Origin of the sequence: Klebsiella sp. P1954 (genome assembly GCF_018199955.1) — a bacterium.
GTDB classification, from domain to species: Bacteria; Pseudomonadota; Gammaproteobacteria; order Enterobacterales; family Enterobacteriaceae; genus Klebsiella; species Klebsiella pneumoniae.
On record NZ_CP073373.1, the window covers coordinates 2,112,606 to 2,227,948 of the forward strand.

General features: G+C 57.5%; 100 protein-coding genes, 1 pseudogene, 1 riboswitch and 1 other annotated feature (2 of these 103 cut by a window edge). Of the genes and pseudogenes, 41 read left to right on the forward strand and 60 right to left on the reverse strand.

Annotation, left to right across the window (positions count from 1 at the left end; all coding sequences use genetic code 11):
- Nucleotides 1-1,696: the 5' portion of an acetolactate synthase 3 large subunit gene (gene ilvI / locus KB890_RS10245; RefSeq protein ID WP_002888534.1), read on the reverse strand. The gene continues 29 nt to the left of window position 1, outside the view; the window shows 1,696 of its 1,725 coding nt (coding positions 1-1,696); its start codon is at nt 1,694-1,696; its stop codon lies beyond the left edge, outside the window.
- A 394-nt stretch (nt 1,697-2,090) separates the two neighbouring features.
- Nucleotides 2,091-3,059: a transcriptional regulator LeuO gene (leuO, locus tag KB890_RS10250; protein WP_004192013.1), complete on the reverse strand. Its 969-nt coding sequence runs from the start codon at nt 3,057-3,059 to the stop codon at nt 2,091-2,093.
- A gap of 613 nt (nt 3,060-3,672) precedes the next feature.
- Between leuO and leuL the strand changes: the two genes are divergently transcribed.
- From leuL to aroD, 9 genes are all read left to right on the forward strand, one after another.
- Nucleotides 3,673-3,759: a leu operon leader peptide gene (leuL, locus tag KB890_RS10255; RefSeq protein ID WP_004222662.1), complete on the forward strand. Its 87-nt coding sequence runs from the start codon at nt 3,673-3,675 to the stop codon at nt 3,757-3,759.
- 95 nt (nt 3,760-3,854) lie between these two features.
- Nucleotides 3,855-5,426 carry a 2-isopropylmalate synthase gene (gene leuA, locus KB890_RS10260; RefSeq protein ID WP_004178594.1) on the forward strand — a complete coding sequence of 524 codons (1,572 nt, stop codon included), beginning with the start codon at nt 3,855-3,857 and terminating at the stop codon, nt 5,424-5,426.
- Complete coding sequence (leuB, locus tag KB890_RS10265) at nt 5,426-6,517, forward strand: 3-isopropylmalate dehydrogenase (protein WP_002888487.1); 1,092 nt, start codon at nt 5,426-5,428, stop codon at nt 6,515-6,517. Before leuA ends, leuB begins: the two co-directional genes overlap by 1 nt.
- Before the next feature lie 2 nt (nt 6,518-6,519).
- Nucleotides 6,520-7,920 (forward strand): 3-isopropylmalate dehydratase large subunit, encoded by a 1,401-nt coding sequence (gene leuC / locus KB890_RS10270; RefSeq protein ID WP_004177417.1) that lies wholly within the window; start codon nt 6,520-6,522, stop codon nt 7,918-7,920.
- 10 nt (nt 7,921-7,930) lie between these two features.
- Complete coding sequence (leuD, locus tag KB890_RS10275; RefSeq protein ID WP_002888481.1) at nt 7,931-8,536, forward strand: 3-isopropylmalate dehydratase small subunit; 606 nt, start codon at nt 7,931-7,933, stop codon at nt 8,534-8,536.
- 395 nt (nt 8,537-8,931) lie between these two features.
- Nucleotides 8,932-10,965 (forward strand): oxidoreductase, encoded by a 2,034-nt coding sequence (locus KB890_RS10280; RefSeq protein ID WP_004178592.1) that lies wholly within the window; start codon nt 8,932-8,934, stop codon nt 10,963-10,965.
- Nucleotides 10,966-10,976: 11 nt separating this feature from the next.
- A complete protein-coding gene (locus KB890_RS10285) occupies nt 10,977-11,840 on the forward strand; it encodes a shikimate dehydrogenase (protein WP_020325302.1) in 864 nt (287 codons plus the stop codon).
- A 10-nt stretch (nt 11,841-11,850) separates the two neighbouring features.
- Nucleotides 11,851-13,065 carry an MFS transporter gene (locus KB890_RS10290; protein WP_002888458.1) on the forward strand — a complete coding sequence of 405 codons (1,215 nt, stop codon included), beginning with the start codon at nt 11,851-11,853 and terminating at the stop codon, nt 13,063-13,065.
- A gap of 30 nt (nt 13,066-13,095) precedes the next feature.
- Nucleotides 13,096-13,851 carry a type I 3-dehydroquinate dehydratase gene (aroD, locus tag KB890_RS10295; protein WP_004177420.1) on the forward strand — a complete coding sequence of 252 codons (756 nt, stop codon included), beginning with the start codon at nt 13,096-13,098 and terminating at the stop codon, nt 13,849-13,851.
- A 37-nt stretch (nt 13,852-13,888) separates the two neighbouring features.
- Here the strand turns inward: aroD and KB890_RS10300 are convergent, their stop codons facing one another.
- On the reverse strand, nt 13,889-14,785 hold the full coding sequence (locus KB890_RS10300; RefSeq protein WP_002888455.1) for a LysR family transcriptional regulator: 897 nt from the start codon (nt 14,783-14,785) through the stop codon (nt 13,889-13,891).
- A 231-nt stretch (nt 14,786-15,016) separates the two neighbouring features.
- Between KB890_RS10300 and KB890_RS10305 the strand changes: the two genes are divergently transcribed.
- Nucleotides 15,017-16,327: an MFS transporter gene (locus KB890_RS10305; RefSeq protein WP_020806175.1), complete on the forward strand. Its 1,311-nt coding sequence runs from the start codon at nt 15,017-15,019 to the stop codon at nt 16,325-16,327.
- A gap of 33 nt (nt 16,328-16,360) precedes the next feature.
- On the opposite strand, the gene KB890_RS10310 is transcribed toward KB890_RS10305, so the two are convergent.
- Nucleotides 16,361-17,545, reverse strand: a complete 1,185-nt coding sequence (locus tag KB890_RS10310; protein ID WP_004147046.1) for a sugar efflux transporter — start codon at nt 17,543-17,545, stop codon at nt 16,361-16,363.
- A 267-nt stretch (nt 17,546-17,812) separates the two neighbouring features.
- Nucleotides 17,813-17,965: a glucose uptake inhibitor SgrT gene (sgrT, locus tag KB890_RS10315; RefSeq protein WP_002888448.1), complete on the reverse strand. Its 153-nt coding sequence runs from the start codon at nt 17,963-17,965 to the stop codon at nt 17,813-17,815.
- A gap of 88 nt (nt 17,966-18,053) precedes the next feature.
- Here sgrT and sgrR point away from each other — a divergent pair, with 88 nt between their 5' ends.
- From sgrR to thiQ, 4 genes are all read left to right on the forward strand, one after another.
- Nucleotides 18,054-19,709: an HTH-type transcriptional regulator SgrR gene (gene sgrR / locus KB890_RS10320; protein WP_004145968.1), complete on the forward strand. Its 1,656-nt coding sequence runs from the start codon at nt 18,054-18,056 to the stop codon at nt 19,707-19,709.
- 37 nt (nt 19,710-19,746) lie between these two features.
- Nucleotides 19,747-19,966: riboswitch (TPP riboswitch) on the forward strand.
- Nucleotides 19,967-19,998: 32 nt separating this feature from the next.
- Nucleotides 19,999-20,982, forward strand: coding sequence for a thiamine ABC transporter substrate binding subunit (gene thiB, locus KB890_RS10325; RefSeq protein ID WP_004178584.1), 984 nt, complete (start codon nt 19,999-20,001; stop codon nt 20,980-20,982).
- Nucleotides 20,958-22,568 (forward strand): thiamine/thiamine pyrophosphate ABC transporter permease ThiP, encoded by a 1,611-nt coding sequence (gene thiP, locus KB890_RS10330; RefSeq protein WP_004147039.1) that lies wholly within the window; start codon nt 20,958-20,960, stop codon nt 22,566-22,568. Before thiB ends, thiP begins: the two co-directional genes overlap by 25 nt.
- Entirely contained in the window at nt 22,552-23,253 is a 702-nt protein-coding gene (gene thiQ, locus KB890_RS10335) for a thiamine ABC transporter ATP-binding protein ThiQ (RefSeq protein WP_004178579.1), read from the forward strand. The genes thiP and thiQ overlap by 17 nt, the downstream gene beginning before the upstream one ends.
- On the opposite strand, the gene KB890_RS10340 is transcribed toward thiQ, so the two are convergent.
- Together KB890_RS10340 and araC are read right to left on the reverse strand one after the other, a co-directional pair.
- Nucleotides 23,240-24,007: a DedA family protein gene (locus KB890_RS10340; protein WP_020325294.1), complete on the reverse strand. Its 768-nt coding sequence runs from the start codon at nt 24,005-24,007 to the stop codon at nt 23,240-23,242. The genes thiQ and KB890_RS10340 overlap by 14 nt on opposite strands.
- 128 nt (nt 24,008-24,135) lie before the next feature.
- Entirely contained in the window at nt 24,136-24,981 is an 846-nt protein-coding gene (gene araC / locus KB890_RS10345; RefSeq protein ID WP_004145972.1) for an arabinose operon transcriptional regulator AraC, read from the reverse strand.
- A 337-nt stretch (nt 24,982-25,318) separates the two neighbouring features.
- On the opposite strand from araC, the gene araB reads away from it, so the two are divergent.
- The 6 genes from araB (at nt 25,319) to rluA (ending at nt 35,673) form a co-directional block, all read left to right on the forward strand.
- A complete protein-coding gene (araB, locus tag KB890_RS10350) occupies nt 25,319-27,028 on the forward strand; it encodes a ribulokinase (protein ID WP_020325227.1) in 1,710 nt (569 codons plus the stop codon).
- A 10-nt stretch (nt 27,029-27,038) separates the two neighbouring features.
- On the forward strand, nt 27,039-28,541 hold the full coding sequence (gene araA / locus KB890_RS10355; protein ID WP_002888357.1) for an L-arabinose isomerase: 1,503 nt from the start codon (nt 27,039-27,041) through the stop codon (nt 28,539-28,541).
- Nucleotides 28,542-28,678: 137 nt separating this feature from the next.
- Nucleotides 28,679-29,374 (forward strand): L-ribulose-5-phosphate 4-epimerase, encoded by a 696-nt coding sequence (araD, locus tag KB890_RS10360; RefSeq protein ID WP_002888353.1) that lies wholly within the window; start codon nt 28,679-28,681, stop codon nt 29,372-29,374.
- A gap of 175 nt (nt 29,375-29,549) precedes the next feature.
- Nucleotides 29,550-31,907, forward strand: a complete 2,358-nt coding sequence (polB, locus tag KB890_RS10365; RefSeq protein ID WP_020325236.1) for a DNA polymerase II — start codon at nt 29,550-29,552, stop codon at nt 31,905-31,907.
- A gap of 187 nt (nt 31,908-32,094) precedes the next feature.
- The gene (gene rapA, locus KB890_RS10370) at nt 32,095-35,001 is read left to right on the forward strand and encodes an RNA polymerase-associated protein RapA (protein ID WP_004178574.1); all 2,907 of its coding nucleotides are present in this window, start codon (nt 32,095-32,097) and stop codon (nt 34,999-35,001) included.
- Nucleotides 35,002-35,013: 12 nt separating this feature from the next.
- Nucleotides 35,014-35,673: a bifunctional tRNA pseudouridine(32) synthase/23S rRNA pseudouridine(746) synthase RluA gene (gene rluA, locus KB890_RS10375; RefSeq protein ID WP_002888348.1), complete on the forward strand. Its 660-nt coding sequence runs from the start codon at nt 35,014-35,016 to the stop codon at nt 35,671-35,673.
- A gap of 74 nt (nt 35,674-35,747) precedes the next feature.
- On the opposite strand, the gene citX is transcribed toward rluA, so the two are convergent.
- Together citX and KB890_RS10385 are read right to left on the reverse strand one after the other, a co-directional pair.
- A complete protein-coding gene (citX, locus tag KB890_RS10380; RefSeq protein WP_002888347.1) occupies nt 35,748-36,287 on the reverse strand; it encodes a citrate lyase holo-[acyl-carrier protein] synthase in 540 nt (179 codons plus the stop codon).
- Nucleotides 36,288-36,466: 179 nt separating this feature from the next.
- Nucleotides 36,467-37,831 (reverse strand): 2-hydroxycarboxylate transporter family protein, encoded by a 1,365-nt coding sequence (locus tag KB890_RS10385; protein ID WP_002888345.1) that lies wholly within the window; start codon nt 37,829-37,831, stop codon nt 36,467-36,469.
- A gap of 324 nt (nt 37,832-38,155) precedes the next feature.
- Here KB890_RS10385 and KB890_RS10390 point away from each other — a divergent pair, with 324 nt between their 5' ends.
- Entirely contained in the window at nt 38,156-39,781 is a 1,626-nt protein-coding gene (locus tag KB890_RS10390; protein ID WP_004192048.1) for an ATP-binding protein, read from the forward strand.
- On the forward strand, nt 39,771-40,469 hold the full coding sequence (locus tag KB890_RS10395; protein ID WP_004182906.1) for a response regulator: 699 nt from the start codon (nt 39,771-39,773) through the stop codon (nt 40,467-40,469). The genes KB890_RS10390 and KB890_RS10395 overlap by 11 nt, the downstream gene beginning before the upstream one ends.
- Before the next feature lie 32 nt (nt 40,470-40,501).
- On the opposite strand, the gene djlA is transcribed toward KB890_RS10395, so the two are convergent.
- Nucleotides 40,502-41,329 (reverse strand): co-chaperone DjlA, encoded by an 828-nt coding sequence (gene djlA, locus KB890_RS10400; RefSeq protein WP_002888332.1) that lies wholly within the window; start codon nt 41,327-41,329, stop codon nt 40,502-40,504.
- Nucleotides 41,330-41,572: 243 nt separating this feature from the next.
- Between djlA and lptD the strand changes: the two genes are divergently transcribed.
- The 6 genes from lptD to apaH are packed head-to-tail and all read left to right on the forward strand — an operon-like array spanning nt 41,573 to nt 48,308.
- Nucleotides 41,573-43,921, forward strand: a complete 2,349-nt coding sequence (gene lptD / locus KB890_RS10405) for an LPS assembly protein LptD (protein WP_004147026.1) — start codon at nt 41,573-41,575, stop codon at nt 43,919-43,921.
- Between the two features lie 54 nt (nt 43,922-43,975).
- On the forward strand, nt 43,976-45,262 hold the full coding sequence (gene surA, locus KB890_RS10410) for a peptidylprolyl isomerase SurA (protein WP_002888329.1): 1,287 nt from the start codon (nt 43,976-43,978) through the stop codon (nt 45,260-45,262).
- A 5-nt stretch (nt 45,263-45,267) separates the two neighbouring features.
- Nucleotides 45,268-46,257 carry a 4-hydroxythreonine-4-phosphate dehydrogenase PdxA gene (gene pdxA / locus KB890_RS10415; protein WP_004177430.1) on the forward strand — a complete coding sequence of 330 codons (990 nt, stop codon included), beginning with the start codon at nt 45,268-45,270 and terminating at the stop codon, nt 46,255-46,257.
- Complete coding sequence (gene rsmA, locus KB890_RS10420; RefSeq protein ID WP_002888324.1) at nt 46,254-47,075, forward strand: 16S rRNA (adenine(1518)-N(6)/adenine(1519)-N(6))-dimethyltransferase RsmA; 822 nt, start codon at nt 46,254-46,256, stop codon at nt 47,073-47,075. The genes pdxA and rsmA overlap by 4 nt, the downstream gene beginning before the upstream one ends.
- Nucleotides 47,076-47,077: 2 nt before the next feature.
- On the forward strand, nt 47,078-47,455 hold the full coding sequence (gene apaG, locus KB890_RS10425; RefSeq protein ID WP_002888323.1) for a Co2+/Mg2+ efflux protein ApaG: 378 nt from the start codon (nt 47,078-47,080) through the stop codon (nt 47,453-47,455).
- 4 nt (nt 47,456-47,459) lie between these two features.
- A complete protein-coding gene (apaH, locus tag KB890_RS10430) occupies nt 47,460-48,308 on the forward strand; it encodes a bis(5'-nucleosyl)-tetraphosphatase (symmetrical) ApaH (protein ID WP_002888321.1) in 849 nt (282 codons plus the stop codon).
- 252 nt (nt 48,309-48,560) lie between these two features.
- Here the strand turns inward: apaH and folA are convergent, their stop codons facing one another.
- The 8 genes from folA to KB890_RS10470 all read right to left on the reverse strand — a co-directional run bounded on the left by folA (nt 48,561) and on the right by KB890_RS10470 (nt 58,733).
- Nucleotides 48,561-49,040 carry a type 3 dihydrofolate reductase gene (folA, locus tag KB890_RS10435; protein WP_002888320.1) on the reverse strand — a complete coding sequence of 160 codons (480 nt, stop codon included), beginning with the start codon at nt 49,038-49,040 and terminating at the stop codon, nt 48,561-48,563.
- Between the two features lie 173 nt (nt 49,041-49,213).
- Nucleotides 49,214-51,079, reverse strand: a complete 1,866-nt coding sequence (kefC, locus tag KB890_RS10440) for a glutathione-regulated potassium-efflux system protein KefC (protein ID WP_004145992.1) — start codon at nt 51,077-51,079, stop codon at nt 49,214-49,216.
- A complete protein-coding gene (gene kefF, locus KB890_RS10445; protein ID WP_020325228.1) occupies nt 51,072-51,605 on the reverse strand; it encodes a glutathione-regulated potassium-efflux system oxidoreductase KefF in 534 nt (177 codons plus the stop codon). The genes kefC and kefF overlap by 8 nt, the downstream gene beginning before the upstream one ends.
- A gap of 131 nt (nt 51,606-51,736) precedes the next feature.
- A complete protein-coding gene (locus KB890_RS10450; RefSeq protein WP_002888059.1) occupies nt 51,737-51,970 on the reverse strand; it encodes a YgdI/YgdR family lipoprotein in 234 nt (77 codons plus the stop codon).
- Nucleotides 51,971-52,139: 169 nt separating this feature from the next.
- Nucleotides 52,140-55,364 (reverse strand): carbamoyl-phosphate synthase large subunit, encoded by a 3,225-nt coding sequence (carB, locus tag KB890_RS10455; RefSeq protein WP_002888056.1) that lies wholly within the window; start codon nt 55,362-55,364, stop codon nt 52,140-52,142.
- 17 nt (nt 55,365-55,381) lie between these two features.
- A complete protein-coding gene (gene carA / locus KB890_RS10460; RefSeq protein WP_004212571.1) occupies nt 55,382-56,530 on the reverse strand; it encodes a glutamine-hydrolyzing carbamoyl-phosphate synthase small subunit in 1,149 nt (382 codons plus the stop codon).
- A 457-nt stretch (nt 56,531-56,987) separates the two neighbouring features.
- The gene (gene dapB / locus KB890_RS10465; protein ID WP_004177440.1) at nt 56,988-57,809 is read right to left on the reverse strand and encodes a 4-hydroxy-tetrahydrodipicolinate reductase; all 822 of its coding nucleotides are present in this window, start codon (nt 57,807-57,809) and stop codon (nt 56,988-56,990) included.
- Between the two features lie 294 nt (nt 57,810-58,103).
- A complete protein-coding gene (locus KB890_RS10470; RefSeq protein ID WP_020325229.1) occupies nt 58,104-58,733 on the reverse strand; it encodes an alanyl-tRNA editing protein in 630 nt (209 codons plus the stop codon).
- A gap of 92 nt (nt 58,734-58,825) precedes the next feature.
- Here KB890_RS10470 and KB890_RS10475 point away from each other — a divergent pair, with 92 nt between their 5' ends.
- Complete coding sequence (locus KB890_RS10475; protein ID WP_020325235.1) at nt 58,826-59,755, forward strand: LysR family transcriptional regulator; 930 nt, start codon at nt 58,826-58,828, stop codon at nt 59,753-59,755.
- Here KB890_RS10475 and KB890_RS10480 read toward each other — a convergent pair.
- From KB890_RS10480 to KB890_RS27580, 8 genes and pseudogenes are all read right to left on the reverse strand, one after another.
- Complete coding sequence (locus KB890_RS10480; RefSeq protein WP_022631535.1) at nt 59,703-60,068, reverse strand: DUF805 domain-containing protein; 366 nt, start codon at nt 60,066-60,068, stop codon at nt 59,703-59,705. The genes KB890_RS10475 and KB890_RS10480 overlap by 53 nt on opposite strands.
- A gap of 30 nt (nt 60,069-60,098) precedes the next feature.
- Nucleotides 60,099-61,013 carry a ribonucleoside hydrolase RihC gene (gene rihC / locus KB890_RS10485; RefSeq protein WP_002887981.1) on the reverse strand — a complete coding sequence of 305 codons (915 nt, stop codon included), beginning with the start codon at nt 61,011-61,013 and terminating at the stop codon, nt 60,099-60,101.
- 66 nt (nt 61,014-61,079) lie between these two features.
- Nucleotides 61,080-62,030 carry a 4-hydroxy-3-methylbut-2-enyl diphosphate reductase gene (gene ispH, locus KB890_RS10490; protein WP_002887979.1) on the reverse strand — a complete coding sequence of 317 codons (951 nt, stop codon included), beginning with the start codon at nt 62,028-62,030 and terminating at the stop codon, nt 61,080-61,082.
- 1 nt (nt 62,031) lies between these two features.
- Nucleotides 62,032-62,481 (reverse strand): FKBP-type peptidyl-prolyl cis-trans isomerase, encoded by a 450-nt coding sequence (gene fkpB, locus KB890_RS10495; RefSeq protein ID WP_020323869.1) that lies wholly within the window; start codon nt 62,479-62,481, stop codon nt 62,032-62,034.
- Between the two features lie 115 nt (nt 62,482-62,596).
- On the reverse strand, nt 62,597-63,097 hold the full coding sequence (gene lspA / locus KB890_RS10500; RefSeq protein ID WP_002887973.1) for a signal peptidase II: 501 nt from the start codon (nt 63,095-63,097) through the stop codon (nt 62,597-62,599).
- Nucleotides 63,097-65,913, reverse strand: a complete 2,817-nt coding sequence (gene ileS, locus KB890_RS10505) for an isoleucine--tRNA ligase (RefSeq protein ID WP_004212580.1) — start codon at nt 65,911-65,913, stop codon at nt 63,097-63,099. Before ileS ends, lspA begins: the two co-directional genes overlap by 1 nt.
- A 43-nt stretch (nt 65,914-65,956) precedes the next feature.
- The gene (ribF, locus tag KB890_RS10510; protein WP_002887969.1) at nt 65,957-66,895 is read right to left on the reverse strand and encodes a bifunctional riboflavin kinase/FAD synthetase; all 939 of its coding nucleotides are present in this window, start codon (nt 66,893-66,895) and stop codon (nt 65,957-65,959) included.
- A 7-nt stretch (nt 66,896-66,902) separates the two neighbouring features.
- Nucleotides 66,903-67,108: pseudogene (locus KB890_RS27580) on the reverse strand (DUF2575 domain-containing protein); the annotation flags it as partial.
- A 116-nt stretch (nt 67,109-67,224) separates the two neighbouring features.
- Between KB890_RS27580 and rpsT the strand changes: the two are divergent.
- Complete coding sequence (gene rpsT, locus KB890_RS10515) at nt 67,225-67,488, forward strand: 30S ribosomal protein S20 (protein WP_002887965.1); 264 nt, start codon at nt 67,225-67,227, stop codon at nt 67,486-67,488.
- Nucleotides 67,489-67,607: 119 nt separating this feature from the next.
- Here the strand turns inward: rpsT and nhaR are convergent, their stop codons facing one another.
- The 4 genes from nhaR to dnaK form a co-directional block, all read right to left on the reverse strand.
- The gene (nhaR, locus tag KB890_RS10520; RefSeq protein ID WP_002887961.1) at nt 67,608-68,504 is read right to left on the reverse strand and encodes a transcriptional activator NhaR; all 897 of its coding nucleotides are present in this window, start codon (nt 68,502-68,504) and stop codon (nt 67,608-67,610) included.
- 54 nt (nt 68,505-68,558) lie between these two features.
- Nucleotides 68,559-69,734 (reverse strand): Na+/H+ antiporter NhaA, encoded by a 1,176-nt coding sequence (gene nhaA, locus KB890_RS10525; RefSeq protein ID WP_004192071.1) that lies wholly within the window; start codon nt 69,732-69,734, stop codon nt 68,559-68,561.
- Between the two features lie 177 nt (nt 69,735-69,911).
- Complete coding sequence (gene dnaJ, locus KB890_RS10530; protein ID WP_002887955.1) at nt 69,912-71,045, reverse strand: molecular chaperone DnaJ; 1,134 nt, start codon at nt 71,043-71,045, stop codon at nt 69,912-69,914.
- 87 nt (nt 71,046-71,132) lie between these two features.
- Nucleotides 71,133-73,049 (reverse strand): molecular chaperone DnaK, encoded by a 1,917-nt coding sequence (dnaK, locus tag KB890_RS10535; RefSeq protein WP_004146997.1) that lies wholly within the window; start codon nt 73,047-73,049, stop codon nt 71,133-71,135.
- 385 nt (nt 73,050-73,434) lie between these two features.
- On the opposite strand from dnaK, the gene KB890_RS10540 reads away from it, so the two are divergent.
- The 3 genes from KB890_RS10540 (at nt 73,435) to satP (ending at nt 75,271) form a co-directional block, all read left to right on the forward strand.
- A complete protein-coding gene (locus KB890_RS10540; RefSeq protein ID WP_002887909.1) occupies nt 73,435-73,839 on the forward strand; it encodes a DUF2541 family protein in 405 nt (134 codons plus the stop codon).
- A 27-nt stretch (nt 73,840-73,866) separates the two neighbouring features.
- Nucleotides 73,867-74,616, forward strand: a complete 750-nt coding sequence (gene msyB / locus KB890_RS10545; RefSeq protein WP_020323867.1) for an acidic protein MsyB — start codon at nt 73,867-73,869, stop codon at nt 74,614-74,616.
- An 88-nt stretch (nt 74,617-74,704) separates the two neighbouring features.
- Nucleotides 74,705-75,271, forward strand: a complete 567-nt coding sequence (satP, locus tag KB890_RS10550) for an acetate uptake transporter (protein WP_002887905.1) — start codon at nt 74,705-74,707, stop codon at nt 75,269-75,271.
- A gap of 62 nt (nt 75,272-75,333) precedes the next feature.
- Here the strand turns inward: satP and KB890_RS10555 are convergent, their stop codons facing one another.
- The 3 genes from KB890_RS10555 to tal all read right to left on the reverse strand — a co-directional run bounded on the left by KB890_RS10555 (nt 75,334) and on the right by tal (nt 78,398).
- Complete coding sequence (locus tag KB890_RS10555; RefSeq protein WP_020323865.1) at nt 75,334-76,638, reverse strand: MFS transporter; 1,305 nt, start codon at nt 76,636-76,638, stop codon at nt 75,334-75,336.
- 119 nt (nt 76,639-76,757) lie between these two features.
- A complete protein-coding gene (gene mog / locus KB890_RS10560) occupies nt 76,758-77,345 on the reverse strand; it encodes a molybdopterin adenylyltransferase (protein ID WP_002887898.1) in 588 nt (195 codons plus the stop codon).
- 99 nt (nt 77,346-77,444) lie between these two features.
- Nucleotides 77,445-78,398 carry a transaldolase gene (gene tal, locus KB890_RS10565; protein ID WP_002887897.1) on the reverse strand — a complete coding sequence of 318 codons (954 nt, stop codon included), beginning with the start codon at nt 78,396-78,398 and terminating at the stop codon, nt 77,445-77,447.
- 202 nt (nt 78,399-78,600) lie between these two features.
- Here tal and KB890_RS10570 point away from each other — a divergent pair, with 202 nt between their 5' ends.
- The gene (locus tag KB890_RS10570; RefSeq protein WP_020323856.1) at nt 78,601-80,031 is read left to right on the forward strand and encodes an alanine/glycine:cation symporter family protein; all 1,431 of its coding nucleotides are present in this window, start codon (nt 78,601-78,603) and stop codon (nt 80,029-80,031) included.
- Nucleotides 80,032-80,108: 77 nt separating this feature from the next.
- The gene (yaaA, locus tag KB890_RS10575) at nt 80,109-80,882 is read left to right on the forward strand and encodes a peroxide stress protein YaaA (protein ID WP_004178561.1); all 774 of its coding nucleotides are present in this window, start codon (nt 80,109-80,111) and stop codon (nt 80,880-80,882) included.
- A 68-nt stretch (nt 80,883-80,950) separates the two neighbouring features.
- Here the strand turns inward: yaaA and KB890_RS10580 are convergent, their stop codons facing one another.
- The 7 genes from KB890_RS10580 to yjjY all read right to left on the reverse strand — a co-directional run bounded on the left by KB890_RS10580 (nt 80,951) and on the right by yjjY (nt 87,905).
- Nucleotides 80,951-81,328 (reverse strand): hypothetical protein, encoded by a 378-nt coding sequence (locus tag KB890_RS10580; RefSeq protein WP_002887866.1) that lies wholly within the window; start codon nt 81,326-81,328, stop codon nt 80,951-80,953.
- 314 nt (nt 81,329-81,642) lie between these two features.
- Complete coding sequence (thrC, locus tag KB890_RS10585; RefSeq protein ID WP_002887863.1) at nt 81,643-82,923, reverse strand: threonine synthase; 1,281 nt, start codon at nt 82,921-82,923, stop codon at nt 81,643-81,645.
- 3 nt (nt 82,924-82,926) lie between these two features.
- Nucleotides 82,927-83,856 carry a homoserine kinase gene (gene thrB, locus KB890_RS10590; protein ID WP_002887853.1) on the reverse strand — a complete coding sequence of 310 codons (930 nt, stop codon included), beginning with the start codon at nt 83,854-83,856 and terminating at the stop codon, nt 82,927-82,929.
- A 1-nt stretch (nt 83,857) separates the two neighbouring features.
- The gene (thrA, locus tag KB890_RS10595) at nt 83,858-86,320 is read right to left on the reverse strand and encodes a bifunctional aspartate kinase/homoserine dehydrogenase I (RefSeq protein ID WP_002887848.1); all 2,463 of its coding nucleotides are present in this window, start codon (nt 86,318-86,320) and stop codon (nt 83,858-83,860) included.
- Nucleotides 86,321-86,345: 25 nt separating this feature from the next.
- Nucleotides 86,346-86,463: a sequence feature (Thr leader region), on the reverse strand.
- On the reverse strand, nt 86,402-86,470 hold the full coding sequence (thrL, locus tag KB890_RS10600; protein WP_004222578.1) for a thr operon leader peptide: 69 nt from the start codon (nt 86,468-86,470) through the stop codon (nt 86,402-86,404). It overlaps the preceding feature by 62 nt.
- Before the next feature lie 211 nt (nt 86,471-86,681).
- Nucleotides 86,682-87,368 carry a tRNA/rRNA methyltransferase gene (locus KB890_RS10605; RefSeq protein WP_004182880.1) on the reverse strand — a complete coding sequence of 229 codons (687 nt, stop codon included), beginning with the start codon at nt 87,366-87,368 and terminating at the stop codon, nt 86,682-86,684.
- 396 nt (nt 87,369-87,764) lie between these two features.
- On the reverse strand, nt 87,765-87,905 hold the full coding sequence (yjjY, locus tag KB890_RS10610) for a YjjY family protein (protein WP_004146984.1): 141 nt from the start codon (nt 87,903-87,905) through the stop codon (nt 87,765-87,767).
- A gap of 95 nt (nt 87,906-88,000) precedes the next feature.
- On the opposite strand from yjjY, the gene arcA reads away from it, so the two are divergent.
- A complete protein-coding gene (gene arcA / locus KB890_RS10615) occupies nt 88,001-88,717 on the forward strand; it encodes a two-component system response regulator ArcA (RefSeq protein ID WP_002887843.1) in 717 nt (238 codons plus the stop codon).
- A 62-nt stretch (nt 88,718-88,779) separates the two neighbouring features.
- Here the strand turns inward: arcA and creD are convergent, their stop codons facing one another.
- Genes creD through creA form a run of 4 tightly spaced genes read right to left on the reverse strand, consistent with a single transcriptional unit; the run spans nt 88,780 to nt 92,798 of the window.
- Entirely contained in the window at nt 88,780-90,138 is a 1,359-nt protein-coding gene (gene creD / locus KB890_RS10620; protein WP_020323863.1) for a cell envelope integrity protein CreD, read from the reverse strand.
- Between the two features lie 60 nt (nt 90,139-90,198).
- The gene (gene creC / locus KB890_RS10625; RefSeq protein WP_004146022.1) at nt 90,199-91,623 is read right to left on the reverse strand and encodes a two-component system sensor histidine kinase CreC; all 1,425 of its coding nucleotides are present in this window, start codon (nt 91,621-91,623) and stop codon (nt 90,199-90,201) included.
- Nucleotides 91,623-92,312 (reverse strand): two-component system response regulator CreB, encoded by a 690-nt coding sequence (gene creB, locus KB890_RS10630; protein WP_002887820.1) that lies wholly within the window; start codon nt 92,310-92,312, stop codon nt 91,623-91,625. Before creB ends, creC begins: the two co-directional genes overlap by 1 nt.
- A gap of 12 nt (nt 92,313-92,324) precedes the next feature.
- Nucleotides 92,325-92,798 carry a protein CreA gene (gene creA / locus KB890_RS10635; RefSeq protein ID WP_004182876.1) on the reverse strand — a complete coding sequence of 158 codons (474 nt, stop codon included), beginning with the start codon at nt 92,796-92,798 and terminating at the stop codon, nt 92,325-92,327.
- Between the two features lie 209 nt (nt 92,799-93,007).
- Between creA and robA the strand changes: the two genes are divergently transcribed.
- Nucleotides 93,008-93,877 (forward strand): MDR efflux pump AcrAB transcriptional activator RobA, encoded by an 870-nt coding sequence (gene robA / locus KB890_RS10640; RefSeq protein ID WP_002887812.1) that lies wholly within the window; start codon nt 93,008-93,010, stop codon nt 93,875-93,877.
- On the opposite strand, the gene gpmB is transcribed toward robA, so the two are convergent.
- On the reverse strand, nt 93,874-94,521 hold the full coding sequence (gene gpmB / locus KB890_RS10645) for a 2,3-diphosphoglycerate-dependent phosphoglycerate mutase GpmB (protein ID WP_002887811.1): 648 nt from the start codon (nt 94,519-94,521) through the stop codon (nt 93,874-93,876). The genes robA and gpmB overlap by 4 nt on opposite strands.
- Before the next feature lie 113 nt (nt 94,522-94,634).
- Here gpmB and yjjX point away from each other — a divergent pair, with 113 nt between their 5' ends.
- Complete coding sequence (gene yjjX / locus KB890_RS10650; RefSeq protein ID WP_002887810.1) at nt 94,635-95,150, forward strand: inosine/xanthosine triphosphatase; 516 nt, start codon at nt 94,635-94,637, stop codon at nt 95,148-95,150.
- On the opposite strand, the gene trpR is transcribed toward yjjX, so the two are convergent.
- Both trpR and sltY read right to left on the reverse strand, forming a co-directional pair.
- On the reverse strand, nt 95,137-95,466 hold the full coding sequence (trpR, locus tag KB890_RS10655) for a trp operon repressor (protein ID WP_002887809.1): 330 nt from the start codon (nt 95,464-95,466) through the stop codon (nt 95,137-95,139). The two genes, yjjX and trpR, sit on opposite strands and share 14 nt — an antisense overlap.
- A gap of 88 nt (nt 95,467-95,554) precedes the next feature.
- Nucleotides 95,555-97,492 (reverse strand): murein transglycosylase, encoded by a 1,938-nt coding sequence (gene sltY, locus KB890_RS10660; protein ID WP_004182874.1) that lies wholly within the window; start codon nt 97,490-97,492, stop codon nt 95,555-95,557.
- 228 nt (nt 97,493-97,720) lie between these two features.
- Here sltY and ettA point away from each other — a divergent pair, with 228 nt between their 5' ends.
- A complete protein-coding gene (gene ettA, locus KB890_RS10665; protein ID WP_002887805.1) occupies nt 97,721-99,388 on the forward strand; it encodes an energy-dependent translational throttle protein EttA in 1,668 nt (555 codons plus the stop codon).
- Between the two features lie 93 nt (nt 99,389-99,481).
- Here the strand turns inward: ettA and nadR are convergent, their stop codons facing one another.
- Genes nadR through serB form a run of 3 tightly spaced genes read right to left on the reverse strand, consistent with a single transcriptional unit; the run spans nt 99,482 to nt 103,099 of the window.
- The gene (nadR, locus tag KB890_RS10670) at nt 99,482-100,714 is read right to left on the reverse strand and encodes a multifunctional transcriptional regulator/nicotinamide-nucleotide adenylyltransferase/ribosylnicotinamide kinase NadR (protein ID WP_002887802.1); all 1,233 of its coding nucleotides are present in this window, start codon (nt 100,712-100,714) and stop codon (nt 99,482-99,484) included.
- A gap of 21 nt (nt 100,715-100,735) precedes the next feature.
- The gene (gene radA / locus KB890_RS10675) at nt 100,736-102,118 is read right to left on the reverse strand and encodes a DNA repair protein RadA (protein WP_002887800.1); all 1,383 of its coding nucleotides are present in this window, start codon (nt 102,116-102,118) and stop codon (nt 100,736-100,738) included.
- 9 nt (nt 102,119-102,127) lie between these two features.
- Nucleotides 102,128-103,099 carry a phosphoserine phosphatase gene (gene serB / locus KB890_RS10680; protein WP_004177487.1) on the reverse strand — a complete coding sequence of 324 codons (972 nt, stop codon included), beginning with the start codon at nt 103,097-103,099 and terminating at the stop codon, nt 102,128-102,130.
- 104 nt (nt 103,100-103,203) lie between these two features.
- Between serB and KB890_RS10685 the strand changes: the two genes are divergently transcribed.
- Nucleotides 103,204-103,851 (forward strand): YtjB family periplasmic protein, encoded by a 648-nt coding sequence (locus KB890_RS10685; RefSeq protein WP_002887794.1) that lies wholly within the window; start codon nt 103,204-103,206, stop codon nt 103,849-103,851.
- Nucleotides 103,851-104,867 carry a lipoate--protein ligase LplA gene (lplA, locus tag KB890_RS10690; RefSeq protein ID WP_002887791.1) on the forward strand — a complete coding sequence of 339 codons (1,017 nt, stop codon included), beginning with the start codon at nt 103,851-103,853 and terminating at the stop codon, nt 104,865-104,867. Before KB890_RS10685 ends, lplA begins: the two co-directional genes overlap by 1 nt.
- Nucleotides 104,868-104,947: 80 nt before the next feature.
- Here lplA and deoD read toward each other — a convergent pair whose 3' ends face one another.
- From deoD to prfC, 10 genes are all read right to left on the reverse strand, one after another.
- Nucleotides 104,948-105,667, reverse strand: coding sequence for a purine-nucleoside phosphorylase (gene deoD, locus KB890_RS10695; RefSeq protein WP_002887789.1), 720 nt, complete (start codon nt 105,665-105,667; stop codon nt 104,948-104,950).
- A gap of 102 nt (nt 105,668-105,769) precedes the next feature.
- Nucleotides 105,770-106,993, reverse strand: coding sequence for a phosphopentomutase (gene deoB, locus KB890_RS10700; RefSeq protein ID WP_004151380.1), 1,224 nt, complete (start codon nt 106,991-106,993; stop codon nt 105,770-105,772).
- Between the two features lie 52 nt (nt 106,994-107,045).
- A complete protein-coding gene (deoA, locus tag KB890_RS10705; RefSeq protein WP_211778013.1) occupies nt 107,046-108,368 on the reverse strand; it encodes a thymidine phosphorylase in 1,323 nt (440 codons plus the stop codon).
- 113 nt (nt 108,369-108,481) lie between these two features.
- Nucleotides 108,482-109,261, reverse strand: coding sequence for a deoxyribose-phosphate aldolase (deoC, locus tag KB890_RS10710; protein ID WP_002887784.1), 780 nt, complete (start codon nt 109,259-109,261; stop codon nt 108,482-108,484).
- 416 nt (nt 109,262-109,677) lie between these two features.
- Nucleotides 109,678-110,955, reverse strand: a complete 1,278-nt coding sequence (locus KB890_RS10715) for a NupC/NupG family nucleoside CNT transporter (RefSeq protein ID WP_009309164.1) — start codon at nt 110,953-110,955, stop codon at nt 109,678-109,680.
- A gap of 130 nt (nt 110,956-111,085) precedes the next feature.
- Nucleotides 111,086-111,880, reverse strand: a complete 795-nt coding sequence (locus KB890_RS10720; protein ID WP_004192101.1) for a metal-dependent hydrolase — start codon at nt 111,878-111,880, stop codon at nt 111,086-111,088.
- Nucleotides 111,877-112,950, reverse strand: a complete 1,074-nt coding sequence (locus tag KB890_RS10725) for a patatin-like phospholipase family protein (protein WP_004146038.1) — start codon at nt 112,948-112,950, stop codon at nt 111,877-111,879. Before KB890_RS10725 ends, KB890_RS10720 begins: the two co-directional genes overlap by 4 nt.
- Nucleotides 112,951-113,103: 153 nt before the next feature.
- Entirely contained in the window at nt 113,104-113,265 is a 162-nt protein-coding gene (locus tag KB890_RS10730) for a DUF1328 domain-containing protein (RefSeq protein WP_002887716.1), read from the reverse strand.
- Nucleotides 113,266-113,394: 129 nt separating this feature from the next.
- Nucleotides 113,395-114,015, reverse strand: a complete 621-nt coding sequence (gene osmY / locus KB890_RS10735; RefSeq protein ID WP_004146042.1) for a molecular chaperone OsmY — start codon at nt 114,013-114,015, stop codon at nt 113,395-113,397.
- Nucleotides 114,016-114,234: 219 nt separating this feature from the next.
- Nucleotides 114,235-115,343: the 3' portion of a peptide chain release factor 3 gene (prfC, locus tag KB890_RS10740; protein WP_002887711.1), read on the reverse strand. The gene runs 481 nt beyond the window's last position; 1,109 of the gene's 1,590 nt are visible here — the last part of the coding sequence; its start codon lies beyond the right edge, outside the window; the stop codon is at nt 114,235-114,237.

Consider the following 115,343-nt stretch of genomic DNA (forward strand, 5'->3'; position numbering starts at 1 on the left):
TTTCATCCATGCCGCCGCCGCGGATCTGCATGGGGTACACATGCTCACTGCCGTCGACGGTCACATCGACAAACACCAGCCGACGCTGGCGCACCTGCTCCAGAGCTTCAGCAAGCTTCGTCTCCAGCTCCTGCGGCTCGCTGATGCGGATCCCGACGTGGCCATAGGCTTCCGCCAGACGGACAAAGTCCGGTAGCGATTCCATATAGGACTGCGAGTGACGCCCGGAATAGAGCATATCCTGCCACTGCTTCACCATCCCGAGATAGCGGTTGTTGAGGTTAAGCACCAGGACCGGCAGCTCATACTGCAGCGCAGTGGAGAGTTCCTGAATGTTCATCTGGATACTGCCGTCACCGGTCACGCAGACCACCATTTCGTCCGGCAGAGCCATTTTGACCCCCAGCGCAGCCGGTAGGCCAAAGCCCATGGTGCCGAGACCACCGGAGTTAATCCAGCGCCGCGGTTTATCGAAGGGGTAATACAGGGCGGCGAACATCTGATGCTGACCCACATCGGAAGTGACGTAGGCATCGCCCTGGGTCAGCCGCCAGATAGTTTCAATTACCGCCTGCGGTTTGATTTTATCGCTCTGGTCGTCGTAGCGCAGACAATGACGGGCACGCCACTGCTCGATCTGTTGCCACCAGTCGCGAATGTCGTCCAGCGGCTGCTGCGCTTCCTCCTGCTCCAGCAGCTCCAGCATCTGCTCCAGCACCAGCCGGGCATCGCCGACGATCGGCACATCTGCCGGCACGGTTTTCGAGATTGAAGTCGGATCGATATCAATATGCAGTACCGTCGCGTTCGGACAATACTTGGCCAGGTTATTGGTGGTCCGGTCGTCAAAGCGAACGCCGACGGCAAAAATCACGTCCGAGTGGTGCATGGTCATGTTGGCTTCATAGGTGCCGTGCATCCCCAGCATCCCCAGCGCCTGCGAGTGTGTCGCCGGGAAAGCGCCAAGTCCCATCAAGGATGAGGCCACCGGCAGCTTCAGTTTTTCCACCAGCTCGCGCAGCTGAGGTTCGCAATGCGCATTGATCGCCCCGCCGCCGACGTAGACGACCGGCTTACTTGCGGCCACCAGGGTCTGCAGGGCGCGTTTAATCTGCCCTTTATGGCCACTGGTGGTTGGGTTATACGAGCGCATGCTCACCGCGTCCGGCCAGACGTAAGGCAGCTTCTTCGCCGGATTGAGAATATCCTTCGGCAGATCGACCACTACCGGACCGGGGCGACCGCTGGCCGCCAGCCAGAAGGCTTTCTTCAGCACGCCGGGAATATCTTCGGTCTGCTTCACCAGGAAACTGTGCTTCACCACCGGACGGGAAATCCCCACCATGTCGCACTCCTGGAAGGCGTCGTAGCCAATAAGCGAGGTGGCTACCTGCCCCGAGAGGATCACCAACGGAATAGAGTCCATATAGGCTGTCGCAATGCCAGTGATGGCGTTCGTCGCCCCAGGCCCAGAGGTCACCAGCACCACGCCGACCTCCCCGGTCGCCCGCGCCAGGCCATCCGCCATATGCACCGCCGCCTGCTCGTGACGAACCAGCACATGATCGATACCGCCAAGGGTATGTAACGCATCATAGATATCGAGGACTGCGCCTCCGGGATAGCCGAATACTTGCTTGACGCCCTGATCGACAAGCGATTGGACGACCATCTCGGCTCCTGACAACATCTCCATGGTTTGCCTCCAGGCTTATTGTTTTACGACAGCGGAACTCAATTTCCGCGCGCTCGCACGATGCGAAGGAGTGGTCCTCCGCATTGAGGTGAATGTACTGCATGCCACTACCATAACTGCTCGCCAGCAGGCAGGCAATTCGCCGCAGCTGAGGCCTTATTTCTTGAATAAGAAGAAAAGAAAGCGGTGAGGGGAAAATATGGTGAATTGCTTCAGAGATAAGAAAAGAGAATGGTAAATACTCGGCGAAAAAGGGTGATAACAGGAATAGATCCATTTTTCACGAACACAACGAACCCCTCGCGCAAGGTAAACAGAATAAAATTCTGCTTTATTTGATTTATGTCATATAAAAAAAGGAGCCGAAGCTCCTTTGCTATCTATCGTCGTCGGGTCAGCGCTTGCAAATGTCCACCAGCAGCTCTTCCATCCACTGGTGGCCTTTATCACGACCAGCGGCTTCGTGCCAGGAGAGATAGCAGGTCCGACTGTTGACCTTCAACGGCAAAGGTAATATTTGCAGGGCAAGCTTGTCAGCAAATTCATCTGCCAGCCAGCGCGGGGCAATGGCCACCATCTGGGTTTGCGATACTACGTTTAATACGCTGACCATCGCATTACCCTGATAGGCGATACGCGCTTGTTTATCGGCCGTGTCATACCACGGCAAACTAAATGAGGCATACCGGTCAAGAGCAACGGCGGCATGCTCCTCGCGATAAATATCCGCCTCCATCATCGGCCCGGAAATACGCGGATGGTTGCGACTGGCGACCAGGACCATTTCGTCTTTAAATAACGGAACGCAGGCAAACTCAGGGCGACGGAACTCTTCATAACCGATTACGAATTCTGTTTCCTGATAACGTAGCTGATGTTCCGTATTTTGATTCAGCGCAGACTTAAAGACTAAATGAATATTGGGTGCTATCTCTGCAACTTTATTAAAAATAACCGACGTCAGGATGTTATCCAGCGGGCTGCAGACGCACAGATGGAACACGCGCTCACTGCTCAGCGGTTCAAAACCGGAGCCTGGCAATTCGTTTTGGACCAGCTGCAGCGCCTGGCGTACCGAGCCAAACAGCTGATAGGCGCGCGCCGTCGGCTGAATACCGCGGCCATAGCGCACAAAAAGCTCATCATTAAACATCACTTTCAGTCGTGAAACCGCATTGCTCACCGCGGGTTGTGACATGCCGAGCGTATGGGCGGCACGAGTAATATTCTGCTCTTGCATAACCGCATCAAAAACGGTAAGCAGATTGAGATCAACCATCCGTAGTTGAGGTTTAACGACTTCCTGTCCGGGGGCTGATTTATATTCTGGAGTTTCAATTAACATATCTAATTCCGCCGTCACGATGAATTCCCTTCACTAAACCGCTATAATTAGCGCCGAAAATATCATTTACCATGCAAATGACATTTACAAAATAGCAAAAGAAATTTTTAGGAATATATCAAGGCTATGAGTGGCAGTGAAGAAACGGTCTTGATCAAAAAATTGAGCCGCTCAAACCATACTGATTACTTAATGATGATAAGTGTAACCATAATCCATAAAAATAAAAACAGCACCACGAGTTAACTGTAACTTAAGCAATAATAAAGTATTTTATTTTTCCCTCCATAAAATTAACAAACCTTTATCATTGAAAAATAATCCGCTAGCGTTCGAATACATTCACAGGGAAAATAAATTTAATATTTTCATCCAGATACCGTTTTTTGTCCCTTCATTGGCGACACCTGTTCGACGATGCCTTGAATGCAAAGCACTTTTTCAAATGAAACAAATGGGGATAAACCGCCTTCGGTCCAAAATAGGATCTTCGGCAAAATGGGGCTTACATCAGCACATTTTGCTAATTCATTTAGTCAGCCCAAAACGCTTTTTCCATGCCAGGGGTTGACTTTAAAACGGCTATCCAGTAACTCTAAAAGCATAACGATTTCATCTGGAGTTTGACGCAATGATTCGCACCGCTCGTATCACCAGCCTACTACTACTAAACGCATGCCATTTGCGCGGTAGGCTGTTGGGCGACGTTCAGCGTTAAGTCATCTTCCAGCAAGACTATAAAACCCGCGCCTTGGCGCGGGTTTTTTTATGCTCGTCAACAAGGCGCCAGGACACAGACTAAGGATCCAAACCATGAGCCAGCAAGTCATTATTTTCGATACGACCTTACGTGATGGCGAACAAGCGTTACAGGCAAGCCTGAGTGTCAAAGAGAAGCTGCAGATCGCACTGGCCCTTGAGCGAATGGGGGTCGACGTAATGGAAGTCGGTTTCCCGGTATCCTCGCCGGGCGATTTTGAATCGGTGCAAACCATCGCACGCACCATTAAAAACAGCCGCGTGTGCGCCCTGGCGCGCTGCGTTGAGAAAGATATCGACGTGGCGGCGGAATCGTTAAAAGTGGCCGAGGCTTTCCGTATTCATACCTTTATTGCCACCTCGCCGATGCATATCGCCACCAAACTGCGCAGTACGCTGGATGAGGTTATTGAGCGCGCGATCTATATGGTGAAGCGGGCACGCAACTACACTGACGACGTTGAGTTCTCCTGTGAAGATGCCGGCCGTACGCCGATTGCCGATCTGGCTCGCGTCGTGGAAGCGGCGATCAACGCCGGCGCCACCACCATTAATATCCCGGATACCGTCGGCTATACCATGCCGTTCGAATATGCCAACATCATCAGCGGCCTGTATGATCGCGTGCCGAATATCGACAAAGCAATTATTTCCGTCCACACCCATGATGATCTGGGCATCGCTGTCGGTAACGCCCTCGCCGCGGTCCACGCCGGTGCGCGCCAGGTAGAAGGTGCGATGAACGGTATCGGCGAACGCGCCGGCAACTGCGCGCTGGAAGAAGTGATCATGGCGATCAAAGTGCGCAAAGACATCATGAACGTGCACACCAACATTAATCATCATGAAATCTGGCGCACCAGCCAGACCGTCAGCCAGATCTGCAATATGCCGATCCCGGCGAACAAGGCCATCGTCGGCACCGGCGCCTTCGCCCACTCCTCCGGCATTCACCAGGACGGCGTGCTGAAGAACCGCGAAAACTACGAGATCATGACCCCGGAATCTATCGGCCTGAACCAGGTGCAACTGAACCTGACTTCCCGCTCCGGCCGCGCGGCGGTGAAACACCGGATGGAAGAGATGGGCTACCAGGAGAGCGATTACAACCTGGATCATCTGTACGACGCATTCCTGAAGCTGGCGGACAAAAAAGGCCAGGTTTTCGATTACGATCTGGAAGCGCTGGCCTTTATCAACAAGCAGCAGGAAGAGCCAGAGCATTTCCGCCTGGATTACTTCAACGTCCAATCCGGATCCAGCGATATCGCCACCGCCTCGATCAAACTGGTCTGCGGGGATGAGATCAAAACCGAAGCCGCCAACGGCAACGGTCCGGTCGATGCTATCTACCAGGCGATTAACCGCGTCACCGACTACAACATTGAATTAGTGAAGTATGGCTTAAGCGCGAAAGGCCACGGCAAAGACGCCCTGGGCCAGGTGGATATCGTCGTTGACTACAATGGCCGCCGCTTCCATGGCGTTGGTCTGGCAACGGATATCGTAGAGTCGTCAGCCAAAGCGATGGTTCACGTGCTGAACAACATCTGGCGCGCCGCCGAAGTCGAAAAAGAATTGCAACGCAAAGCTCAGAATAAAGAGAACAATAAGGAAACCGTGTAATGTCGAAGAATTACCATATTGCCGTTTTGCCGGGTGATGGCATTGGCCCGGAAGTGATGAACCAGGCGATGAAAGTACTGGAAGCCGTGCGCCAACGTTTTGCCATGCACATTACCACCAGCCAGTATGACGTTGGCGGGGCGGCCATCGACCGTCAGGGAACTCCCCTGCCGCAGGCGACCGTCGCCGGATGCGAGCAGGCGGATGCGATCCTGTTCGGCTCCGTTGGCGGTCCGAAATGGGAGCACCTGCCGCCGGCGGAACAACCAGAGCGTGGCGCGCTGCTGCCGCTGCGTAAACACTTTAAACTGTTCAGCAACCTGCGCCCGGCCAAACTGTATCAGGGGCTGGAAGAGTTCTGCCCGCTGCGCGCCGACATCGCTGCTAACGGCTTCGACATTCTCTGCGTACGCGAACTGACCGGCGGCATCTACTTCGGCCAGCCGAAAGGCCGCGAAGGCAGCGGTCAGCATGAGAAAGCCTTTGATACCGAGGTGTATCACCGCTTTGAGATCGAGCGTATCGCGCGCATCGCTTTTGAATCCGCCCGCAAGCGTCGTCACAAAGTGACTTCCATCGATAAGGCCAACGTTCTGCAGTCCTCCATCCTGTGGCGCGAAATCGTCAGCGAGATCGGCAAGGAGTATCCGGACGTTGAGCTGGCGCATATGTATATCGATAACGCCACCATGCAGCTGATTAAAGATCCGTCCCAGTTCGACGTGCTGCTGTGCTCCAACCTGTTTGGCGACATCCTCTCCGACGAGTGCGCGATGATCACCGGCTCGATGGGTATGCTGCCGTCCGCCAGCCTCAATGAACAAGGTTTTGGCCTGTACGAGCCGGCGGGCGGTTCCGCACCGGATATCGCCGGCAAAAATATCGCCAACCCGATCGCGCAGATCCTCTCCCTGGCTCTGCTGCTGCGCTACAGCCTCGATGCTGACGAAGCGGCGACCGCCATTGAAAACGCGATCAACCGCGCCTTAGAAGAAGGGGTTCGAACCGGCGACTTAGCGCGCGGCACGGCGGCGGTCAGCACTGATGAAATGGGCGATATTATTGCCCGCTATGTCGCAGAAGGGGTGTAATCATGGCGAAGACGTTATACGAAAAATTATTTGATGCGCACGTAGTGTATGAGGCGCAGAACGAAACCCCGCTGCTGTATATCGACCGCCATCTGGTGCACGAAGTCACCTCTCCGCAGGCGTTTGACGGTCTGCGCGCCCATGGCCGCCAGGTGCGCCAGCCGGGTAAAACCTTCGCTACCATGGATCATAACGTCTCGACGCAGACCAAAGACATTAACGCGTCCGGTGAGATGGCCCGCATTCAGATGCAGGAGCTGATTAAGAACTGTAAAGAGTTCGGCGTTGAACTGTACGACCTGAACCACCCGTATCAGGGCATCGTCCACGTCATGGGCCCGGAACAAGGGGTTACCCTGCCGGGGATGACGATCGTGTGCGGTGACTCCCATACCGCCACCCACGGCGCGTTCGGTGCGCTGGCGTTCGGTATCGGCACCTCCGAAGTGGAGCATGTGCTGGCGACCCAGACCCTGAAACAGGGCCGCGCGAAGACCATGAAAATCGAAGTCCAGGGCAAAGCGGCGCCGGGCATTACCGCCAAAGATATCGTGCTGGCCATCATTGGTAAAACCGGTAGCGCCGGCGGCACCGGCCATGTGGTTGAGTTCTGCGGCGAAGCGATCCGCGATCTGAGCATGGAAGGGCGTATGACCCTGTGCAACATGGCGATCGAGATGGGCGCCAAAGCGGGCCTGGTCGCGCCGGACGAAACCACCTTCAATTACGTACGCGGCCGTCTGCATGCGCCGAAAGGCAAAGATTTTGACGATGCCGTAGCGTACTGGAAAACCCTGAAAACCGACGACGGCGCGACGTTTGATACCGTGGTAACGCTGCAGGCGGCGGAAATTGCCCCGCAGGTGACCTGGGGCACCAACCCGGGCCAGGTGATCTCGGTGACGGATAACATTCCCGATCCAGCGTCGTTCAGCGATCCGGTGGAACGCGCCAGCGCCGAAAAAGCGCTGGCCTATATGGGACTGAAATCCGGGATCCCGCTGACGGAAGTCGCTATCGATAAAGTGTTTATCGGCTCCTGCACCAACTCGCGCATCGAAGATTTACGCGCCGCGGCGGAAATCGCTAAAGGGCGTAAAGTGGCGCCGGGCGTCCAGGCGCTGGTGGTGCCGGGTTCTGGTCCGGTGAAAGCGCAGGCGGAAGCGGAAGGTCTGGATAAGATCTTTATCGAAGCCGGCTTTGAGTGGCGCTTACCTGGTTGCTCTATGTGTCTGGCAATGAATAATGATCGCCTGAATCCGGGCGAACGCTGTGCCTCAACCAGCAACCGTAACTTTGAAGGCCGTCAGGGCCGCGGCGGACGCACGCACCTGGTGAGCCCGGCAATGGCCGCGGCGGCAGCCGTTACCGGCCATTTCGCCGATATCCGTAATCTGAAGTAAGGAGACCATCATGGCAGAGAAATTTACCCAACATACCGGCCTGGTGGTTCCGCTGGATGCTGCAAACGTCGATACCGACGCGATCATCCCTAAGCAATTTTTGCAGAAGGTCACCCGCACCGGCTTTGGCGCGCACCTGTTTAACGACTGGCGCTTTCTCGACGATAAAGGTCAACAGCCGAACCCGGAGTTCGTGCTGAATTTTCCTGAGTACCAGGGGGCATCGATACTGCTGGCGCGGGAAAACTTCGGCTGCGGCTCCTCGCGCGAGCACGCGCCGTGGGCGCTGACCGATTACGGCTTTAAGGTCGTTATCGCCCCGAGCTTTGCCGATATTTTTTACGGCAACAGCTTCAATAACCAGCTGCTGCCGGTGACCCTGAGCGACGAGCAGGTCGACGAGCTGTTCAAGCTGGTGCAGGCCAACCCGGGCATTACGTTTGAAGTGGATCTGGAAGCGCAGGTAGTTAAAGCCGGGGATAAAACCTACAGCTTTAAGATCGACGATTTCCGCCGCCACTGCATGCTCAACGGCCTGGATAGCATCGGCCTGACGCTGCAGCATGAAGCGGCGATCTCCGACTATGAACGCAAGCTGCCGGCGTTTATGAATTAACCTTTGGGCCCGGTCATTTGATCGGGCTTTTTAGTTTATTGCGGAGAAAATTGCGATCTCACGCACAAAAACCAATTTTAATTTGCTGATTGTCAGACCTTACCGCCACCCTGCCCTACCGCCTAAAGAAGAATTATTCCGCTTTCCTCCCCTTCTCCAGCACTGTTTATGTATTTTCCCTGCACTGCAAGTAAAAATAAGGCACGAGTATTTAATATAAAAATATAAGAATGTGAAGAAAGCGTTAATCTCATAGAGAACCCCTATGGCTATGCACAAAAAAAAGCATTATTTTTCGATTTTTCCCCTCGTTATCTTTTGCCACAGAGAAATATTAACTAAGGACACGCCTGGGCCCCGCATATCGGCCTCCCGGCCTCCTGTGGAGAGAAGAGATGAGCCACTATCCGCACCTTTTCAGTCCGTTGACCATCAACGGTATGACGTTAAAAAACCGCATTATTATGCCCCCTATGGGCACCAATATGGCCACGCTCAATGGCGAGGTGTCGCAGGAACAGCTGGAATACTACGAACTGCGGGCCAAAGGCGGCACCGGGCTTATCACCATCGAAAATATTTGTATTGATTTCCCCTTCGCCTCCAACGGCACCACCCAACTGCGCATCGATAACGATCAATATATTCCACGGCTGTTTAAATTAACCGAGACCCTGCATAAACATGGCGCCTGCGTATCCATTCAGTTAAATCATGCCGGCGCTTCCGCTTATGCCTACCGACTGGAAGGCCAGACGCCGCTCTCCTCTTCTACAACGCCGTCGAAGAAGCACGGTAATATTCCGCGTCCGATGACCCATGAGGAAATTTATCATGCGGTAGAGAAATTTGGTGACGCCGCGGAGCGCGTTCGGCGCGCAGGTTTTGACTGCGTCGAAATTCATGCCGGTCACTCCTATTTAATTAGCCAGTTTTTATCGCCGCTGTTTAATAAGCGCACTGATGAATTTGGCGGCAGCGTCGAAAATCGCACTCGGATACTGAGTCTGATTGTCGATAAGGTTCGCGCCTGCGTGGGGCCGCGTTTTCCAGTCAGCCTGCGCATCAGCGCCGACGACTTCCTCAAGGGCGGCAATACCCTCGAAGATTCCCTGCGTATTCTTGAGCTCTGCCAGGAGAAGGTCGATATCATCAACGTCTCTGCGGCGCAGAACGACAACCTGAATCTGCAAATCGATCAGATGTCGCTGGAGGATGGCTGGAAGCGCTATCTCTCCCGCGCGGTGCGCGATAAATTCCATAAACCCACGGTCATCGCCGGCAATATTCGCACTCCGCAGGTAGCCGAAGATATCCTCGCCAGCGGCGATGCCGATCTTATCGCCATTGGCCGCGGTCTGATTGCCGAGCCGGAGTGGGTGCAGAAAGTGCAAGGCGGAAAAGAGCGACTGATGCGCAAATGTATCTCCTGCAACATCGGCTGCGCCGACCATCGCATCGCCCGCTCGCGCCCGCTGCGCTGTTCGATTAACCCGGATATTATTCACGGTGACGCCTATAAAATGCGGCGCGTGAATCGCGACACTAACGTGGTGGTCATCGGCGCCGGCACCGCCGGGATGGAAGCCGCCTGCACCGCGGCGGAAGTGGGTTGCCATACCTGGCTGCTGGAAGCGAAAAACCACGTCGGCGGCCTCGCCAGCGAAATCTCCCGCCTGCCGGAGAAAAAACGCATCGCTGATTTCCCGCAGTTTATGAAAAATCGTATCGCCTCGCTGGACAACCTGATGCTGCAGATCGGCAAGCGGGCCGACGTGGCTTCAGTTTCCGCCCTGCGTCCGCATCTGATTGTCAACGCCACCGGCTCAACGCCGCTGCTGCCGCCCATTGAAGGCTTGCGGGAAAACATTGACGTCGAGAACGGCAAGATCTTTTCCATTACCGGCATGATCGACAATCTGGCGAAATTTACCGATATCAAGGGCAAACGCATCGCCGTAGTCGGCGCCGGCGCCGTTGGCCTTGACGTTATCGAATACTTTACCGCTCGCGGCGCACAGGCGGTGCTAATCGAGATGCAGGACGCCGCCGGGCGCGATCTCGACATCATTACCAAAAATGCCATGTTGACCATGCTCGACGAGCACCAGGTCGAACAGCACATGAATACCCAACTGATGGCGGTCGCTGCCGACCATTTCCAGGTGAAAAATACACAGCAAACCTTCGATATTCCCTTCGACTACGGCTTTGTCTGTCTGGGGATGCGCGCCAACCGCACGGGTCTCGACGAGATCGAGCGCTGGGCCAATGCCAATAACGTCAAAATCATGAACATCGGCGACAGCGTGATGGCGCGACGCATTATCGATGGCGTCCGCGAAGGCCGCAACGTACTGGATGCACTGGAAGACATGGGTGCGCTGGGCAGCAGCGAAGCACAACGAATTCCCTTTCTAACTTATTGAGGATTTTTGTCATGGCAGAACGTATTACTGGACACACTGAGCTGATTGGCCTGATCGCCACCCCGATTCGTCACAGCATGTCGCCCACCATGCACAACGAGGCTTTCGCCCATCTCGGGCTGGACTACGTCTATCTCGCTTTTGAAGTCGGTAACCAGGAGCTAAAAGACGTGGTGCAGGGCTTCCGGGCGATGAAGCTGCGCGGCTTTAACGTCTCTATGCCGAACAAAACCGAGATTTGCCAGTATCTCGATAAACTGTCGCCGGCGGCACAGCTGGTCGGGGCGGTCAATACCGTGGTCAACGACGACGGCGTACTGACCGGACATATCACCGATGGCACCGGCTACATGCGCGCCCTTAGCGAAGCCGGTATCGATATCATCGGCAAGAAGATGACCGTACTCGGCGCCGGCGGCGCGGCAACGGCGCTCTGCGTCCAGGCAGCACTGGATGGCGTGAAGGCGATCTCCATCTTCAACCGCCGCGATAAATTCTTCGCCAACGCAGAAGAAACCGTGGCCAAGATCCGCCACAACACCGACTGCGAGATCCATCTGTTAGATCTCGACGATCATGACAAACTGCGCGCCGAAATTGACAGCAGCGTGATCCTGACCAATGCCACCGGGGTCGGCATGAAGCCGTTCGAAGGCCAGATGCTGCTACCTGACGACAGCTTCCTGCGTCCGGACCTGATCGTCTCCGACGTCGTCTACAACCCGCGCAAAACCCACCTGCTGGAAGTGGCCGAGAAAAAAGGCTGCCGCACGCTGAACGGCCTGGGGATGATGCTGTGGCAAGGCGCGCGCGCGTTCGAAATCTGGACGGGCAAACAGATGCCGGTTGATTACATCAAGAGCATTCTGTTCTAAGAGGCGAATGATGAAAAATAAATACATCCCTACTGCGGCAGGGCTGTATCTCAACTACCTGATCCACGGTATGGGGGTGCTGTTAATCACCCTCAACATGGCCCATCTTCAGGAACAGTGGGGAACAGACAAAGCCGGCGTATCGATCGTTATATCTTCGTTAGGTATTGGTAAATTAGCGACCATCGTGACCGGATTTCTCTCGGATCGCTTCGGTCGCAAACCCTTTATCTATCTTGGGATCCTGAGCTATCTGATCTTTTTCGTCGGCATCCTGCTGACCAAAAATATCTATCTGGCTTACGTGTTCGGCATTATGGCGGGCCTGGCGAACAGCTTCCTCGACTCCGGTACCTATCCGGCGCTGATGGAATCTTTCCCGCACTCTGCCAGCCGGGCCAACGTGCTGATCAAAGCCTTCGTCTCTGCAGGGCAGTTCCTGTTGCCGTTCATTATCAGCTTCCTGATATGGGCAAATCTGTGGTTCGGCTGGTCGTTCGTGATTGCGGCAGCGCTCTTTGTACTGAGCGGGATTTATCTGCTTAAAATGCCGTTCCCTGACAGCCAGGCGGCGAAAAAAGAGGAAGCCCCTACGGCACAGGCGGAAACAGCCGTCCGGCCACAGGCTAATAAGCTGGATATGGTGATCTTCACCCTGTACGGTTATATCGGCATGGCGACCTTCTATCTGGTCAGCCAATGGCTGGCGCAGTACGGCCAGTTCGTCGTCGGCCTGCCCTATGCCTCGGCGATTAAACTGCTTAGCATCTATACCGTCGGCTCGCTGGTCTGCGTCTTTGTAACTGCCGCCTTCGTCAAAGAGGTGTTTAGCTCGGCCATTGCGATGATTATTTATACTGGCCTGTCGATGATTTCGCTGCTGTTGGTGTGCCTGTTCCCGACGCCGATGATGGTGACCGGCTTTGCTTTTGTCATCGGCTTTGCCGCCGCTGGCGGAGTGCTGCAGCTGGGTGCGACAATCATGGCGATGAGCTTCCCGAACGGAAAAGGCAAAGCAACCGGCATCTTCTACACCGCCGGCAGTATCGCCAGCTTCACGATCCCGTTGATCACCGCAAAGCTTTCGCAGATCAGTATTGCCAGCATTATGTGGTTTGATTTTCTGATCGCCGTTATCGGCTTTGTGATCGCCCTGTACATCGGCTATCGTCAACTGCAGGCTCGGGCGGCGCAAAAAGTGTCACGCACCGCAGTCACCGCCTGAAGTACAACGCGAAAAATAATGGATACCTACATGACAAATGCAGTAACCGTAAAGAACATCACCTTTCAGGAAGGGGAAACCCTCATTTGTGTACCGCTGATCGGTAAAACCCTGGATGAGATACTGGGTAACGCCCACGGCCTGGTCGATGCCGGCGCTGATATTATCGAATGGCGCGTTGACCACTTTGCCCAGGTCAGAGAGATGGCCCAGGTGATGGCCGCGCTGGCGGAAATCCGTGGCGCGCTGAAAGCGCTTCCGCTGCTATTTACCTTCCGCAGTAAGAAAGAAGGTGGCGAAACCGAGCTCAGCGACGAAGCCTATTTTGCGCTCAACCGCGAGGCCGCACGCAGTGGACTGGTTGATGTTATCGATATCGAACTGTTCAATGATGAAGCGCAGATCCGCGCGCTGGTTGACGATGCGCATGCCGCGGGCGTCAAGGTGATCATGAGTAATCATGATTTTCATAAGACCCCCGCTCAGGAAGATATTATCTATCGCCTGCGCCGCATGCAGGATCTGGGGGCCGATCTGCCGAAGATCGCGGTGATGCCGCAGTCGCCGCAGGATGTTCTGACCCTGCTGGCCGCCACGCTGACCATGAAAGAGAAGTATGCGACGCGTCCGCTGATCACCATGTCGATGGGCAAATCCGGTGGCGTTAGCCGGGTCACCGGGCGCTTGTTCGGTTCGGCGATGACCTTCGGTACCGTTGGTCAGGCCTCCGCGCCGGGGCAGATCGCCATCGCTAAGCTGCGTGAAGTGATGGATATTCTCTCCTGATATCCGGATGGCCCGGAGGTCACATCCGGGCCATCCGTTAACAGATCTTCTGGCTGTCGTGGATAACAACATTTTTAAATGACTCCAGCGCCGGAGAGAGCCCCTTGTCTTTCATGGTCGCCAGATAGATATAGCGGGGGGGGATGGTGTTTTTAATCTTCAGGATATGGACGTTGTAATAGGAGAGCGCGGTGATGCGCGGCATAATCGCGATCCCGTAGTCAATACTCACCAGCCCGGCCATCGCCGTATCCTCATCCACATAGCAGGCGATCTCCGGCACCAGCTTTTGCTGCATAAATACATTATCGATAAACGGACGTAAGCCGCTATTTTCTGAAAAATAGATATACGGATAATGAATCGTCTCCACCAGATCGACTTCATGTTCATATAGCCGGGCCAGCGGATGATCCTTTGCCGTGACCACCACCAGTTCCTGCTGGATCACCGGAATAAAATCGATATCGGGTTCATCGGCAATATAAGAGCAGATCGCCAGATCGACTTTTCCGGCCTTCAGCTCCTGCAACAGCGTCAGCGATGTCCCTTGAGTAAAAGAAAAAGTCACATTGTGACATTCAGGTGAAAGAGAATATTTATTAATTAACTGTGGAACAACATACTCCCCCATCGTGTAAATAAAGGCGATGCGAATATTCTCTTTATTCTCAGCGCCATTTTTTTGCAATATCATGCGTCCGTTCTCCAGCGAGGCCAGCGCATCTTCAACATACGGCAAAAAACGCTTGCCGTTTTGGGTAATTTTTACGTTCCGCCCCTGTCTGGCGAATAGCGCGACCCCTAACTCCTTCTCCAGCTCCGATATCGCGTGGCTTAGCGAGGGCTGGGTGATGCACAGACTGGAGGCGGCTTCGGTGTAATGCTCAGTTTCAGACAGACGTTTAAAATAATAAAGTTGCTTTAGGTTCATTATTTTTACCCGTATAATATAAGAATAAATGCACTGACGCTAATATACCATGCAAGCCACCAATAATGCGCATGAACGGGTAAATATCGGCGTTACATCAAATATTATTTGACGAAGGGCCTGAATGTGCCACAAGGCATTGCCATTCATAGATACTACCTATAGCTCCTTGAGATATTTTTGCATATTAGAATATATGCAAAAATATTTTAAACTTTAAAGGAACTCGCTATGAGTATGTCAAACTCTCAGGAAGTCCTCACTTCCACATCGGGGGCGAAAAAAAGAAGCCGCGTACGGATAGTTATTCTGCTGCTACTCTCCGTCGGAACGATGATCAATTATCTCGACCGTACCATCCTGGGTATTGTAGCGCCACAGTTAAGCAAAGAAATCCATATCGATCCGGCGATGATGGGCATCATCTTCTCCGCCTTCGCCTGGACTTATGCGCTGGCGCAGATCCCCGGCGGGATGTTTTTAGACCGCTTTGGCAACAAAGTGACCTATGCCCTGTCAATTTTCTTCTGGTCGCTGTTTACCCTGCTGCAAAGTTTCACCCTCGGCCTAAAATCCCTGCTGCTTCTGCGCCTGGGACTCGGCGTCAGCGAAGCGCCCTGCTTTCCGGCCAACAGCCGCATCGTCAGCACCTGGTTCCCTCAGCATGAGCGCGCGCGGGCAACGGCAACGTATACAGTTGGTGAATATATAGGGCTGGCCGCTTTCTCGCCGCTGTTATTTTTAATTCTCGAACATCATGGCTGGAGAACGCTTTTTTTCCTCACCGGCGGATTAGGTATTTTATTTACTTTAGTGTGGTGGCGTTTTTATCATGAACCGCATGAATCGCACACGGCTAATCAAGCGGAGCTGGAGTATATCGGCGCAAACGGCATTAACAATAAAATCCAGAACGTTCCATTTAACTGGCGTGACGCCAGACGCCTGCTGGGCTGTCGCCAGATCCTCGGCGCCAGCCTGGGTCAGTTCGCCGGCAACACCACACTGGTCTTTTTCCTGACGTGGTTTCCCAGCTACCTCGCCAACGAGCGCCATCTTCCATGGCTGCACGTCGGCTTCTTCGCCACCTGGCCCTTCCTTGCCGCCGCAATTGGCATCCTCTTCGGCGGCTGGATCTCCGACCGGTTGTTGAAGCGAACCGGCTCCGTCAACATCAGTCGAAAGTTACCAATAATTTCCGGTTTATTGCTGTCCAGCTGTATTATCGCGGCGAATTGGGTAAGCGCCAATAGCACCGTAATTATTATCATGTCGGTGGCTTTTTTTGGCCAGGGGATGGTCGGTCTGGGCTGGACCTTAATTTCGGATATTGCCCCGGAAAATATGGCAGGCCTCACCGGCGGCATATTTAATTTCTGTGCCAATATGGCCTCGATTATCGCACCACTGATAATTGGTGTGATTATTTCCGCCACGGGTAATTTCTTTTACGCGCTGATCTACGTCGGCCTGACGGCGCTGATTGGGGTGATTGCCTACATTTTTATCATCGGCGACATTAAGCGTATCGAACTCAAGTAGGCCTGGTCGCCCCGGCGATGCCGGGGCGAGTAGTCAGATATCCTTCACCTTGCTGGTCAAAAACAGCGTCACCAGCGAAATGGCCGCGATCGTCCAGTAGACGCTGGCGTGACCATAGCTCTGGGACAGCGCCCCCTGCATCACGCCGGCAAGGATCACGCCGGTGGAAATACTGTTGGTGAACAGGGTGGTCGCCGCTCCCGCCCGTCCCGGCATTAAATCCTGGAACCACAGCATGCCTATCCCGGCGATAATGCCGATAAAGATGGCATTGAACAGCTGCAGAGCCAGCAGCGCCGTGCGACCATGAAACAGGATCAGTCCGGCATAAAACAGCACGCCGGCGGCCACCGCCGCCACCATCATTTTACGTTTGCCAAAGCGCTTTACGTAGTAGCCGGCGAGGATCATCGCCGGTATCTCCAGCCCGGCGGCAGTGCCCATCAGGATCCCGGCCAGGCTGTCGGGAAGCCCGAGATCGCTGCTGATCCACAGCGGCATATCAATGATGTACATGGTGTTGCAGGTCCACATCAGGGTGGAGGCGATAAACAGCATACGCACGTTCTTGTCCTGCCAGCCGCCGGCCTGCGCTAGCGCCGCCGCCTCCTCCGAGGGCTGTTCCACACGCGGAACCGAAGGCAGTTTGATGGCAATCAGAGCGAGGCTAATGACAAAAATGCCCGCCGCAATGGAGAACATGGTGGTGAAGCCATAGTTGAGCGCCAGCATAAAGGCCAGCGGCGGGCCAATCACCCAAGCCAGCGACAGCTGGGCGCGCATGACCGAGCTGAACATCACCACTTCCCGCGCCGAGCTGTCGGCGTACTCCCGCGCCAGCGCGAAGAGCTGCGGCATGGCCGCGTTGGCAATGGATGCCAGCATCACGCCGCAGGTGATCAGCGTCAGATAGTGGCGGTTGAAGGCAAACAGCAGCGCATTACCCACCGCCATCAGACAGCAGAACATAATCAACCGCCGCCGGTCGCCGCGGCTATCGGAGCGCTTGGCCAGCCACAGGCTAACCAGGATCCCGGCGATGGCGTTTACGGTATAGAACAGGCCCACCCAGAACGGTTGCGCCCCCACTTCGCGGCTGAGAAACAAACTCAACGTCGGCGCCTGCAACGCGCCCGCCACGCCCATCATAAAAGCAACCAGCATAAAGGCGGCATAGACGCCGTTAAGCCGTCGTCCCATCGTCATCAACCACAGCATGGAATGTCCTTAACACACGCGAAGAAAACGAAAAAAGCCAGCAGAGGCTTTCTGCTGGCGGGTGATTCTATACTCTATGGATTTCATGCTGCAGGACAAAACGGTTAACCATTTTGCGTCGCGCTCGCGCTGGCCCTGAAAAGGTGAGTCCCGTAGAGGCGAATCACGCAGCCCGAACATACGGCCCAGGAAGCATCGACAGCGCACCTGCAGTTTGAAAAACGACGAGTATAACACCAATACTCAGTCACACATGATGTCTGCAAGTCAATGATCAGAGGTCGTTGACGTCACTCCCCACTGCATCAGTTCCCCCAGAATTTCCTGCTGTCGTCCTGCCATCAGGCGGGCCAGCCAGGACGCTTCCTGCGTCGCAGAAAAGTAGCGTTGGTAGAACGATTTTGCGGTAGACCTCATCATATTCACCTCCTCGCTTCATCGGGATTCATTATTGGCTTAATATAGGAAGTAATAAATTGCTGAGTTTTTCCGCAGGAGTTCCCCTTTTATGTCTTCCGGCCGTCTGCAACAACAGTTCATTCGCCTATGGCAGTGCTGCGACGGCAAGTCGCAGGAGACCACCCTTAACGAGCTGGCGGAAATGCTGAGCTGCTCGCGCCGCCATATGCGCACCCTGCTCAATATGATGGAGTCCCGCGGCTGGCTGACCTGGGAAGCGGAGGCAGGCCGCGGCAAGCGTTCGCGGCTAACCTTTCTCTATACCGGCCTCGCCCTGCAGCAGCAACGTGCCGAAGATCTCCTTGAGCAGGATCGCATCGATCAGCTGGTGCAGTTGGTCGGCGATAAGGCTGCCGTCCGCCAGATGCTGGTCTCGCATCTCGGCCGCAGCTTCCGCCAGGGGCGGCACATCCTGCGCGTGCTCTACTATCGTCCGATGAAGAATTTGCTGCCAGGTAGCGCGCTGCGGCGTTCGGAAACGCATATTGCCCGGCAAATATTCAGCGCCCTGACGCGGGTAAATGAGGAAAATGGGGAACTGGAAGCCGATATTGCCCACCACTGGCAGCAGCTGACCCCCACCCACTGGCGCTTTTTCCTCCGTCCCGGCATCCATTTTCACCATGGCCGTGAGCTGGAGATGGCGGATGTGATCGCCTCTCTGCAGCGCAGCAATGCCCTGCCGCTCTATTCACATATCGAACGCATCGAATCGCCCACCGCCTGGACCCTGGATATTCATCTGCGCCAGCCTGACCGCTGGCTGCCCTGGCTGCTGGGGCAGGTGCCGGCGATGGTGCTGCCGCAGGAGTGGCAGACCATGAACCACTTTTCCTCCATGCCGGTCGGCACCGGCCCTTATGCCGTGGTGCGTAACAACCAGAATCAGCTCAAGATCCATGCCTTTGAGGACTATTTTGGCTACCGGGCGCTGATCGATGAGGTGAACGTCTGGGTGCTGCCGGAGATTAGCGAAGAGCCCAACGGCGGCCTGACGCTGCAGGGCAATACCGAAAGCGAAAAAGCGGTAGAGAGTCGCCTGGAAGAGGGCTGCTATTACCTGCTGTTCGACTCGCGAAGCCCGCTGGGGGCCAACGACGCGGTGCGCCGCTGGCTAAGCTATCTGTTTCAGCCCGCCAACCTGCTCTACCATGCGGGCGAACACTACCAGGGCAACTGGTTTCCCGCCTACGGCCTGCTGCCGCGCTGGCATCACGCCAGCAACCACGCCTGCGAGAAGCCGGCGGGGCTGGAGACAGTCACCCTTACCTACTACCGCGATCACGTCGAACATCGGGTGATCGGCGGGATCATGCGCGACCTGCTGGCGGCGCATCAGGTAAAGCTGGAGATCCAGGAGCTGGAGTACGATGCCTGGCATCGCGGCGAGGTGGTCAGCGATATCTGGCTCAACAGCGTGAACTTCACCTTACCGATCGAATTTTCGCTCTTCGCCTATCTGTACGAAGTCCCGCTGATTCAGCGCTGCATTCCCATTGACTGGCAGGCAGACGCCTGCCGCTGGCGAGCAGGAGAGTTTAATCCGGCCACCTGGAGCCAGCGGCTGCTGGCCGGGCAACATATCGTGCCGCTGATCCACCACTGGCTGATGATTCAGGGTCAGCGCAGTATGCGCGGCGTGAGGATGAATACCCTCGGCTGGTTCGATTTTAAATCCGCATGGTTTGCGCCGCCGGAGCCGTAAGCGCTTTCCGTCATCTGACAAAATCATTACACTAAGGCCGTTCTCAACGGGGTGCTAATAAACATACGCAATATCATTCAAGTTGCATCAAGGCAGCAAGCGGGTGAATCCCCTGGAGCATAGATAACTATGTGACTGGGGTGAACGCGCGAAGCTAACGCAGATGCGGCTTGAAGGATGAAGCGCATGGGCTGAGAAAATACCCGTCGAACCTGATCCGGATAACGCCGGCGAAGGGATTTGAGGCTCACTCAAAATCCTTTGCCACCCCTTTTTTCTGAGGTGCAAAGTGTTGAAAAAATTACTCCCGCTGCTGGCGCTGGTCGCCATGCCCGCTTTGGCTAAGCCTGTTCTTACCGTCTATACCTATGACTCCTTCTCTGCCGACTGGGGCCCCGGCCCGGCGGTCAAAAAAGCCTTTGAAGCGGAGTGCGGCTGCGAGCTGAAGTTCGTCGCGCTGGAAGATGGCGTTTCGCTACTGAATCGCCTGCGCATGGAAGGCAAAAACAGCAAGGCCGACGTCGTGCTTGGCCTTGATAACAACCTGCTGGAAGCCGCGGCGCAGAGTAAACTGTTTGCCAAAAGCAACGTACCCGCCAGCGCGGTCAGCGTGCCGGGCGGCTGGGATAATGACACCTTTGTTCCCTACGACTACGGCTATTTCGCCTTCGTCTATGACAAAAACAAACTGGCTAATCCACCGAAGAGCCTGAAAGAGCTGGTCGAGGGCCCGCAAAAATGGCGGGTCATCTATGAAGATCCGCGTACCAGCACCCCGGGACTGGGCCTGCTGCTGTGGATGCAAAAGGTCTATGGCGATCAAGCGCCCGAGGCCTGGCAGAAGCTGGCCGCGAAAACCGTTACCGTCACCAAAGGCTGGAGCGAAGCCTATGGTCTGTTCCTGAAAGGGGAAAGCGACCTGGTGTTGAGCTATACCACCTCGCCGGCCTACCACATGATTGAAGAGAAGAAAGACAACTATGCGGCGGCGAGCTTCGCCGAGGGCCACTATCTGCAGGTCGAAGTTGCCGCGCGTACCGCCGCCAGCAAGCAGCCGGAACTGGCGGAAAAATTCCTCAAATTTATGGTATCTCCTGGCTTCCAGAACGCCATCCCTACCGGCAACTGGATGTATCCGGTGACCAAGGTCACCCTGCCGGCCGGGTTTGATACCCTGGTGAAGCCGCAGACCACCCTGTCCTTTACCCCGCAGCAGGTCGCCAGCGAGCGTCAAACCTGGATTAGCGCATGGCAACGCGCCGTCAGCCGCTAAACCTTCGCGGGCTGATGCCGGGCCTGTTCGCCGCTACGCTGCTGTGCGCTGTCGCGCTGGCGGCGTTTCTGGCGCTGTGGTTTAGCGCCCCCGGCGCGGGCTGGCAATCGGTCTTCAGCGATAGCTACCTGTGGCATGTGGTCCGCTTCTCCTTCTGGCAGGCGTCGCTGTCAGCGCTGATCTCGGTGGGACCAGCCATCTTTCTCGCCCGCGCGCTTTATCGGCGTCGCTTCCCGGGCCGTACGCTGCTGCTGCGCCTGTGCGCGATGACCCTGATCCTGCCGGTGCTGGTGGCGGTGTTCGGTATCCTCAGCGTCTATGGCCGCCAGGGCTGGCTGGCCTCACTATTTCACGCGCTCGGCTGGCAATGGGAGTTCTCGCCCTACGGTCTGCAGGGCATCCTGCTGGCGCACGTCTTTTTCAATATGCCGATGGCGACCCGTCTGCTGCTGCAGGCGCTGGAGAACATTCCCGGCGAGCAGCGGCAAATTGCCGCCCAGCTTGGCATGCGCGGCTATGCCTTCTTCCGCCTCGTCGAATGGCCGTGGCTGCGCCGGCACATTCCCGCCGTCGCCGCGCTGATTTTTATGCTCTGCTTCGCCAGCTTCGCCACCGTGCTCTCGCTGGGCGGCGGCCCGAAAGCCACCACGATCGAGCTGGCTATCTACCAGGCGCTGAGCTTTGATTACGATCCGGCGCGAGCGGCAATGCTGGCGCTGATCCAGATGCTCTGCTGCCTTGGGCTGGTGCTGCTTAGCCAGCGTCTGAGTAAAGCCGTCGCCATCGGCGTCAGCCATGTGCGCGGCTGGCGCGACCCTGACGATCGCCTGCATAGCCGCCTGAGCGACGGGTTGCTGATCGGCGCCGCCCTGCTGCTGCTGCTCCCGCCGCTGCTGGCGGTCATCGTCGACGGGATCAACCGTAATATGCTGGACGTGCTGGCGCAGCCAGCGCTCTGGCAGGCATTGAGCACCTCTCTACGCATCGCCATCGCCGCCGGGCTATTGAGCGTGACCCTGACGATGATGCTGTTATGGAGCAGCCGGGAGCTGCGCGCTCGCCAGCGGCCGTTGGCCGGGCAGGCAATGGAACTGAGCGGCATGCTGATCCTTGCGATGCCGGGAATTGTGCTGGCGACCGGCTTCTTCCTGCTGCTCAATAACACTATCGGCCTGCCGGAGTCCGCCGACGGCATCGTCATCTTCACTAATGCCCTGATGGCGATCCCCTATGCGCTGAAAGTACTGGAAAACCCGATGCGCGACATTGCCGCCCGCTACAGCATGCTGTGCCAGTCGCTGGGTATTGAAGGCTTTGCCCGGCTGCGGGTGGTCGAGCTTCGCGCTCTCCGGCGCCCGCTGGCCCAGGCGCTCGCCTTCGCCTGCGTACTGTCGATTGGCGATTTCGGCGTGGTGGCGCTGTTCGGCAACGAGGCGTTCCGCACCCTGCCTTTCTATCTGTACCAGCAGATAGGCGCCTACCGCAGCCAGGACGGGGCCGTCACCGCCCTGCTCCTGCTGCTGCTCTGTTTCTTGTTGTTTACGCTGATTGAAAAACTTCCGGGGCGTGATGCTAAAACTCAATGATGTGACCTGGCTATACCAGCATCTGCCGATGCGCTTCACCCTCGACGTCGCGCGCGGGGAGCGCATCGCGGTGCTCGGTCCCAGCGGCGCCGGAAAGAGCACCCTGCTGAATCTGATCGCCGGGTTTCTGCCACCCGCCAGCGGCAGCCTGCTGATTAACGGCGAGGCGCATAACGCGACGCCGCCGGCGCAGCGTCCGGTCTCGATGTTGTTTCAGGAGAATAACCTGTTTAACCATCTGACCATTCGACAAAATATCAGCCTCGGCATCCACCCAGGCCTTAAACTGAACCGCGAGCAGCAGGCGCAGGTCACGGCGATAGCTGGACAGATGGGAATTGATGCGCTGCTGGAACGTCTGCCCGGCGAGCTCTCCGGCGGTCAGCGGCAGCGCGCGGCGCTGGCCCGCTGTCTGGTGCGCCAGCAGCCGGTGCTGCTGCTGGATGAACCCTTCTCGGCGCTCGATCCGGCACTGCGCCAGGAGATGCTGTCCCTGGTCGCCGATGTCTGCGAGCAGCAGCAGCTCACCCTGCTGATGGTCTCCCACAGCGTAGAGGACGCCGCGCGCATCGCGCCGCGCTCGATGGTGGTCGCCGAAGGGCGCATTGTCTGGGATGGCGCCACCGCCGAGCTGTTAAGCGGCCACAGCAGCGCCTCGCATTTGATGGGGATCAGCGCGCGATGACTTTGTGCAGGATCGCCAGATAGACCGGCATCAGCGGATGGCGGAAGACAAATGTTACCGCTGTAGCCGCCAGCGCGACCATCAGCGGCGACAGCCACAGCAGTCGGCCGCGCGGCAGCCAGCGGGTCAGCCGATCGCCTGAGGTTTTCGCGCTCCGCCACAGCCGCCAGCACAGCCATCCCGCCAGCCAGGCCAGCAGCGCCGCCCCCAATAGCAGCCATTTAAAGCTGGCGCTGTTTTCATCAGCCGGAATATCAATCGCCGCCCCGGCGAGGATGCCCGGAAGGAAATAGAGCGGCGGCCAGAGCAGGCAGCCGATAATATTCGGTAGCACGAACTTGGCCACCGGCAGGTCGAGCATCCCGGCGACCATTGGCACCAGCGGACGCGTCGGTCCGACAAAGCGGCCAATCAGAATGGTGATCATGCTGTGCTGATGCAGCGCATGCTCGGTTTTCTCCAGCAGGGCGCGGTTTTTCTTCATAAACGACCAGCGGTGCAACGGCTTCTTAAAGCGCCAGCCGAGCCAGAATGAGATCCAGTCGCCCAGCAGGCAGCCGACAATCCCCGCCAGCCACGCCTGCCAGAAGTTAACTTCGCCGCCGCCGATGAGCGCCCCAAGACCAGCCATCATCACCGTGCCGGGTAAGATAAGCCCCACCAGCGCCAGCGACTCGAGAAAGGCCACCAGCATCACGGCTAACAATGAGTAGACCGTGGATTGGGTAATAAAGTGTTCGAGCAATGCTTGCATAATGTACCCGGTTAAAAAACGAAGCCCGGATTCTCCGAAGCCATCGCGCCGTCGTCAAGCCATCAATTGTCTTAATAGTTTACTGGCTGTGACATTTAAGCGGGTCATCATTTCACTTTCTTTACTTTTTATTCACAACCCGCGCGGAATTCGCTCGGGCTGGCCCCGGTGCATTTTTTAAACACGCGGGAAAAATAGAGCTGATCTTCGAAGCCGACGTTGCGCCCAACGGTGGCGATCGGCATCCGCGTGGTGCTGAGCAACAGTTTGGCCTGGCTGATGCGCTGATCCTCCCGCCAGCCGAGGACGCTGACCCCCAGCTGCTGGCGGAACAGGTGCGACAGACGCGAGGGCGACAGGCAGACGTGCTGGGCGACGCTGGCGATATCAAAATGGCTGTCCGCCAGATGGTCGCTGATGTACTGGCAGGCGTCGCGCACCCGGTTGTCCAGCGGCGGATGCAGCGATTCGTTGATCGCCTCCATGCGCCGCAGCAGCAGCTGTTCCAGCAGGTTTATCGCCAACAGTTCGGAATAGCGCCCAGCCCCCTGCCCGGCATCAACGATCTGGCCGAACAGCTCGCCAAAGCGCGCCTGCCACTGTTCATCCGGACGAAAAAAGCCGGTCTGGGCAAAAATCGTTGGCCAGTTGAGCCACTCGTGCCAGTAGGCGCGCGGGCGGAAGTAGACCCACTGGTGATACCACTCGCTGGCGTCGGGATGGCGGCCATAGTGATGAATTTCCCCGGGCGGGAACAGCAGCATATCGCCCGGCCGGCAGACAAACTGTTCGCCGTGGTTGTTGATCACCCCCTCGCCGCGAATCGTCAGATTGAGAATATAGCCTTTCATACCCAGCGGGCGGTCGATAAAGAAATCCAGGTATCCCTGCGCCTCAATCGGCGTCAGGCCGGTGACCAGATGAGCGTTAAAAGAGTAGCCCGGCAGCAGCGGATCGTTTTGCGTTTCGGCCATACGCGTGGTTCTCCCCGAAGGTTTCAGTGGCACCAATTGTCCATATTCATCATTTTATCGCTCTCGGCCCTGTCGCGACTGCGACGACGGTGGGAATTTGGCGAAAAACCCGCACAGCAAGCGAAAAAAGCGCCAGCAGCGTGCATTCCACCGTGATATGCCGGGTAACAAAAGTGTCTATAAATACGGCAGAAAAGTCCACATCGAATATTTGCACGGCGTCACACTTTGCAAGGTAACAGCAAAATAATCCATAAGATTAGCGAATCCGGCCTGACGGATTTTGCCGGGGATATCTACTGTTGCTGCATGAATGATTTCTGCATGGAGTAACAAGATGGCAATTGCGATTGGCCTCGACTTTGGTAGTGACTCAGTCCGCGCTCTGGCGGTGGAATGCGCGTCCGGCGCAGAGCTGGCGACCAGCGTGGAGTGGTATCCGCGCTGGCGGGAAGGACAGTATTGCGATGGCGCTAACAACCGCTTCCGCCATCACCCGCGAGATTACATCGAGTCCATGGAAGCGGCGCTGAAAAGCGTGCTCGCTTCGCTGAGCGCCGAACAGCGCGCCGACGTCGTGGGCATTGGCGTCGACAGCACCGGCTCAACTCCGGCTCCCGTCGATGCCGAGGGCAACGTGCTGGCGCTGCGCGAAGAATTCGCTGACAACCCTAACGCCATGTTTGTCCTGTGGAAGGATCACACCGCGGTCGAGGAAGCCGAGGCGATCACCCGCCTGTGCCACCAGCCGGGCAAAGAGGATTACTCGCGCTATATCGGCGGGATCTACTCCAGCGAATGGTTCTGGGCCAAAATCCTTCACGTCACCCGCGAAGATAGCGCCGTCGCCCAGGCAGCCGCCTCGTGGGTAGAGCTTTGCGACTGGGTGCCCGCCCTGCTCTCCGGTACTACGCGTCCGCAGGATCTGCGCCGCGGCCGCTGCAGCGCCGGACATAAATCGCTGTGGCATGAGAGCTGGGGCGGTCTGCCGCCGGCCAGCTTCTTCGATGAGCTTGATCCCATCATCAACCAGCATCTGGCCTGGCCGCTGTTCACCGATACCTGGACGGCCGATGTGCCGGTCGGCACGCTGAGCGCAGAGTGGGCCCAGCGCCTGGGTCTGTCACAGAGTGTGGCCATCTCCGGCGGCGCCTTCGACTGCCACATGGGCGCCGTTGGCGCCGGCGCGCAGCCTAACGCGCTGGTGAAAGTCATCGGCACCTCCACCTGCGACATTCTGATCGCCGATAAAGAGAGCGTCGGCGAGCGCACGGTCAAAGGCATCTGCGGCCAGGTCGACGGCAGCGTGGTTCCACACTTTATCGGCATGGAGGCAGGCCAGTCCGCCTTCGGCGATATTTACGCCTGGTTTGGCCGCATTCTCGGCTGGCCGCTGGAGCAGCTGGCTCAGCAGCAGCCGGCGTTGCGCGAGCAAATCAAAGCCAGCCAAAAACAGTTACTGCCGGCGCTCACCGAAGCCTGGGCCAACAATCCATCGCTGGAGCATCTGCCGGTGGTGCTCGACTGGTTCAACGGCCGCCGCACGCCGAATGCCAACCAGCGCCTGAAAGGGGTGATCACCGACCTTAACCTGGCCACCGACGCGCCGGCGCTGTTCGGCGGTCTGATCGCCGCCACCGCCTTCGGCGCTCGCGCCATTATGGAGTGCTTCACCGAGCAGGGGATCCCGGTTAACAACGTCATGGCGCTTGGCGGTATCGCGCGGAAAAACCAGGTCATCATGCAGGCCTGCTGCGACGTGCTGAACCGTCCGCTGCAGATTGTCGCCTCCGATCAGTGCTGCGCGCTGGGGGCGGCTATCTTCGCCGCCGTCGCCGCCGGCGTCTATGAGGATATTCCAGCCGCCCAACAGCGGATGGCAAGCCAGGTGGAAACTACCCTGCAGCCGCGTCCGGCGCAGGCACAGCGTTTCGAACAACTCTATCAGCGCTACCAGCAATGGTCGGTCAGCGCGGAACAACACTATCTCCCTTCGGCTGCAAAGGCGGAAAAAGCCCCGCAATCTAAGGCAGCGCTCACCCATTAAGGATACGAAAATGACGATTTTTGATAACTATGAAGTATGGTTCGTTATTGGCAGCCAACATCTGTACGGCCCGGAAGCCCTGCGCCAGGTGACGAAGCATGCCGAACATGTGGTGAACAGCCTGAATGCGGAAGCCAAACTGCCGTGCAAACTGGTCCTTAAGCCGCTGGGCACCACCCCGGACGAGATCACCCATATCTGCCGCGACGCCAACTACGATGACAAATGCGCCGGGTTAGTGGTCTGGCTGCATACCTTCTCGCCGGCAAAAATGTGGATCAACGGCCTGACCATCCTCAATAAGCCGCTGCTGCAGTTCCATACTCAGTACAACGCCGCGCTGCCGTGGGACAGCATCGATATGGACTTTATGAACCTGAACCAGACCGCGCACGGCGGCCGCGAGTTCGGCTTCATCGGCGCCCGCATGCGCCAGCAACACAGCGTGGTCACCGGCCACTGGCAGGATAAAGAGGCCCACCAGCGTATCGGCGGCTGGATGCGTCAGGCGGTCTCCAAACAGGATACCCGTCATCTGAAAGTGTGCCGTTTCGGCGATAACATGCGCGAAGTGGCGGTGACTGACGGCGATAAAGTCGCCGCGCAGATTAAGTTTGGCTTCTCGGTGAACACCTGGGCGGTCGGCGATCTGGTGCAGGTGGTGAACAGCATCAGCGACGGCGATATCAGCGCCCTGGTCGATGAATATGAGAGCAGCTACCGTCTGACCCCGGCAGCGCAGGTTCACGGCGAGAAGCGCCAGAACGTGCTGGACGCCGCGCGCATTGAGCTGGGGATGAAACGCTTCCTCGAACAGGGCGGTTTCCACGCCTTTACCACCACCTTTGAAGATCTCCACGGCCTGAAACAGCTCCCGGGTCTCGCCGTACAGCGCCTGATGCAGCAGGGCTACGGCTTTGCCGGCGAGGGCGACTGGAAAACCGCCGCTCTGCTTCGCATCATGAAGGTGATGTCAACTGGTCTGCAGGGCGGCACCTCCTTTATGGAGGATTACACCTACCACTTCGACAATGGTAACGATCTGGTGCTCGGCTCGCACATGCTGGAAGTGTGCCCGACGATCGCCACCGTCGAGAAACCGATCCTCGACGTTCAGCCGCTGGGCATCGGCGGCAAAGCGGATCCAGCGCGCCTGATCTTCAATACTCAAACCGGCCCGGCGATCGTCGCCAGCCTGATCGACCTGGGAGACCGCTTCCGTCTGCTGGTCAATACCATCGAAACCGTCCCAACGCCGCACGATCTGCCGAAGCTGCCGGTGGCCAACGCCCTGTGGAAAGCGCAGCCGGATCTGCGTACCGCGTCGGAAGCCTGGATCATCGCCGGCGGCGCGCACCATACCGTCTTCAGCCATGCGCTGAACCTCGACGATATGCGCCAGTTCGCCGAGCTGCATGATATCGAGCTGACCGTCATTGACAACGATACCCGTCTGCCGTCCTTCAAGGACGCGCTGCGCTGGAATGAAGTGTATTACGGTTCAAAACGCTAAGAGGCTGTCCCCTCACCCTTCCCCTCTCCCCGTTGGGGAGAGGGGACCGACCGGGCGCCATGCCGCCTTTCTCCCTCTCCCGCCGGGAGAGGGTCGGGGTGAGGGATACCCGACTCGCCTGCTATTCGGAGCACACTATGTTAGAAGATCTTAAACGCCAGGTGCTGGAAGCTAACCTGGCCCTGCCAAAGCATAATCTGGTGACCTTAACCTGGGGCAACGTCAGCGCCGTCGACCGCGAGAAAGGGGTGTTCGTGATCAAACCCTCCGGCGTGGATTACCGCGTGATGACCGCCGACGATATGGTGGTGGTCAGTCTGGAGAGCGGCGAAGTGGTAGAGGGTAATAAAAAGCCCTCGTCGGATACCCCGACCCATCGCCTGCTGTATCAGGCCTTCCCGACGCTGGGCGGCATTGTGCATACCCATTCGCGCCACGCCACCATCTGGGCGCAGGCCGGGCAATCTATTCCCGCGACCGGCACTACCCATGCCGACTACTTTTATGGCCCGGTGCCCTGCACCCGGTTAATGACCGATGCGGAGATCAACGGCGACTATGAGTGGGAAACCGGCAACGTGATTGTCGAAACCTTCCGCCAGCAGGGAATCGACCCGGCGCAGATGCCCGGCGTGCTGGTCCATTCCCACGGCCCGTTCGCCTGGGGCAAGAACGCCGAAGACGCGGTGCATAACGCCATCGTGCTGGAAGAGATCGCCTATATGGGGATTTTCTGCCGCCAGCTGGCGCCGCAGCTGCCGGCTATGCAGCAGACCCTGCTGGATAAGCACTATCTGCGTAAGCATGGGGCCAAAGCCTACTACGGCCAATAATCACCCTGCTCGCGCTGCGCTTAGCAGGGCCAGGGCTCTGCGCCATCTGGTAGCCTGGATAAGGCGCAAGCCGCAATCCGGGGCAACATTAGCGCCGAACACCTGTATAAAACCCCAGCGCCCCTCATGAAACCAGGCTATAATCAGGCCTGGTTTTTTATCGGCGAGAATACCCGTGACCCAGCCACGAGCAGGATTTTTACTCACCCGTCACTGGCGGGACACTCCGCAGGGCACCGAGCTCTCCTTCTGGCTGGCCACCGACGACGGTCCGCTGCAGGTAACCCTCCCGCCGCAGGAGTCCGTCGCCTTTATTCCCGAAGCGCAGCGGGCGCAGGCTGAACGGCTGCTGCAGGGGGAGAAAGGGCTCCGCTTCGCCCCGCTGGCCCTGAAAGATTTCCACCGTCAGCCGATTGTTGGCCTCTACTGCCGCGCCCATCGCCAGTTGATGCGTCTGGAGAAGATGCTCCGCGACAGCGGCGTCACCGTTTACGAAGGCGATATCCGCCCGCCGGAGCGCTATCTGATGGAGCGCTTTATCACCGCCCCGGTGTGGGTGGAAGGCGAAACGCGCGGCTCGCAGCTGGTCAACGCACGCATGAAGCCGAACCCTGACTATCGTCCGCCACTGAAATGGGTGTCGCTGGATATCGAAACCAGCCGCCACGGCGAGCTGTACTGCATCGGTCTGGAAGGCTGCGGCCAGCGGGTGGTCTACATGCTGGGCCCCGAACCGGAAACGCCGCCAGACGTCGACTTCGAGCTGGTCTTCATCGCCAGCCGTCCCCTGCTGCTGGAAAAGCTCAACGCCTGGTTTGCCGAACACGACCCCGACGTGCTGATCGGCTGGAACGTAGTGCAGTTCGATCTGCGCGTTCTGCAAAAGCACGCCGAACGCTATCGCATCCCGCTGCGGCTCGGCCGCGGCAACAGCGAGCTGGAGTGGCGTGAGCACGGCTTTAAGAACGGCGTCTTTTTCGCCCAGGCCAACGGGCGGCTGATTATCGACGGCATCGACGCGCTAAAATCGGCGTTCTGGAATTTCTCCTCCTTTTCGCTGGAGGCGGTGGCCCGCGAGCTGCTGGGAGAAGGCAAAGCCATCGACAACCCATGGGATCGGATGGATGAGATCGATCGCCGCTTTCATGAAGACAAACCGGCGCTGGCCATCTATAACCTGCAGGATTGCGAGCTGGTGACGCGGATCTTCCACAAAACGGAGATCATGCCGTTTTTGCTCGAACGGGCGACGGTCAACGGTCTGCCCGCCGACCGCCACGGCGGCTCGGTCGCCGCCTTCAGCCATCTCTATTTCCCGCGCATGCACCGCCTGGGCTACGTGGCGCCGAATCTCGGCGACGTACCGCCGCAGGCGAGCCCCGGCGGCTACGTTATGGACTCCCGCCCCGGCCTGTATGACTCGGTGCTGGTGCTGGACTATAAAAGCCTGTATCCGTCGATTATTCGTACCTTTTTAATCGATCCGGTCGGCCTGGTTGAAGGGCTGGCGCAACCCGATGACCAGCACAGTATCGAGGGCTTCCTCGGCGCCCGCTTCTCGCGAGATAAGCACTGCCTGCCGGGGATTGTCAGCCAGATCTGGCACGGCCGGGATGAAGCCAAACGCCAGCACAATAAGCCGCTCTCTCAGGCGCTGAAGATCATTATGAACGCCTTTTACGGCGTGCTGGGGACCAGCGCCTGCCGCTTCTTCGACCCGCGTCTCGCCTCGTCGATCACCATGCGCGGCCATGCGATCATGCGCCAGACCAAAGCGTTAATTGAAGCCAAAGGCTATGACGTTATCTACGGCGATACCGACTCCACCTTCGTCTGGCTGAAGCGCCCGCACAGCGAAGCCCAGGCGGCGGAGATCGGCCGCGAGCTGGTCAGCCATGTCAACGCCTGGTGGGCGCAGGAGCTTAGCAAAAGCCAGCTTACCAGCGCCCTGGAGCTGGAGTATGAAACCCACTTCTGCCGCTTTTTAATGCCGACGATCCGCGGCGCCGATACCGGCAGCAAGAAGCGCTATGCCGGGATGATTCAGGAGGGCGATGCCCAGCGCATGGTGTTTAAGGGTCTGGAAACGGTGCGTACCGACTGGACGCCGCTGGCCCAGCAGTTTCAACAGGAGTTATACCTGCGCATCTTCCGCAACCAGCCGTATCAGGATTATGTGCGGGAGACTATCGCCAGGCTGATGAACGGCGAGCTCGACGAACAGCTGGTTTATCGCAAACGCCTGCGCCGGCCGCTGGCGGAGTATCAGCGCAACGTACCGCCGCACGTGCGCGCCGCCCGGCTTGCCGATGAACACAACCTGAAGCTTGGGCGGGCGCAGCAGTATCAGCAGCGCGGCACCATCAAATACGTCTGGACCACCAGCGGCCCGGAGCCGGTGGATTACCAGCAGTCGCCGCTCGATTACGATCACTATTTAACAAAGCAGTTGCAGCCGGTGGCGGAAGGGATCCTGCCCTTCGTCAACGATGACTTTGCTACAATAGTGACAGGACAGTTGGGGCTATTTTGATTTTTTGTCACCCATTCCACGGGCACGAAAGCCTAAAAATGAAGCGTGAGGAGAACGTGACGAACGTTCTGCCATCCAGTAATATAGCGCCCTTTCCATTCCTGGCCCCAATTTTGACGCATCTCCGATTGTTCATGGAGATGATCAACTATTGCCTGCAATTAAAGAACTAAAGAGCCGAACATATATGCCTTTTACACTTGGTCAACGCTGGATTAGCGACACAGAGAGCGAACTAGGATTAGGGACGGTGGTAGCGCTGGATGCGCGCATGGTCACTCTCCTTTTCCCCGCCATCGGCGAAAACCGTCTGTACTCTCGCAACGATTCCCCGATCACCCGCGTAATGTTTAACCCGGGCGACACCATCACCAGCCATGAAGGCTGGCAGCTCCACGTTGACAAAGTGAATGAAGAGAACGGGCTGCTGTCCTACACTGGCACCCGCCTGGACACCCAGGAAGCGAACGTCACCCTGCGTGAAGTGCTGCTCGACAGCAAACTAGTATTCAGCAAACCGCAGGACCGCCTGTTCGCCGGCCAAATCGACCGCATGGATCGCTTTGCCCTGCGCTACCGCGCGCGCAAGTTCCAGAGCGAACAGTACCGCATGCCGTGGAGCGGCCTGCGCGGCCAGCGCACCAGCCTGATCCCGCACCAGCTGCATATTGCCCACGATGTGGGCCGTCGTCACGCGCCGCGCGTCCTGCTGGCCGATGAAGTGGGCTTAGGTAAGACCATTGAAGCCGGGATGATCCTGCACCAGCAGCTGCTCTCCGGCGCCGCCGAGCGCGTGCTGATCGTGGTCCCGGAAACCCTCCAGCACCAGTGGCTGGTGGAGATGCTGCGCCGTTTCAACCTGCGTTTCTCGCTGTTCGACGACGAGCGCTACGCCGAAGCGCAGCACGATGCCTACAATCCGTTCGAAACCGAACAGCTGGTGATCTGCTCTTTAGACTTCGTGCGTCGCAGCAAGCAGCGCCTGGAGCACCTGTGCGACGCCGAATGGGACCTGATGGTGGTCGACGAAGCGCACCACCTGGTGTGGAGCGAAGAGGCGCCGAGCCGTGAATATCAGGCTATTGAACAGCTGGCTGAGCGCGTGCCGGGTATCCTGCTGCTGACCGCGACGCCGGAACAGCTGGGAATGGAGAGCCATTTTGCGCGCCTGCGTCTGTTGGATCCGAACCGCTTCCACGATTTTGAACAGTTTGTCGAAGAACAGCAGAACTACCGTCCGGTGGCCGACGCCGTCGCCCTGCTGCTGGCGGGCAACAAGCTGAGCGATAGCGAACTCAATACCCTGGGCGATCTGATCGGCGAGCAGGATATCGAGCCGCTGCTGCAGGCCGCCAACAGCGATCGCGAAGATGCCCAGGCCGCGCGCCAGGAGCTGATCTCGATGCTGATGGACCGCCACGGCACCAGCCGCGTGCTGTTCCGTAATACCCGTAACGGCGTCAAAGGTTTCCCGAAACGCGAGCTGCACACCATTCGTCTGCCGCTGCCGACCCAGTACCAGACGGCCATCAAAGTGTCCGGCATTATGGGCGCGCGCAAAACCGCGGAAGAGCGCGCGCGCGACATGCTCTATCCGGAGCAGATCTATCAGGAATTTGAAGGTGATACCGGTACCTGGTGGAACTTCGACCCGCGCGTCGAGTGGCTGATGGGCTACCTGACCAGCCATCGCTCGCAGAAGGTGCTGGTAATCTGCGCTAAGGCCGCCACCGCCCTGCAGCTGGAGCAGGTGCTGCGCGAGCGCGAAGGCATCCGCGCCGCGGTGTTCCATGAAGGGATGTCGATTATCGAACGCGACCGCGCCGCGGCGTGGTTTGCTGAAGAAGACACCGGCGCCCAGGTGCTGCTGTGCTCCGAGATCGGCTCCGAAGGACGCAACTTCCAGTTCGCCAGCAACCTGGTGATGTTCGACCTGCCGTTTAACCCGGATCTGCTGGAGCAGCGTATCGGTCGTCTCGACCGTATCGGCCAGGCGCACGATATCCAGATCCACGTTCCGTACCTGGAAAAAACCGCGCAGTCGGTGCTGGTGCGCTGGTATCACGAAGGGCTCGACGCCTTCGAACATACCTGCCCGACCGGTCGCACCGTCTACGACAGCGTGCACGATGAACTGATCAACTATCTTGCGGCGCCGGAATCCACCGACGGCTTTGACGATCTGATCAAATCCTGCCGCCAACAGCATGATGCCCTGAAGGCGCAGCTGGAGCAGGGCCGCGACCGTCTGCTGGAGATCCACTCCAACGGCGGCGAGAAAGCCCAGGCCCTGGCGGAGAGCATCGAAGAGCAGGATGACGACACCAGCCTGATCGCTTTCTCGATGAACCTGTTCGATATCGTCGGCATCAACCAGGACGACCGCGGTGAAAACCTGATCGTCCTCACCCCTTCCGACCATATGCTGGTGCCGGATTTCCCGGGCCTGCCGGAAGACGGTTGCACCATCACCTTCGAACGTGACGTGGCGCTGTCGCGTGAAGATGCGCAATTTATTACCTGGGAACACCCGCTGATACGCAACGGTCTGGACCTGATCCTTTCCGGCGATACCGGCAGCAGCACCATTTCCCTGCTGAAGAACAAGGCGCTGCCGGTCGGCACCCTGCTGCTGGAGCTGATCTATGTCGTCGAAGCGCAGGCGCCGAAGCAGTTGCAGCTCAACCGCTTCCTGCCGGCAACCCCGGTTCGCATGCTGCTGGATAAAAACGGCAACAACCTCGCCGCGCAGGTGGAGTTCGAAAGCTTCAACCGCCAGCTTAGCGCGGTCAACCGCCATACCGGTAGCAAGCTGGTCAATGCGGTGCAGCAGGACGTTCATGCGATTCTGCAGCAGGGTGAAGCGCAGATCGCCAAAGCGGCGCAGGGGCTGATCGACGCGGCGCGTAACGAAGCCGATGAAAAGCTGACGGCGGAGCTGTCGCGTCTGGAAGCGCTGAAGGCGGTGAACCCGAACATCCGTGACGACGAACTGGCGGCGATCGAAAGCAACCGTCAGCAGGTGATGGATGCGCTGGCGCAGGCCGGATGGCGTCTGGACGCGCTGCGTCTGATCGTCGTCACTCACCAGTAACGGAACGCGAACATGGCGATGGAAAACTACAATCCGCCGCAGGATCCCTGGCTGGTGATCCTGTATCAGGATGAGCACATCATGGTGGTCAACAAGCCGAGCGGCTTGTTGTCCGTCCCCGGTCGTCTTGAGGAGCATAAAGACAGCGTGATGACGCGCATTCAGCGCGACTTCCCGCAGGCCGAATCGGTGCATCGCCTGGATATGGCCACCAGCGGCGTGATTGTGGTGGCGCTGAATAAAGCCGCCGAACGTGAACTGAAGCGTCAGTTCCGCGAGCGCGAGCCGAAGAAGCAGTACGTCGCCCGCGTCTGGGGCCATCCGCAGCCGGCGGAAGGCCTCGTGGATTTACCGCTGATTTGCGACTGGCCGAACCGGCCAAAGCAGAAGGTGTGCTATGAAACCGGCAAAGCGGCGCAAACCGAATATGAGGTGCTGGAGTACGCAGAAGATAACACCGCCCGCGTGCGCCTGAAGCCGATTACCGGACGGTCGCACCAGCTGCGCGTGCATATGCTGGCGCTGGGGCATCCGATCCTTGGCGACCGCTTCTATGCCACGCCGGAGGCGCTGGCGATGGCCCCGCGCCTGCTGCTGCACGCCGAGACGCTCACCATCACCCATCCTGCCTACGGCAACGCGATGACCTTTCGCGCGCCGATCGACTTTTAACGCTCATACTTCGAGTTGCATGCGGGTTGGCTGCGTGCAACTCGGATTAGTGAGGATACAGAAAACAATCCCGATTAATCGCGGGCGAACCACGCGTCAATCATCTGCTCAACGCGGGCGACGACGAGATCGGTGTCGTGACGACGGCTGCGCGCACAGGCGTGCGCCGGCTCATCGCACAGCAGGCAGCGGCGCTGCGATTCGCCCAGCGACTGGCGTCCCACCAGCCCGTTCTGCGGACAGATTACATCGATATCCCACAGGCGTCCCAGCGGATGGCTCTGCTCCAGCGTACTGCACATCGCTTTGATTTCGCTGGCCGGATGCGCTACGCACCACAGCGCTTCTGGCCCGGTCGGCAGCCATAGCACCTGACGATCCAGCGTTTGCCAGCGGTGCTTCCACAGCAGCTGATCGCAGGCCTGGAGGGCAACGCCCATCATATTGCGATAGCGAATGCTGTCCTTCACCGCCCCCGGGGTCACCAGGGTCAGGGAAATAACAGGCTGCTGATAATGGGCCAACCAGTCGGCCTGGCGGGCTGCACGCTGCTCTTTCGCCGCCAGCAATGCGTCGATGCTGACGCCCGCCTGGGCGGGAGTATCCACTGACATTAATTCCTCTCCTACATATGATAAATACGACAGCGCCTGGACTGTCATGATGATGGTTGCGATAGCCGATCGCGCGCTGATTGTAACGCTAAATGCGGAGCATTTAGGATACAGAACGCAGATATTTTCGGCGTTCTGTAGCGGAAAATAGCAGATTTATCGCTGAGCGTAGCGTTATATCACGCCAGATAGTGGCTGAGGAACAGCAACCCCAGCGAGACATTTATCGCCCCGCCGATGCGGGTAGCGATCTGCGCGAACGGCATCAGGCTCATGCGGTTGCCGGCGGTCAGGATCGCCACATCGCCGGTGCCGCCCTGCCCGCTCTGGCAACAGGAAACAATCGCCACATCGATCGGGTGCATCCCTATCTTTTTACCAACCAGGAAACCGGTCGCCACCAGCGCGGAGACGGTACTGACGATCACCAGCAGGTTGGTTAAAGTGAAGGCGTTTACCAGTTCCTGCCACGGGGTGATCGCCACGCCGACGGCAAAGAGGATCGGGTAGGTGACCGCGGTGCGGAAGAATTTATACACCATCTGCGACCCCTCCTGCAGACGCGGAGACACCACGTTAGCCAGCTTTAACAGCACCGCGAGGAACAGCATGCCTACCGGCGCCGGCAGACCAATCAGTTTGTGGCCGAGCATCCCCATCATATACAGCAGTACCGCCAGCAGCGCGCCGGAGGCGAGGGTCCCAACGTCGGTCTTACCGCTCACGCCTTCGCTCTCGCTGAGGCTGCGGGTTTCATGGCTGCGGTTCGGCATCAGTTGCCCTTCGCCGGTCAGATGCGGGAAGCGCTTGCCGAGCTGGTTGAGGCAGCCGGAGATGACGATCGCCGTCAGGCTGCCAAGCATCACCATCGGCAATACCCGGCCCAGGGCCACGCCCTGCTCCATATGCATCAGCGCGGCATAACCCATTGACAGCGGGATCGCCCCCTCTCCCACGCCGCCGGCCATAATAGGCAGCACGATAAAGAAGAATACCTGGAACGGCTCCATGCCCAGCAGCGTGCCGACGCCGATGCCCACCAGCATGCCGACCACTTCGCCGCACAGCATCGGGAAGAAGATCTTCAGAAAGCCCTGAATCAGCGTGGTGCGGTTCATACTCATGATGCTGCCGACAATGATGCAGCAGATATAGAGATAGAGGATGTTAGTGGATTTATAGAATTTGGTCGTGGATTCAATAACCACGTCAGGCAGCAGACCATAGTGGACCAGCGCGGAAGGAATAAAGGTGGCGCAGATCGCCGCCGCACCGAGTTTCCCCAGCACCGGGAGGCGTTTACCAAACTCGCCGCAGGCGAAGCCAAAGAAAGCCAGGGTGGCCACCATCACCACGATATCGCTCGGCAGTTTGCCGCCAAGGCAGTCGAGGGCAATCAGTCCTCCGGCCAGCAGAAACAGCGGCAGCGGGACGATCCCCACCTTCCAGTTATCCATGATATGCCACCAGCGCTGCTTGAGCGTGGTTTTCGGCGTATCGATCGGTTCAAGGGTTGCAGAGAATGCATTGTCTGTGGTGCTCATAAATTCAGCCCTGTCGTTATTATTCATTTTCAGCGTAAAGGGACAGCGGCGTCGTTAATGTGAAGCTTCCCAGATTAAAAAAGAAGTTTTAATGGTCACTATGGTTTTTATGGTTTCTATTCGCTGAACTGCCCGGGAGTGATATATCTCTGATTTATGACTGTGGTTTTTATGGTTTTTATTTCCCGCCGGCCGCCTATTTCCGCCGCGACCGCTGGCGGCAGCCCGCGCCTGCGCCGCTGATCACAACTTTCCCTTAACATTTACGTCACGTGACAGAAAAATGTTAGAGTGCCGGTATGGTTAATACGTCGTCCGGGGCCTATGAAATTATCTTTTCAATATAAGCTGTTTATTTCTCTGGTCGCTTTTTTCTCGGTCCTTTTTATCGCGCTGGGCATTTATTATTATTTTGACGCCAGCCGCCAGCTTTATCAGGAGATGAGCGCCCGGGCCAAAATACAGGCCGAAGAGATAGCCCTGATGCCGAATTTACGTCAACAGGTCAGCCGGCACGACCCACAGGCGATTCAGGCGTTTATGCAGCAAATCGCCGCCCATAGCGACGCCAGCTTTATCGTCATCGGCGACCGTCAGGGAGTTCATCTGTTTCATTCCGTCCATCCGGAGTGGGTTGGCACCCGACTGGTCGGCGGCGACAACCAGGCGGTACTGGAAGGGAAATCCATCACCACCATTCGCAAAGGCGGCCTCGGGGTCTCGCTGCGCAGCAAAACGCCCATCGTTGATGACGCAGGGCGTGTGATCGGTATTGTCTCCGTCGGCTACCTCACCAGCTATCTCGACAGCATTACTCTGACTAAAGTGATCAATATTTTTATCGCCGCCGTCCTGCTGCTCATCGCCCTGTTTATCTTCTCCTGGTACTTTACCCGCAGTATCAAGAAGCAGATTTTTTCGCTCGAGCCGCGGGAAATTGGCCTGCTGGTTCGCCAGCAAAAGGCGATGATGGAGTCGATCTTTGAGGGGGTGATCGTCATCGATCGCCAGCGGCGTATTGAGGTGATAAACCATGCCGCCCGCAGCCTGCTGGGGCTCAGCCAGCCTGCCCGCCAGCTGCGCGGTCAGTCGATCGACAGCGTCATTTCGCCGCAGCCCTTTTTCGCCAGCGGCGACATGCTCGAACGCGATACCCACGATGAGCTGTGCCGCTTCAACCAGTTGACCGTGCTCGCCAGTCGGGTGCGCATTATGCTGGAGAATACCCTGCAGGGCTGGGTGATCACATTCCGTGACCGCAATGAAATCAATGCCCTCACCGCCCAGCTGAGCCAGGTGAAGCGCTATGTCGACAATCTGCGCATCATGCGCCACGAGCAGCTCAACCGGATGACTACCCTCTCCGGCCTGCTGCATATGGGCCATTATGACGAAGCGATCCGCTATATTCAGGCCCAGTCGGAACATGCTCAGGAGCTACTGGATTTTATCTCCTCGCACTTCCACTCGCCGACGCTATGCGGTCTGCTGCTCGGCAAAGCCACCCGCGCCCGCGAAAAAGGCGTGGCGCTGAGCTTCGACCCGGCCTGCCGCATCGACCGCCCCCTGCCGTCGCTAATGGAATCCGAGCTGATCTCCATCATCGGCAACCTGCTGGATAACGCCATCGAAGCCACGCAGCGTGCCGAGCTGCCGCATGAGCCGGTGGAAGTCCTGATCCAGCTCAACGCCCGGGAGTTGATTATCGAAGTGGCCGACCGCGGCGTCGGCATCCGCCCCGATATCCGCGAGCGCATTTTTGAACGCGGCGTCACCACCAAAACCCGTGGCGATCACGGCATTGGTCTGTATCTTATTGAACATTATGTCACTCAGGCGGGCGGCACCATCGAAGTCGCCGATAACGCGCCGCGGGGAACGATCTTCACCCTATTTATCCCGGCCGACGCGCACGCCTGTCCGCAACCGGAGGTCCACGATGCATCATGACCTGGTCGATGTGCTAATCATTGAAGATGAGAGCGAACTGGCGCGCCTGCACGCCGAGCTTGTGCAAAAACACCCGCGACTGCGGCTGGCAGGCATGGCGGCCTCCCTCGCCCAGGCGCGGCAGCTGCTTCACGCCACGCCGCCGCAGTTGGTGCTGCTGGATAACTATTTACCGGACGGCAAAGGCGTCACGCTGATGACCGACCCGGCGCTGGCGACCAGCCAATGCTCGGTGATCTTTATCACCGCCGCCAGCGATATGGAAACCTGCAGCCAGGCCATCCGCAACGGCGCCTTCGACTATATCCTTAAGCCGGTATCATGGAAGCGGCTGAGCCAGTCGCTGGAGCGCTTTATCCAGTTCTACGATCAGCAACGGGAGTGGAAAATCGTCGATCAGCAAAACGTCGATTCCCTCTATCAACTGCAGGCGAAGAACTATCGCGTGGATAGCGGCAGCAAGGGGATTGAAGAGAAAACGCTGGCGCTGGTGCAGGGACTGTTTAGCGGCCGGGAAGCGCACTGTTTTTCCGTTGATGAAGTGGTCAGCGCCGCCGGGCTCAGCAAAACCACCGCCCGTCGCTATCTGGAGCACGGCGTTGAGACCGGTTTTCTGGAAGTGGAGATGCTGTACGGAAAAATTGGCCATCCGCGGCGGCTGTATCGCCGCGCTAAGGTCAAAAGTTAAAACCCCTCGCCGGACGGGAGGGGCTGGAAACGTCAGAAGCCGCGCTGCTCTTTGATCAGCTCCCAGGCCTTCTGGATCTCCTGGGCCTTCTGTTTGGCCATCTCCATCATCTCCGGCGGCAGACCTTTCGCTACCAGCTTGTCCGGATGATGTTCGTTCATCAGCTTGCGATAGGCGCGCTTCACCGTCGCCGCGTCGTCGGTCGGTTTTACTCCCAGCACATTGCAGGCATCTTCGAGGGTCGGCCCACGCTGCGCCTGCTGCCAGCCGGCGTTGCCGCCATGCTGGCCATAAGAGCGCTGCTGCGAACCGCCGCCAAACTGGGCGCCGCCCTGCATCATCCGCAGGAATTGATCGAACTGGGCGCGGGAGATGCCGAGCTCGTCGGCAATGACGAACAGCACTTCACGTTCGTTAGGATGCAGTTCGCCATCAGCGAACGCCGCCTGCAGCTGAATTTCCAGAAACATCCGAATCAGATCGAAACGGCCAAAACAGACGCTGCGCAGCTGACGCATTTTCTCGCGCAGGGGATAGTTGTCGGCCTTACCGTCGCGAAACGCCTGCTGCGCCGCGGTGCGCGAGGCGCCATGCAGGTTCATGCGATCCATTAGCACATTAGCGACATGAATATCCGCTTCGGTAACGCGGCCCTTGGATTTGGTCAGGTGCCCCATCACTTCGAAGGTGGTGGAAAAGAAGAGCGACTGACGCTCCTGCTGATTGGCGAAGAGATTTAACCGGCGGCTGCGCGCCCGGTCAAACATATGGCCGACCAGAAAGCCAAGCACCACGCCCCAGAACCCACCACCCATCAGCAAAGCCACTGCCACGCCAATCACTTTACCCAAATACTGCATAGACTCCCCAACTGTTTATCGCCGTTAAGCTCGAATATGACCGCACGTTACCCGGCACTCGCGCCTCGGTCAATTGTGGGACATAGCCTATAATTTGCTTTATCATACTCGTCATTCAACAGGGTGCCTAACGCTCGGGCTCGAAACGGGCAGGATTAACACTAGCGTGATAATGTTGAGTAAGTTAGGCTCTGACCGTTTGCAAGCCGCTGTCACAAGATGATGGAACAATAAATACAACGTATGAAAAAACGTATTCCCAGCCTCCTGGCTACGATGATTGCCAGCGCCTTGTATAGCCAACAAGGCCTCGCTGCCGATCTCGCAACGCAATGTATGCTTGGCGTGCCAAGCTATGATCGTCCGCTCGTGGAAGGTCGTCCTGGCGATCTGCCGGTGACGATTAACGCCGATCATGCGAAGGGCAACTACCCGGACAACGCCGTCTTTACCGGCAACGTCGATATTAACCAGGGGAATAGTCGCCTCCGCGCCGACGAAGTTCAGCTGCATCAGCAGCAGGCCGCGGGCCAGGCGCAGCCGGTGCGCACGGTGGACGCGCTGGGCAACGTGCATTACGACGATAACCAGGTGATCCTCAAAGGGCCAAAAGCCTGGTCGAATCTGAATACCAAAGATACCAACGTCTGGCAGGGCGATTATCAAATGGTCGGACGCCAGGGACGCGGCACCGCCGACCTGATGAAACAGCGCGGTGAAAACCGCTATACCATTCTCGAAAACGGCAGCTTTACCTCCTGTCTGCCGGGCTCCGACACCTGGAGCGTCGTCGGCAGCGAAGTTATCCACGATCGCGAAGAGCAGGTTGCCGAGATCTGGAACGCCCGCTTCAAGCTTGGCTCTGTGCCGATTTTCTATAGCCCCTACCTGCAGCTGCCGGTGGGCGATAAGCGTCGTTCAGGCTTCCTGATCCCGAACGCGAAATACAGCACCAAAAACGGCGTGGAATTCTCCCTGCCGTACTACTGGAACATCGCGCCAAACTTCGATGCCACCATTACTCCGCACTATATGAACAAACGCGGCGGCGTGATGTGGGAAAACGAGTTCCGCTATCTGACCCAGCTCGGCAGCGGCTTAACTGAATTCGACTACCTGCCGTCGGATAAAGTCTACGAAGACGACCACTCGAGCGACAGCAACAGCCGCCGCTGGCTGTTCTACTGGAACCACTCAGGGGTTATCGATCAGGTATGGCGTCTGAACGCTGACTACACCAAGGTCAGCGATCCTGACTACTTCAACGACTTCAGCTCGAAATATGGTTCCAGTACCGACGGCTATGCGACGCAGAAATTCAGCGCCGGTTACGTCAACCAGAACTTTGACGCCACGGTATCGACCAAACAGTTCCAGGTCTTTGACCGCGAATCGAGCAACTCCTATTCGGCTGAGCCGCAGCTCGACGTCAACTACTACCAGAATGATGTCGGTCCGTTCGATACCCATCTCTATGGACAGGTTGCCCATTTTGTTAACTCGAATAACAACATGCCGGAAGCGACCCGCGTTCACTTCGAACCGACGATCAACCTGCCGCTGTCCAACGGTTGGGGCAGTCTGAATACCGAAGCCAAGCTGCTGGCGACTCACTACCAGCAAAGCAACCTCGATAAGTACAATGCCGCCAACGGCACTGACTATAAAGAGTCCGTCAGCCGCGTAATGCCGCAGTTTAAAGTCGACGGCAAAATGGTCTTTGAACGCGACCTGCAGGAGGGATTCACCCAAACGCTGGAACCGCGCGTGCAGTATCTGTACGTGCCGTACCGCGATCAGAGTGAAATCGGCAACTACGACTCCACGCTGTTGCAGTCGGATTACACCGGTCTGTTCCGCGACCGTACCTATAGCGGTCTGGACCGCATCGCGTCGGCTAATCAGGTCACCACCGGGCTCACCTCGCGCGTGTATGATGCCGCCGCGGTGGAACGTTTTAATATTTCCGTTGGTCAAATCTACTATTTCACCGAGTCACGCACCGGTGATGACAACATCAACTGGGAGAACAACGATACCACGGGTTCACTGGTCTGGGCCGGCGATACCTACTGGCGCATTGCCGATGAATGGGGTCTGCGCGGAGGGATCCAGTACGATACGCGTCTGGATAACGTTGCCACTGGTAACGGCACCATTGAATACCGTCGCGATGAGAACCGCTTAGTTCAGCTTAACTATCGTTACGCCAGCCCGGAATATATTCAGGCCACGCTGCCGTCATATTCCACCGCGGCACAATATAAACAGGGTATTTCGCAGGTGGGGATGACCGCCAGTTGGCCAATTGTCGATCGCTGGTCCGTGGTCGGGGCCTACTACTACGATACTAATACCCGGAAAGCAGCAAACCAGATGTTGGGTGTGCAGTATAACTCCTGCTGCTACGCCATCCGTCTTGGCTACGAACGTAAAGTCAACGGCTGGAACAGCAACGACAACGGCGGCGAGAGCAAATACGATAACACCTTCGGAATCAATATCGAATTGCGCGGTCTGAGCTCTAACTACGGCCTCGGCACCCAGCAGATGCTGCGCTCGAACATTTTACCGTACCAGAGCTCCCTGTGATGCGGCTGGTTTACAACATCATCCGCATTTGCGGTTAATCGAAATGGAAAAAGTATGAAGAACTGGAAAACGCTGCTTCTCGGTATCGCCATGATCGCGAATACCAGTTTCGCTGCCCCCCAGGTGGTCGATAAAGTAGCGGCCGTCGTCAATAATGGCGTCGTGCTGGAAAGCGACGTCGATGGTTTGATGCAATCGGTTAAGCTCAATGCTGGTCAGGCTGGCCAACAGCTGCCGGATGACGCCACCCTGCGCCATCAAATCCTCGAAAGACTGATCATGGACCAGATCGTGTTACAGATGGGGCAGAAGATGGGCGTGAAGATCTCTGACGACCAGCTCGATCAGGCTATCGCCAACATCGCCAAACAAAATAATATGACCTTGGATCAGATGCGCAGCCGTCTGGCCTATGAAGGCATCAACTACAACACCTACCGTAACCAGATCCGTAAAGAGATGCTGATTTCGGAAGTGCGTAACAATGAAGTGCGTCGTCGCATCACCGTGCTGCCGCAGGAAGTGGAAGCGCTGGCGAAACAGATCGGCGACCAGAACGACGCCAGCACCGAGCTCAACCTGAGCCACATCCTGATCCCGCTGCCGGAGAACCCGACCTCTGACGAAGTCGCCGCGGCCCAGGAGCAAGCAAACTCCATCGTTGAGCAGGCGCGCAACGGCGCCAACTTCGGCAAACTGGCGATCACCTACTCCGCTGACCAACAGGCGCTGAAGGGTGGCCAGATGGGCTGGGGCCGTATCCAGGAGCTGCCGGGCATTTTCGCTCAGGCGTTAAGCACCGCGAAGAAAGGGGATATCGTCGGTCCGATTCGTTCCGGCGTTGGTTTCCACATTCTGAAAGTCAACGACCTGCGCGGTGGTACCCAGAATATCTCCGTTACCGAGGTTCACGCCCGTCATATTCTGCTGAAACCGTCGCCGATCATGAACGACGCCCAGGCTCAGGCTAAGCTGGAACAGATCGCAGCCGAGATTAAGAGCGGGAAAATCACGTTTGCTCAAGCGGCGAAAACCTATTCGGAAGATCCGGGCTCGGCAAACCAGGGCGGTGATTTAGGCTGGGCCACGCCGGACATCTTTGACCCGGCGTTCCGCGATGCGCTGATGCGTCTGAACAAAGGGCAGACCAGCGGACCGGTGCACTCTTCCTTTGGCTGGCATCTGATCGAACTGCTGGATAGCCGTCAGGTCGACAGAACCGACGCCGCGCAGAAAGATCGTGCTTACCGCATGCTGATGAACCGCAAATTCTCTGAAGAAGCGGCAACCTGGATGCAGGAACAGCGCGCCAGTGCGTATGTTAAAATTCTGAGCAACTAATATCGATGCCTGAAACCCGTAAAGTTGTTATCACTCCCGGCGAACCCGCCGGGATTGGCCCTGACCTGGTCGTGCAGCTTGCCCAGCGCGACTGGCCAGTTGAGCTGGTGATTTGCGCCGATGGCGCCCTGTTAACTGACCGAGCCAAGCGGCTCGGTCTTCCTTTATCTCTCCTCCCTTACGATCCCGCGCAACCTCCTGTTCCTCAGCGCGCCGGTACCCTGACGCTGCTGAACGTGGCGCTAAACGTCCCGGCGGAGCCCGGCGTGCTGAATGTGCAAAACGGCGCCTACGTTGTGGAGACGCTGGCGCGCGCCTGCGACGGTTGCCTTAGCGGCGAGTTTGCGGCGTTAGTGACCGGCCCGGTGCATAAAGGCAACATCAACGACGCCGGTATCGCCTTTACCGGTCATACCGAGTTCTTTGAAGAGCGCGCGAAGGCCAGCAAAGTGGTGATGATGTTGGCGACCGAGGAGCTGCGGGTGGCGCTGGTCACCACCCATCTGCCGTTGAAAGCCATCAGCGAAGCGATTACCCCCGAGCTACTGCGCGAGATCATCACCATTCTCGATCACGACCTGCGCACGAAATTTGGCATTGCCCAGCCGCATGTGCTGGTTTGCGGGCTTAACCCGCACGCTGGCGAAGGCGGCCATATGGGAACAGAAGAGATAGACACCATCATTCCGGTGCTGGAAGAGATGCGCGCAAAGGGGATGAACCTCAGCGGTCCGCTGCCGGCAGACACCCTCTTTCAGCCGAAATATCTTGATCATGCCGATGCGGTACTCGCGATGTACCACGATCAGGGCCTGCCCGTGCTAAAATACCAGGGCTTTGGCCGCGGCGTGAACATTACGCTCGGTTTACCTTTTATTCGTACCTCCGTCGACCACGGCACCGCACTGGAATTAGCGGGCCAGGGAAAAGCGGACGTCGGCAGTTTTATCACGGCGCTTAATCTCGCCATCAAAATGATTGTTAATACCCAATGAATAATCGAGTCCATCAGGGCCATTTAGCCCGTAAACGCTTCGGGCAGAACTTCCTCAACGATCAGTTTGTGATCGACAGCATCGTCTCGGCGATTAACCCGCAGAAAGGCCAGGCGATGGTTGAAATCGGCCCCGGCCTGGCGGCCCTGACCGAGCCGGTCGGCGAACGCCTTGACCAGCTGACCGTCATCGAACTGGACCGCGATCTGGCGGCTCGCCTGCAGACGCATCCGTTCCTCGGTCCAAAGCTGACCATCTATCAGCAGGATGCGATGACCATGAACTTTGGCGAACTGGCGGAGAAAATGGGCCAGCCGCTGCGCGTCTTCGGCAACCTGCCGTACAACATCTCGACCCCGCTGATGTTCCATCTGTTCAGCTATACTGATGCCATTGCCGATATGCACTTTATGCTGCAGAAGGAAGTAGTGAATCGTCTGGTTGCCGGACCGAACAGTAAGGCGTATGGTCGGTTAAGCGTGATGGCGCAATATTATTGCCAGGTGATCCCGGTACTCGAAGTGCCGCCGAGCGCGTTTACCCCGCCGCCTAAGGTCGACTCCGCGGTGGTACGCCTGGTGCCGCACAGCACCATGCCGTATCCGGTCAAAGAGATCCGGGTGCTGAGCCGCATCACCACCGAAGCGTTCAACCAGCGCCGCAAGACTATCCGCAACAGTCTCGGCAATCTGTTCAGCGTGGAAGTGCTGACCGAGCTGGGCATCGACCCGGCCATGCGCGCCGAAAATATTTCCGTGGCGCAGTACTGCCTGATGGCCAACTGGCTGTCTGACAATCTGCCAACGAAGGAGAGCTAACCATGATTCATTCGCCCCGGGTGTGTGTCCAGGTACAGAGCGTCTATATCGAATCGCAGTCTTCCCCGGAAGAAGAGCGCTACGTCTTCGCTTACACCGTCACCATTCGCAACCTGGGGCGGAGTCAGGTTCAGCTGCTTGGCCGCTACTGGCTCATCACTAACGGCCACGGTCGTGAGACTGAAGTTCAGGGTGAAGGGGTGGTCGGCGAGCAACCGCATATTCCCGCCGGCGGTGAATATCAATATACCAGCGGCGCAGTGATTGAAACGCCGCTGGGAACCATGCAGGGTCATTATGAAATGATCGATATCGACGGCGCGCCGTTCCGTATTGAGATCCCTGTTTTCCGTCTCGCAGTTCCAACGCTCATTCATTAAAACAATGTCAACATACCTTATTGGCGACGTTCACGGTTGCTACGATGAACTGATCGCATTATTAGCGCAGGTTGAATTCGATCCGCGGAGAGATACGCTGTGGCTGACCGGCGATCTGGTGGCCCGAGGCCCGGGATCGCTGGAGGTCCTGCGCTATGTCAAATCTCTGGGCGACAGCGTACGACTGGTGCTGGGCAACCATGACTTACACCTGCTGGCGGTCTTTGCCGGTATCAGCCGCAACAAGCCGAAGGATCGTCTGAAACCACTGCTGGAAGCGCCGGATGCCGATGAGCTGCTCAACTGGCTGCGTCGCCAGCCGCTGCTGCAGGTGGATGAAGAGAAAAAGCTGGTGATGGCCCATGCCGGCATTACGCCGCAGTGGGATCTGGAGACCGCCCAGCAGTGCGCGCGCGATGTTGAAGCAGTGCTCTCCAGCGACTCCTATCCTTTCTTCCTCGATGCCATGTACGGCGACATGCCGAACCACTGGAGCAACGAGCTGAGCGGCCTGGCGCGCCTGCGCTTTATCTCTAACGCCTTTACCCGCATGCGCTACTGTTTCCCGAACGGCCAGCTGGATATGTATTCGAAGGAAGCGCCCGAGGACGCCCCGGCGCCGCTGAAGCCGTGGTTTGCCATTCCCGGCCCGGTCAGCAATGCCTACAGCATTGCCTTTGGCCACTGGGCTTCGCTGGAGGGACGCGGCACACCGGAGGGGATTTACGCCCTGGATACCGGCTGCTGCTGGGGCGGGGAACTCACCTGCCTGCGCTGGGAAGATAAGCAGTACTTCACCCAGCCGTCAAACCGGCAGAAAAGCCTCGACGAAGGCGAAGCCGTCGCGTCCTGACTCTTCCCGGATAGCGGCGCGTTGCGCCTTATCCGGGCTACCTGCGGCGTCGTTTTGTCGGGTGGCGGCTAACGCCTTACCCGACCTACATTTCCTTGCCATTTGTATCCTTGGGCAGCGCTCCAGGAAGACGAAGCCCGCGACGGGAAACACGACGAGATACTGAGTGCGCCATCGTCGCGCAATTCATGCAAAAGAAAACCCCGGTCACGCCAGACGCGACCGGGGTTTTTTTATCGCTATCCTGCCCGCTTAACGGCGTTCGAGGATCTCAAAGCAGTAGCTATGAGAGTTCTGCGCGTCGGCGTCATGAAACTCGCTGAACACCGACTCCCATTCGTCCGGATCGTAATCCGGGAAATGGGTATCGCCTTCCACTTCCGCATCAATATGGGTCAAGTAGAGCTTCTGCGCTTTCGGCAGGAACTGCTCATACACCCGGCCGCCGCCGATCACCATAATCTCTTCCACATCGCCGCAGGCGGCAATTGCTTCTTCTACGGAGGAGACCCACTGCACGCGATCATCGCTGCCGGGTTTGCTGCTGATCACGATATTTTTACGCCCCGGCAATGGGCGCCCAATGGATTCCCAGGTCAGACGCCCCATCACCACCGGCTTATTTAACGTGTTGCGTTTGAACCAGGCGAGATCGGCAGGCAGGTTCCATGGCATGGCGTTTTCCATACCAATGACGCGATCTACCGCTAACGCCGCAATCAGACTGATCATTCATTCATTCCCGAGTGCAAAAAATTGTCGCCACTATACGGAAAGCGTACAACTTCGTCGACTGGCCGGAGGGTAAAGAATAAGAAAATTTTCTGATTTGCTGGCAAGCCCACGTTCACACCGTGGGCCGCCAGAAGAGGATCCAAACGAAAACAAAATGTTACTGGTCAGCCTCAGGCTGAGGGCTTATTTTCCGGCTCATCGGCGATATCCCCGGTGTGCCTGCCCTCTTCCGTACCCTGCCAGCCATGACGCTGCACCAGCGACAGATGATGACGATCTTCGTTGATGATGCCGGTCAGCATATCGCTGGTCCGCTTGAAGACCGCCACCCGCGACGCGGCATCGTTTTCCGCCATCGCCACCATCTCTTCGACCATTTGCAGGTTGAATCGACGAAACAGATCGGCCCGCTCGCGCGCTTCATAGGCGCCGAGCCCCAGCGCCTCCAGCGTCATTCGGCCGGACTTCAGCGCCGCCTCGAAGGTTTCACGCTCCGGGGCCTCGACGCCAGCCTGGCGCAGCTGAATGTAATGATCGACATCGCGGGCGCGGGAGATGATCTGCAGATGCGGAAAATGCTCTTTTACCCTCGCCACCAGCTCCAGGCTGACGTGCGGATCGTCAATGGCATTGATCAGCACTTCCGCCTTTTCGGCCCCGGCCGACTCCAGCAGATCGACCCGGGTGGCATCGCCGTAGAAAACCTTCATATCAAATTTGCGCAGGGTATCGACATGGTCCGGGTCATGATCGAGGATCACCATCTTCACCCCGCTCGAGAGCAGCAATCGCCCGGCAATCTGCCCGAAGCGGCCAAAGCCGGCAACAATCACCCGCGGCTGCTCTTCATCAATCTCGTCAGCATCACGCGCCTGGCCGCTGGACGATTTCTCCAGACGGGTCAGCAGCACCAGCAGAATGGGGGTTGCCGCCATCGACAGGGCCACCGCCAGGGTCAACGCTTTTGCCCATTCGCCGTCCAGTACATCCGCCATCCGCGCGGCGCCAAACACCACAAACGCGAACTCACTCCCCTGCCCCAGCAGCACCGCAAACCAGCGGCGCTGGGCGCGCGGTACGCCAAGCGGCCTGGCGATAAGCCACAGCATCAGCATTTTTATCGCCAGGAAACCGACCAGCAAAATCACAATACGCAGCGGATGGGTGACCAGGGTGCCGAAATCAATCGACATGCCGACGCCGATAAAGAACAGCCCCAACAGCAGTCCTTTAAACGGCTCAATATCACTCTCCAGCGCATGACGATATTCGGAGCTGGCCAGCAGCACCCCGGCGAGAAACGCCCCCATCGCCATCGACAGCCCCACCTCTTCCAGCAATAAGCCAAAGCCGAAGACCAGGAACAGGGCCACGGCGCTGAACACTTCGCGCAGACCAGAACGGGCGACAAAGCGCAGCAGCGGGCGGGTCAGATATCGCCCAAGGACCACCACCAGCGCCAGCGCTGCGGCCACTTTCAGCGCGGAGAGGGCAAAAGCCATCAGCGAAGTGGCGCCGCCGCTGGCCGCCAGCAGCGGGATCATCGCCACCAGCGGGATCGCGGCGATATCCTGGAACAGCAGCACTGCGAAGGCGCTGCGCCCCATCTGCGACACCGTCAGATTGCGCTCATTCATCGCCTGCATAGCGATCGCGGTTGAGGAAAGCGCCAGAGTCATACCAATCAGCTCGGCCACCTGCCAGCGCAGGCCCAGCAGCATGCAGAACAGACCGATCAACACCCCGCAGGCCACCATCTGCAGTGCGCCGCCGCCAAACACCGAGGCGCGCAGCTTCCATAAGCGCTGCGGATCGAGCTCCAGACCAATGACGAACAACATCAGCACCACGCCAATCTCGGCAAAGTGCAGAATCGCCTCGGCATCGGTCACCAGCCGCAGCGCCCACGGGCCGATAATACAGCCGGCGATGAGATAGCCCAGCACTGACCCCAGCCCCAGACGGACGGCGATGGGCACAATCAGCGCCGCGGCGCCGAGGTAAATCAACGCCTGTATCAGCGTATGGCTATCCATTCTGGTGTGCCTCCTGCCAGTCGATTAAGCGTTGACGATAGCGGCGGGCCTGCGCCTGCAGCGTTTCATCATCGCAGATAAAGGTGCAGTGCATAGCGAACGGCGGCAGCCATTTCATCCCGCAGTAAAGCGCGGTTGCCTGCAGAGGCTGCGCCAGCACCGGGAAACCGGGGAATGAACCGATGTCGAAGTGGCTTTCACCGCCGCCGGTGGTCACCGCCCACATCAGCGATTTACCGCGCAGGGCAATACCGTTATGGCCATAGGCCCAACCGTGCGCCAGCACTTTGTCCATCCACAGCTTCAGCAGCGGCGGTACGCTATACCACTGCATAGGATGCTGCCAGATAACCAGATCGGCACGGGCCAGCGCCGCCTGCTCGGCGGCGACATCGATATTAAAGTCGGGATAGAGTTGATAGAGGGAGCGTATCTCTACGCCTTCAAGCGTCCCTGCCTGTTCAAGCATTCGCTTATTCGCATGAGAATGCTGCGGATAAGGATGCGCATAAATTATCAGAATCATTGATTGGCCTGCGTTTGCTCTTGTCGTAATCAGCAAGAGTGTAGACAGTTAAGCGAACCGCTTACAATGATAACTGTGATTTATGTCGCGATGACTTACGCAACGCGCGCCCTGAGGGTTAACGTCAGGCCTTAGTTATCCAGCTCGTCCATGGACTTCACCTGGTCGCGGTTAATCTGCTCCACGCGGCCGGTTTCGGCATTTTTGTATGAGACGAGGCCGGTGTCATCATCCACCTGCGGTTTGCCGCTGGTGACAATGGTCTTGCCGTCGGTGGTTTTGATCGACTGATTCGATGAGCAGCCGGCCACGAACATGATTGCCGTCGCTGCCAGTGCGGATGCCACCAGAATATTGTTCCGCATTGTATCCTCCTGTCTTTTCATCAATAAGTATCGTTATAGTGCTAACTATAGTTAGCCTGACCCGACAGGGGGTTAAAAGCAGAACTCTCTGAAGATGGCTGCGGCCAAAAAAAATAGGCTGACGATGTCGTCAGCCCAGGATTGTTGCTATCCGGCCAGGCCGGGAAGCTTATTTAGTGATTTGCGCGTGCATTTCCTGAACCGAAATCACCTTCTCGGTGGCGTCAGCGTTCAGCGCCATCGCGGTGGCAAAGCCGCCGTTCAGGGTGGTGTCGTAATGCACTTTGTACTGCAGCGCGCTGCGGCGAATCAGCTTGGAGTCTTCAATCGCCTGGCGACCTGCGGTGGTGTTGATGATGTAGGTATATTCGCCATTCTTGATGCGGTCCTGAATGTGCGGACGACCTTCATGCACCTTGTTCACCAGACGCGGGTTAATGCCCGCTTCACCCAGCACAATCGCCGTACCGTGAGTCGCATCCAGCTCGAAGCCAAACTTCAGCAGCTTCGCCGCCAGGTCAACCACGCGCTCTTTATCGCCTTCGCGGACGGAGAGCAGCGCGCGACCCTGTTTCTTCATGGTCGAGTTGCTGCCCAGCTGCGCTTTGGCGAACGCTTCAGCAAAGGTGCGGCCGACGCCCATCACTTCCCCGGTGGAGCGCATTTCTGGCCCTAACAGCGGGTCAACGCCCGGGAATTTATTGAACGGCAGGACCACCTCTTTCACCGAGTAGTACGGCGGGATGATCTCTTTGGTCACGCCCTGCTGCGCCAGTGTCTTACCGGCCATCACGCGCGCCGCCACTTTCGCCAGCGGGACGCCGGTGGCTTTGGAGACGAACGGTACGGTACGCGCCGCACGCGGGTTGACCTCAATCAGATAAACTTCGTTATCTTTCACCGCGAACTGGACGTTCATCAGGCCACGAACCTGCAACTCGAAGGCCAGCTTCTGCACCTGCTCGCGCATCACATCCTGAATCTCTTTGCTCAGGGTGTAGGCTGGCAGGGAACAGGCGGAGTCGCCGGAGTGGACGCCTGCCTGCTCGATATGCTCCATGATGCCGCCAATCAGCACCATTTCGCCATCGCAGATGGCATCGACATCCACTTCAATCGCATCGTCGAGGAAGCGATCCAGCAGCACCGGCGCGTCGTTGGAGACGCTGACCGCGGTCTGGAAGTAGCGGCGCAGATCCTGCTCGTCATAGACGATCTCCATCGCCCGGCCGCCGAGCACATAAGACGGACGCACTACCAGCGGGTAGCCAATCTCTTTCGCTTTCTCTACCGCCTGCTCAATGGCGGTGACGGTGGCGTTCGCCGGCTGCTTCAGCTTCAGACGGTCAACCGCGTGCTGGAAGCGCTCACGGTCTTCCGCCCGGTCGATAGCGTCCGGACTGGTACCGATAACCGGCACGCCGGCAGCTTCCAGGGCACGAGCCAGCTTCAGCGGGGTCTGGCCGCCGTACTGGACGATAACGCCTTTTGGCTTCTCGATGCGCACGATTTCCAGCACGTCTTCCAGGGTCACCGGCTCAAAATACAGACGGTCGGAGGTGTCGTAGTCGGTAGAGACGGTTTCCGGGTTACAGTTGACCATGATGGTCTCGTAACCGTCCTCGCGCAGCGCCAGCGAGGCGTGTACGCAGCAGTAGTCGAATTCGATACCCTGACCGATACGGTTCGGGCCGCCGCCGAGGACCATGATTTTATCGCGGTCAACGGACGGGTTGGACTCACACTCTTCTTCATAAGTGGAGTACATGTAGGCGGTATCGGTAGCAAATTCCGCAGCGCAGGTGTCCACGCGCTTGTAGACCGGGTGCAGGTCATACTGGTCGCGCAGCTTGCGGATTTCCGCTTCCCGCACGCCCGCCAGCTTCGCCAGACGCGCATCGGCAAAGCCTTTACGCTTCAGGGTGCGCAGGAAGTCAGCGTCGAGGCCGTTGATGCCCACTTCCGCCACTTTCTCTTCCAGACGGACCAGCTCTTCAATCTGTACCAGGAACCAGCGGTCGATGTTGGTCAGGTTGAAGACGCCGTCAACCGAGAGGCCCGCGCGGAACGCGTCAGCGATATACCAGATACGCTCAGCGCCGGCATCTTTCAGCTCGCGGCGGATTTTGGTCAGCGCTTCCGGGTCGTCGAGGCTCACTTTCGGGTCGAAGCCGGTAGCGCCCACTTCCAGACCGCGCAGCGCTTTCTGCAAGGATTCCTGCTGGGTACGGCCAATCGCCATCACTTCGCCGACAGACTTCATCTGGGTGGTCAGACGGTCGTTGGCGCCGGCGAATTTTTCGAAGTTAAAGCGTGGGATTTTAGTGACCACGTAGTCAATGGACGGTTCAAAGGAAGCCGGGGTGCGGCCGCCGGTGATGTCGTTCATCAGCTCGTCAAGGGTATAACCTACCGCCAGCTTGGCTGCCACTTTAGCAATCGGGAAGCCGGTGGCCTTAGAGGCCAGCGCCGAGGAGCGGGAGACGCGCGGGTTCATTTCGATAACGATCAGGCGACCGTTTTTCGGGTTGACCGCGAACTGCACGTTAGAGCCGCCGGTTTCGACGCCGATTTCACGCAGCACCGCCATCGAGGCGTTACGCATGATCTGGTACTCTTTGTCGGTCAGGGTCTGCGCCGGGGCAACGGTGATGGAGTCACCGGTGTGGATCCCCATGGCGTCGAAGTTTTCGATGGAGCAGACGATGATGCAGTTATCGTTCTTATCGCGCACCACTTCCATCTCGTACTCTTTCCAGCCGATCAGCGATTCATCGATCAGCAGTTCGTTGGTCGGAGAGAGATCCAGGCCGCGTTCGCAGATTTCTTCGAACTCTTCGCGGTTATAGGCGATACCGCCGCCGGTGCCGCCCATGGTGAAGGACGGACGGATGATGCACGGGAAACCAACGTCGGCGGCAACCGCCAGCGCCTCTTCCATCGTGTGGGCGATACCAGAGCGCGCGGTGTCGAGGCCGATTTTCTTCATTGCGATATCGAAACGGCGACGGTCTTCGGCTTTATCAATCGCATCGGCGGTGGCACCAATCATGGTCACGCCGAATTCAGCCAGTACCCCCTGACGCTCCAGCTCGAGCGCGCAGTTCAGCGCCGTCTGGCCGCCCATGGTCGGCAGCACCGCATCCGGGCGCTCTTTTTCGATGATTTTACGCACCACTTCCCAGTGAATCGGCTCGATGTAGGTGGCATCGGCCATTTCCGGGTCGGTCATGATGGTCGCCGGGTTAGAGTTCACCAGGATAACGCGGTAGCCCTCTTCGCGCAGCGCTTTACAGGCCTGGGCGCCGGAGTAGTCAAACTCACACGCCTGACCGATAACAATCGGGCCCGCGCCCAGAATCAGGATACTTTTTATGTCTGTACGTTTTGGCATTGCTCTTTTACTCCTGATTATTTCGCGGACTGACGGTATTGCTCAATTAACTCGATAAAGTGGTCGAACAGCGGCGCGGCATCGTGCGGCCCCGGGCTCGCTTCAGGGTGCCCCTGGAAGCTGAACGCCGGTTTGTCGGTACGATGGATCCCCTGCAGGGTGCCGTCGAACAGCGACTTATGGGTCACGCGCAGGTTGGCCGGCAGCGTCGCCTCATCTACGGCGAAACCGTGGTTCTGGGCAGTGATCATCACCACGTTGTTATCAATATCTTTCACCGGGTGGTTGCCGCCGTGGTGGCCGAACTTCATCTTAATGGTCTTGGCACCGCTCGCCAGCGCCAGTAGCTGATGGCCAAGGCAGATGCCGAATACCGGAATATCGGTCTCAAGGAATTTTTCAATCGCCTCGATAGCGTAATCGCACGGCGCCGGGTCGCCAGGGCCGTTGGAGAGGAAGATACCGTCCGGATTGAGCGCCAGCACGTCCGCGGCGGAGGTCTTCGCCGGCACCACCGTCAGGCGGCAGCCGCGGTCAACCAGCATGCGCAGGATGTTGCGTTTCGCGCCGAAGTCATATGCCACAACGTGGAACGGCAGCTCGCTTTCCGCTTTCGCTTCCGGCAGGTCGCCCGCCAGGGTCCAGCTGCCTTGCGTCCAGCTATAGGTTTCTGCGGTGGTCACTTCCTTCGCCAAGTCCATGCCGTTCAGGCCCGGGAACGCTTTCGCTTTTTCCAGCGCCAGCTGGGCATCCGGGCTGTCGCCCGCGATGATGCAGCCGTTCTGCGCCCCTTTCTCACGCAGCAGACGCGTCAGCTTGCGGGTATCGATATCGGCAATCGCCACGATGTTATGGCGCTTCAGATAAGAAGAGAGGTCTTCAGTACTGCGGAAGTTGCTGGCAATCAGCGGCAGGTCGCGAATAACCAGACCCTGCGCATGTACCTGAGAAGATTCTTCATCGGCGGCGTTGGTGCCGACATTACCAATATGAGGATAAGTAAGAGTGACGATTTGGCGGGAATAGGAAGGATCAGTGAGGATTTCTTGATAACCGGTCATTGAAGTATTGAAAACGACTTCCCCAACCGCCGTGCCGGTTGCCCCGATGGCCCGACCGTGAAACTGGGTTCCGTCTTCCAGAACCAATAGCGCTGATTTAATCAAAACATCCTCCAGAGAATATCCACTCACTTTATTTGCATATTAATTCATAAACACGATCTGAATCAATGCAAATCTGTTGCCCGCAGATTTTTGGCAAACGGCGGCATTCTGGAGAGATGTCGGATAAAAGTCAACTTAAAGCGGAGATTTTTAATGTCATTTTACGCCACTGGTGCGTAACACGTGATTTTTACGCCAAAAAGATCAACAAACCTGGCTGAGAAAACGCTTGCGGATGTGGAAGAGTGTAAAACAGAGCGATGCTCGGCAAAAAAGTGGACCAGATGGTCAAAATTTACATTTCATTCACTAAAAAACACGCTAATACTGTATTTTTTACGCGTTAAACTCAAAACATCCACCGTAATACGTAAAAATAAAAAAGGGCAACAAAATATTGCCCTTTGCATCAATAACTTATTGATAGCAATAACCACATCACGATGGGTAATAATCGTTATAAACTATTCAGATCCAGCACATCACGCATATCAAATAGGCCATTTTTCTTGTCTTTCAGCCATAATGCTGAACGAACGGCGCCATTTGCAAAGGTCATGCGGCTGGACGCTTTATGGGTGATTTCAATACGCTCACCGATGTCAGCAAACATTGCCGTATGCTCCCCGACGATATCGCCCGCGCGAACGGTCGCGAAGCCGATGGTGCCCGGGACGCGTTCGCCAGTGTAGCCTTCACGACTGTAGACCGCGCAGTCCTTAAGATCTTTGTTCAATGCCCCGGCGATCGCTTCGCCCATCGCCAGCGCGGTGCCTGACGGCGCATCCACTTTATGCCGGTGGTGCGCTTCGATAATTTCGATGTCGGTATAGTCGCCCATCACCTTCGCCGCCTTCTCCAGCAGCTTCAACAGGACATTGACGCCAACGCTAAAGTTAGCGGCGAAGACAATGGCAATGTCCTGCGCGGCATCGCGAATCGCCTGTTTGCCAGCGTCGTCAAAACCGGTGGTGCCGATGACCATCCCTTTGCCATGCTCGCGGCAAAACGCCAGATGGTTCAGCGTGCCTTCCGGGCGGGTAAAATCGATCAACACGTCGAAATCATCTTTTACCGCCGCCAGGCTGCTCTGCACCGCGACGCCCGCTTTGCCGGCGCCCGCCAGCTCGCCGGCGTCGCTGCCCACCAGGCTTGACCCTTCGCGCTCCAGCGCCGCGCCCAGCGCCACGCCTTCCATCTGCAATGCAGCCTGAATTAACTGGCGTCCCATCCGGCCGCCCGCGCCGGCGATGGCCACGCGGATTTGTGCATCATGCATAGCTATTCTCTTTTGTTAACATTACGTAAATTGTTTTCAGAGTAACCAGCCCGTCAGCGGGCCGCTACTCAAAAACGCCGATAATTAGAAATTTATGACAAACGGCGGACGATATCAGTAAAAACTATACGATTGTGCTGAAATGCGTGCTTTGCGGGTGCTCTCTCTGAGACGATAATCGACGTTTTCGTCATCTGTTGGTTTCAAGAAATAAGATGCACTAAATCTGGCAAACTCGACCGACCAGCATTGAAATGCTATGGAAACATTATACTTCCGGTAGAGCAGAAAGCCTTACGCCAGGGTGTAGCTGACCACCAGCTGCCCCTTCTTCATCTTAATCTGACTAATGACAATGTCGCCCAGCTCCGCCAGACGGGCGACGTGGGTGCCTCCGCAGGGATAGGCTGGCAGCTCGCCGAATCCCACCTTGCGCATGCCATCAGCGAACGTCACCTGACGCGGTAAGTCCTGCGCCTGCCATGCCTTCACTAGCGCCAGTAGCGCACTGGCGTCCGGCAGCGCGGCGCTATTCCTGCTGGCAAAGGTTATCCACCCTTCGCCGGGCCAGTGGTGCGCTTTCACCGGTTGCCAGCCAAGCTGTTCGCCCGCCAGGCCAAGCAGGTGGCCGGCAGAATGCAGACGAGCATGCAGCTGTCTCGCGGAGGCATCAATTTTCATCTCCACTTCACCGAGGGGAAGGGGTTGCGACAGAATATGCAGCACCCTTTCGCCGCGCACAACCACCGTCTCAACCACCTGCCCGGCAATCCATCCACGGTCCGCCGGTTGACCGCCCCCTTGCGGGTGAAACAGCGTCCGATCCAGTTCGATGGCGTAACGGCCATCCGCTTCTGCAGTGCAGGCGATGATCTGGGCGCGCCCGTCGGTAGCATCGCTGGTGTAATAAACCCGTTCAGTCATAGTGATTCTCCTCTCTGTCCGCCCAGTATATTATTAATGCCGACAGCGATAATCCCACCATCCGCCAATGCACTCTTGCTCCGGGAGCACAAATGAATCTGAACCTCCTGCCCGACCTCGCTCTTTTCGTTCAGATAGTCGACCAGGGCAGCTTCTCCGCCGTCGCCCGCCAGAACGGCATTACCCCTTCTGCCGTTAGCCGCAGCGTGTCACGGCTGGAGCGAGAGATGGGCTGCAAACTGCTGCAGCGTACCACCCGCAAGCTGCGTCTTAACGATGCCGGGGAAACGGTGTATCAGCATGCCCAGCAGATGCTGGAAGCGGCGCGACAGGCAATGGATTCCGCAGGCAGTCGCCAAACGGTCGCCCAGGGAAAGCTGACGCTCAGCGTCCCGAAAGCCGTCGGCCGCTTTGTGATCCACCCGCTGATGATGGCGTTTTTCCACCGCTACCCGCAGGTGGACGTCTGCCTGCGGCTGGAAGATCGCCCTCTCGATTTTATCGATGACGGTATTGATCTGGCGCTACGCATCACCGATACCCCCTCCCCCGGCCTGCATGGCAAACCGCTGATGCCAATCAGGCACGTTATCTGCGCCACTGAGGCCTATTTACAGCAGCACGGTACGCCGTACACGCCGCAGGATCTGCGCTCGCATAGCTGCATTAGCCTTGGCGAAACGCCCGCCGATGCGCGCTGGAAGTTCCGTCGGGAAGGCAAAACAGAAACGGTGCAAACCTACGGGCGGTACGCCGCCAACCATACCGCCGTACGCCTCGACGCGGTCAGACAGCATTTAGGGATCGGCAGCCTGCCTCTGTTCACCGCCCGTGAGGCGCTGGCGAACGGCGACATCGTGCAGGTGTTGCCCGAGTGGGAATTTATCAGCAGCTACTCAGGCGACCTGTGGCTACTGTGGGCGGGAGATAAGCATATGCCCGCCAGGATGCGGGCGATGATCGATTATCTCAGCGAGACGGTGCCGGCGCTGAACGCAGGCAGCACAGAGCCAGCGAAATAATTGCAAACCACGGAATGATAACTCCCAACACAAACCAGATCCCGGAGCGGCCGATATCATGCATTCGCCGGCAGCCAACAGCCAGCAAGGGGAGCGCCATCAACAGCAGCCACAGCGCTGCAAAGGATATGACAACAAAACTGAGGAGCCCGTAGTGAGGGTCAACAAGGGTGGCCAGACTCCAGGCGGCCACTGGCGCGGCGGCGATCAGCACATTGATAAGAAAAAACGTCCAGAACTGCTGCCGGCTGGCGCGTCCGCTAAAATTAAAGGTCTCTTTCCAGCCGCTCAAATACGCCTGTCCATAGGTCATTGCTTCTCTCCTTGAAAATCGAGTGATATATCACGGCGCCAGGGCAATCACCTCCGCCGCCCAGCGCTGAAACCCTTCGACGTCGATATCCAGCGCCACCTGGGCGTTCGCCGGCTGGCCCAGTCGTCCTTCGATATCCACCACCGTGGTGCCGGCGGTCCAGGTCCCCTGCGTCTCCACCGCCACAAAGCACGGCTGGAGAGTGAACAGTTCCGGGCGGGCCAGCCACGCAATAGCGCACAAGTCGTGCATGCGCAGACCGCTGCTCATGCTGCCGCTGCGATAGTGGCTAAACAGCGCATGGAGCATTTTACCGGTCTGGTTCAGCGTCGGCAGCGTCGCCAGATAATCCGCCGCCAGCAGCGCCCGGTTGGTGACGTCCAGCCCGCACATCACAATCTCCAGCCCGCTGTGGAACACTTTCGCGGCGGCCTCCGGGTCGATAGCGATATTGAATTCCGCATTCGGCGTGAAGTTGCCGCGGCCCGCCGAGCCGCCCATGATCACCAGCCGGCGAATATTAAACACGCATTCCGGGTACTGGGTCAGCAGCAGCGCTATATTGGTCAGCGGACCAATCGCCACCAGGGTGATCGGCTCGGCAGCATGCATAAGCGCATCACGGATAGCCTGGAAGGCCGGCTTCGCCAACGGTTGACGTTGATGCTCAACAAAGTCATACCCCTCCATGCCGGATTCGCCATGCACCGAGGCGGCGTCGCGCAACGGACGCACCAGCGGCATCGACGCCCCCTGCGCCAGCGGTACATCGGCATTCCAGAAATGCAGCAATTGCAGCGCGTTACGGGTCGTCTTCTCCACCGAGACATTGCCCGCTACGGTGGTCATCAACTGCAGATCCAGCTCAGGCGCGAACAGCGCCGCGGCAATGGCGGCGGCATCGTCGATGCCCGGATCGGTATCAAGAATGATTGGTAAGCGCATGGTTTCTCCCTAAAAAAATGCCAGACGTTAAGTCTGGCATCTTCTCATACTGCTGGAGGAAAGAACTTACTCTACTTCACGGACATCCACACGCAGCTCTTTCGGCACTTCAAAGACGATATTCTCTTCCCGGCCTTCCAGCGGCACGGCTTCGCCGCCGCCCAGCTCCTGCAGGCGGGTAATGACGTTCTGCACCAGAATATCCGGCGCCGACGCGCCCGCCGTCACGCCGACGCAGGCCGCATCCTTGACCCACGCTTCCTGGATATCGGAGGCGTCGTCAATCAGGTAAGCCGCCTTACCCATCCGCTGCGCCAGCTCGGCGAGGCGGTTAGAGTTGGAGGAGTTTTTCGACCCGACCACCAGCACTACGTCAGCCTGCTCCGCCAGCGCGCGCACGGCTTCCTGACGGTTAGTGGTGGCATAGCAAATGTCGTCTTTGCGCGGGCCGACGATTTTCGGAAAACGCGCGCGCAGGGCGTCAATCACATCCGAGGTATCGTCGACGGAGAGCGTGGTCTGGGTCATAAACGACAGCCGGGCGTCATTTTTCACTTCCAGCTTCAGCACGTCTTCCGGCGACTCGACCAGGTACATCCCCCCTTGCGGGTTGTTGTACTGTCCCATGGTGCCTTCGACTTCCGGATGGCCGGCATGGCCAATCAGAATCGACTCTTCGCCGCGGCGGCTGGCGCGGGCGACTTCCATATGGACTTTGGTCACCAGCGGACAGGTGGCATCGAACACCGTCAGGTCGCGGCTCTTCGCTTCGTTGCGTACCGCCTGCGACACGCCGTGGGCGGAGAAAATCAGGATCGCGCCGTCCGGCACTTCGCTGATCTGTTCGATAAAAATGGCGCCACGCTTGCGCAGGCTATCCACCACATAGCGGTTGTGCACCACTTCATGACGAACATAGATCGGTGCGCCATACAGCGTCAGCGCGTTTTCTACAATGCTGATAGCGCGGTCAACGCCAGCGCAAAAACCGCGCGGGTTAGCCAACAGGATCTGCATGTTACTCCTCCAGCGCCGGATCGATCTCCAGCACTTCAATATCAAAATGAACAGTGCGCCCGGCCAGCGGATGGTTGAAGTCAACGGTGATGGAATCGCCGTTCACTTCGCGGATCACGCCAGGCATTTCGCTGCCATCCATTGCGGTAAAGAGCATAATCGCGCCGATCTCCGGCTCGCCAGCGTCGATAAACTCGCGGCGAGAGAAATACTGAATCAGGTCCGGGCTGGGTACGCCAAAGGCGGCGTCAGGCTCCAGCGAAAAGGCCTTTTGCTCCCCCTCTTTCAAACCGAGAAGCTGTTGCTCCAGCCCTTCAGACAAAGAGGTGTCGCCGAGGCGAAACAGCGCCGGTTTGCCGTTGCTGCGGGTGGACTCGGCAGTGGAGCCGTCGTCCAGTTTCAGAGTGAAGTGCACCAGTACCGCGCTGTTGCTCTGTACGGATTTAGACATGCAAATTGCTCGCTTGTTTAGGTCACCCGGTGCCCGGCGGCATTACGCTTACCGGGCCTACGGGGGCCAAAAATTCTGTAGGCCGGGTAAGCGTCACGTCACCCGGCATTGAGATTTACGCCTGCTCTTTCACAGTCGGTTTCGGCAGGAAGCCTTCCAGCACAATCAGCGCTGCGCCGATGCAGATCGCGCTATCGGCGAGGTTGAAGGTGGCAAAATGCCAGTCGCCGACGTAGAAGTCGATCATATCGACCACAAAGCCATGCCACAGGCGATCGAACAAGTTGCCCAGCGCGCCGCCGATAATCAGCGCGTAGGCAATATTGTTCAGCTTTTGCGTCGCCTTCGAACGGTACATCAGCACCGTCAGCACCACGCAAATACCGATCGCGATCCCGGAAAAGAACCAGCGCTGCCAGCCGCCGCTGTCGGCGAGGAAGCTAAAGGCCGCGCCATAGTTGCGGGCATAATGCAGATTAAGCGACGGGAACAGCGGAACCGTCTCCCCCAGAGCGAAGTTCTGGAGGATCAGGAATTTGCTGCCCAGATCGATAATCAGCACGGCTACGACCACCCACAGCCAGCGTAGCCCCGTTGAACAGATCGATTTACTCATCAGGCGAATTTACGTTGCTCGCCGTCACCGGCGACGTTGCTCACACAGCGTCCGCAGATTTCCGCGTGTTCCGCCACCTTGCCGATATCGGTGGTGTAATGCCAGCAGCGCGGGCATTTCTCACCTTCAGCTTTACTCAATGCGACTTTCAGCCCTTTGAGCAGTTCGCTTTGCTGCGCATCAGCGGACGCGCTCGCATAGTCTGCGACGTTCGCCCCGGAGGTCAACAGGACAAATCGCAATTCATCGCCCAGCGCATTGAGCTTAGCCGCCAGATCGGCATCAGCATACAGCGTGACTGCCGCTTCCAGCGAGCCGCCGACTTTCTTATCCGCACGCGCCTGCTCGATCACTTTGTTGACTTCGCCACGCACCTTCAGCAGCTCGTCCCAGAAATCATCGTTCATCGCTTCGTCGTCGGCCAGGCCGAACAGACCTTCATACCACTCGCCGGTGAAGACATATTTCTCACGCTCGCCCGGCAGATAGCCCCAGATTTCATCTGCGGTGAAGGACATGATCGGCGCCATCCAGCGCACCAGCGCTTCCACGATATGGAACAGCGCGGTCTGGCAGCTGCGACGCGCCACGCTGTCCGCCTTGGCGGTGTACTGGCGGTCTTTGATGATGTCGAGGTAGAACGAGCCCATCTCGATGGAGCAGAAGCGCATCAGGCGCTGCACCACTTCATGGAAGTCGTAGGATTCGTAGGCTTTCAGGATATCTTCCTGTGCCGCCTGCGCGCAGCCGACCGCCCAGCGGTCCAGCACCACCATCTCTTCCGGTTTAACCATGTCTTTCGCCGGATCGAAACCGTTAAGGTTCGCCAGCAGGAAGCGCGCGGTATTACGGATACGACGATAGCTGTCCGCAGCGCGTTTGAGGATCTCGTCAGAGACCGCCATTTCGCCGGTGTAGTCGGTGGAAGCCACCCACAGGCGCAGGATATCGGCGCCGAGCTTGTTCATCACGTCCTGCGGGCTAACGGTGTTGCCGATAGACTTGGACATTTTGCGGCCCTGGCCGTCGACGGTGAAGCCGTGGGTCAGTACCTGGCGATATGGCGCTTTGCCTTTCATCGCCGTGGAAATCATCAGCGAGGACATGAACCAGCCGCGATGCTGGTCAGAACCTTCCAGATACATATCGGCGGCGTGACCGGCGAATTCCGGACGCACGTCAACCACGGAAGAGTGGGTCGACCCGGAGTCAAACCAGACGTCGAGGGTATCCGGCACTTTCTCATAGCTGTCGGCGTCATCGCCAAGAATGTCGCGGGAATCGAGATCCCACCACGCCTGGATGCCGTCAACTTCAACGCGTTTTGCCACTTCTTCCATCAGTTCAAGGGTACGCGGGTGCAGTTCGTGGGTTTCTTTATGCACGAACAGCGACATCGGCACGCCCCAGGTGCGCTGACGGGAGATACACCAGTCAGGGCGGTTAGCGACCATCGATTCGATACGCGCCTGGCCCCAGTCCGGGATCCACTGCACGCCTTTGATCTCTTTCAGCGACTGCGCGCGCAGGCCTTTCTGATCCATGCTCACGAACCACTGCGGAGTGGCGCGGAAGATGATCGGCGACTTGTGGCGCCAGCAGCATGGATAGCTGTGCTGCAGTTTCTCAACGTGTAACAGCGCGCCACGCTCACGCAGCATCTCAACGATGATGTCATTGGCTTTGAAAACATTAATGCCGTCCAGGGACGGCCAGGTGCCAGGCAGGTAAGCGCCGTCCGGGCCAACCGGGTTGGCGATTTCCAGACCGTATTTCTGGCTGATGGTGTAGTCGTCCGGACCGTGGCCGCCAGCGGTATGCACCGCACCGGTACCGGCATCCAGCGTCACGTGGTCGCCAAGGATCGCCGGCACGTCGAAATCGAGGAACGGATGCTTAAAGCGCATCAGCTCAAGCTCAGAACCTTGTACCGCCGCCAGAATAGTGTAGTCCGTCGCGCCAACGCGCTTCATTACGCTCTCAACCAGGTCTTTCGCCAGGATCAGCGCCTGGCCGTCAACCTGCACCAGCGCATAGTCGAACTCAGGAGACAGAGAGATAGCGCGGTTGGCCGGCAGGGTCCACGGCGTGGTGGTCCAGATAACCAGCGACACCGGACCGTTGACGTCGGCTACGCCGAATTTCGCCAGTACCGCGGCTTTGTCTACCGCGTGGAACGCGACATCGATAGACGGAGAGGTTTTGTCGTAATACTCCACTTCCGCTTCCGCCAGCGCGGAACGGCAGTCTACGCACCAGTGCACCGGTTTGGCGCCTTTATGCAGGTGGCCATTACCGATGATTTTGCCCAGCGCGCGGATGATGTTGGCTTCGGTTTTGAAGTCCATGGTCAGGTACGGATGCGACCAGTCGCCCAGCACGCCGAGACGGATAAAGTCTTTACGCTGGCCATCGATCTGCTCGGCGGCATATTCGCGGCACTTAGCGCGGAATTCGGCAGCGGTAAATTTCTCACCCGGCTTGCCGTATTCCTGCTCCACTTTCAGCTCGATCGGCAGACCGTGGCAGTCCCAGCCCGGAACGTAAGGCGAGTCATAGCCCGTCAGTCCTTTGGACTTAACGATAATGTCTTTCAGAATCTTGTTTACCGAGTGACCAATATGAATGCTGCCATTCGCATAAGGAGGGCCATCATGCAGAATGAAGGTTTTTTTGCCTTTTTTGGCTGCACGAATGATGCCGTACAGGTCATCATCGGTCCAACGCGCCAGCATTCCCGGTTCGCGTTTGGCGAGGTCGCCACGCATAGGGAACCCTGTTTCCGGCAAATTCAGGGTCGATTTATAGTCACTCATCAGATTCTCGGTTCCGTATTTCGGTTTGATAAACACCAGTGGCTCAGGCCTGGCTGGTCAGCCCAAATAATTCGCGGGCCGTTAACTCATCACGTGCGATTTGCGCCTTCAGCTCGTCCAGCGACGCAAACCGCTGCTCGTTACGTATCTTTTTACGCAGTATTACATTGATATGGCGACCGTAGAGGTCCATTACAACGTCCAACAGATGTACTTCGAGCTGCTGACGCACGCCCGCAACCGTTGGACGGGTGCCAATATTGGCGACGCCCGCTATCGGTTTGTCGCCCAGCCCTGTCACTTCTACCGCATAGACCCCTTTTACCGGGGAAACCTGACGACGCAGCGGTAAGTTCGCCGTCGGAAAACCTATGGTTCGGCCTAGTTCATCACCATGCACGACGCGTCCGGAGATGCTAAACGGATGGCCGAGCAGCGTCTCCGCCAGCAGGAGATCGTCATCGGCCAGCGCCTGGCGTACCGCCGTGCTACTGATTCGCACCCCGCCTTCGCAGAAGGTTTGGGTGCTGGTGACGTCGAAGCCATATTCCGCCCCCGCCTTTTGTAATAACAAGAAATCCCCCTGGCGACCAGCGCCAAAGCGGAAATCGTCACCAACGGCGAGGAACTGCACGCCCAGGCGACGCACCAGCAGTTCACTGATAAAATCCTGCGCGGTTAGCGCGGCGAACCGGCGGTCAAAGCGAACGCACAATACATAGTCAACCCCGCTTTCAGCCAGATAGCCCAGCTTTTCACGCAGGCGGGTCAATCGCGCCGGGGCTTTATCAGCGGCAAAGAGCTCCAGCGGCTGGGGTTCAAAAATCATCACCACGACCGGTAAACCGCGCTGGCGGCCCTCTTCGCGCAACCGCTGCAGCAGCGCCTGATGCCCACGATGCACGCCGTCGAAATTACCAATGGTCAGCACGCACCCGTGCGGGGCCTGACTGAGATTATGTATGCCGCGTATCAGCTTCATGTCTGGCTCAAAACAGTGAAAATCGTCCGAGTATACCTTGTACAACTGTCAACGTTAACCAGCGATTGCACCTCGGCAACGAAAGTTCTCAGGAATTCATTCACTCAGCGCGAGAAAGCGTGAAAACTGGCCGCGCCCGGCGATTTTTATGGTGGAAAAGCTGTATTCGCCTGCAACAAGCTGGTAGAATCTTGCGCCATCACTACGTAATGAAGCGCTGTGGTGTTAAACGGCGCTTATTTGCACAAATCCATTGACAAAAGAAGGCTAAACGGGCATATTCCTCGGCCTTTGAATTGTCCATATAGAACACATTTGGGAGTTGGACCTTGGCTAATATCAAATCAGCTAAGAAGCGCGCCGTTCAGTCTGAAAAGGCTCGCAAGCACAACGCAAGCCGTCGCTCTATGATGCGTACTTTCATCAAGAAAGTATACGCAGCTATCGAAGCTGGCGACAAAGCTGCTGCACAGAAAGCATTTAACGAAATGCAACCGATCGTGGACCGTCAGGCTGCTAAAGGTCTGATCCACAAAAACAAAGCTGCGCGTCATAAAGCAAACCTGACTGCACAGATCAACAAACTGGCTTAATCGCCTGCTTGCTGAACTTTGTTAAAGAAACCCGCGAAAGCGGGTTTTTTTATGCCTACCATCTTCCCCCGGTAACGCACGCTGGCGCGATCTGAGCCACGCCAGCCCACGCCTTCCGGCTATCGGGGTTCGGTGAACAGCGACGAATAATCGCGATTACAGATACGCTGTACCGCCGGGTGCTGAATCATTCGTTCAGCGAAAATAGCGTGATACTCCTCCATCACGCTATCCATACGGCCAATTTCGACAATCGATTCATCATGGTAGAAATCATGCGCGTAGAGCGTCGGCGCGACAAATATCGCATTATGTGCGGCGCCGAAGGCTTTCATGAGCGCCGCGTCGTCAAACTCGCCGAGGATCTCCACCTTCAGGCCCTGCACGTTAATCCAGTTCAGCAGCTTACGTCCCAGCATCGATCGCCGGCCGGGGATCAGCAGCCGCCGCTCTTCGAGGCAGGCCGGGAACGGCTTCGTCGGCGCCGGATTCATGCACCAGAAGCTGACGCTGCACTCGCCGATCTTCACCGAAAATAGCCCTTCCTGCTGCGTCGAGTCGATCGGGCAGTCAGAGATAATCATGTCGAGCTTATGCTGGCTCAGCTGCTCCAGCAGCAGCTCATGAGTGGATTCAAAACAGCGCAAATGAATCTGCTCGCTCTCAACGACGGCGGCATCCAGCACGCCGCTGACCAGCCGTTTCGAGAGCGCATCGGCCACGCCGACGTCAAACAGCAGGTTCGACTCTTTGCGATAGTTGACGATGTCGAGCATCTCCTGGCTGAGGGTAAACATCCTGTCGGCATAGCGAAAAACCAGCTCCCCCAGCTCGCTCGGCTCAAGTCCCCTTCCCTTTCGCTTAAATAATTTCCCCTGCAGGCGCTCCTCCAGGGCTTTGATCTGCCCGGTAATGGTCTGCGGCGTCAGAAACAGCGCCTCCGCCGCGCCCACGACGGACCCTTCTTTATACACGTGCCAGAAGTAGTACAGATGATTGTAGTTAATATGTGACATGCTTCTCTCCCTGATAATGTCCAGGAGAGCCTGACGGGCTCTCCTGCAGAAAGGTTATACCGCGAGGCGAGTATCCGTCACGCGCTGACGCAGTATGAGGTAGCCGACGACCGCTGATAGCACTGAGCCGATCAGAATGCCAAGCTTGGCCCAGTTGATCAACGCGGGATCCACGCTGCCAAAGGCCAGGGTGGCGATGAAAATCGACATCGTAAAGCCAATCCCGCACAGGATCCCCACCGCCATAATTTGCTTGCAGGTGGTTCCCTCCGGCAGCGAAGCCCACTTCAGCTTCAGGGCCAGCCAGCAGAACAGGCTAATCCCCAGCGGCTTACCGATAAACAGGCCAGCCATAATGCCCAGCGGCAGGAGCGACGTCAGCCCGGCAAGGGTGACCCCCTGCAGTGAGACCCCCGCGTTCGCGAAGGCAAACAGCGGCAGGATCATAAACGCCACCCACGGGTGCAGGACATGCTCAAGCGCTTTGGCCGGCGACTTGCCATGCTTTTCTTCGAGCGGGATCATAAAGCCGACAATCACCCCGGCAAGGGTCGCGTGAACGCCAGACTTCAGCACCGCCGTCCACAACACCGCGCCAACCAGAATATAGATCCCGGTACGCCGCACGCCGCTCAGATTCAGGGCCACCAGCACCGCAATCGCCGCCGCCGCCACGCCCAGCGAGAGCATGGACAGGTCGTGGGTATAAAACAGCGCGATAATCACGATAGCCCCGAGGTCATCAATAATCGCCAGCGCCATCAGGAAAATCTTCAGCGCCGTCGGGACCCGGCTACCTAACAGCGCCAGCACGCCGAGGGCAAAGGCAATATCCGTCGCCGCCGGGATCGCCCATCCCTCTCTGGCGACAGGATCCTGGGCGTTAAAGGCCAGGTAGACCAGCGCCGGGACGATCATCCCGCCCAGCGCGGCTATCACCGGGAAGACCGCCTGACGGCGGCTCGCCAGCGAGCCCTGAATCAACTCGCGCTTGACCTCCAGGCCAATCAGCAAAAAGAACACCGCCATCAGGGCATCATTGATCCATAACAGCATGTTCTTGTTGATCTCCAGCGCGCCCACACGCAGCTGTACTGGCGTCTCAAGGAAGGAGTGATACAGACCGCTGGTCACGCTGGTATTGGCCATCACCATCGCCAGCGCGGCGGCGATGATTAAGACAATGCCGCCGGAAGCATCGCTACTAAAGAATCGTTGCAGATGTTTCACTTTTACTTTCATCCTGTTGGTGAATAACTCGATAAAAGCATAATACACATACTGATAACTCGAAAAAATCAGATTTAAGTTGCGCTAATATTCGCTTTTTACGAGTTAAAGGGGAGTTCTAAGGCGAAAAAAAGCCCGGGCAGCAAAGGCCCGGGCCGGATATCAACAAAGGTGGAATTAGCGGGTCAGGTCGTCGAAGAACTTCTTCACGCCGTCAAAGAAGCTTTTCGAACGCGGGCTGTTGTTTTCCCCGGTCGGACCGCCGAAGCTCTCCTGCAGCTCTTTCAGCAGCTGCTTCTGCTTCTCATTCAGCCCCACCGGCGTCTCCACCACTACGCGGCACAGCAGATCGCCCTGCGCGCCGCCGCGAACGGATTTCACGCCTTTTCCACGCATGCGGAACAGCTTGCCGGTCTGGGTTTCACCTGGAATTTTCAGGTTCACGCGGCCGTCGAGCGTTGGGACCTCGATCTCACCGCCCAGCGCCGCCATGGTGAAGTTGATCGGAACTTCGCAGTACAGGTTATTGCCTTCACGCTCAAAGATAGCGTGCTGCTTCACCTGAACCTGAACGTACAGATCGCCTGCCGGCGCGCCATGTTCGCCGGCCTCGCCTTCGCCCGCCAGACGGATCCGGTCACCGGTATCCACGCCCGCCGGAATTTTAACCGACAGGGTTTTGGTTTTTTCTACGCGGCCATGGCCATGACATTTATTGCACGGATCTTTAATTAGCGTACCGCGTCCCTGGCAGTGCGGACAGGTCTGCTGTACAGCAAAAAAGCCCTGGCGCATCTGCACCTGGCCCGCGCCATGACAGGTCGGACAGGTCTGCGGTTTGCTGCCGGCCTTGGCGCCGCTGCCGTGGCAGACGTCGCACTCTTCCAGCGTCGGAATACGGATCTCTTTAGTGACGCCGCGCACCGCTTCTTCCAGCGTCAGCTCCATGTTGTAACGGAGATCGGCGCCGCGTGCCGCGCGCTGACGACCACGTCCGCCGCCAAAGATATCGCCGAAAACATCGCCAAAGATATCGCTGAAGTCGGCACCGCCGCCAAAACCGCCGCCGCCGCCCATGCCGCCCTGTTCGAAGGCCGCGTGGCCGTACTGATCGTAGGCCGCACGCTTCTGGGCATCAGTCAGGATTTCATACGCTTCTTTGATTTCTTTAAATTTGGCTTCAGCCTCTTTATCACCCTGGTTGCGGTCCGGGTGATATTTCATGGCCAGGCGCTTATAAGCCTTTTTGATTTCACGCTCTTCCGCTGTTTTGGAAACGCCTAAAATCTCGTAGTAATCTTGCTTTGCCATCGGTGTTTTTCAGCCCCTTAACATGCGTGCACGGGCGGAGAGGAAACCTCTTCGCCCGTGCCAGTGTTTTACCCGTTCAAAGGGCGATTATTTTTTATCTTTCACTTCTTCGAACTCAGCGTCGACAACATCGTCGTCTTTCGCGTTGCTCGCCTGAGCGTCAGCGGAACCCGCCTGCTGCTGAGCGTGCTGCTGCTGAGCAATTTCCATCAGCTTCTGAGAAGCCTGCGCCAGCGCCTGCATTTTCGCTTCGATATCCGCTTTGTCTTCGCCTTTCAGAGAAGATTCCAGCGCGGTCAGCGCAGACTCAATGGCAGTTTTGTCGTCAGCCGGCAGTTTATCGCCTGCTTCTTCAACCTGCTTACGAGTGCTGTGCAGCAGATGGTCGCCCTGGTTGCGGGTCTGTACCAGCTCTTCGAACTTACGGTCAGATTCGGCGTTAGCTTCTGCTTCGCGAACCATTTTCTGAATTTCTTCTTCATTCAGACCGGAAGACGCTTTGATGGTGATCTTCTGCTCTTTACCGCTGTTTTTGTCTTTCGCGGAGACGTGCAGGATACCGTCAGCATCGATGTCGAAGGTCACTTCGATCTGCGGCATGCCGCGCGGCGCCGGGTTAATACCATCCAGGTTGAACTGACCCAGAGATTTGTTATCAGACGCGCGTTTACGCTCACCCTGCAGCACATGGATGGTTACCGCAGACTGGTTGTCTTCTGCAGTAGAGAACACCTGGCTGTGCTTGGTCGGGATGGTGGTGTTTTTGCTGATAAGCGCAGTCATCACGCCGCCCATGGTTTCGATACCCAGCGACAGCGGGGTTACGTCGAGCAGCAGAACGTCTTTCACATCGCCAGTCAGTACACCGCCCTGAACGGCAGCACCGATCGCCACGGCTTCATCCGGGTTAACGTCTTTACGCGGTTCTTTACCAAAGAACTCGGCCACTTTCTTCTGCACCATCGGCATACGAGTCTGACCACCAACGAGGATCACGTCGTTGATATCGGAAACGGACAGACCGGCATCCTGCAGAGCGACTTTCAGCGGCTCGATGGAACGGTTAACCAGGTCTTCTACCAGGCTTTCCAGTTTCGCGCGAGTCACTTTGATGTTCATGTGTTTCGGACCGGTCGCGTCTGCAGTGATGTACGGCAGGTTAACGTCGGTCTGCTGAGCAGAAGACAGTTCAATCTTCGCTTTCTCAGCGGCTTCTTTCAGGCGCTGCATGGCCAGCGGGTCGTTGCGCAGGTCAATGCCCTGATCTTTCTTGAACTCATCAACGAGGTAGTTGATCAGACGAGTATCGAAGTCTTCGCCGCCCAGGTGGGTATCACCGTTGGTCGCCAGAACTTCAAAGGTTTTTTCGCCATCAACTTCGTCGATTTCGATAATCGAGATATCGAAAGTACCACCACCGAGGTCGTAAACCGCGATAGTACGGTTGCCCACTTCTTTATCCAGACCGTAAGCCAGCGCGGCCGCGGTTGGTTCGTTGATGATACGTTTGACTTCCAGACCGGCGATACGGCCGGCATCTTTTGTTGCCTGACGCTGCGCATCGTTGAAGTAAGCCGGTACGGTGATAACCGCTTCAGTTACCGGTTCACCCAGGTAATCTTCAGCCGTTTTCTTCATTTTCTTCAGCACTTCAGCAGAGATCTGCGGCGGTGCAGTTTTGGTGCCTTTCACATCCAGCCATGCGTCGCCATTGTCTGCGGCAACAATTTTGTATGGCATGATAGAAACGTCACGCTGAACTTCTTCGTCCTGGAAGCGGCGGCCAATCAGGCGTTTAATCGCAAACAGGGTGTTTTGCGGGTTTGTCACTGCCTGACGTTTAGCCGGCTGACCAACCAGAGTTTCACCATCCTGGGTATAGGCAATGATAGAAGGCGTGGTGCGATCGCCTTCGGCGTTCTCCAGCACGCGTGCAGTAGTGCCATCCATAATCGCTACACAAGAGTTGGTAGTACCCAGGTCGATACCAATAATTTTACCCATCTAAACGTCTCCACTAAAAATTCGATCAACATGTGGTTGTGAACCTGTAATAAGGGCGAAACGTGCGGTTTCAACTGCCCAGACATCATTTTTTTTCAGGTTCTTCACTGCGGTTGACTACAAGATGGGGTCGCCCACTCCGGCATCAAGGGGCAAGCATAAAAATTTTTTGCCTCGGATTCGCACAGGGTTACGGATGACTTGCCGAACAAGGTTGTTGGATGGCAAAAACGACGGCGAAATATACATACAAAAAACGGATTAAAATAGGAAATACATTCATAATATCATTGACATAACCAGCAATACTTGCGCGCTAAAAGCCCCGTTTTCGCAGTGATAAACTCCCCCGCCATCGCACTTCGCTTATTCAGGGGACAAATTAATGAAATCGCTATACCGGCTTTCCGTAGGGCTTATCCTCGGCGTGTCATTTATCACCTCGGCGGCCGCTAACGACCATAAAATTCTCGGCGTGATAGCTATGCCGCGCAATGAAACCAACGACCTGACGCTGACGCTTCCCGTCTGCCGGGTGGTCAAACGCATTCAGCTCAGCGCCGACCGCGGCGATGTACAACTCTCCGGGGCGACGGTCTACTTTAAGGCCAGCCGCGGCGCCAGCCACACGCTGAACGTCCCCGCCGGGATCAAAGAGGGCAGCACCACCGGCTGGATCAACATCAATAGCGATAACGACAACAAACGTTGCGTGAAGAAAATCGCCTTCTCCGGCCACACGGTGCACTCCTCAGATATGGCATCACTGAAAATTATCGGCGATGACTAACGTCGCCCCTGCCCGAGAGAAAACGTTATGCATATTAATTACCTGGAGGATGACGATCTCGCCTTTCTGCCTGAGTGCAGCGAGGCGCATCTGGAAGCCTTTACCCGCATTCTGACCCACGGGGAAAATGGCAAACCCCGTCTCTCCAGCACGCTCCTGCGCAACGAGACATTTTTAGCGATGGAGGGTCACCCGGAGCGTTATCGCCGCAACTGGCAGCTAATCGCCGGTGAGCTACAGCATTTTGGCGGCGATAGCATCGCCAACACGCTGCGCCGCCATGGCAAATTTTATCGCGCGATCCTGCTGGATGTATGTAAACGACTGAAAGCTAAGGTCGACAAACAGCTGTCGACGCCGCAGATCGAGCAGCAGTTGCTGGCGCATTTTCTGCAGCACGGCTGGAATAAACTGAACGCGGAGCAAAAAGCGCAGTTTCTCGCCGCGGTGGAGTGCCGGAGCCATGAGCTGGACAGCCTGATGGCTCATCTGCTGAGGCATCGCAAGCTAAGCGAAGGCGTCACTTTGTTGCTGGACGAACGCTTAACCGCCATCCTGCGCACGCACGCCGCGGTGAGCGTCATCGGTCATGGCCTGGTGCGCGGCGCCGGGCTGGGCGGACCGCTCGGCGCCGCGCTGAACAGCGTGAAAGCGGTGAGCGGCAGCGCCTACCGGGTCACCATCCCCGCGGTCCTGCATATTGCCTGTTTACGGCAAATGCTCCAGCCGCCGTCAGACACCGCGGAAATTGGTGAAAAATACCCCGCCAGATCATAGACAGCCCTTCAGCGCCTCATTATTATGCCGCGCCCCGCCGCCAAGTCGCGGGGTAATGCTTCCCTTTTAATGATAATTTTGAGGAATTATGGGCAACACTAAGTTGGCTAATCCGGCACCGCTGGGCCTTATGGGCTTCGGCATGACCACTATTCTGCTTAACCTGGCGAATAGCGGCCTGTTCGCATTCGATGTAGCTATCCTGGCGATGGGGATTTTTTACGGCGGCATTGCGCAAATTTTTGCCGGCCTGCTGGAATACAAAAAAGGCAACACTTTTGGCTTAACCGCTTTTACCTCCTACGGCAGCTTCTGGCTGACGCTGGTGGCGATTCTTCTGATGCCGAAAATGGGCCTGGCAGACGCGCCAAACGCGCACTTCCTCGGTATGTACCTCGGCCTGTGGGGCGTCTTTACCCTGTTTATGTTCTTTGGCACCCTGAAGGCAGCCCGCATGCTGCAGTTTGTCTTCCTGAGCCTGACCGTACTGTTCGCGCTGCTGGCGATTGGCCATTTGGCCGATAACGAAGGCATTGTGAAGGTAGCCGGCTGGGTCGGCCTGATTTGTGGCGCCAGCGCTATTTACCTGGCGATGGGTGAAGTGCTGAACGAACAGTTCGGCCGCACCGTGCTGCCGATCGGCGAACCGCGCTAATCTTCCGCCGCCGTCCGGTCACAGGGCGGCGGCAGGTCATTATCAGCATCAGCTAGCCATCGTTAACGCTGCAGCTCCCCTTCCGGCATCCCCGTCGGCGCCGTCAGCTCCTGACGCAGCCAGATACCTAATCCCAGCCCCATCAGCGACAGGGCCAGCACATACCAGGCCGGCGCCATCGGCGACACCCCCATCAGCATGGTGACCGCAATCGGCGTCAGGCCGCCAAAGATCGCGTACGACAGGTTGTAGGAGAAAGAGATGCCGGTGAAGCGTACTTCCGCCGGGAAGGCCCGCACCATCACATAGGGCACCGCCCCCACCACGCCGACGCAAAGCCCCACCGTACCGTAGAGCATAAACAGCCGCTGCGGGCTGGCGCCGGCAAGATGGTAAAATGCCCAGCTGGCAACCGCCAGCAGCAGGCTGCCGACGATAAAAGTGCGGCTGGCGCCGAAGCGGTCCGCCGCCAGCCCGGCGAGCAGACAGCCGATGCACAACATAATGGTGGCGATGCTGTTGGCCTGCAGGGTAATGGCCGGCGCAAAACCATAGTGCTTCTGCAGCCAGACCGGCGACATCAGGATCACCACCACCACGCCAGCCGACAGCAGCCAGGTCAGCAGCATAGAGATCACCACCGCCTTCTGGTGCTTGAGCGCCACCGCTTTTACCGGCAGTTCCTGCGCCAGCGCTTTGCGCTGCTGCATCTCAAGAAAAATCGGCGTCTCCTGCAGCCAGCGGCGCAGATACATCGCTATCAGACCAAATACGCCGCCCAGCAGGAAGGGGATCCGCCAGCCGCCGTCGTGGATCCCCTGCGGCGACAGACTGGTATTGATAAGCGTGGCCACCACCGACCCCAGCAGAATGCCAACCGTCAGGCCGGCCGTCAGCGTGCCGCAGGCGATACCAATGCGCTTTTCCGGGACATGCTCAGCGACAAACACCCAGGCGCCTGGAACTTCACCGCCGATCGCCGCTCCCTGCAGAATACGCATCAGCAGCAATAGCAGCGGGGCGATGATACCTACCGAGCTATAGGTCGGTAGCAGACCGATCGCCAGGGTTGGCAGCGCCATCAGCAGGATGCTGAGGGTGAACATTTTCTTGCGCCCCACCAGATCGCCAAAGTGGGCCATGATGATCCCCCCCAGCGGACGCGCCAGGTAACCGGCGGCGAAAATGCCAAAGGTTTGCACCTGGCGCAGCCATTCGGGAATATCCGCAGGGAAGAAGAGCTCGCCGACGACGGCGGCGAAGAAAACGAAAATGATAAAGTCATAAAACTCCAGCGCGCCGCCCAGGGCGGCCAGCGTCAGCGTTTTATAATCCTGGCGGTTGAGCGGTCGGTTTGCATATGACATAACGCAATTTCATCCTGAGGTGTGCAGCGTGTTTTATAGTGTGTAAAGTAAAAATCACTATATCGTAAATAAAACGGCACACCATTAGCGATGCAGGTTATATCAAAAATGCATCAAATTCAGGATAAAGTTTCGCGTCTGGCGCTCTTGGGACGAAAAGCTTCTACTACACGGCCATCGGTTTCCACATAAGGCCCTTCAAGCAACTGTACACAATAAGGTACACTTGCGAAAATACCGTGCACCAGCACGTTGCCGTCAGCATCTTTCACCCCTTCCAGAGTCTCCTGAATTGCTTTCGGTTGCCCGGGAAGGTTGAGGATCAGCGCCTGCTTGCGGATCACACCGACCTGCCGGGAAAGGATAGCCGTCGGCACAAAGTGTAGGCTAACCTGGCGCATTTGCTCGCCGAAGCCCGGCATCTCGCGATCGGCGATCGCCAGCGTTGCGTCGGGCGTCACATCGCGACGCGCAGGGCCGGTTCCGCCGGTGGTCAGCACCAGATGGCACCCCATTTCGTCAACCAGTTCGCACAGCGTTTGCTCAATGATGGCCTGCTCATCCGGAATCAGACGGGTTTGCAGCTCGAAAGGGGTGGTCAGGGCGCGTGCCAGCCACTCTTCCAGTGCCGGGATGCCTTTATCCTGATAGACGCCGCTGGAGGCGCGATCGGAAATGGAAACTAAGCCGATTCGTAAGGTATTCATGGTTATTCCGTTCAAACTGTGGCGTTAAACGAAATGATACACTGCCGGAGGCGGGACAGACAGTGTAATGTGGCCGACGGGCGTCGGCCACCTGCGCGATTACAGCAGTTCGTCGATCATTTTTTCCAGTTTTTCCTGGTCGATCGCAAACTTACGGATACCTTCCGCCAGTTTGTCTACCGCCATCGGATCCTGGTTATGCTGCCACAGGAACTCAGATTCGGTAATACGCTCCGGACGCGCTTTCACTTCACCGGTATATACCAGCTTACGCTCAACGGCGCCTTCGCTTTCGGACAGCTCTTTCAGCAGCGCCGGGGCGATGGTCAGGCGGTCACAGCCAGCCAGTTCCAGAATTTCGCCAACGTTACGGAAGCTTGCGCCCATCACGACGGTTTCATAGCCGTGCTGCTTGTAATACTCGTAGATTTCGCTGACGGAAACTACGCCCGGATCTTCTGCCGGTGCGTACTCTTTCTTGTCGGTGTTGGCTTTGTACCAGTCGAGGATACGGCCAACGAACGGCGAAATCAGGAAGACGCCCGCTTCGGCGCAAGCGCGAGCCTGAGCGAAGGAGAACAGCAGCGTCAGGTTACAGTTAATGCCTTCTTTTTCCAGCTGTTCAGCGGCGCGAATGCCCTGCCAGGTGGAGGCCAGTTTGATCAGAATGCGATCGTTGCTGATGCCCGCGTCGTTGTACAGCTTGATGATGCGCTTGGCTTTCGCGATAGACGCTTCGGTGTCATAGGAGAGACGTGCGTCCACTTCGGTGGAGATACGGCCCGGGATCAGTTTCAGAATTTCGAGACCGATGTTCACCGCCAGCTTATCGGAAGCATCGAGGATCTGCTGCGCGCGATCGCTGCTCTGGCTACGAGCCCAGGCGACAGCGTCGTCAATCAGCTTACGGTACTCAGGGATCTGAGCCGCGCCGAGAATCAGGGAAGGGTTAGTGGTGGCATCCTGAGGCTGATACAGCTTCATTGCCGCAATATCTCCGGTGTCAGCGACGACAGTGGTGTACTGACGCAGAGAAGTTAATTTATCCGTCATGATATATTTCTCTTAAACAGCAGTTAAGGGGATGTAACCGGTCTGCCCAGATGATAACACGCTGCCGGGTCAGCGCAACCGCCGACGAGAGAAGAGCGCAGAGTGTGATAAACTATGCAGATTAATTTGCTGAAAGCGAAAGGATTGTCACTTAATTGGTAACGCTTACACTGGCGTACCGGCATGGACAAGAGGATGTTTAATGCCTGATTTTCTCTCATTTATCAATGAAATACTCTGGGGCTCAGTGATGATTTATCTGCTACTGGGCGCCGGTATCTGGTTTAGCTGGCAAACCCGGGGTATTCAGTTTCGTTACGTGCGCAAATTCGGCCGCAGTCTAAAAAAAAGCCTGCACCCGCAGCCGGGTGGTTTAACGTCCTTTCAGGCGCTCTGTACCAGCCTTGCAGCCCGGGTCGGCAGCGGCAATCTTGCCGGGGTGACGCTGGCGATCGCCACCGGTGGGCCCGGCGCCGTATTCTGGATGTGGGTTTCCGCCCTGCTCGGCATGGCCAGCAGCTTTGCTGAATGTTCCCTTGCTCAGCTGTATAAAGAACGCGATAGCCGCGGACAGTTTCGCGGCGGCCCGGCCTGGTATATGGCGCGCGGGCTCGGCATGCGTTGGATGGGCGTCCTGTTTTCGATCCTCCTCCTGCTGGCCTATGGTTTTATCTTCAATACCGTGCAGGCTAACTCCGTGGCCCATGCCTTGCGCTATGCGTTCGATCTGCCGGCGGCGGTCAGCGGCGGCGTGCTGGCCGTTGTCGTTTTGCTGGCGATCCTCCGTGGTTTACGCGGCGTGGCGCGTCTGATGCAATGGATCGTTCCCTTTATGGCGCTGTTGTGGATCGCCACCAGCCTGCTCATCGGCCTGTGGCACATCACCGCCCTGCCGACGATTTTCGCCACCATCTTTCGCTGCGCCTTCGGCTGGCAGGAGGCCGCCGCCGGCGCGGTGGGCTACACCATCAGCCAGGCGCTGACCAGCGGCTTCCAGCGCGGCATGTTCTCCAATGAAGCAGGGATGGGCTCTTCGCCTAACGCCGCCGCGGCCGCCGCCTCCTGGCCGCCGCACCCGGCGGCGCAGGGGATCGTGCAGATGATTGGCGTGTTTATCGATACTATCGTGATCTGTACCGCCAGCGCGATTATCGTCATGCTGGCGCCGCGGCCCGACAATGAATATACGCTCAACGGTATTCAGGACTTGCAACACGCGATGAGCGTGCTGGTCGGCGGCTGGGGAGCGGGTTTCATCGCCCTCATCGTGCTGCTGTTCGCCTTTAGCTCTATCGTAGCCAACTACGTGTACGCGGAAAATAATCTGGTCTTCCTGCGCCTGGATAAGCCGCGCTATATCTGGGGGCTGCGAATACTCACCGTCCTGATGGTGCTGTTGGGGACCATGGTTAGCCTGCCTGTCGTCTGGCAGAGCGCGGATATCATCATGGCGCTGATGGCGATGACCAACCTGACGGCCATTCTGTTGCTCTCCCCGACGGTGCGGATTATCGCCAGCGATTATCTGCGTCAGCGGCGGCTGGGTATCCAGCCGACTTTCGATGCCACTCGTTACCCGGATATTGACCAACAGCTGGCCCCGGGCGCCTGGAATGAATTGCCGCGCGAATAGCGCGGCAATTGCAGCTATCGATCCCACCATGCACTTTTTTTGTTAAAATTCGTCGAAATTACCTGCAAGGACTGGATATGCTGATTCTGATTTCACCTGCTAAAACGCTCGATTATCAAAGCCCGCTGGCAACGACTCGCTATACCCAGCCCGAACTCCTCGAGTATTCTCAGCAGCTTATCGGCATCGCCCGTAAGCTGACCGCGCCGCAAATCGGCAAGCTGATGAGCATTAGCGACAAGCTGGCGGATCTAAACGCCACCCGCTTCCACGACTGGCACCCTGACTTTACGCCGCAAAATGCCCGCCAGGCGATCCTCGCCTTTAAAGGCGATGTCTACACTGGCCTGCAGGCAGAGACACTCACCGAGGACGACTTTGACTTCGCCCAGCAACACCTGCGCATGCTCTCCGGGCTGTATGGCGTGCTGCGCCCGTTAGACCTGATGCAGCCCTACCGCCTGGAGATGGGGATCCGTCTGGAAAATCCGCGCGGCAAAGATCTGTACCAGTTCTGGGGGGATACCATTACCGAGAAGCTGAATCAGGCGCTGCGCGACCAGGGCGACGATATCGTCATCAACCTGGCTTCCGATGAATATTTTAAATCGGTGAAAACGCCAAAATTGCAGGGTCAGCTGATCAAGCCGGTATTCCTCGATGAGAAGAACGGCAAATTCAAAGTGATCAGTTTTTATGCGAAGAAAGCCCGCGGCCTGATGAGTCGCTACATTATTGAAAACCGCTTAACCCAGCCGGAGCAGCTCAAAGCCTTTAATAGCGAAGGCTATTTCTTTGATGCGGATGCCTCGGAGAAAGGCGAACTGGTGTTTAAACGCCACGAGCAGTAACACGTTACGGTAATAAAAAAGGGGAGTTATTCCCCTTTTCAATATAATTAAGCAGTTTATTACTTATTTTAACGCACCCAGTTTTCCACCACGCCTTTTTCATCGAAGAAAATCATCAGCGAGTTCGAATCTTTTTGGCTGGACTTATCGACCGCATCGGCAGCTTGCGATGCCCCGGTTACCGGGATCATGGAACCCGCGAGGCTGACCAGGTTGATCCCTTTATCTACTGAATAATACCAGCTCTCTTTACCCGACGCCGTCACCGTCGTATGACCAGAATCAGGGGCACCAAAATACTGACGAACCTCGGCCTTGGTGGTTTTTCCGACAATGAGATGTTGTTTCAGATAGGCTGGCGTTAATTTATCTTCATTACCGCCAATCGTTGTCCCGGAGCAGCCTGTTAAAGCGAACACCACCAAAAAAAGAGATAAAATACGCATGTTTCCTCCTTGAAAACCTTGTGCATTAACAATGCATCTATAACAAATGATATCTATAGCTGCTTCATAATAAAATCAGCAGCATAAATATAAGCAGCATGAAATAATAAATAAAAAAGATAATCCAGTGGAATTATCCGGCAAAGAGGACAATCCGTAAAAGAGTTTGCAATAAAAGCAGTGCGCTGACAATAAAATAGTGTGGGGAATTTTATGGAGAGAAATTTTACTGATATGGAAAAGTGCGTTAAATATAAAAACCGGGCAATAGCTGCCCGGTTTGGTCGATCATGTTGCCGATATTATTGCCTGGCTTAGCCCATCATCAGCTTACGCAGCGCGGCGAAATCCGCCGGCAGGTTGTGAGACAGCAGCGGCAGGTCGGCGCGGTCGGCCAGCTCCTTCGGCAGCGGCAGAGTCTCCTGCAGGATCTCCTCCACGCTCTCTTTGAACTTCGCCGGATGGGCGGTGCCGAGGAACAGGCCGTACTCTCCCGGCTGCAGCTGATCGCGCAGCGCGCGCCAGGCAATCGCCGCATGCGGTTCAGAGATGTAGCCGATGGCCTTCAGCTCGCGCATCGCTGCTTTGGTGGTCTCATCATCGACCGCGGCATAGCCCAGCTCGCTGAGACGCCAGATTTTACGGCGGAACAGCTCTTCAACGCGCGGCCAGTTGTTCGGCTGGCTGACGTCCATGGCGTTGGACAGCGTCGCCTGGGTGGCTTTTGGCGCCCACTCGCCGCCCTGCAGATAGCGCGGAACGGTGTCGTTGGCGTTGGTGGCGGCGATAAAGCGCTTGATCGGCAGCCCCAGCGACTTGGCCAGCAGACCGGCGGTCAGATCGCCGAAGTTGCCGCTCGGCACGGAAATCACCAGCTGATTGCGGGCTTCCTGCGGCAGCTGCGCCGCCGCTTCGAAGTAGTAACAGATCTGCGCCAGCAGGCGGCTGATGTTGATGGAGTTAGCCGAGTTGAGACCCAGCGTCGCCTTCAGCTCTTCATCGTCAAACGCCTGCTTCACCAGCGCCTGGCAGGCATCAAAGTCGCCATCAATCGCCACGGTTTCAATATTGCCGCCGAGGGTACAGAACAGCTTCTCCTGCAGGGGACTGATCTTGCCGCGCGGATAGAGGATCACTACCTTGACGTTCGGCAGGCCGTAGAAAGCATGCGCCACCGCCGCCCCGGTGTCGCCAGAGGTCGCGGTGAGGATGGTGACCGGCTTATCGCCTGCGATGTGGGTCAGCATCTGCGCCATAAAGCGGCCGCCGAAATCCTTGAACGCCAGCGTAGGGCCATGGAACAGCTCCAGACAGCCGACATCTTCCTGAACCTTGCTTACGGGCGCCGGAAACGCAAACGCCGCGCGCACCCGCTGCTGCAGGACATCCTGCGGGATCTCATCGCCGATAAAGGCGGATAAAATTTTGGCGCTACGGGTGACAAAGTCCTGCGCCAGCATGTCGTCAATTTCAGTCAGGCTGAATTCCGGCAGATCGTGCGGAAAGAACAGGCCCTGATGCTTGCCAAGTCCCTGGGTGACGGCCTGCGCAAAGCTGACCTGCTCGTTATGATCTTTTAAGTTATACAGTTTCATTGGTTATCCCACTACGCGTGCGCCCGCCGTGTCCAGCCGGCAAATATGAACAAAGCCTTCCTGATTCTGCAGATAGTGCGCGCCAAGCCAGTCGGCGACGCGCTGTGCGGTATCCGGTTTATCACACAACGCGAACAGCGTTGGGCCAGAGCCGGAGATGCCGCAAGCCTGGGCGCCCATTTCCATGGCCGCCTGACGCGCTTCGCTAAAGCCCGGCAGCAGTTTGGTTCGGTACGGTTCGGCAATCACATCTTTCATCAATTTTGCCGCCAGCTGCGGCTGGCGGGTGTAGCAGGCGTGAATAAAGCCCGCGAGGTGGCGACCATGGGCGATACAATCCTGGCGGCGATACTGCGCCGGCAGAATCGCCCGCGCTTCAGCAGTAGAGACTTTAATCCCCGGATAGGCCAGCACCCACAGCCACTCATCAAACCCGGGCACCTGCTGACTGATAATCCCATTCTCTTCGATCATCAACTGCATGCCGCCAAGATAGCACGGCGCCACGTTGTCGTAGTGAATGCTGCCGGAGATACGCCCTTCCATCTCTCCCATCAGCGCCAGCATGCGCGTCTCGTTCAGCGGCTTGCCGCAGAACTCGTTCATGGCCACCAGCGCAGCGACCACCGAGCAGGCGCTGGAACCCAGCCCGGAGCCAATCGGCATGTTTTTTTCCAGCGTCATCGCCACCGGCACCGTCTTGCCGATCTCCCGGCAAAAGCTTTCCCAGCACTGGTAAACAATGTTCTCCTGCGGCGCCGTCGGCAGTTTGCTGGCGAAGCGTCCAAGATTCTGCAGGCTAAATTGCTCCGCCGCTTCGACAGTGACGTTGTCGCCAAGCAGCGTGCCATCGACCGGCGTGACCGCCGCGCCCAACACATCAAACCCGACGCTCATATTGGCACTGGAAGCCGGGGCATATACTTTGACCATCTTAAACTCCTAACTTCCAGGACAGGGTGCGCAGCAGGTCGGCGAATACGCCGGCCGCCGTGACGTCGTTCCCGGCGCCATAGCCGCGCAGCACCAGCGGCAATGGCTGATAATAATGGCTATAAAAAGCCAGCGCGTTCTCACCATTCTTAACTTTGAACAGCGGATCGTTGCCGTCAACCGCGGCTATTTTTACCCGGCAGGTACCATCCTCTTCGATGTTACCGACGTAGCGCAAGACTTTACCTTCATCGCGCGCCTTAGCAACCCGCGAGGCAAAACCATCGTCCAGCGACGGCAGGCGGGCCATAAAGGTCTCGACATCGCCGCTGGCGTCGAAGTCCGGCGGCAGCGCCGACTCGACGATAATGTCCGCCAGCTCCAGTTCACGCCCGGTCTCACGGGCCAGAATCAGCAGTTTACGCGCCACATCCACCCCGGATAAATCGTCGCGCGGATCCGGCTCGGTATACCCCATCTCACGGGCCATCGCCGTCGCCGCGGAGAAACTCACCCCCTCGTCCAGCTTGCCGAAGATAAACGACAGGGAGCCGGACAGGATCCCGGAGAAATGGCGCAGCTCATCGCCGGCGTTGAGCAGGTTCTGCAGGTTCTCAATCACCGGCAGGCCCGCGCCAACGTTAGTGTCATAGAGGAACTTACGCCGCGAGCTGCTGGCCGCATGGCGCAGCTGGTGATAGTAATCCAGCGAAGAGGTATTGGCCTTTTTGTTCGGCGTCACCACATGGAAACCTTCGCGCAGGAAGTCGGCATACTGATCGGCGACCGCCTGGCTGGAGGTACAGTCGACGATCACCGGATTGAGCAGGTGGTACTCTTTCACCAGGCGGATCAGGCGGCCAAGATTAAACGGCTCTTTCGCCTCCGCCAGTTCCGCACTCCAGTTTTCCAGATTCAGGCCATGCACGCTGGTCAGCAGCGCCTGAGAATTGGCTACACCGCAGACGCGCAGATCGATATGTTTGTTCTTCAGCCACCCCTGCTGGCGCTTGATCTGCTCTAGCAGCGCGCCGCCGACGCCGCCGACGCCGATGACAAACACTTCAATCACCTGGTCGGTGTTGAACAGCATCTGATGGGTCACGCGCACGCCGGTGGTGGCGTCGTCATTGCTGACCACTACCGAAATTGAGCGCTCGGAAGAGCCCTGGGCAATCGCCACGATATTGATATTGGCGCGGGCCAGTGCCGCAAAGAATTTCGCCGAGATACCGCGCAGGGTACGCATTCCGTCGCCCACCACGGAGATGATCGCCAGACGCTCCATAATCGCCAGCGGCTCCAGCAGCCCCTCTTTCAGCTCCAGATAAAACTCATCTTCCATCGCCCGTTTGGCACGTGCGCAGTCGCTCTGCGGCACGCAGAAACTGATGCTGTACTCCGAAGAAGATTGAGTGATCAACACCACTGAGATGCCGGCGCGGGACATGGTGGCGAAGACGCGGGCCGCCATGCCGACCATCCCTTTCATCCCCGGCCCGGAGACGTTGAACATCGCCATGTTGTTGAGGTTAGAGATGCCTTTCACCGGCAAATCGTCCTCGTCGCGGCTGGCGCCGATAAGCGTTCCCGGCGCCTGTGGGTTGCCGGTATTTTTAATCAGGCATGGGATTTGGAACTGGGCGATAGGGGCGATGGTGCGCGGGTGCAGCACTTTCGCGCCAAAGTAGGAGAGCTCCATCGCCTCCTGATAAGACATCGATTTCAGCAGGCGCGCATCCGGCACCTGACGCGGATCGCAGGTGTACACTCCGTCGACATCGGTCCAGATTTCGCAGCAGTCAGCGCGCAGGCAGGCGGCCAGTACCGCAGCCGAGTAGTCGGAGCCGTTACGCCCCAGCACCACCAGCTCGCCTTTCTCATTGCCGGCGGTAAACCCGGCCATCAGGATCATATGGTCTGCCGGGATCTGGCTGGCGGCAATGCGGCGGGTGGATTCGGCGATATCGACGGTGGATTCCAGATAGTGGCCCACGGCGAGCAGTTTTTCGACCGGGTTAATGACACTGACTTTATGTCCACGGGCTTCCAGCAGACCCGCCATGATGGCGATGGAGAGCTTTTCGCCGCGGCAGATCAGCGCGGCATTGACGCTGTCCGGGCACTGACCCAGCAGGCTGATGCCGTGCAGAACATGCTTAATCTGAGCAAATTCCTGCTCCACGAAGGCTTTTAACTGGGCAAGCGGGAAAGCGGGCTGGGCGTCGGCAAGGCCCTGAAGAAGTTCGGCAAAAATGCGTTCGGCGTCGGCAATATTGGGGAGGGCATCCTGGCCGCCAATGGTCTTTTCAATCATTGCTACCAGATGGTTAGTGATCTTCGCCGGGGCAGACAGGACCGTCGCTACCTGCCCCTGCCTGGCATTACTCTCCAGAATATCGGCAACCCGCAGAAACCGTTCCGCATTTGCCACTGATGTACCGCCGAACTTCAACACTCGCATGGTTCTTACCCCTTGATCTCTTGTCAAAAAAAAAGCCCGCACTGTTCAGGTGCGGGCTTTTTTCTGTGTTTCCTGTACGCGTCAGCCCGCACCGTTACCTGTGGTAATGGTGGTGGTGATAATGGTGGTAATCATGCCGATGCGATTCATGGATGTTGTGTACTCTGTATTTTTATCTGTCTGTATGTCCTGCCTATATTGGTTAAAGTATCTGCCGTCTTAAGTCAATGAATTTCTCAATTTGCCCCATTTCAGCAGGCTTACGTATTTTCCCGCTGCCGTGAGAAAAAACATCCAGATCGGCGGAAAACCAGCTCATAGAACAGCATACACATCCATAAATAAAAAATATGACAGAGTTTTATTCTGGAAGGTTTTTTTCAATATCATGCAGCAAACGATGCAACATTGCCGTGTCGCGCTGCTGCAGCAGGCCCAGCCGTTGCGACAACCAGTCGGCCAGTTTGGCATCATCCTCCACGCCCAAACGCGAAAGTAACGCCAGGGTACGAGTACGTAAGGCCTGCAGCTGATGATGGTCTGCCGCAGCGGCGGCGGGCGCCGTTTGTTGCATTAACGATGCTAATTGATAACAGTAGACCATCACCGACTGGCCGAGATTCAGCGACGGATAATCCGCAGCCATCGGCACACCGGTCAACACATCAGCCAGCGCCAGCTCCTCATTGCTCAACCCGGAGTCTTCACGGCCAAAAACCAGCGCCGCGTGCGTCATCCACTGCGCCTTCTCCTCCAGCAGCGGCAACAGCTGCTGCGGCGTGGCGTAATAGTGAAAACGCGCGCGGCTGCGGGCGGTGGTGGCGACGGTAAAATCAACGTCATGCAGCGCCTCGGCAAGGGTGGGATAGGTGGTGATACCATCGAGGATGTCGCCTGAGCCATGTGCCACCCAGCGTGCCGGAGGCGCCAGGTGGGCTTCGCTATCGACGATCCGTAGTTCGCGAAATCCCATGGTTTTCATCGCCCTGGCGGCAGCGCCGACGTTCTCGGCCCGGGCAGGACCGACTAAAATAATCGTTAAACGCATTGCGGTTTCTTTCTCTCTCTCAGGCGTTATCGAGGCGCAGCGCCCCCCATTTTACGCGGTGAAAATTTACAAATTTGCAACAAAAATCACTAAAATTGCGTTTTCTTACCCATAAAAAAATCTAAACTGTTCTCAGGAGGCCGTGACAAGGAGTATGTTAACAGAACCCATTTATCCATATGATGGGCAATGCAATTTCATCTGATGCATCGTTTCAGGCTTTGGATTCACTGTATTTATTAATTTATCCACGCAACTAGTTGAGCCTGGTAAAGATTGTGACTATAAAGAGCATGGCGATGCAATGATTTCACAAGACTGTTAACGTGCTACAATTGAACTTGATATATGTCAACGAAGCGTAGTTTTATTGGGTGTTCGGCCTCTCTTAGCCTGTTATGTTGCTGTTAAAATGGTTAGGATGTCAGCCGTTTTTGACACCGTCGGGTCCAGAGGGAAAGTACCCACGACCAAGCTAATGATGTTGTTGACGTTGATGGAAAGTGCATCAAGAACGCAATTACGTACTTTAGTCATGTTACGCCGCGCATGTTAATTTGCGACATGCAGCAGGCAGGTCAGGGACTTTGGTACTTCCTGTTTCGATTTAGTTGGCAATTTAGGTAGCAAACATGCAGACCCCGCACATTCTTATCGTTGAAGACGAGTTGGTAACACGCAACACGTTAAAAAGTATTTTCGAAGCAGAAGGTTACGATGTATTCGAAGCGACCGATGGCGCGGAAATGCATCAGATCCTGTCTGAAAATGATATCAACCTGGTGATCATGGATATCAACCTGCCGGGTAAAAATGGTCTTCTGCTGGCGCGCGAGCTGCGCGAGCAGGCAGACGTCGCGCTGATGTTCTTAACCGGCCGCGACAACGAAGTGGATAAGATCCTTGGCCTCGAAATCGGCGCTGACGACTATATCACTAAACCGTTTAACCCGCGTGAACTGACTATCCGCGCGCGCAACCTGCTCTCCCGTACCATGAACCTCGGTACCGTGAGCGAAGAGCGTCGCAGCGTGGAAAGCTACAAGTTCAACGGCTGGGAACTCGATATCAACAGCCGTTCCCTGGTTAGCCCGAACGGCGAACAGTACAAGCTGCCGCGCAGTGAATTCCGCGCGATGCTGCACTTCTGCGAAAACCCGGGCAAAATTCAGTCTCGTGCCGAGCTGCTGAAGAAAATGACCGGTCGCGAGCTGAAGCCGCATGACCGTACCGTTGACGTGACCATTCGTCGGATTCGTAAACACTTCGAATCCACTCCGGATACCCCGGAAATCATCGCTACCATTCACGGTGAAGGCTACCGTTTCTGTGGCGATCTGCAGGAATAATACGATTTATTCCGCAGCCATGATGCGAAAACGGCGCCCCAGGGGCGCCGTTTTTTATGCCGTCACTCTTTCCAGAGACGCAGCTTATCGTCATCGGCAGCCGGTGTCGGAGGCACTGTGCCTTTCGGCAGCGATAACGCATACCAGTCCACGCGACGGGTCAAAAACATCAGGACGCTCAGCGCCAGCGCCAGCACCCCGGTACCCAGCAGCAGCGCGCTATCCTCAGAATGCAACAGAAACCACATCACGCCATCCAGCAGCAGTAGCGCGGCGACAAACAGCAGGCTGTTACGCCATCCTCTGAGCACTGCCTGAAGGTAGATCCCATTCATCACCGCGCCAGACAGGCTGGCCGCCAGCCAGGCGGCGGTAAAACCAATGTGCTCTGAGAGCGCCAGCAGCACCAGGTAAAACAGCACCAGCGATAAGCCCACCAGCAGATATTGCATCGGATGCAGGGGACGACGGGTCAGGCTCTCGAACACGAAAAAAGCCATAAAGGTCAGCCCGATTAACAGGATGGCATATTTTGTCGCCCGATCGGTTAGCTGGTACTGGTCGGCAAGGGACATCACATCGGCACTGAACGCCGGCAGTCGCGACCACGGGATCTCCATATCATCCTTGAAATAGCTCCCCATATCGTTGGCGAACCAGCTGCTTTGCCAGTGGGCGCGATAGCCGGCAGCACTCACTTCCCGTTGCGTTGGCAGGAAGCTGCCGAGAAAACCGGGATGCGGCCAGTTACTGGTCAGCTGCAGCTCGCTGTTACGCCCGAGCGGCACCAGTGAAAACTCACCCGTCCCGTTCAGATCGAGTGAAAAGGCAATCTCAAGCGGCTTGTTGTCCTCCGCCAGCGCAGGCATTGGCATATGAATACCTGCGCCATCGCCGCTTATCCCCAGCCCCGGCTCCACGCTTAATACGTTACCGTTGACCTCTGGGGCATGGATGGCGCCAATGCCGCGGGCATCGCCGACGCTCACCACCAGCCGCGGCTGGCCTAAGACGATATTCGTTTTTCTCAGCGCCGCCAGACGCAGCGGATCAAACGAGGCCTTAATCTGCAAGGCGTTATGCCAGACCTGGCCGCTGTAGATACCCACCCTCCTCGACTCCACGGTCTGTTTGCCGGCGACCGCCAGCGACTCCGGCAGCCAGTAATACACCCAGCTCCGCTGATAGCTGACCTCTTTTTGGTTCTCCATGCGGGTCAGGGTCTCGGTTATCGGAATAGCGATCAGCGGTCCGGCGAGTTTTTGCGAGCCGCTGGTGCTTTGCTCAATGGCGTCCACCACTTCGCTACGATAATCCGCTCGCTCATTAATAAGCTCCCTGACCATCATTAACGGCAAAGATAGCAGCACAATACAGCCTATTAACGTGGTGATTTTCCAGAATAACGGTGATTTCAACATAGCCTTTCTCCCTATCGTGATGGCCTCACAATAGGACGGCTGTGTGGGGAGAATTTGAAGCTATGTGAAGGGACGGTGAAGTCGCAGCGTGGCGACCACGCCGCCTTCGGGCCGATTGTGCAGATTGATATCGCCGTGATGCAGGCGCGCGACTTCACGAACGAACGCCAGCCCAAGGCCGCTGCTCTTATGGCCGTCTTCGCGCGGCAGCGAATAGAATCGCTCAAAGATTCGTTCCAGGGCATAGTCCGGAATACCGCACCCGTTGTCGATAACGCTCAATTGCACCTCTTCATTTCGCTTCTCCGCAGCCAGGGCGATCTCACCGCCCTGGGGGGTAAAGTCAATCGCGTTGTCGAGCAGATTACCCAGCGCCTGGGCCAGCAGCTCGCCATCGCCATTGACCAGCATCCCACTCTCCCGCCAGCGCAGGGTGATAGCTTTCGCCGCCAGAGCGATGTTGCGCTCCTCCGTCAGCCGTTGGTATAGCGCATCTATCGACACCGGCTGCTGCTTTATCTCCAGCCGGCTTTCCAGTCGCGCCTGCTGGAGCAGCCGCTCCACCAGCAGTTGCATCCGGGTGTTTTGCGCGAGGATATTATCAGTAAACCGCGCCGCCACCTCAGGCGGCGGCCCTTCGCGCAGGATCTCCGCCGCGCCGCGGATGGCCGCCAGCGGGCTTTTCAGTTCATGGGTCAGGTCATAGACATAGTTTTCGATGGCATTCTTACCTTCGAGCTTTACCCGCATGCTCTCCAGAGCCTGGGCCAGCTTGCGCAATTCGCTGCTGCCAACCTCCGGCAGCGGCAGCGGGCGCTCAGCGGTCACCGAGTCCGCATAGCGCACCAGCTTGCCGATAGAGAAATTGATCCACCAGACGACGCCGCCGCCAATCAACAGCGCAATGCCCAGCAGGGCGCCGCCGGCCCAGAGGATCCGCCGCTCGCTGCGCTTAATGACCGGCGTCATCGCCAGGTTGGGTTTACCGACGCTCAGCACACCGATAATCCGCCCCTTATCCATCACCGGCGCGGCGATATACATCACCGAGCTGGCTTCATCATGCGGATCGCTGCGCGTACTGCGCGCGCCGTACTGGCCGCGCAGGGTGAGCCAGACATCGTTCCAGCGCGAATAGTCCTGCCCTGTCGCCTGCCCGCTGGAGTCAAACACCACCTTGCCCCGGGCATCGGTCAGATAGACGCGGTACTCATTACGTACCTTTTTAATTCCGCCAATATTGGCGTTGAGCGGCTGCTGGTTGAGCTGGTGAAAGGCCTGCGCCAGCCTGCCCTGCTGCGGGTTTGCCGCCAGCAGATCCTCACGCGCCAGCGCCGCCAACAGGGTAGCGGTATCATTGAGGGTCCCCTCTGTCGCCCGGCGCACGCCCGGCTTCACTTCCTGGACAAAGATCGACAGCACAAACCACGCGGCGATCGCGACGATAAGAAAATAGCCCAGCAGCAGGCGCATGCCGATGCGCATCAGCCGCGCCCCAGGCTGTAGCCCATACCGCGATGGGTATTGATTGGCGCCTTTTCAGGATTCACAGCCCGCAGCTTAGCGCGCAGGGTTTTGATATGGGTATCGACGGTACGGTCGAGGCTTTCCCAGGCATCGATCCACACCAGCTCCATCAGCTGCTGACGGGAGAAGACGCGACCGGGCGCGTGAAGCAGGGTTTTCAACAGCAGAAATTCGTAGCGCGTCAGATTCAGCGGCTGGCCGAACCAGCTGATCGCCGCCGCCTGCTCATCGAGCACAAACTCGCCGACGCGTACCACCGGCGATGGCGCGGCAAACTTCTGCAGCCGCCGCAGCACGGTTCGCACCCGCGCGCAGACTTCGCGTGGTGAAAACGGCTTGGCGATATAATCGTCAGCGCCGATTTCCAGCCCCAGCAGCTTATCGACCTCGTCGCTACGCGCCGTCAAAAACAGCACCGGCAGCGCCGGATAACGCGTCAGCAGACGCCGACAGAGCTCGAAGCCGCTGATATCCGGCAAGCCGACGTCGAGGATGGCGACATCTGGCGCCTGATGTGCCGCCGCCTCCAGCGCGGGCAAACCGCGGCCAAAGACGCTGACCTGGAAGCCCTCCTGCTGCAGCATGTAAACCAGGGTATCAGCGATACTCTGTTCATCCTCAACTAACCAAATCCGTGGCTGCTGCATGCGCACTCCCGTTTATTTATTCCATGGCATGATCGGCACGGCGCTGATGGCGTTCTTCGGCGAGCCATCAACCACTTTATCCGAGTAGGTCAGATAGACCAGCGCATTGCGCTTCGCATCATAGAAACGCACGACCTGCAGTTTTTTAAACACCAGCGAGGTGCGCTTCTGGAACACCACGTCGCCCTGGCTTTTACCGTTTTTGATTTTGTCCGTTAGCTCAATCGGCCCGACCTGCTGGCAGGAAATCGCCGCGTCAGAGGTATCTTCCGCCAGCCCCAGCCCACCTTTGATGCCACCGGTTTTCGCCCGGCTGATATAGCAGGTCACGTTCTGTACATCCGGATCGTCAAAGGCTTCGACGACGATTTTGTGATCCGGCCCTAACCATTTGAAGACCGTATCCACGGAACCAATCTGCTCCGCCTGAGCCAGCTGGCTACCGGTCAGCAGGAGCAGCCCCATCGCAAACTTCTTGTATTTCATATTGTTACCATTATTAAAAAATATAGCTGAGTGATTATCACGCACTTAGCAGAAAAGGTTTATAGATCACAGCTTTACAAAATTATCGTTCAAATCCCCTGACCTACCGCATTTAAAAGCAAAAAAAACACTGAATGCTAAAACATCAAAAAATGCTATTATCCGCTACTTTAATATCAGGCACCTGTGTTTAAGGATGGGGACATTTTATGGATCAAGCAGGGATTATTCGCGATCTCCTTAGCTGGCTGGAAGGTCACCTGGATCAGCCGCTTTCTCTGGATAATGTGGCGGCGAAGGCAGGTTATTCCAAGTGGCATTTGCAGCGAATGTTTAAGGATGTCACCGGCCATGCCATCGGTGCCTATATTCGCGCGCGCCGCTTGTCGAAATCTGCTGTCGCATTACGCCTGACCGCCCGTCCAATCCTTGATATTGCGCTGCAGTACCGTTTCGACTCCCAGCAGACCTTCACCCGAGCGTTTAAGAAACAATTCTCGCTGACGCCGGCGCTCTACCGCCGCTCGCCGGACTGGAGCTCGTTCGGTATGCGCCCGCCGCTGCGTCTTGGCGAATTTACCCTGCCGAAACATGAGTTTATCACTCTGCCCCCTACTCAGCTGCTTGGCGTGACCCAGAGCTATACCTGTAAGCTCGAGGAAATCTCCGATTTTCGTAACCAGATGCGGGTCCAGTTCTGGCGAGACTTCCTCGGCAACTCACCGTCAATCCCCCCGGTGCTCTACGGGCTGCATGAGCCGCGTCCGAGCCTGGAAAAAGACGATGAGCAGGAAGTATTCTATACCACCGCGCTGACGCCGGAGATGGCTAACGGCCACCTGCAGCATGCCCATCCAGTGACCCTGGAGGGCGGCGAGTATGTCATGTTTACGTATGAAGGGCTGGGTACCGGTCTGCAGGAATTCATCCTGACCGTCTACGGCACCTGCATGCCGATGCTGAACCTGACGCGTCGCAAGGGGCTGGATATTGAACGCTTCTACCCTGAAGATGAAAGCCGGGATCAGGCCACGCCGATTCAGTTGCGCTGCGAGTATCTGATCCCGATCCGCCGTTAACGCTGCAGCTCGTCCATTGCGGGGGCGTCAAGATGCGAGACGTCGCCCGCCGTTTCCACCACCCAGCCGGAAGCCAGCCACGGGCTTTGCTGATAGTCGACGCGCGAAATAGAGCAGTTGCGCAGCCGCAGACGACGCTCAGCGTACGCCGGCAGCCCTAATATCGTGCTCACCAGGCAGCCCAGCGCGATCCCATGACTCACCAGCAGCGGCCGGCTACCGGCGGGTAATTCCAGACAGGATGCCAGCGCCGCATGCATACGCTCGCTGAGCTCCTGCATCGATTCGCCCTGCGGAATACGACCGTCCGGTGTGCCGTTGACCAGCTGGCGACGCCAGCCTTCTTCTTCTTCGCTGAGCGAGTCGATATGGCGCTTCTCCAGCACCCCCATATCCAGTTCGCGCAGGCGCGCATCGGCGATCACGCTGCAGCCGCAGGCTTCGGCGATAATTTCTGCTGTGCGGCGGGTTCGCCCCAGATCGCTGGTAATGATATGGGTGATCCCCAGCGTTCTGGCGCGCTCGCCCACCTGCCAGGCCTGGCGCTCACCATGGGCGGTCAGCGGGCTGTCGGACTGACCCTGAATACGTCGCTCGGCGTTCCACTGCGTTTCACCGTGGCGAACAAGGTATACTTGTAACATGCTTTTTTTCCGTTCTGGACTCGTTATCAACCGCTTTCGGGCATTACCGCCTGCCCTCGGGGTGATTTAGAGTATACTGCGATGACGTTAGTTTATTCTGAGTTGTTTTGATTATGCACCATGTTGTCTCAGCGACCACTAATCCCGCCAAAATTCAGGCAATTCTGCAGGCTTTTGACGAGATTTTCGGCGAAGGATCCTGCCACATTGAGTCCGTCGCCGTCGAGAGCGGCGTGCCGGAACAGCCCTTCGGCAGCGAGGAAACGCGCGCTGGCGCACGAAATCGCGTCGCCAATGCGCGCCTTGCCCAGCCAAATGCCGATTTCTGGGTAGCCATCGAAGCCGGTATCGACGATGACAGCACCTTTAGCTGGGTGGTCATCGAAAGCGCCAGCCAGCGCGGAGAAGCGCGCTCAGCCACGCTGCCGTTGCCTGACGTTATTCTTGAGCAGGTTCGCGCTGGCGAAGCCCTCGGCCCGGTCATGTCGCAGTATACCGGCATCGATCAGATCGGTCGTAAAGAGGGGGCGATTGGGGTTTTCACCGGCGGCAGATTAACCCGCAGCAGCGTTTACCACCAGGCGGTCGTGCTGGCGCTAAGCCCGTTCCATAACGCTATTTATCGCTAGCCAGCAGCGTCTGCTCCAGCCACTGGCGCAGCTCTACCGGCGCCGATTTCAGGCTGTTCGACCCGCGGGTAATGGTCGCAATTCCGGCGCCGAGCTCATTTTTCAGCTCACGCTGGCTCATCTCGCCGCGCAGCAACTCTTCGATAATGCGCACCCGGGTACCCAGGGCTTCGCGCTCGTCGGGCGTCAGCATCAGCTGCAGCAACGGCAGATGCAGATCCTCAGCATAGGCCTGCTGAAGCAGGGCAACAAAGCGCAGCCACTCCTGATGACGTTGTTCGGCAACGGCCGCGGAATAGGGAGATTGTTGGGTCATATCGCGCCACCATATTGAGACGGGCAGCTTACGCTGCCCGTCGAATGTACTCTTCAACGAGTACAAAGCATAACATACTTCCCGGCGATCAGTAACGCTGGCGCCACTCCGCATCGCTGAGGATCTTATCCTGCTGCCCCATAAAGTAGCGGTAGTAGGCGTCATAGGAGAGGACATTCTTCACGTAGCCGCGGGTTTCCGAAAACGGAATACTCTCGACAAACGCCACGGCGTCGATCCGTCCGGCGCTATTCCCCTGCCAGCTGCGTACCCGGCCCGGCCCGGCGTTATAGGCCGCTGAGGCGTAGATACGGTTATTGCCGAACTGCTGATAAACGTACTGCAGATAGCTGGTGCCGATATTGATGTTGGTTTCCGGATCCAACAGCTGCGACGGGCCGCTGTAGCCGGGAATGCTGAACATACTGACGGTATGCGTCGCGGTGCCCGGCATAATCTGCATCAGTCCGCTGGCGCCGACCGGCGAGCGCACTTTCGGGTTCCAGGCGCTCTCCTGACGGGCAATCGCCATCGCGTAGCTCTGCGGAATATCTTTGCCGCTAACATAGCGGGCAAACAGGTCGTTATAGGCCAGCGGGAAACGTTCTTCCAGCTGATCCCACAGCTTACCGGCGATCGTCGCCTGCACGCTCAGATCCCACCAGTGCTGATCGAAGGCATAGCGCGCCAGCTGCGCCTGCTGGGATTTGGTGCGACTAGTGACCAGGTTGGCCCATTCGGTGCGCGCGGTGTTATCCATATTCCAGTACATCAGCTCACGTACCCGCGCCATCTCCGGCCCGGAGGCCAGCGCCGGATCGATGGTGCCCGAGGCTTTATCGATGCGGAAGGTATACTCCTCGCCAAGACGCTGCGCGGCGACCATCGGGTAGAAGCCTCGCTGTTGCATCAACGAGCGAAGGATCGCCTGCGCCTCCTCATCCCTGCCGCGCTCCAGCAGCAGATCCGCCTGCCAGTAGCGCCATTCGTCTTTCTCTTTCGCCTCCATCGGCAGGCGCGCCAGCCAGGTGTTGAGGCCATGGCGATCGCCCGTCCCCAACGCCATCCGTACCCGCCGCTCCACCAGCGGCGTGGACTGCGAACGCATGATTGCGTCATCGCGCCAGATGGCCTGCTCTTCGGTTACATCGCTACCCATCAGGCGCCAGGCGACAATATCGCGCAGTTCCTGGGTCTGATCCTCATTGAGCTGCTGAGCCTGTACCAGCGAAGGGATCATCAGGCGGGCATTTTCCACGTCCTGGCGGGCGACGCTGGCGAAGGCGACGGCGGCCATCTGACGGGTAAAGTCCGTCGCCCCGGTGGTGCGGGCGAAGGTGAGGACGCTGTTTGGATCGTTAGCCAGGGCGACCACGGCGCTGGCGATGCTCTGGTAGTTGGCGGGCATTTGCTGGGCCAGCGATTTCACCAGCCCGATATTGCCGGCCTTCATCGCCAGGCGGATCCGTTCGAGATATGCCAGCGGATCCTGCTGACCGGAGTCGCGCCAGGCGCTGAACAGCGGTTCACAGGCGCCGGGCTGATTCTTGCCCGTCAGCCACAGCTCTTTCGCCCCGCTCCAGGCCTCCTGCGACTGCCCCACGCTCAGCTTGGCGTAGTAATAGTTGCACTGCGCCTCGGTGCTGGTCGGCTTATCCGGGCTAAACGCCAGCAAGCCGCGCCAGTCGCTGCGCCGGGCCAGTTCATTCACGAAGCGCGAACGTAATGAACGCGCAGGGGGCAGCGTCGGATTGGCGTCAATAAAGTTTTTCACCACCAGCGCCGGCTGGTTCATCAGATCGTCGGTGATCTGTCGGTACTGCAAATAGGGATACAGGGGATAGGTGCTTAACGTGGGCATCAGCTGGTCGACTACATCCATCTGCCGGTTATCCCACGCCTGCTTAATTTGTGCGTAGCGGCTGCGCTGTTCATCCAGTGAATCCGCATGCGCCAGCTGACTCAACGTCAACAAACCAACGCTGGCAGCCAAAAGATGCCACGCCATTTTTTTGGCTTTTTCCACAAGCTCTTCCTCTTTCCGGTGCATTTTCGCAGCATCGTGCCGCTTAAAAACCCCTGCCGGTTCGGCAGGCGGCTTTACTTATGCTAATCAGACAACGCTAAACGCGCCATGTCCTGGACATTTTTTTACGCTTCTGTGAATCCTGTCGCCTCGCTGGGATTAGCGCGCGAAAAAGGCTACACTTCGGCTTTGAACTATCTATCAAAATAGAAAGAGGCGAAGTCCAACGTGGCTCAATTCGTTTATACCATGCATCGTGTCGGCAAAGTGGTTCCGCCGAAACGTCATATTTTGAAAAATATCTCCCTCAGCTTTTTCCCTGGCGCGAAAATCGGTGTGCTCGGTCTGAACGGCGCCGGTAAATCTACCCTGCTGCGCATCATGGCCGGTATCGACACCGAGATCGAAGGTGAAGCGCGTCCGCAGCCCGGCATCAAAATCGGCTACCTGCCGCAGGAGCCGCAGCTCAACCCGGAGCACACCGTGCGCGAGTCCGTGGAAGAAGCGGTCGCCGAAGTGGTTAACGCGCTGAAGGGGCTGGACGAAGTCTATGCCAAATACGCCGAGCCGGATGCGGACTTCGATAAGCTTGCCGCACAGCAAGGCAAGTTCGAAGAGATTATCCAGGCGCACGACGGCCACAACCTGAACGTCCAGCTGGAGCGCGCGGCCGACGCCCTGCGCCTGCCGGACTGGGATGCGAAAATCGCTAATCTTTCCGGTGGTGAACGCCGCCGCGTCGCGCTGTGCCGTCTGCTGCTGGAAAAACCGGATATGCTGCTGCTCGACGAACCGACCAACCACCTCGACGCCGAGTCCGTCGCCTGGCTGGAACGCTTCTTGCACGACTTCGAAGGCACCGTGGTGGCGATTACCCACGACCGTTACTTCCTTGATAACGTCGCCGGCTGGATCCTCGAGCTTGACCGCGGCGAAGGTATTCCGTGGGAAGGCAACTACTCCTCCTGGCTGGAGCAGAAAGACCAGCGTCTGGCGCAGGAAGCTTCTCAGGAAGCCGCACGCCGCAAATCTATCGAGAAAGAACTCGAGTGGGTTCGCCAGGGCGCGAAAGGCCGTCAGTCTAAGGGCAAAGCCCGCCTGGCGCGCTTTGAAGAGCTTAACAACGTTGAATATCAGAAACGTAACGAGACTAACGAACTGTTCATTCCGCCAGGCCCGCGTCTGGGCGATAAAGTTCTGGAAGTCAGCCATCTGCGCAAATCTTACGGCGACCGCGTTCTGATTGACGATCTGAGCTTTTCGGTACCGAAAGGCGCTATCGTCGGCATCATCGGTCCGAACGGCGCGGGTAAATCCACCCTCTTCCGCATGATGTCCGGCCAGGAACAACCTGATTCCGGCACCATCACCCTGGGTGAAACCGTTAAGCTGGCTTCCGTCGATCAGTTCCGCGACGCGATGGACAACAGTAAGACCGTGTGGGAAGAAGTGTCTGGCGGCCTGGATATCATGAAGATCGGCAACACCGAGATGCCGAGCCGCGCCTACGTGGGCCGTTTTAACTTCAAAGGCGTCGACCAGGGTAAACGCGTTGGCGAGCTGTCCGGCGGTGAACGTGGTCGTCTGCACCTGGCGAAACTGCTGCAGGTCGGCGGTAACGTCCTGCTGCTCGATGAACCAACCAACGACCTGGATATCGAAACCCTGCGCGCGCTGGAAAACGCCCTGCTGGAGTTCCCGGGCTGCGCGATGGTTATCTCGCACGACCGCTGGTTCCTTGACCGTATTGCCACCCACATTCTGGATTACCAGGATGAAGGTAAGGTTGAGTTCTTCGAAGGTAACTTTACCGAGTACGAAGAGTACAAGAAACGCACTCTCGGCGCCGACGCGCTGGAGCCGAAGCGAATCAAGTACAAACGTATCGCGAAATAAAACGCAAAAAGGCAACGCAAGTTGCCTTTTTTAATGTTTGCTCCCTCTCCCATTGGGAGAGGGTTGGGGTGAGGGCTACAGCCCGCAGAGCACCTACCCCTGCTCGCCCATCAGCTGTTTCACCAGCTCGACGCAGCGCAGGAACCGGGCATCGTAGTCCGACTCCTTCACATGGACGAATTCGATCTCGTTCTCTTTCAGCAGCGATACCAGCAACGACTGAAACTCTTTACGATCCACCGAGCTCCCAAGACTGCGCAGTCCATCGGCCACCCACGGGGTATTGTTCTCCAGCAGGATCACCAGGTCGAAGCGGTATTCATCAATCAGCGCCTGCACAAACGGGTGCTCACGTCCCTCGTACTTCAGACAGAAGGCCTGAGTGCTGACGAAGTCGGTATCGATGAACGCCACCTTGTTGGCATATTTCACCGCAAAATCAATATACTGCGCATGCCCAAGGGCAATTTTATCGTAATCCGAATACTGGAGCGCCATCTCATCGCCGCCGAGATGCGAAAAAACATAATCCCGGCCATATTCCCAGGCGCTGGTGGTATTGAAGATATTGGCGAGCTTATTGACCAGCGTCGATTTACCGCTCGACTCGCCGCCGAGGATCGCCACCGTCCGCACAAAGAACGGTTTCACTTCCGTCGGAATATATTCCCAGTAGCGGAACGGGTTCTCGCGGATCTGCCCGCCGCTAATATTCATAAAGGTCCGCTTAGGATCGATAAGCACCGTCTCGATCCCCAGATGCTCAAGGTACTGCGGCGCATCGGCCTCTTCCGAGGTATAGATCCGGTTCGGCTCGATCCCTTTTTCGCTCATAAAAGCGCGGATCCCATGGCTCCAGACGTCCCAGCCGTGCGGATAGGGCTCCATCCCCTCTTCATTGAAGGCGTGGATGCGAATATTCTTCTGATATTTAAAGGTTTGCAGCAGCCAGCGCAGGCGGTCAGGCACCGTCGGCTGTTGCGACATGGCGCTCTCTTCAAACAGCTCGCGGTCGCGGGTATCGTCATAGCCCATAATGATATGCAGCTCATCGACCTGGCTACAGGCGCGCTGTATCAGGTAGATATGCCCGGTATGCAGCGGGTAAAACTTACCAAACACCACGCCGACGCTTTTCTGTCGGCGGGGAAACTCCAGCCCGAGGAAACGATGCAGCGCTTCAAGTTTCTGCGCGCTCGGGCTTTTGATTTTGGCATTCAGCAGCTGGCTAAGATACCCCTTGGTCATTCCGCTGGCTTCCGCCACCTGCTGCAGGGTACAGCCTTTCTGCTTAATGGCGCTTTTTAAATAGTCAAATGACGACATCGCTAATCTCCTTTTAACTTATTATAAGTCGTCAAAAACGCTTAGCGCGTCTGAAAGCTTTTTCACGCCAAAGATTTGCATGCCTTCCGGCACTTTTTTCGGCACATTGGCCGCCGGGACGATGGCGCGGCGGAAGCCGTGCTTCGCCGCTTCGGAGATACGCTCCTGACCGCTCGGTACCGGGCGAATTTCCCCGGCCAGCCCCACTTCGCCAAAGACCACCAGATCCTGCGGCAGAGGACGGTCGCGCAGGCTGGAGACCATCGCCAGCAGCAGCGCCAGGTCGGCGCTGGTTTCCGTGACCTTCACCCCGCCGACCACATTGACGAAGACGTCCTGATCGGCCATCTGTAGGCCGCCGTGACGGTGCAGCACCGCCAGCAGGATCGCCAGACGGTTCTGTTCCAGCCCCACCGCAACGCGGCGCGGGTTGGACATCATTGAGTGATCGACCAGCGCCTGGATCTCCACCAGCAGCGGGCGGGTCCCTTCCCAGACCACCATCACCGAGCTACCGGAGGTGATTTCATCTCCCCGGCTGAGGAAGATAGCGGACGGGTTGCTCACTTCGCGCAGGCCCTGCTCGGTCATGGCGAAGACGCCCAGCTCGTTCACCGCGCCAAAGCGGTTTTTATGGCTGCGCAACGTACGGAAGCGGGAGTCGGCATCCCCGTCCAGCAGCACCGAGCAGTCGATACAGTGCTCCAGCACCTTCGGACCGGCCAGCGAGCCGTCTTTGGTGACGTGGCCGACCATCACAATCGCCACGCCGCGAGTTTTAGCAAAGCGCGTCAAATAGGCCGCGGTTTCCCGTACCTGGGCGACGCTGCCCGGCGACGACTGCACGTCGGCCATATGCATCACCTGGATGGAGTCGATCACCATCAGCTGCGGCTTTTCTTCATCGGCGATCTGACAGATCTGCTCAATGCTGGTTTCTGAGAGCATGTTCAGGTTGGCCGTTGGCAACCCGAGACGATGGGCGCGCATCGCCACCTGCTGCAGGGACTCCTCCCCGGTGACGTACAGGGTTTTCATCCCTTCCGCCAGTTTGCAGAGGGTTTGCAGCAGCAGCGTCGATTTGCCCGCGCCGGGGTTGCCGCCAATCAGGATCGCGCTGCCCGGCACCACGCCGCCGCCCAGCACGCGGTCAAATTCTTTAAAGCCGGTGGAGAAACGCGGCAGCGCCTCCAGGCTGATATCTGACAGCTTCTGCACCTTCGACACGCCGGCGTTACCGGCATAGCCTGAAAGACGCTCGTTTCTCGCCACCTGCGGCGACGCGGCGATGCGCATCTCGGTGATGGTGTTCCAGGCATGGCAGGCGCTGCACTGCCCCTGCCAGCGCGGATAATCCGCACCACATTCATTACAGACAAATGCGCGTTTTGGAGCTTTCGCCACGTTTACCTCTTACTTTTGGTTCATGCTGCCCGAGAGAATACAGAATACCCCCATCAGGTCAGCGTGGCGGATAGTCACTTCCGCCTGTTCATTCACTTTGGGCTTCGCGTGATAGGCGATGCCAAGCCCTGCTGCCTTAATCATCGGCAGGTCGTTGGCGCCATCGCCGATAGCCACGGTTTGCGCCGTTGGGATCTCATACTTTTCCGCCAGCTTGCGCAACGTATTGGCTTTATATTTCGCATCGACGATATCGCCGAGCACGTTGCCGGTGAGCTTGCCGTCGCGGATCTCCAGCTCATTGGCGAATACCGCGTCGAGATGCAGTTTGTCGCGCAGATACTCGGCAAAAAAGGTGAAACCGCCGGAGGCGATCGCCACTTTCCAGCCCAGCGTTTCCAGCTTGAGCACCAGCTGCGCCAGGCCCGGCATCAGCGGCAGCGCGTCGCGAACCTGCAGCAAAATACTGGCATCGGCGTCTTTCAGCGTCGCCACGCGCTGGCGCAGGCTGGCGGTGAAGTCCAGCTCGCCACGCATCGCCCGCTCGGTCACTTCCGAGACCAGCTCGCCGGTGCCGGCCAGTTTCGCGATCTCATCGATGCATTCGATCTGAATCGCCGTGGAGTCCATGTCCATCACCAGCAGGCCCGGGGTGCGCAAATGGGGAATTTTACCCAATGGCGCGACGTCCAGCCCCGCCTCATGCGCCAGTCGCGTCGCACGGGGAGTCAGCGAACCGGCCAGACGGATCACCTGGTAATCCTCGACCACCCAGGAGGCAACGATCACTAACGCGGCGCCCAGCTCACGCTGCCACGCCGTCAGCCGACGTTTATCCAGACCGCGACCATACAGCAGCCAGCCGCTGCGCCCGGCGTGATAATCCAGCGGCATGACCTCGTCGCCGCTCAGGGAAAGCGGCAACCCAGGCCACAGGGAAACGTCTTCAGGCAGGTCGCACCAGGTCAAACTGTTAGGCATTACGGCTCCACATCTCTTCATTCAGGCGAGGAAAATAACGCATGAGGCTACCTTGTAACCAGCGCTTCTGGCAACATTAAGCTGCAAATTTTCAAAGGTGGAATATGGTTCGCGCAAAACTGAAATTCCGGCTGCATCGTGCGGTCATTGTTCTTATCTGTCTCGCCCTGCTCGTCGCGCTGATGCAGGGCGCTTCGTGGTTCAGTCAGAACAGTCAGAAACAACGCAATCCGCAGCTGGAAGAGCTGGCCCGCACGCTGGCGCAGCAGGTGGTGCTGAATCTCGCGCCGCTGATGCGCAGCGAGACGCCTGACGAGAAGCGCATCAATCAGCTGTTGACCCAGCTAACCCATAACAGCCGCGTCCTGGACGCCGGGGTATATGACGAACAGGGCGACCTGGTGGCGCGCTCTGGCGAAAGCGTCGAGGTTCGCGACCGGCTGGCGCTGGATGGTAAAAAAGCCGGCGGCTACTTCAACCAGCAGATTGTCGAACCGGTGCCAGGAAAAAACGGCCCGCTGGGCTACCTGCGTCTGACCCTCGATACTCATACCCTGGCGACCGAGGCGAAGCAGGTGGATAATACCACCAATATCTTACGCCTGATGCTGTTACTGTCCCTGGCTATCGGCGTGGTGCTGACCCGCACGCTGCTGCAGGGCAAACGCACCCGCTGGCAGCAATCGCCCTTCCTGCTCACCGCCAACAAGCCGGTTGAGGATGAAGACGATGAAAAGAAAGGAAATCTATAATGTCCACATTGCGCCTCCTGCTCTCTGACTCTTACGACCCGTGGTTCAACCTGGCGGTCGAGGAGTGCATTTTCCGCCAGATGCCCGCCACCCAGCGGGTGCTGTTCCTGTGGCGCAATGCCGATACCGTGGTCATCGGCCGCGCGCAGAACCCGTGGAAGGAGTGTAATACCCGCCGCATGGAGGAAGACCATGTGCGGCTGGCCCGTCGCAGCAGCGGCGGCGGCGCGGTGTTCCACGACCTCGGCAATACCTGCTTTACCTTTATGGCAGGCAAACCGGAGTACGACAAAACCGTCTCCACCGCTATTGTGCTGGCGGCGCTTAATTCACTCGGCGTAACCGCCGAAGCCTCCGGGCGCAACGATCTGGTGGTCAAAACCGACAGCGGCGACCGCAAAGTCTCCGGCTCCGCCTATCGTGAAACCATGGACCGCGGTTTTCATCACGGTACCCTGCTACTCAACGCCGATTTAAGCCGTCTCGCCAACTACCTCAACCCGGACCAGAAAAAGCTGCAGGCTAAAGGCATTACCTCGGTGCGCGGACGGGTGGCGAACCTGGTTGAGCTGCTGCCGGGCATTACCCATCAGCAAGTTTGCGAGGCGATCCAGGAAGCATTCTTCAGCCATTACGGCGAACGGGTGGACGCCGAGGTGATCTCCCCGGACAACACGCCGGATCTACCAAATTTTGCTGAGACCTTCGCCCGTCAGAGCAGCTGGGAGTGGAACTTCGGCCAGGCGCCGGCCTTCTCTCATCTTCTGGACGAGCGCTTTCGCTGGGGCGGCGTTGAGCTGCATTTTGACGTCGAAAAAGGGCATATCACCCGCGCGCAGGCCTTTACCGATAGCCTGAACCCGGCGCCGCTGGAGGCCCTGGCGGCACGCTTAGTCGGCTGTCAGTATCGGGCAGAAGTATTACAGCAGCAGTGCGAGGCGCTGGTCGGCGATTTCCCGGAGCAGGAAGCGGAACTGAAAGAACTGTCGGCGTGGATTGCCGGCGCAGTGCGCTGATAAAAAAAGCCCGCTGCGCTTAGCGGGCCTGGAAAACCGTAGGCCGGGTCAGACGAAGCCGCCACCCGGCACAACAGCTCTTACTCTTTATCGCCCAGCAGCACGGATTCCAGCGCGATTTTGATCATGTCGTTGAAGGTCGTCTGACGTTCAGCGGCAGTGGTCTGCTCGTGGGTACGGATGTGGTCGGAGACGGTGCAGATGGTCAGCGCTTTCGCGCCGAACTCCGCCGCCACGCCGTAGATACCCGCCGCTTCCATTTCCACGCCCAGAATGCCGTATTTTTCCATCACGTCGAACATGGACGGGTCCGGCGTATAGAACAGGTCTGCGGAGAAGATGTTGCCGACGCGCGCGTCAACGCCCAGCGCTTTCGCCGCGTCTACCGCATTACGCACCATGCCGAAATCGGCAATCGCCGCAAAATCATGGTCTTTGAAACGCAGACGGTTCACTTTAGAGTCGGTGCACGCGCCCATGCCGATCACCACGTCACGCAGTTTGACATCTTCACGCACCGCGCCGCAGGAGCCCACGCGGATGATTTTCTTCACGCCGAAATCGGTGATCAGCTCTTTGGTGTAGATAGAGCAGGACGGGATACCCATCCCGTGGCCCATCACGGAGATTTTGCGGCCTTTATAGGTACCGGTGAAGCCCAGCATGCCGCGCACGTTGTTCACTTCACGCACGTCTTCGAGGAAGGTTTCTGCAATGTGCTTCGCGCGCAGCGGGTCGCCCGGCATCAAAACGACGTCAGCGAAATCGCCCATTTCTGCGTTAATGTGAGGAGTTGCCATCTTCAGTTCCTTTTACATTGTTGTTTTTGCCGGGTGGCGGCTACGCCTTACCCGGCCTACAAATCGTAGGCCCGGATCGCTGTGCGCCACCGGGCAATGACCTCAGAACATGGCTTTGCCATATTCCATGTCAGACGTACCAAAGTATTTCGCAATAGTCTGGCCGATGTCCGCGAAGGTTTCACGGTGACCGAGCGAACCTGGTTTCACTTTCGGGCCGTACACCAGCACCGGGATATGCTCGCGGGTGTGGTCAGTACCGGTCCAGGTCGGGTCGCAGCCGTGGTCGGCGGTGAGGATCAGAATGTCGTCTTCACCAACCAGCTCCATCAGCTCCGGCAGACGGCGGTCGAAGAGCTCCAGACCCGCCGCGTAGCCAGCGACGTCACGACGGTGGCCCCAGGAGGAGTCAAAATCGACGAAGTTAGTGAAGACGATAGTCTCGTCGCCCGCTTCCTTCATCTCTTTGATGGTCGCGTCGAACAGCGCGTCCAGCCCGGTGGCTTTCACTTTCTTAGTGATACCGCAGTTGGCGTAGATATCGGCGATTTTACCCACGGACACCACGTGGCCGTTTTTCTCATCGACCAGCTTCTGCAGCACGGTCGGCGCCGGCGGCTCTACCGCCAGGTCGTGACGGTTACCGGTACGCTGGAAGTTACCGGCTTTGTCGCCCACGAAAGGACGAGCAATCACGCGACCAATGTTATAGCCGCCTTCGGTCAGCTCTTCACGCGCGATTTCGCACAGCTCATACAGCTTGTCGAGGCCAAAGGTCTCTTCGTGACAGGCGATCTGGAACACCGAGTCAGCGGAGGTATAGAAGATCGGTTTCCCGGTTTTCATATGCTCTTCGCCGAGCTGATCGAGGATCACCGTCCCGGAGGAGTGGCAGTTGCCGAGATAGCCCGGCAGGTTGGCGCGTTTCACCAGCTTATCCAGCAGCTCCTGCGGGAAGCTGTTTTCCTGGTCGCTGAAGTAGCCCCAGTCAAACAGCACCGGCACGCCGGCGATTTCCCAGTGGCCGGACGGGGTATCTTTACCGGAAGAAAGTTCATGCGCCCAGGCATAGGCGCCAATCACTTCGGCATTGCCATCCATACCCGCGGCAATTTTACCGGTGGAGCCTTCATGCGCTTTCACCAGACCCAGACGGGTCAGGTTCGGTAAATTCAGCGGGCCTTTGCGGCCGTGGTCAGCCTCGCCTTTGGCGCAGGCTTCTGCAATGTGGCCCAGCGTATCGGCGCCGACGTCGCCAAAGCGGTCTGCGTCTTCCGTTGCGCCAATCCCAAAGGAGTCCAGCACCATGATAAATGCACGTTTCATCTTGTTCTCCATACATCTTGCGCTGCAAAAAAGCGATCAGATCAGTATATCGCTATTCAGTGATACGGCGATAGACTGTCGGTGTAATTTCCGGGGCTTTATCGTCCAGTTTAATGGCCGCTTTGACCGCTTTCGCGGCCTCCTGCCAGCTGTTCTCGTCTTTGGCATGGATCACCGCCAGCGGACGCTGTCCGTCGACGCGGTCACCCAGACGCGCCATCTCGGTAAAGCCAACGCTATAGTCAATGGTGTCCGATGCCTGACGGCGGCCGCCGCCCATAGAAACCACTGCCATGCCCAGCGCGCGAGTATCCATCGCGCTGATAAAACCTTCGGTATCAGCATAGACTGCTTTGCTCAGCATCGCCGTCGGCAGATAATTAGCATAATTCTCGATAAAGTCGCTCGGCCCTTTCTGCGCCGCGACCATACGGCCAAACACTTCCGCCGCTTTACCGTTATCCAGCACCGCCTGCAGCTTCGCGCGCGCCTCGGCATCGTCCGCCGCCAGCTTGCCGGAGATCAGCATTTCCACACACAGCGCCATTGTCACGTCGAACAGGCGCGGGTTGCGATATTCGCCGGTCAGGAACTGCACCGCTTCGCGAACTTCAACGGCGTTGCCGGCGCTGGAGGCCAGTACCTGATTCATATCGGTCAGCAGCGCGGTGGTGCGCACGCCGGCGCCGTTGGCGACACCCACGATCGCTTCGGCCAGCGCGGCAGAGAGTTCATAAGTCGGCATAAACGCGCCGCTGCCGACTTTGACGTCCATCACCAGCGCATCCAGCCCTTCCGCCAGCTTCTTCGCCAGAATCGAGGCGGTAATCAGCGGGATGGAGTCCACCGTCGCGGTAATATCGCGGGTGGCATAGAAACGTTTGTCGGCCGGGGCAAGGGAGCTGGTCTGCCCGATAATTGCCACGCCAACATCTTTTATAATCTCGCGGAAGCGGTTGTCGTCCGGGAAGATATCGAAGCCCGGGATCGCTTCCAGTTTGTCCAGCGTACCGCCGGTATGGCCGAGGCCGCGGCCGGAGATCATCGGTACGTAACCACCGCAGGCGGCCACCATCGGCCCCAGCATCAGCGAAGTGACATCCCCGACGCCGCCGGTAGAGTGTTTATCGACGATCGGACCGTTAAGGTTGAGGCTTTTCCAGTCCAGAACGGTACCGGAATCCCGCATCGCCATGGTCAGCGAAACGCGCTCCGGCATAGACATATCGTGGAAGAAGATGGTCATCGCCAGCGCGGCGATCTGCCCTTCAGAGATAGTATTGTCGCGGATGCCGTTGATGAAAAAGCGGATCTCTTTATCGCTTAATGCCTGACCATCACGTTTTTTACGAATAATTTCTTGTGCGAGAAACACGGTAACCTCCCAAAGAGAATAAATTGCCGGATGACGGCGCGAGCGCCTTATCCAGCCTACAGGCATCAATTCGTAGGCCGGATAAGCGCAGCGCCATCCGGCAAATCAAGGGATTAGTAGCTGCTGGCGCTCTTGCCGTCGCCGTGACCCAGGGCTTTCAACAGGCTAGCCAGCAGGCTGGATGCGCCAAAACGATAGTGACGAGAATCGGCCCAGTCGGCGCCGAACAGTTCATCAGCGATCGCCAGGAACTGCTGCGCGTCTTCCGCGCTGCGCACGCCGCCCGCCGGTTTGAAGCCAACGGTTTTCTCAACGCCCATATCGCGGATCACTTCCATCATGATGCGCGCGCTTTCCGGCGTGGCATTCACCGGCACTTTACCGGTCGAGGTTTTGATGAAATCGGCCCCGGCTTTGATAGAGATTTCAGACGCTTTACGGATCAGCGCTTCTTCTTTCAGCTCACCGGTTTCGATGATCACTTTCAGCAGCACGTTAGCCGCCGCACAGGCTTCCTTACAGGCTTTCACCAGCTCGAAACCGACCTGCTCGTTGCCGGCGATCAGCGCGCGGTACGGGAAGACCACGTCCACTTCGTCAGCGCCGTAAGCGATCGCCGCGCGGGTTTCCGCCAGCGCAATGTCGATATCGTCATTCCCGTGCGGGAAGTTGGTGACCGTGGCGATGCGAATATCCGGCGTCCCCTGCTCATTCAGCGTTTTACGGGCGATCGGGATGAAGCGCGGGTAGATGCAGACCGCCGCGGTGTTACCCACCGGCGTTTTCGCCTGATGACACAGGGCAATGACTTTCTCATTGGTGTCGTCGTCATTCAGAGTGGTCAGGTCCATCAGTTTTAACGCGCGCAGGCTGCTTGCTTTTAAATCAGTCATTTCATACTCCGCCGGCGTCATGCCGGATCAATAGTTTGTTCACCTTGCGAGTCTGTTACTATTGTAACATTCGCTCGTCGTTACACTTCGACATTCATCACAGTTAATGAAAACTACTTACTAATTTGCATTACTGTAACGTGATTAAAATCACAAATTAGCACTCAATACCGCAGCAATTATCGTTAGTCCCCTCTTAAGCATAATCGATACTATACCGCCGATGAGAATGTGATAATTCTAACACACAATAACAGGTACACTCGATAGCGTGGCGCACATTTTGCCCAACTTACGGGCAATAAAAACGCTACAAATTGAAATATAAACCTTTTTTCAAAAAAGAGAGTGGTGATGGAATTATCACATTTACAGCAACACCAGCGGCACGGTGGCCGCTGGTTCAGGAGACAGGCTTACAGGGCGAGAAAAACCCCGGCGATGGTGGCGCTCATCAGGTTGGACAGCGTCCCCGCCGCTACCGCACGTAGCCCAAGCTGAGCGATATCCTGCCGCCGGTTGGGCGCCATTCCCCCGAGTCCGCCAATCAGAATGGCGATCGATGACAGGTTGGCAAAGCCGCACAGCGCGAAAGAGATAATGGCTTTGGTGTGATCTGAAATGACCTGCAGCCCGGCCGCCGCCACTTCGGCATCCGCCTTTAAATATTCGCCAAAGTTCATGTAGGCCACGAACTCGTTAATGATCAGCTTCTGGCCGATAAACGACCCCGCCACCGTCGCTTCGTGCCACGGCACGCCAATCACCCACGCCAGCGGTGAGAAGATCCAGCCGAGGATCATCTGCAGCGACAGCTCAGGATGGTTAAACCAGCCGCCGACGCCGGAGAGTATGCCGTTCAGCAGGGCGATCAGCGCAATAAACGCCAGCAGCATCGCGCCGACGTTGAGCGCCAGTTGCATACCAGACGCGGCGCCGGAGGCGGCAGCATCCAGCACGTTGGCCGGTTTATCCGCGTCAGCGCTTTGGCTGTCATGAGCCGGGTTATCGTCCGGTTTGTCCGTTTCCGGTACGATAATTTTGGCAAACAGCAGGCCTCCCGGCGCCGCCATAAACGACGCGGCAATAAGGTACTCCAGCGGAACGCCCATCTGCGCATAGCCCGCCAGTACCGAGCCCGCCACCGAGGCCAGGCCGCCGCACATGACCGCAAACAGCTCCGAGCGAGTCATGGTGGCGATATAAGGACGTACCACCAGCGGCGCTTCGGTCTGGCCAACAAAGATGTTCGCCGTGGCCGACAGCGATTCGGTACGTGAGGTCTTCAGCACTGCCCGCAGCGCGCCGCCGAGAATGCGAATGACCAGCTGCATAATGCCCAGGTAGTAAAGCACGGCAATCAGCGACGAGAAGAAGACGATCACCGGCAGCACGCGCAGGGCAAAGACGAAGCCGCCGCCGCCAAACACCTCGAACATTTTATCGGAGACCAGCCCGCCGAAGATGAAACTAATCCCTTCATTGCCGTAGGCAATAACGCTGGCGACGCCATTCGACATCGCTAATAGCGCCGCGCGCCCGGCCGGTACATACAATATTAACGCGCCGATACCCACCTGGATTATCCAGGCGCCGAGCACGGTGCGCAGGTTAATGGCTTTTCGGTTATTGGAGAGCAGCACAGCAATGGCCAATAGCGCCACCATGCCGATAAGTCCCATGAGGATTTGCATACAGATTCCCTGTGTTTTTGATAGTCCAGTACTAACCGCGTGATTATATCGGCCTGAAACTATCCTGCCCGTCTGGCTTCACACATTTTAAGCAAATCAATGATATGGATGGACAATTATGAGAAATCGATCACCATACAGAGACCGGGGGAAGGGAAAACAAGGCGAGCGTATTGTGCATGATCCCTTCTTCTATGGCTGCCGGCGACTCCGGACGCAGTTCACACAGCGCCTCAAATACCCGTGCAGCTTGTTCCGGTCGATTGGGCTGTCCCTGAAAGCCATTTAGCGGCATATCCGGCGCATCGGTCTCCAGCAGCAGAGCGGAAAGCGGCAGACGCGCCATCACTTCACGGGTTTTACTGGCGCGGGGATAGGTAATGGTGCCGCCAACGCCGATCTTATAGCCAAGCTGAACGAAGCGCTCGGCCTGCTGCAGGCTGCCGGCAAAGCCATGGATGACTCCGGTACGCGGCAGGGCATGTTTTTTCAGCAGCATCGCCAGCTTATCGTGGGTGCGTCTGGAGTGGAGGATCACCGGCAGATCGTAACGCTTCGCCAGCCTCAGCTGCGCTTCCAGCAGCGCCTGCTGACGATCAAACTGCGGATCGTCGCGATAAAGATCGAGGCCAATCTCTCCCACCGCCACCAGTTTAGGCGGCCGCTGCGCCATCAAGGCTTCCAGCTGCGCCAGTCCCTCATCAGTATGCTCTTCGATGACGATCGGATGCATACCCAGCGCGGCGTACAGCGCTTCGTGCTGAGCTGCCAGCGCCAGCACGCGGCTAAAACGCTCAGCAGAGATGGCTGGAACGATAATTCGCCCGACGCCGGCCTGCGCCGCACGCGCCAGGCTGGCGACCTCATCTGCCGCGAAGGGGGGAAAATCAAAGTGACAGTGGGTATCGATAAAACGGTGCGTCACGCCAGATCCTCATGATCAAAACTGGGGTCATTCGCCTGGGGCGCAGGAATGATGGTCGCCTGGGGCGCTTCATTGGCCACCGGCACCGGCGGCACCACCACCGGCGCGGGCCGGGCAATACGCGGCGCGTGGCGCAGCAGCGGCGGCTGGTCGGCCAGTAGTTTACCCACCGTTGCCAGGAAATAACGGCCGCACTGGCGCCCGGTTTTGTAGTCCTCCAGCAGCGCCGGTAGTCGGCTGCCAAGCGCCATGCTGCGCAGCGGCCGCTGCGGATAGATTTCGAAGATCCGCAACTTACCCGGCGGTTTCTCGATGAACTGCTGGATGGCGCGGTAGGTGGTTTCGTGATGATGCACCAAATTGACCAGCGGTTGCAGACTACTCTCTCCCAGCCAGCGCTCCATCCGCTTGAACCACTGCGGGGTATAAAACATCTGCGAAGGGACGGTACGGATCACCACGATGGTCTGGGCGCCGCGGCGGGCCGCCTCCTGCACCGGGATCGCATCGCTGACGCCGCCGTCCAGGTAGCTAACGCCGTCGAGCAACACGCCGCTGCGATAAAAGCCGGGGATGGCGCTGGAGGCGCGGATCAGATCCAGCCACGTTTGCGGCGTCGGCGAAAAATAGCTGGCGGAGTAATCGTCACCGCGGCAAGCGCATAGCCACAGCTCTTTCCCCAACGCGAACTGCGCTTCGGCATAGTTCATGGCAAGCGGCATTTGCTGCGAAGTGGCCTCAACCAGCCAGTCGAGATCGATAAGGTTGCCGCCGCGCACAAAGCGCATCGGATCGAAAAACTGGCGTGAAGTGGTGTAGCGGGTGATAACTTTGCGGGCATAGCCTTGCTGATTACACATGTAGGCGGAGAGGTTTTGCGCGCCGGCGGAAGTACCCAGCATCAGGTCAAAGGGGTTAAATCCGGCGCGCATAAATTCGTCCAGCACCCCGGCAGTAAAAATCCCTCGCTGTCCTCCGCCTTCGCATACCAGCGCCAGCTTGCCTGGTCGGAAGGGTTTAACCGCCAGCGGGGCGATATTGCCCAGCGTGACGGGAATGCGTTGCCCCACCCTGCTTTCCTGTTCGATTGATCTTCTCCTGACAAGGTAACGCAATTTGCCCGCCGCTTAAACCGCGAAAGCCAGTCCTCAGGACTGGCTTTGTGTAAGATGACGTGTCAGTAAAAATGCTTAGGCTTCAGTATCGCCCGCATCGCGGGCCGCCTAAGGACGTCTGCGTCCTGTAAACAGGCTCACCAGGAACAGGATAATCCCGACGACAAAGACGATTTTCGCAGCGCCAGCGGCCGTACCCGCCAGACCACCAAAGCCCAGAGCCGCAGCAATTAATGCAATGACCAGAAAAATAATTCCCCATCGAAACATACTTTTCTCCTTACCATAATGGACGGTGAACAGCGGTTTGCGCACCCTTTCTGTATAGCTCATCGCTCAGTGGATGCTGCTATTCGTTCGGCAACCTTGGCCAGACAACACTTTTGTTAATAACTCGGTTTACTTAACGCTAAGATCGTTGCGCACGCTTTTCACACCGGAGACCGCTTTCGCAATCTCTGCGGCACGCTCCGCCTGCGCCGCGGAAGCCACCGTACCGGTCAGATGTACCGCGCCGGCGTTGGTTTCGACTTTCACATTGCGCGAAGGGACAATGTCATCCGCCAGCAGCTTGGCTTTCACTTCGCTGGTAATGGCGGTATCCCCGGCATAGCCTTTCAGCGTCGCCGTCTCGCTCGATGATTTATGATGGACCGTCAGCTTGTCGTTAACGTGTGAGACGCCTTTGACCTCTTTCGCTACGCTCAGTGCCTGACTTTTCTGTTCAGCACTGGTGACGTCGCCGCTGAGGGTGACCACTTTATTCTCCGTTTTCACCGAAATATCGCCGGAGTTAATATCTTTATGGTCGATCAGCGCCGCTTTTACCCGTGCGGTAATGGTACTGTCATCCATAAAATCGCCGACTTTGTTAATCGAATTATCTACCGCCTCTCCCGCATTGCTGGCAGCCGACTTCGCACTGTCTACCGTTGTTTTTTCCGTCTCTGCCGAGGCGTTCAACGCGGCTAAGCCTAAGAAGAGCGCCAGCAACATATTGGCATTCTTTAGTCTGGTCATCGTTATGTCCTCGTTTTTTCACCAGCGCTGGCGTCTTATCGCAGTGAATTACGCCAGCATTTTTAAAAACACGAATTAAATATAGTAGACAGACGAAGGGGTTGCGGAGGATATGGATAAAAAACAGACGAATTAGCGGTGTTTTAAGAACTTTCCAGAAGGAAGGGAACGGGAGCGTAACCAGAAAAAAGCGCGGCCTGCGCCGCGCTTCGTCAGGGATTAGTGCTCGCGCGTTTTGCGGAACACCACGTCAGGGTAACGCTCCTGCGTCAGGTTCAGGTTGACCATTGTCGGGGCGATGTAGGTCAGGTTATCGCCGCCATCCAGCGCCAGCTGAACTTCATTTTTCCGCTTGAACTCTTCGAACTTCTTCACGTCAGTAGATTCAACCCAGCGCGCGGTGGCCACGTTGACCGATTCGTAAATCGCTTCCACGTTGTATTCGCTTTTCAGACGCGCTACCACCACGTCAAACTGCAGCACGCCGACGGCGCCAACGATCAGATCGTTATTAGCGATCGGGCGGAAGACCTGGACCGCGCCCTCTTCAGAGAGCTGAACCAGCCCTTTCAGCAGCTGTTTCTGCTTCAGCGGATCCTTCAGGCGAATACGACGGAACAGTTCCGGCGCGAAGTTCGGAATACCGGTGAACTTCATCATCTCGCCCTGGGTAAAGGTATCGCCAATCTGAATGGTGCCGTGGTTATGCAGGCCGATGATATCGCCTGGGTACGCTTCTTCAACGTGCGAGCGATCGCCCGCCATAAAGGTCAGCGCGTCGGAAATCACTACGTCCTTGCCGATACGCACCTGACGCAGCTTCATACCTTTTTCATATTTGCCGGACACCACCCGCATGAAAGCCACGCGGTCGCGGTGTTTCGGATCCATGTTGGCCTGAATTTTAAACACGAAGCCGGTGAATTTCTCTTCCGTGGCGGTGACTTCACGCGTGTCGGTGTTGCGCGGCATCGGCGCCGGGGCCCACTCCACCAGGCCATCCAGCATATGGTCAACGCCGAAGTTACCTAACGCGGTTCCGAAGAAGACCGGGGTGATTTCCCCGGCCAGGAACAGATCTTTGTCGAACTCATTCGACGCCCCCTGCACCAGCTCCAGCTCGTCACGCAGCTGCTGCGCCAGGTCTTCCCCCACCGCCGCGTCGAGATCCGGGTTGTTGAGCCCCTTCACGATACGCACTTCCTGGATGGTGTGGCCTTTACCGGTCTGATACAGGTAGGTTTCGTCTTTGTAGAGATGATAAACGCCTTTGAACAGCTTGCCGCAGCCGATAGGCCAGGTAATCGGCGCGCAGCCGATTTTCAGCT

Excerpts from the sequence above, each read along its gene's own strand:
- leuL (WP_004222662.1), top strand. The coding sequence starts at position 3,673 with ATGATTCGCACCGCTCGTATCACCAGCCTACTACTACTAAACGCATGC.
- leuA (WP_004178594.1), top strand. The coding sequence starts at position 3,855 with ATGAGCCAGCAAGTCATTATTTTCGATACGACCTTACGTGATGGCGAA.
- leuB (WP_002888487.1), top strand. The coding sequence starts at position 5,426 with ATGTCGAAGAATTACCATATTGCCGTTTTGCCGGGTGATGGCATTGGC.
- leuC (WP_004177417.1), top strand. The coding sequence starts at position 6,520 with ATGGCGAAGACGTTATACGAAAAATTATTTGATGCGCACGTAGTGTAT.
- leuD (WP_002888481.1), top strand. The coding sequence starts at position 7,931 with ATGGCAGAGAAATTTACCCAACATACCGGCCTGGTGGTTCCGCTGGAT.
- KB890_RS10280 (WP_004178592.1), top strand. The coding sequence starts at position 8,932 with ATGAGCCACTATCCGCACCTTTTCAGTCCGTTGACCATCAACGGTATG.
- KB890_RS10285 (WP_020325302.1), top strand. The coding sequence starts at position 10,977 with ATGGCAGAACGTATTACTGGACACACTGAGCTGATTGGCCTGATCGCC.
- KB890_RS10290 (WP_002888458.1), top strand. The coding sequence starts at position 11,851 with ATGAAAAATAAATACATCCCTACTGCGGCAGGGCTGTATCTCAACTAC.
- aroD (WP_004177420.1), top strand. The coding sequence starts at position 13,096 with ATGACAAATGCAGTAACCGTAAAGAACATCACCTTTCAGGAAGGGGAA.
- KB890_RS10300 (WP_002888455.1), bottom strand. The coding sequence starts at position 14,785 with ATGAACCTAAAGCAACTTTATTATTTTAAACGTCTGTCTGAAACTGAG.
- KB890_RS10305 (WP_020806175.1), top strand. The coding sequence starts at position 15,017 with ATGAGTATGTCAAACTCTCAGGAAGTCCTCACTTCCACATCGGGGGCG.
- KB890_RS10310 (WP_004147046.1), bottom strand. The coding sequence starts at position 17,545 with ATGCTGTGGTTGATGACGATGGGACGACGGCTTAACGGCGTCTATGCC.
- sgrT (WP_002888448.1), bottom strand. The coding sequence starts at position 17,965 with ATGATGAGGTCTACCGCAAAATCGTTCTACCAACGCTACTTTTCTGCG.
- sgrR (WP_004145968.1), top strand. The coding sequence starts at position 18,054 with ATGTCTTCCGGCCGTCTGCAACAACAGTTCATTCGCCTATGGCAGTGC.
- thiP (WP_004147039.1), top strand. The coding sequence starts at position 20,958 with ATGGCAACGCGCCGTCAGCCGCTAAACCTTCGCGGGCTGATGCCGGGC.
- thiQ (WP_004178579.1), top strand. The coding sequence starts at position 22,552 with ATGCTAAAACTCAATGATGTGACCTGGCTATACCAGCATCTGCCGATG.
- KB890_RS10340 (WP_020325294.1), bottom strand. The coding sequence starts at position 24,007 with ATGCAAGCATTGCTCGAACACTTTATTACCCAATCCACGGTCTACTCA.
- araC (WP_004145972.1), bottom strand. The coding sequence starts at position 24,981 with ATGGCCGAAACGCAAAACGATCCGCTGCTGCCGGGCTACTCTTTTAAC.
- araB (WP_020325227.1), top strand. The coding sequence starts at position 25,319 with ATGGCAATTGCGATTGGCCTCGACTTTGGTAGTGACTCAGTCCGCGCT.
- araA (WP_002888357.1), top strand. The coding sequence starts at position 27,039 with ATGACGATTTTTGATAACTATGAAGTATGGTTCGTTATTGGCAGCCAA.
- araD (WP_002888353.1), top strand. The coding sequence starts at position 28,679 with ATGTTAGAAGATCTTAAACGCCAGGTGCTGGAAGCTAACCTGGCCCTG.
- rapA (WP_004178574.1), top strand. The coding sequence starts at position 32,095 with ATGCCTTTTACACTTGGTCAACGCTGGATTAGCGACACAGAGAGCGAA.
- rluA (WP_002888348.1), top strand. The coding sequence starts at position 35,014 with ATGGCGATGGAAAACTACAATCCGCCGCAGGATCCCTGGCTGGTGATC.
- citX (WP_002888347.1), bottom strand. The coding sequence starts at position 36,287 with ATGTCAGTGGATACTCCCGCCCAGGCGGGCGTCAGCATCGACGCATTG.
- KB890_RS10385 (WP_002888345.1), bottom strand. The coding sequence starts at position 37,831 with ATGAGCACCACAGACAATGCATTCTCTGCAACCCTTGAACCGATCGAT.
- KB890_RS10390 (WP_004192048.1), top strand. The coding sequence starts at position 38,156 with ATGAAATTATCTTTTCAATATAAGCTGTTTATTTCTCTGGTCGCTTTT.
- KB890_RS10395 (WP_004182906.1), top strand. The coding sequence starts at position 39,771 with ATGCATCATGACCTGGTCGATGTGCTAATCATTGAAGATGAGAGCGAA.
- djlA (WP_002888332.1), bottom strand. The coding sequence starts at position 41,329 with ATGCAGTATTTGGGTAAAGTGATTGGCGTGGCAGTGGCTTTGCTGATG.
- lptD (WP_004147026.1), top strand. The coding sequence starts at position 41,573 with ATGAAAAAACGTATTCCCAGCCTCCTGGCTACGATGATTGCCAGCGCC.
- surA (WP_002888329.1), top strand. The coding sequence starts at position 43,976 with ATGAAGAACTGGAAAACGCTGCTTCTCGGTATCGCCATGATCGCGAAT.
- pdxA (WP_004177430.1), top strand. The coding sequence starts at position 45,268 with ATGCCTGAAACCCGTAAAGTTGTTATCACTCCCGGCGAACCCGCCGGG.
- rsmA (WP_002888324.1), top strand. The coding sequence starts at position 46,254 with ATGAATAATCGAGTCCATCAGGGCCATTTAGCCCGTAAACGCTTCGGG.
- apaG (WP_002888323.1), top strand. The coding sequence starts at position 47,078 with ATGATTCATTCGCCCCGGGTGTGTGTCCAGGTACAGAGCGTCTATATC.
- apaH (WP_002888321.1), top strand. The coding sequence starts at position 47,460 with ATGTCAACATACCTTATTGGCGACGTTCACGGTTGCTACGATGAACTG.
- folA (WP_002888320.1), bottom strand. The coding sequence starts at position 49,040 with ATGATCAGTCTGATTGCGGCGTTAGCGGTAGATCGCGTCATTGGTATG.
- kefC (WP_004145992.1), bottom strand. The coding sequence starts at position 51,079 with ATGGATAGCCATACGCTGATACAGGCGTTGATTTACCTCGGCGCCGCG.
- kefF (WP_020325228.1), bottom strand. The coding sequence starts at position 51,605 with ATGATTCTGATAATTTATGCGCATCCTTATCCGCAGCATTCTCATGCG.
- KB890_RS10450 (WP_002888059.1), bottom strand. The coding sequence starts at position 51,970 with ATGCGGAACAATATTCTGGTGGCATCCGCACTGGCAGCGACGGCAATC.
- carB (WP_002888056.1), bottom strand. The coding sequence starts at position 55,364 with ATGCCAAAACGTACAGACATAAAAAGTATCCTGATTCTGGGCGCGGGC.
- dapB (WP_004177440.1), bottom strand. The coding sequence starts at position 57,809 with ATGCATGATGCACAAATCCGCGTGGCCATCGCCGGCGCGGGCGGCCGG.
- KB890_RS10470 (WP_020325229.1), bottom strand. The coding sequence starts at position 58,733 with ATGACTGAACGGGTTTATTACACCAGCGATGCTACCGACGGGCGCGCC.
- KB890_RS10475 (WP_020325235.1), top strand. The coding sequence starts at position 58,826 with ATGAATCTGAACCTCCTGCCCGACCTCGCTCTTTTCGTTCAGATAGTC.
- KB890_RS10480 (WP_022631535.1), bottom strand. The coding sequence starts at position 60,068 with ATGACCTATGGACAGGCGTATTTGAGCGGCTGGAAAGAGACCTTTAAT.
- rihC (WP_002887981.1), bottom strand. The coding sequence starts at position 61,013 with ATGCGCTTACCAATCATTCTTGATACCGATCCGGGCATCGACGATGCC.
- ispH (WP_002887979.1), bottom strand. The coding sequence starts at position 62,030 with ATGCAGATCCTGTTGGCTAACCCGCGCGGTTTTTGCGCTGGCGTTGAC.
- fkpB (WP_020323869.1), bottom strand. The coding sequence starts at position 62,481 with ATGTCTAAATCCGTACAGAGCAACAGCGCGGTACTGGTGCACTTCACT.
- lspA (WP_002887973.1), bottom strand. The coding sequence starts at position 63,097 with ATGAGTAAATCGATCTGTTCAACGGGGCTACGCTGGCTGTGGGTGGTC.
- ileS (WP_004212580.1), bottom strand. The coding sequence starts at position 65,913 with ATGAGTGACTATAAATCGACCCTGAATTTGCCGGAAACAGGGTTCCCT.
- ribF (WP_002887969.1), bottom strand. The coding sequence starts at position 66,895 with ATGAAGCTGATACGCGGCATACATAATCTCAGTCAGGCCCCGCACGGG.
- nhaR (WP_002887961.1), bottom strand. The coding sequence starts at position 68,504 with ATGTCACATATTAACTACAATCATCTGTACTACTTCTGGCACGTGTAT.
- dnaJ (WP_002887955.1), bottom strand. The coding sequence starts at position 71,045 with ATGGCAAAGCAAGATTACTACGAGATTTTAGGCGTTTCCAAAACAGCG.
- dnaK (WP_004146997.1), bottom strand. The coding sequence starts at position 73,049 with ATGGGTAAAATTATTGGTATCGACCTGGGTACTACCAACTCTTGTGTA.
- KB890_RS10540 (WP_002887909.1), top strand. The coding sequence starts at position 73,435 with ATGAAATCGCTATACCGGCTTTCCGTAGGGCTTATCCTCGGCGTGTCA.
- msyB (WP_020323867.1), top strand. The coding sequence starts at position 73,867 with ATGCATATTAATTACCTGGAGGATGACGATCTCGCCTTTCTGCCTGAG.
- satP (WP_002887905.1), top strand. The coding sequence starts at position 74,705 with ATGGGCAACACTAAGTTGGCTAATCCGGCACCGCTGGGCCTTATGGGC.
- KB890_RS10555 (WP_020323865.1), bottom strand. The coding sequence starts at position 76,638 with ATGTCATATGCAAACCGACCGCTCAACCGCCAGGATTATAAAACGCTG.
- mog (WP_002887898.1), bottom strand. The coding sequence starts at position 77,345 with ATGAATACCTTACGAATCGGCTTAGTTTCCATTTCCGATCGCGCCTCC.
- tal (WP_002887897.1), bottom strand. The coding sequence starts at position 78,398 with ATGACGGATAAATTAACTTCTCTGCGTCAGTACACCACTGTCGTCGCT.
- KB890_RS10570 (WP_020323856.1), top strand. The coding sequence starts at position 78,601 with ATGCCTGATTTTCTCTCATTTATCAATGAAATACTCTGGGGCTCAGTG.
- yaaA (WP_004178561.1), top strand. The coding sequence starts at position 80,109 with ATGCTGATTCTGATTTCACCTGCTAAAACGCTCGATTATCAAAGCCCG.
- KB890_RS10580 (WP_002887866.1), bottom strand. The coding sequence starts at position 81,328 with ATGCGTATTTTATCTCTTTTTTTGGTGGTGTTCGCTTTAACAGGCTGC.
- thrC (WP_002887863.1), bottom strand. The coding sequence starts at position 82,923 with ATGAAACTGTATAACTTAAAAGATCATAACGAGCAGGTCAGCTTTGCG.
- thrB (WP_002887853.1), bottom strand. The coding sequence starts at position 83,856 with ATGGTCAAAGTATATGCCCCGGCTTCCAGTGCCAATATGAGCGTCGGG.
- thrA (WP_002887848.1), bottom strand. The coding sequence starts at position 86,320 with ATGCGAGTGTTGAAGTTCGGCGGTACATCAGTGGCAAATGCGGAACGG.
- KB890_RS10605 (WP_004182880.1), bottom strand. The coding sequence starts at position 87,368 with ATGCGTTTAACGATTATTTTAGTCGGTCCTGCCCGGGCCGAGAACGTC.
- yjjY (WP_004146984.1), bottom strand. The coding sequence starts at position 87,905 with ATGACTAAAGTACGTAATTGCGTTCTTGATGCACTTTCCATCAACGTC.
- arcA (WP_002887843.1), top strand. The coding sequence starts at position 88,001 with ATGCAGACCCCGCACATTCTTATCGTTGAAGACGAGTTGGTAACACGC.
- creD (WP_020323863.1), bottom strand. The coding sequence starts at position 90,138 with ATGTTGAAATCACCGTTATTCTGGAAAATCACCACGTTAATAGGCTGT.
- creC (WP_004146022.1), bottom strand. The coding sequence starts at position 91,623 with ATGCGCATCGGCATGCGCCTGCTGCTGGGCTATTTTCTTATCGTCGCG.
- creB (WP_002887820.1), bottom strand. The coding sequence starts at position 92,312 with ATGCAGCAGCCACGGATTTGGTTAGTTGAGGATGAACAGAGTATCGCT.
- creA (WP_004182876.1), bottom strand. The coding sequence starts at position 92,798 with ATGAAATACAAGAAGTTTGCGATGGGGCTGCTCCTGCTGACCGGTAGC.
- robA (WP_002887812.1), top strand. The coding sequence starts at position 93,008 with ATGGATCAAGCAGGGATTATTCGCGATCTCCTTAGCTGGCTGGAAGGT.
- gpmB (WP_002887811.1), bottom strand. The coding sequence starts at position 94,521 with ATGTTACAAGTATACCTTGTTCGCCACGGTGAAACGCAGTGGAACGCC.
- yjjX (WP_002887810.1), top strand. The coding sequence starts at position 94,635 with ATGCACCATGTTGTCTCAGCGACCACTAATCCCGCCAAAATTCAGGCA.
- trpR (WP_002887809.1), bottom strand. The coding sequence starts at position 95,466 with ATGACCCAACAATCTCCCTATTCCGCGGCCGTTGCCGAACAACGTCAT.
- nadR (WP_002887802.1), bottom strand. The coding sequence starts at position 100,714 with ATGTCGTCATTTGACTATTTAAAAAGCGCCATTAAGCAGAAAGGCTGT.
- serB (WP_004177487.1), bottom strand. The coding sequence starts at position 103,099 with ATGCCTAACAGTTTGACCTGGTGCGACCTGCCTGAAGACGTTTCCCTG.
- KB890_RS10685 (WP_002887794.1), top strand. The coding sequence starts at position 103,204 with ATGGTTCGCGCAAAACTGAAATTCCGGCTGCATCGTGCGGTCATTGTT.
- lplA (WP_002887791.1), top strand. The coding sequence starts at position 103,851 with ATGTCCACATTGCGCCTCCTGCTCTCTGACTCTTACGACCCGTGGTTC.
- deoD (WP_002887789.1), bottom strand. The coding sequence starts at position 105,667 with ATGGCAACTCCTCACATTAACGCAGAAATGGGCGATTTCGCTGACGTC.
- deoB (WP_004151380.1), bottom strand. The coding sequence starts at position 106,993 with ATGAAACGTGCATTTATCATGGTGCTGGACTCCTTTGGGATTGGCGCA.
- deoC (WP_002887784.1), bottom strand. The coding sequence starts at position 109,261 with ATGACTGATTTAAAAGCAAGCAGCCTGCGCGCGTTAAAACTGATGGAC.
- KB890_RS10715 (WP_009309164.1), bottom strand. The coding sequence starts at position 110,955 with ATGCAAATCCTCATGGGACTTATCGGCATGGTGGCGCTATTGGCCATT.
- KB890_RS10730 (WP_002887716.1), bottom strand. The coding sequence starts at position 113,265 with ATGTTTCGATGGGGAATTATTTTTCTGGTCATTGCATTAATTGCTGCG.
- osmY (WP_004146042.1), bottom strand. The coding sequence starts at position 114,015 with ATGACCAGACTAAAGAATGCCAATATGTTGCTGGCGCTCTTCTTAGGC.